We start from the raw sequence: 110,333 nt of genomic DNA, 5'->3' as shown, positions 1-110,333 counted from the left end.
GGGCCTCGCTGCTGGGGCGTCTTCGCGCGGGTGGCCGGCGGTCACCGCTGGGGGTCCTCGCCGCCGCCGTCCCCGTCGTCCTGGTCCTCGCCGTGCCGACCGAGGAACCGGGCGAAGCCGCGGTCCGCGCGGGCCAGCAGGGCCGGGGAGGGAACGCCGTAGGCGGGCGGCTGGAGGCCGCGGCCCTCCGGGGCCGGGGCGGTGGTGTCGGTGTGTGCGCGCATGCGGCCCCGCCTCTCCGGCTGGTGGTCCGTCGGTGACTTCGACGCTACGCAGCGTGGGGGCTGGCCCTCAACGAGATTGCGAGTAATTGCGGAGGTTCACTCCAGGGCGTCCATCGCGGCCGCGATGAGGTCGCGGGCGGCGTCGCCGTACACCGCCATCTCCGCGAGGCCGGCGAACGCCTTCAGGTAGTCGGCGAGCTCGCGCGGCTGCGTCACCTTGATCTCCGCAGTCAGCGTCTCCACCACGGCGCTGGTGTCGTCGTGGACATAGAACGCCTCCAGCGGCCACACGGTGCGCTGCGCGGTGAACGGGATGATCCCCAGCGAGAGGGACGCGAGCGGCATCACCGTCAGGAGATGGCGGAGCTGACCGCGCATCGCCTCGGGGTCGGCGGTGCGGAAACGCAGGACCGACTCCTCCATGAGGACGACGTAGCGGTGCCCGCCCTCGTAGAGGAACCGGGAGCGGGCGACGCGGGCGGCGACGGCTTCGGCGACGTCGTCGGGGGTGCCCTGGAAGCGGGTGATCTGGTTCATGAGGGCGGTCGCGAACGCCGGGGTCTGGAGGAATCCGGGCGGCACGTTGGAGAGGTAGACGCGGCAGATCCGGGTCTGCTCGTGCAGGTCGTACCAGTCCTGCTGGACCTGGCGCATGCCGCCCTGGTGCAGGCGGCGCCACTCCATGTACATCGAGTCGACGGCGCGGGCGGTGGCGATGAGGTCCTGCGCCTGGTCGTCGGCGCCGCACGCCGCGCACCAGGTCCGGATGTCCGCGTCCGAGGGCAGGGCGTCGCCCTTCTGGATCCTGGTCGTCTTCGCCGGATGCCAGCCGCACCGGGCGGAGAGCTCCTTCCCGGTGAGGCCGGCGTCCTTGCGCAGGTGCTGCAACCGCACGGCGAGCGCCTCGCGGGCCGACTGGGCGCTGGACGAGGGAGAGGTGGTCGTCATGGAGTGGCGGCCCTTGAGGTGCGTGGGTCAGATGCGGTAGTCGGCGTGCGGGGTGGCCAGGTCCCACACCGAGCGGAACGCCTCCGCGCACAGCTTGATGGCCTGCGGGTCCTCGGTGTGGTCGGGCTCCACGGCCTCGCCATCACCGGAGAAGACGTTGAACCGCACGACCTGGTCGTCGATGAGCCAGAAGTCGTTGCCGGGCAGGGCGAGAGTGGAGGCGCGGCGGCGCGGCAGCCAGCGGACCTGTTCACCGGCGCGGAGGTTGGCGTCGGTGATGGCGTGCTCGAAGCGGATGTACTCGGTGACGGGCTCGGACACGACCCGGGCCCGCCAGACCTTCACCCCGCGGGCCACGGTCCGCTCCACCAGCGGCAGCCACCCGCTCCAGTACGCCGAGTCGTCCGCAGGCACGCTCCCGTCCCGCAGGAAGGTGTCGTAGACCTCCCGCTCCTCCCCCACGGCGTAGACGTCGCGGAGCTCCAGGTGCAGGGCGTGCCGTTGGGCGGAGTCGAGCAGGTCCTCAAAGCTGAGGACGGGCGGCTTCTGCGGCATCGCATGCCTTCCTGATCTGGTCGATCATCCGCACCGAGAGCCGGATGACTCCCTCGTCATCCGCCGGCGGACTGTCCTGGCTGCACGCGGCCCGGGTCGTCGCGTCGGCGAACTTGCCCTGCAGAACCAGTTCCGGCCCCTCAGCGGCTTCGGTGTCCACCCACACCGCCGGACAGTTGCCTCCACCCGAGTTCGGGTCCGTACCGAAGAAAAGTAGCGCCATGATCGCCTCCGGAGAAAGCCAGTTGCGGGGAGTTGCGTACCTGACCGTCCCGCGCACCGGCACCCTCGGTCAAGAGTGCGTCACCACGGGCCCGGAGAACGCTGATCCCCCGGACCCGTGGTGCACCGGGCGGGTCAGGGCCGCCGGCGGAACCAGCCGCGGCCCCGGTCCGACTCGGGGTCGCTCTCCGGCTCCGGCGCGGCGGCCGCGAGGCGGGCGGCTTCGGCGGCGGCCTCCTGGTGGGCGACGTCGTCTGCCCGGCACGGGCCGCACACCGACTTGTCCCCGGCCCGTACGGCGGTGCGGTGCACGGTGATCTCCTCCCAGCGTTCGTCCGTGAACTTCCGCCCGCACCGCGTGCACACCGGGCGCTCCGCCTCCCGCTCAGCGGCCCGGCGCTGCTGGTCCTCCGCGTCGGCGCGCGCCTCCTGGGCGCGGTAGAGGGCGTGGCCGTCGGGGTTGTCGAGCGCGGCCCTCAGCGTCTGCTCGCCTGTGCGTCCCAGCCGCCGCCACACCGCCGCGTCGGCGCCGTGCTCCTGGAGCTGCTCCAGGGTGGTGACGACGACGGGCACCGCCTGGCGGTAGTCCCGCGCGGTGATGGCCTTCTCGTAGAGGGAGTCGTACCGGCGCGGCGCCCAGTAGCGGCGGCCGGCCTCCTCCAGCGCGGCGACCGCGTTGTCGACCTTCGCCTCGGTGGTGTCCGCGAACACGAACGCCACCGGGACCAGGCCCTCCCGTCCGGTCGGCGGGTAGAACCTGCGCCACAGCCGCTTGTCGTGGTCGACGTGCTCGATCGCGTCCGGCCGCGAGCGGACCAGGTCCACGGTGCGCTTGTCCGCGTCCTTCGGCAGCAGCCGGCCCCACTCCCAGTACCGGCGCAGCTTGACCACCAGGTCGTGCGCGTCCTCGCTGCGGCGGTCGATCTCCAGCAGCAGCACCGGCACCCCGGCCTCCGGCGCCCGCACCACCAGGTCCGCCCGCTGCACGTAGCCGTTGCCGAGCCGGTGCCCGATCTCCGTCTGAAAACCGAGCCGGTGCCCGATGCCTGCGCTGTGGAGTTCGGCGGCCGTCGAGGTGACCGCCGCGGCGTGGTCGTCGTAGCTGGCACCGAGCAGCTTCCCGGTCACCGGGTCGTACTTCTTCTCCCGCAGCGCCGAGACCCGTATGCCCTTCGGCTCCAGCAGCTTCTTCGCCTCACCGTGTCCGCGCTTGGTCAGCACCCACACCTGCCGCTGGTCCTCCCGTACCAACTCGATCCTCACCAGCTGGTGGTCCTCCAGATCCAGGAGGTTGTCCCGCACAAGCTTGTCGTGCTGGTTGCCCGGACGGGTCAGCTTCCACAACTGGTCGGGCGTAGCCCTCTGGAAGATCCCCAGCGCTTGCAGGAGTTCCCGGCGTCGAGGCCCGGTCGAAGTCCTCCGGTGCTGAGGCTGCCTTGCTACATCTACATGAGGGTTGTCGGACCTGCGACGACCCTCTGTCCGCCGGGTCTGACCTGCGGAAACGCCCGGTCCTTGGCGGCGGCGCGCGGAGGGGGTGATGGAGGGGCCCACGGAGGGGGTCTTCCTGGCCCGGAAAGGGGTCTGCTCGGGCCGGTCGGCGGTGCTCGCCACAGGGTGCTCCTGGAGGTGGGGCGGGCCTATCCCGCCATTCACCTTCTACAGGTGTCGTCCGCGGCGAGTTTGTGACGCCGATCTTGGAAAACCTCTCCGCCGTGACCACATCGTGATCAACCGGGAGGGGGGAGAGTTCTCCCCCGTCAGCGGCCGGACTCTGTCCACAGGTTCCCAGTTCGAGGGTGTCTTCGAGGCCGCCGCGATCAGCGCGGCGCCCCATACGTTCAGGAGCCCACCATGCCCGACACCACGCCGCTCGCCCCGATGATCCCGCACGCGGCCATCAGCGCCTTCAACTACCTCCGGGCCGTCCAGGCCGACGACGTCGACGCGGCCCGCGAGTTCGCCGGCGCCGAGCCGCGGATGCCCGAGCTGCTCGTCGACGTCGTCACCCGGATCGTCGTCCCGGTCACCGCGCTGCCCGGTCCGGAGGCGGGCGAGCCGTGCGCGGACACGTTCGCCCTGGAGGCCCTCGGGCGCGTCTTCGTGACCTCGCTGCTGGTCTGGGCGCAGGCAGGACCGGACGCGGCGGAGGGCATCGCCCGCGCGGTCATCGACTTCGCCGCGCAGTTCCTCACCGAGGACCACGAGGACGTCGCCGATGTCCTGCGCCAGCTGGAGGCCGTCGGCGTGGGTCAGGCCCTCGATGCGCACCCCGCACCGGCCGGTGCGCATCCGGTGCGCCTCACCGCCGTGTAGGGCGCACCGAGCCCGTCGGTGGTGCGCACCGCGCACCGCACCGCGCGCACCCGGCGCGCACCAGGTGCGGCGAGGGCATCGGTGGTGCGCGCACCAGCGCACCGCACCACCCATCGCGGTGCGCGTCACCGGCCGCGCCGCACCGCGACGGGCGCGCGCCACGGCCGGGCGGGCTCCCATATCACACACCCCCTTGTCCGCGACCTGACTGGAAGTCCGCACCGGGTCTGACAAGGGGAAACGTGCCGGGTAGCAAACATGGTCCGAGCGATGCGCGCCCGCCCACAACCCGGACAAGGGGTGGGCCGGCGGTGCGCGCACCGGTGCGGTGCGGCACACCGGGTTTCGCAACGGGATCCGGATCCAGCTATCGGGTGGCGATGAGGGCTTCGGTGCGGATCGTTTCCTCGTACCGGCCCGAGGGGTCGTATGCCAGGAGCGCGCGGCGCAGGTCTTCCTCGAAGGCTTCCTGCCGGTCCCCGAGCTGGGCGGGGGTGGAGTAGGAGTTGCTCAGCTGAAGGCCGATCAGCTCCTCCGTGCTGCGCACCACGATCTGGTCGAACGGCACCACTTCGACCGTCGGGAACGGGGAGCGCTCCACCGTGGTCTGGTAGGTCTGCTCCGGCTCGGGATATGTCCCGCTTCCGGCCCGGCGGGCCGTTCCGAGGTAGGCGGCTCGGACTTCGGCGACTACCGGGGCCCAGCCGGGCAGCGCGGTGGTGCCGGGCGGCCCGGCCGAGAGGATGACGATGCCGGCCTGCTCGGTGGTGACCCTGCCGAGGTCGTCCAGGACCTGGACGCGGTCCATCCAGTGGTACGACTTGGCCATGACCACCAGGTCGAGCGGCGGCAGGCATAGGGAGAGCAGGGCGTTGGAGTCGCCCTGCTGCCACCGGATGTTGTGGATGCCCCGTTCGCCGGCGAGCACCCGGCCCTGTTCGAGCATCCCGGCCGCCGGGTCGACGGCGACCACGGTGCCGGCCAGGCCGGCCAGCTCCAGGGCAACGGTGCCCGGACCGCAGCCCAGGTCAAGGACGTGCTGCGTACCGTCCAGGCCGAACCGGTCGGCGAGCAGTACGTACAGGTCGTCGGGGTACCGGGGGCGGAAGCGGGCGTAATGGTTCTCTGCGGAGACGAAGGCGTGCGGATCAGCGGTCATCGCGGACCTCCAGAACAGGGGAAGGGCCGGGGCTGCGCAGGGCGTGCCCGGGCGGGGTCAGCGGGCGAGGTTGGCGAGGTAGCTCTCGGTGGCGCTCCAGGGTGTGAGTTCGATGCCGAATCCGCCGGTACCGGTGGGGCCCTGGATGTGGACGAGGCGTCCGGACAGGTGGACGGTGTCGCCCTGGCGGAACGCGCCGGTGTAGGCACCGAGGTAGCTGCGCAGGTGTGTGATGCGGCGGGCGAAGACGTCGGCTTCGTCGATCGTGGACGCGATGACCGTCTCGATCTCGATGCCGTAGAGCGCCGGCGTCGCCAGGCCTTCGCGGTGATCGGTAATCCGGGCGAGCACGCTGATCTGCCCGACCTCCTGCGCGATCACGTCGTGGAAGGTCCGGTCGCCGTCGGCACGCAGCGGTTCGCAGTTGATGTGGGCCCCGGCCCCGGTGGTCAGCCCTTGCAGTTTCCGGGCCTCCTGGCGCAGCAGCATGTCGAAGGAGGACCCGGCCATGTACTTGGCACGGCGCAGGTACAGCCGGGTCAGGGTCTCGCCCTCGTATGGGTGGATCAGTGACCGCTGGGTGAACAGAGTCTGGGCTACCTCGTAGCCGCGGGGGCCGTAGCAGACCAGGTCGATGTCCGAGCGAGCGCCCGCTACGCCGACGAGGAAGGAGCCGGTGACGCCGATGACGTCGCCAGCCTCCTGGTCCACGATCCAGCCGATGATGGCGAGCAGGTCCTTGCTCACCGCAGAGCCGTCCAGCAGCTCGGGCGACTCGTGCAGGGTCGTCAGGGCTTGCCGGCACGAGTAGTGCAGGACGACATCCTCGCGGGGCACGCCGGTGATCACGCACCCGATCACGGGTGAGTAGACATAGCACTCGGGGCGGTCGGCGAGGATCCCGAACGCCTTCGAGACGACCGTGTTCTGCCGGTAGGTCTTTCCGAACAGCGTCCGGTCGCCGCGCTCGTCGGGGTAGTACTTCACGTACCCCAGCCAGTGCGAGCCCGGGTGGACGTCGCCGATCACCTTGAAGATGACGCCCGACCGGTCCAGGAGGTAGTCCCGGTCACGGACGGCCGGCAGCGCCCTGCCCAGCGGTGAAGCCTTCGAAGGTCGGGAAGCGGGCGGTGTCGATGTTCCCGGTGCGCTCATACTGCTCGAGTCCTTTCAGGAGGAGGTGGCGCCGGTACTGCCACTTCTGGTGCTTGTCGGCCCGGGCCGGGTCGGTCGGGCGCATCAACGCGAGGAAGAACAGGCTCTTGACCAGGAGGAACGCTCCCAGGTGCAGGCTGAGGGGCGGGCTGCCGGCGGACCGGGCCACCGAATCCAGCACCGCCAGGTACCGATCGCGCTGCTCCGAGGTGGCGGCGTAGCCCTTGGCACCGCCTTTGAAGGGGATGACTTCCAGGGCCAGGGCGACGTCGTATCCAAGCGGCGTCACGCCGTGGTGCTGCCAGTCGATGACTCCGCCGGTCAGGACGTTCGGCAGGCCATAGTCGAGGTGGCCCCACACCAGCGGCATCCCGGAGACCTCGTCCGTCGCCCGTGTGAGAGCCGCGCGGGTGCGTGGGGTATCGAGGTCGGGGTTTTCGGCGAAGACGTTGTGCGTCCAGCCCGCCTGCTCCACCCACTGCCGCAGCGCATCGGGTCCTCCGTCGACCGGGTGGGCGGCCTGGGCGGACAGCAGCCGGGCGGAGACCTCGGCGAGCTGGTCGACCACCTGGTCGGACAGCTCCCGCCCGCCGTCCAGGAAGGCCAGGGCCTGCTCGTGCAGCGACTGTTCGCCCAGGGACTCCTCGTCGACGAAGAATGTGCCGTCGCTCGACTCCCCGCACTCCAGGACCTGCGGCACCGGGTAGCCCAAGCCTGCGGCCATCTGCTGGAACGCTGCTTCGCTCCGCAGCGCCGCGCCGCCGGTGCGCCGGTATCGGGTGCCGTTGACCGAGACGTAGACCGCCCCGTCGGCATCGGCCGTCCTCTTTTTGACGAGTCGCCAGTCGGTGGCGTCCATCAGGGTGCTCCTCTCGTCGGGCCTGTGGGCCCGGTGGGGTTATCTCGGTCGGACAGGGCGCAGGCCAGCACCGGGGCGTCCGTCACCCAGCGCATATCACCTGCCGCGGCGCGGTGCCGCAGGTCGGTGAGGAGATCACCCGGGGGTGAGGCGGGCCGGGCGAGGTAGGCCCGGCGCAAGAACTTCAGCAGGGCGGGAATCCGGGCGGCGCTCACGCCGGAGCGCTCCCGGGCGGCGCACAGCGGCAGGTACCAGCCGGTGAACAGGTCCCGGACCGCCTGGGCGCGGTGCACCTCGTACAGCCGCTCGCTCGCCGCCGTCTCGTAGGGGATTTTTCCGTGCAGCGCGTACCGCAGTCGCATCGCGCCGTGCCGGCGGAACGGGGCGCCGTAGGCGGCCACGTTGGCCGCGGCGTTCTCGGTCACCGTCATCACCGGCCGCACGGACCCGAGTTCGTCGGCGGCGGCGAGCACCGCGACGTGCAGCCCGGCCCGCGGGTCCAGCACCATCCCCTCCAACCCGAGCGGTGCCAGATCCACACCGTGAGCCCGGGTCCGGGACAACACCAGCAGCCGGGGGACGTTGCGAGCGATGTTCAGCAGGTGATCCGGGGTCCGGGCGCCGGGTGCGTGGAAGTCGTCCCGTTCGAGCACCGGGCCGTGCGCGGTGCGGTCGAAGACCAGCAGCGCCCGGCGCGCTGCCCGGATGGTGCGGTGCCCGCAGGCGCGGCAGTCGCCCGCCGTGCCCGTGCCGGCCATGTGCCCGCAGCCGGCGCACAGCCCGACCTGCAGGTCCTGCACGGCCAGCGTCCCGTCGGCAAGCAGGGCCCGGACCATGGTCAGGGCCAGGGCGGTCACCCGCGGGCCGGTGTCGGTGAGCAGGCCAGCCGCCGGGGGCGGGCCGGGGGCGTACTTCGCTGCAAGCGTGCGGTCCTCGCGCTGCTGCCTGCCGACCGTGTCCCGGTCTGCCGCGCAGCGGTGGCGCACGTCCCCGGCGAGGGCGACGGTGTTCCACAAGTGCGGCACCGGCGCCAGGCCGAGCAGCGCGTTCAGCGCCTCGGCGAGCCGTATGCCCGTGGCCTTGCCCGGTCGCTCGGCGAGCGTGAAGTCGCCGTTCTGCACGGGCCCGTTGAAGTAGACAACGTCGTTCATCGCGGGCTCCCTTCTCAGCAGTCCGGTTCGGCGGCGTCGACCTGGCGGAAGCCCCCGCCGCGCCGCTCGTAGACCAGGACCCCCGCGTTGGGTGTCTTGCGCACCTGGGCCTCCTCCACCAGCTCGGTCACAGGCCTGCGCTCCAGCATGCTGCGCAGCGCCAGGATCGCCGTGTGGTGGGTCACGGCCACCACGGCCGGCGCGCGTTCGCCGATGCCTTCGACGAACGCCGTCGCCCGGCGCAGTACGCCGACCGCCAAGGACTCGCTGCCCTCGCCCGGGGGCGTCCACAGGTGCTTGCGGGTCTGGCGGTCCACCTCGCACGCGGGCCAGGTCGCGAACAGCTCACGCTTGGTCATGTACGTGGCGTCGCCGTAGTGCTGCTCGTTGAGCAGGGCGGTGACGTCGGCGGTCCGCCCGGGCAGCGCCAGCTCCACGGTGTCCAGGGCCCGCCGATACTGCGAGGAGTACACGTACGGGTCACGGCCCGCGAGGTCCTTGAGCGCGGCGCTCAGCCACTGGCACTGGCGGTAGCCGCGCGGCGTCAGCCCCACGAGGTCGCGGGACAGGGCGTGCGCGGCCGGGCTGGTCCACGGCCGGGGGTCCTGGTAGAAGCTGGTGTGCTTGGTCGCGTTCTCGATCGACTCAGCGTGGCGTACGACGGTGAGGAGCATGCGTCACCCCAGTTGAGGCTGGTGAGGATCAGGAAGGGCTGGCGGCGGGGCGGTCGTGGCCACGCCACTGGCTCGGTGTCGTGGTGGCTTCGGGTTTCCGGCAAGCCCGTGGGCAGCGGCCGGCGGTGGGATGGACCGCAACACTGACGGTACGTTAGAACTAGGACTATCTTGGGCAGCGCCGAACAAGCCGTCAATAGGGCTAGGACTGTCGCAGAAGGTTGTCCGAATCCGCATGAAACAGGAGGTACGGATGAGTAACCCCGCCTACCGGCAGATGGCAGCTGAACTGCGCGCCGCCATCGAGGACGGGACCTACCCGGCAGGCGGCACCCTGCCGAAAATCGTCGACCTCGCCCAGCGGCACAAAGTCGCCAAGCAGACCGCCCGCGAAGCTGTGGCCCAGCTCGAAGCCGAGGGCCTGGTCGACGTGATCCGCCGCCGCGGAACGGTCGTCCGCGCCCGGCCCGCCCGCCGGCGCCTCACCCGCGGCCGCCAGGTCCTCCGCGACGAACGCGGCTACTACTTCGACGCCTCTGCCCAGTCCTGGACCGCCCTGGAGCCGCCCGCCATCACCTGGGCACCCGCCCCCCGCGACATCGCCACCCTCCTCGGGCTCCCGGAGGGCGAAGAGCAGCAGGACGTTCTGGTGCGAGACCGCCTCATGGGCGAGGCCACCACCGGGACCCCGCTCCAGCTGGCCACCAGCTACCTGCCCGCCTCCCTCGCCCGCGGCACCCAGCTGGCCCAGAAGGACACCGGCCCCGGAGGCATCTACGACCTCCTCGAACAGATGGGCCACGCCCCTCTGTCCTGGGAAGAAGCCGTCAGCGCCCGCATGCCCACCCCCACCGAAAGCGACCGCCTGCACCTGCCCAAAGGCGTCCCGCTCCTGCGTATCACCCGCACCACCACCGGCCCCGACGGCACCGTGCTCGAGATCAACGACACCCGCATGTCAGCCGACACCTTCGACATCGGCTACGCCCTCACCCGGCACCCCAGCGCCCAACACCCGTGACAGCACCGGCCCCAGCCGGGCGGCGCCGCGTTCAAGCCGGAGTCGGGACCGTGCCGCCCCAGCGCAGTCGTGGCGCATGGTCGTGGTCATCCACTCCTGTGAGCGGTCGCGTAATTCGGCTCTGTCGACGATCTTGTGATGCCATCCGGTGGAACTGGGCATCTACCGGGTGTGCGATTCAAGGGATTTGGGGCGGTTACTGCCGCATTTGACAGGTGTGGCCATCGAGTCCGTCGAGCGGGTGGCTGGGGTGGTCACGTTTCGTGCGTCGTGTCGGACCCTGCCGGCGAGATGCTCGGCATGCAGGATGCCGTCTTGGCGGGTCCACGGCCGCTACCTTCGACGTCTCTCTGATGCTCCCATCGGCGGTGCCCCGGTCGTGATCGAGCTGACGGTGCGCCGCTTCAAGTGCCTCAACTCCCGTTGTCCGGCAGTGACGTTCGCCGAGCAAGTTCCGGGACTTTCCAGGCCGCACGCCCGGTACACCCCGCTGCTGCAGGCGGTTCTCACCTCGATCGCGCTGGCGCTAGCGGGCCGTCCCGGGGCACGGCTGGCCGCCGCGCTGAGCATCCGGGTTGCGAAGGACGCCCTCCTGCACCTGTTGCGTGCCGTTCCCGAACCGCCTTCGCCCCAGGTCAGGGTGTTGGGAGTCGACGACTTCGCGCTACGCAAGGGCAATTCGTACGCCACCCTTCTCATCGACCTGGAGGCCCGGCGGCCACTCGATGTGCTGCCTGGGCGGGACGCCGCGCCGCTGGCTGCCTGGCTCCGCAGACATCCCGAGGTAGAGATCATTTGCCGGAACCGGGCCGGCGCCTACGCGGAGGGCGCCCGCATCGGCGCCCCGCAGGCCCAACAGGTCGCGGACGGGTGGCACTTGTGGCGGAACCTCGCCGAGGCGCTGGAGAGCACCGTCGGCTCCCACCACGGCTGCATCCGGGCCGCGTTCGCGACACCCCGGGTCGCCACGGAGCCGACCGCGGTGGGTCAGGTCACGAAGGCGCCCGCCGCCGAGGCCGTGCCGTTCGTGCCGCAGGACGGGACACTCGACTACCTGGGGCGCCCCCGGCGCCTGGTCGTCCGCACCACGGAGCGGTACGAGGCGGTGCAGCAGCAGCTGGCCGAGGGTAAATCACTGCGCGCCATCGGGCGGGAGCTACGGCTTGATCACTCCACCGTGCGTCGTTTCGCCCGTGCACAGAGTCTCGAAGAGCTGCTGGTCAAGGCCACCAACCGAGCGACCCTGGTGGACGCGTTCAAGCCCTACCTGCACCAACGGTGGCTCGACGGCTGTCACGACATTCCCCAACTTCATCGTGAACTGCGCGAGCGAGGCTTCACCGGAGATGTCCAGTACGTCCGCCGCTACTTCCGCCCGTTCAAGAAGCCTCACAGCCCTCTGCCCAAGGACCCGCCCGCACCTCCTCCCGAACACCGACCAGCTCCGAAGCCCCGCCGCGTCGTCCGCTGGATCATGACGAACCCTGGGCACCTCGCCGAGGGCGACGCAGCTGAGCTCAAGGAAATCCGGGCCGTCTGCCCCGAACTCGACGCCGCTGCACGGCACGTCCGCGACTTCGCCACCATGATGCGCGACCTGCGAAGTGACCAACTACCCGACTGGATGGCCCGCGTCCTCGCCGACGACCTGCCGGCCCTGCACTCCCTCGTCAACGGCCTGCTCCGCGATCTCGACGCCGTGACTGCCGCGTTATCCACCACGTGGAGTTCAGGCCAGGTCGAGGGACATGTGACACGCGTCAAACTTCTCAAGCGCATGGGATTTGGCCGCGCCAACCTCGATCTCCTCCGCAGTCGCGTACTCCACAGTCCCTGATCTTGCCGACATCACGAGATCGTCGACAGAGCCGAATTACGCGACCGTCCACAACCCATCGCCCGCATCGTGCGGGAGTTCAAAGAAGCCACCGGGACCGGGGACAGCACGGGGGACTGACGCACTCCCCGCGGCAAGACGCACCCCGCACGAGGGCCGCGCGCGGCCGTTAGAGTGACAGCGGCCGGGGCGGGTGGCTGGCTCATGCCGGTGACGGAACACCGGCCCCGGCCGCTTTCAGGCCCACTACCGCCGCGATGACCGTCAGCGCCTGGCATCCGGGAAAGTTCTTTTTCCATGCGACCCATCCTTCGCCGACCCGGCACCGCGTGCGTTTGCCCCATGCGGGTGGGGCCGATACCGGCGGCCGTGTCCTGGGAACGGCCGCGGGGTTGAGCCTCTGACGCGGGCGTCCGCCCCACGGGCCCGCGCCACTTGGGGCCCTGTACGCCCGCCCGGCCCAGGGCCCCGCTCCTCCACCGCGAACGTCACCGTCGATGCATCCGCAGAAGGCGCTGCTCTCCCCAGTCGCCTCCCTGGTTGTGCCAGTGCGTTCGGCCCGACGAAGCCGGAATCGGGGCAAGCAGGCGCGCGAACAACCGAGTAGCCCTCTGTCGAGCAAGGACGGCGCCCAACCGGGGTTGGGCCGGGGCGTCTCCAGCGCTTACCTGGTGGGGCTCCGGGCGCCGGTGTCAGTTCAGAACTTGCACCTCGCGCACGTCGACTGTGAACGGCGTCCGACGTACTTCGGTGAATTCACCACCGTCTCCGAGGGCCGGTGCCTGCCATTTCACGGTCCATGTGGCCGTCGCCGTCCCGGCGTACTTCCCGCCGCTCTGCGTGGTTGACGGGCCTTTGTAACGGTGCCCGCAGTCCGGTGACATGGCCTTGCCTTGGGAGGCATCGTATGGGGTGCCAGGGCCGGTGCAGGTGATCGTGGTGCCGTCGCCCATGGCCCACGCGATGGACGACACCTCGGCCCGCGCCGTGACCGTGACACCGCCCGCCGTGGCCGACGCGGTGTTCGGCCCGAACGTTGTCGGACTCTGCTGCACCCACATCCACATCGGCATCCCGACGACGTACCGGCCGCCCGCGCGGGGGCTGGCGACATCAGGACCCACCAGCTTCATGGAATCGACCGCGCGGCGCGCCACCAGCTCGGGGTCGATCGTCGGTGCGGCAGGGCCCGCCGCGCCGTTCGCCACGAACACGACGCCGACGCGGCCCGTGTCCGGGCACTCAACCTGGTACACCGCGCCGTCCTTGGCGGTGTGTCCCTCCCAGCCCAGGTTCTCCGGCGGGGGCGGGGGGTCGAGTTTGGTGTAGGTGCAGGGCTTGGCCGTGCCTCCGCCCCCGTGGCTTGCCGGGGTGCCGGCCGTGGTGTCCATGCCACCCGAACCGCCGGACCCCGGTGCCGCCATGTCGTCCGAGGCGCACACCGTGACGTCCATGTCCGAGCCGGCACAGATGCCGCCGCCGGTGCCGTCGGCGTGCGCGGCCGGGGCGAGAACACCTACCAGGCACACTGCGGCCGACACCGCCCGTCTCAGCATGTGCGGGCTCCCTCCGGTGTGTAGGTGGTGACGATCCACCCTCCCGGCCACTTCTCCAGACCGGCCGTCGCCACGTACCGGCGCGGCTGGTTCGTCGGCAGGGGCACCACTGCCTTTTTGCGGGTGTCGTACGTCTCGCGCGACGACAGGTCGATACATGTTGAGACGGACGCCTTGGGTGTCTTGGCCGTCAGGTCGAGCACCGTCACTGCGGCGCCTGTCTGCTTGCTCCCCCCGCGCACGACCGTCCCGGCCTCACGCATCCGGGCCAGATCGATCCGGATCTTTCCTAGCGCGTCCAGCGTCGCGTACTTTTCCAGCTGAGTGCCCTTGGCATCCGCCTGGGCATACGCCTTCGTCCGCTCCGCCCACATCGCATCGAACGCGGTGAGCACCGCCCTCTTCTCGGCTGCCTTCGGATCAGCCGACGCCATGGGAGACGCTGAGGTCGTCACGGCCGCCGGAGGCGCAGAGGACGCCTTGTCGTCCTTGCCGTTGCCGCCGCATCCAGCGAGCGCGAAAGCGAGCGCCACGGCGCCGCCGATCGCGGCCGCGCCATGCTTCTGTCGAGCCGTCACCATCGGGCCACCCCCGTGCAGTCGCGAACAGAACCGGATCACCGTAACGCGCAGAACAGGGCCAGTCACAGGAGTTCCCAAGGCAGTTGAGTAAGCGAGCCGCCCGCAAGGCACTCACCTCTTCGTACGGTCGGCTATCGGTCTGCGATCCGGCTCGGATAGGTGCGGGGATACCGAAGGAAAAGAGCTGGGCAGCCGAGGCGACCAGCCGCCGCCCTGCCCTCCTCTGTGAAACTAACCTCCTCCACGACTATCGCGTGTAAGAAGGTGTCGGCGTCGCAAACAGCCTTGCCCAGTAGGGCTGACCAGCGGAGACGACCAAGATCGCGAAAATACGGATCCAACCCTCGGCAGTGGTTTCGGTCCACCTCCGATCCAACGATCGAACCACCAGTACAGCCAACTCTCGGATCAACGTGCCAGCCTCGCAGTCCTGCCCTGCGGCCGACCATCTTGGCCGCGGCAAGAAGCTGATCGTGGTCCGCACGTGGCCACCTGCCTAGCCACGCGGCGCCGTCCCCCAGCCGTCAGTGCGTAGCCGCGGGCCGGGGCAGCAGGCTGTGGAGGAGTTGGGCGGTCTCCGTCTCCATATCGAGTTCATCGCCTGGTTTTTCGCCTTCGTTGACCTTGGCGAGGTTGGCGGCGGCCTGACGGAGGGCGTCGATGTCGCCTGCGGCATGGTGGGCAAGGAAGATCTGGCGGTGGAGCAGTTCATTGTCCGCGGCTGCGAGCAGTCCCCGGCGTGCTGCCCAGAGCGCTCCGGGGATGTCGCCCGCTTCCCGGCAGCGTGTGGAGAGTTCGGCGGCTGCGTGCCCGATCGCCGAGATCATGTCCTCGATGACGGGTACCGCCCACTCGTATCGGCCGGGGTCGGTGGCGGCGAAGGGGCGGCCGCGGACGAGGGCAAGGGCGCGGCGTAGGGCAAGGTTGCCGTCTTCGGTGTCGTCAGCGTGGCCGGTGCGGGCAAGGTCCTGGAAGCGGGACCAGTCACAGGTGACTCGGGGGCCGAGCCGGTAGCGGGCGTCGCCGGTCTTGCTGATGCGCGGGAAGTGCTCCTGGCCCAGCCAGGAGCGGGTGCGGGAGACGGCCTGATCGCGGCGGGCGCTGTCGCGGCGCTTGGTCGGCCACAGGGCATAGTCGACGGCGTGGCGGTCGGCTCCGGGGTTCAGGGCAAGGAAGGCCGCTAGTTCGATGCTGCGGCTCATGCGGTTGGAGTCGACTCGTTTTGAGGTGCCTTCCACCGTGAGCGGGCCAAGGAGGAGCACAGTCGGCCCGTCGTCTGTCTCGGTTGTGGCTTCGGGGTCCGGTGTGCCGTGGGGCGTCCGGGCGGGGTTGGGGACGCTGGCATGGATGGCCCGCGTCGGGGCCGCGCAGGGCACGCTCGCGGTCGGCTGGGTGGTTGCGGGGGCCGCTGGTGTGTCGCGGCCGGCAAGCACATCTTCGAGTGAGAGCCCCGTGTTCCCCTCTTCCCTTCCGCTGTCCTCCTTGCCCGCTCGGTCGTCGTCATCGGAAGCGTGGTCGTCCGGGTCGGCGTACTCGGCGGGAAGCCCGTACTCGCCTTCGGCTTCCTCGGTTTCTTCAGCATCGACGTCCTCGGCTGGGTTCTCGAGTGGTTCGTCGGCGTCACCGGAGTATGCGTCCAGGCCATCGGATTCGTCGTCGAGGTCGGCGTAGGTGCCTGGGGCGGCAGGCACGTCGGCCGTGCTGGACGCCAGAGTGAGGATCTCGATGGAGTCGCTGAAGTGTTCGTCTCCCAGGGCTTGCAGGCGGATCGACAGACCGGAGCCGGGCAGAACGATCATCGTGTCCTTGTCCTGGCACACCAGCGTCCAGGCGCCTTCAACGGGGCCGGCCGTCGGATCGGCCGGCGCTGCGAGGGTGGTGATGACGGCGGCCGCCGTACGGGGCTCGTCGGCGAGCAGCTCCAGTAGATGGTCGGTGTCGGCGCCGGGGGTGGGCTGGTCGGCGAGCACGATGTGCGGGGTCCAGGAGTCGCCGCCGTCCTCGCGGAGCCGGGCCTCGCGGAGCGAATCGGTGTCAAGAGCGTTGAGAGCACGGCGCTGGCCTTGGGTGTGCAGCGCCAGCTCGTCGGCGGCCGCCGCAAGTTCCCTCGTGCGGGCCGCTCGTTCCGGTACTGCGTCTTCGAGTCCTGGTGTGGTGTCGCCGAGGAGGGACAGTTCCAGGTGGCCGGGCAGCGGAGTGTTGGCGAGTTCGACGGCGATGGCCTGGAGTGCGTGCCGGGACAGGGCAGGGTCACCCGTGAGCTGGAGGACGCCGACATGTTCGAGGTCGATGAGGACGAGGTGGCCTTGGTCGTCCCAGCCGAGGGAGACGAGGGCGGGGTAGGGAGCCTGGGTCTGGGCGCGGGATTCATCGTCGGCCAGGGCGGGGTGGGAGGCCGGGCAGGTCCACAGGTCCTGTCGGCCGGCTGCCGCGGTGAACGGCTTCATTGGCACGGTGTCCTGGGCAAGGTGGAGTTCAACGCGAGCCTCATGGAGGACCACGGCTTCGATGACCGGTAGGGGGCGCCCGGCGGCGGCCAGGTTGAAGGCAAGGGTGCGTAGCGCGCGGTCCAGCAGATCGAACCCGGTGGGGTGCTGGTAGACGCGCAGGCTGTACTCGGTGTCGGCCGCGCTGCCCTGGGGCATGGGGATGCGCCGTCCGGGGCGCAGGCGTCGCTGTTGTACGCGTCGGCGGAGTGTGACGGTGGTGATGAGAGCTGCGGCCATGAGGCCGACTCCTGCGGCCACGGCCGTGACCGGAACGGACGTTTCGTCTGCCGCGTGCGGGGAGGAAGCGGGCGGCGGGGTGTTGTGCTGGCTCGGGGGCGCGGGCGCAGAGGTGCTCGGAGCCGGGACCTCGGTCTGCGTGGGGTGCGCCGGGCTGGCCGAGGGGTTCGGCCGCCGGGACTGGGGCTGCCCGGCATCCGTCCCGGAGGCCTGGTCCGGGACGCTGGGGCTCGTGTCGCCGTGGTGGGGCGGCGAAGAGGGGCCGGGGGCCGGTGGTGTGGTGGGGTGCTCGCCGGTCCTGCCAGCGTGGGCGGGAGGGGTGGTGGTGCCCGCCTTCGGGAGGGTGAGGTGCTGTCCCGGATAGACGAGGTCGGGGTCGGTGAAGTGGTGGCCGCCGGGCTGCGCCTCCCCCTGGTTGGCCTCGAAGATCTCGCGCCACTTGTCCGGGTCGCCGTACGTCTTTCCGGCGATCAGCGAGAGGTTTTCACCGTCTTGGACGGTGTGCTCCGAGGCCTCGCCTGCTGGGTGGCTCGCTGCGGTATCTGTGTTCTTCTCCCCCTGGTGCTCGTCCTGGCGCTCCCTCGCTGGGGCATTCGGCGCGGACGTCGGGGATGCCGGGGCGGCGGCCGCGGTGGTGCGGGCGTCGGCGGGGAGCTTGATGACCGCGCCCTGGGGCAGGTACTGGTCCCCCGCCGCGATGTGCGGCACGTCCGGGTTGAGGGCGGCGATGTCTTTCCACCGCTGGCCGTCGCCGAGGTAGGTGACGGCCAGGTCCCAGGGCGCCTCAGTAGCCGACGTCACGGTGTGGGTGGGCCAGTTCGCCTCGTCGCTGGGAACGGCGGCCGTGCTTGCGCTGGCCGACGGGCTCGGGCTTGCTGTGCCGGCGGTGTGCACCGCAGGGGCGGCGACAGCCGAGGCCGGGGTGGCGGCCGAGGCTGCGGTCGGGGCGAGCAGCACGATGGAGCCGATCAGGAAGCCGGCCAGGGACTGCAGTCCGCCCAGACCGCGGATGCGGCGCGCCGAGCGGCCGCGCAGGAGAGCCACGGTCTCCAGGAGCGCTGAGCCGGTGAACGCCGCCCAGGCCGCCCAGCCGATGAGGGTGAGGACGACCAGGAGCAGGGAGCCGTCGTCCTGCTGGGTGAGCAGGTCCCAGCCGCCGGTGAGTTCGCCGGGCTGGTGGCCGACCTTCAGCAGGAGAAGGGGGAGGCCGGCGGTTAGGGCGAGGAGGAGGGCCAGGCCGGCCGCGGCGCGCAGGAGCCTGCCGAGCAGGCGCAGGGGTGCGGGGGTGGGGGGTGCCATCGCGGTCAGCCTCCAGCGGCTTGGGTCTGCAGGTGAGCGTGGGCGGTGCCGGTCACGTTGATCGTGGAGCGGCCCACCAGCTGGGCGAAGAGGGTGGTGTAGGTGGCGTGGACGGTGACGTTCAGAGTGCGGCCGTCGTCGCTGACGCTGACGTCGCCGGACACGTTGCGGGCGGCGAGGTAGTCGCGTGCGGCGCCGGCCGCGGCGCTCGGGTCGACGGTGATGGCGGTGCCCTGGACGGCCTGGGCAGGGTCGAGTTGCTGGCCGGCGGTGCGGGCGGCTTCCTGGGCCAGGGAGGTGGCACGGTTCGCGGCGTTCAGGGCGCCGCCGCCGTCGACCAGGAGTCCCAGCACCATCAGGATGGCGAGGGCGGCCAGCGCGAAGAAGATCGACATCGAGCCGCGGTCCCCGCCGCGCGGAGTGAGCGCGGCGCGACGGCGGACGGCCCGGAGCAGCGCGGTGATCACGTGCGTGAACCCAAGCACTGTCGCGCGCTCACTGCACGGCCTCCATACTTCGGTTCGTACTCCATGGACCTTCAGAATTCCCGAACCCAAGAGCTCTGCCTCTGTATGTATCGAGCGGGCTCGTCCAGGACGAGTGGAGTGTCTTGGATCCAGGCAGGCCCGGCAGCCCGATGTCGGACAGGTCCGCGACACAGGACACGGACGCGGTCACCGTCGCATCCACGCCGACCTGTTGGGCGTAGCCGGCGGTGTCGACGGTCACGGTGGAGATGCGGCAGGTGACGCCGTCGCCGGTAAGGCTCCGGTCCGCTGCGGCTTGGGCCTTGACCTGGGCGCTGGCGGCGTCGCGCTCGAGGGAGGCGGCGCGGGCGGCCGCGCGGGCGGCGGAGTCGACCGCGCCGTCGGCGTCGGTGACCCGGCCGAACGCGATCATCAGGAGGAGCAGGGCGATGAGGGCGGGGGCCAGCACGGCGGTTTCCACCGCGTAGCTGCCGCGGTCTTCCCGGGCGGCCCGGCGTGCCCTGGCCAGCGGGCGCCGCTTGGGCGCGGGGGCATTCACGGGGCGGTCCAGACTTCGACAGGCGCGTCAGCGTGCTGCGTGACGTTCAGGTGCAGGCCGGGAACGAGAGTGGCGACGCTGCCGTGGACAGTGATGCGGATCTGGCCGGCGCTGCTCCCGGCCGAGGACACGCTGGAGCCTTGGACGCTGCCGCCGAACTTCGCGAGGAAGTCCTGCGCCTGGGCGACACCGTCGCCGGGGGTGGCGCCGAACTGGCGGGCCGCCTCGACGCCTTGGCGGGCGGCGGACTGGGCGACCTTCCGTGCGTGGTAGTACAGACCGACCTGGATGGCGGTGAAGGTGAGCAGCAGCACGACGACAGCCAGAATCGCGAACTCCACACTGCCCACGCCGCGGTCCCGGTGCAGGTCATGCAGACGGTGCCGCATGCGTTCGTGGACTCTCATCAACCCGCTCCCCCTCTCCTGCGCTGCTGTACTGCCGCTCGTTGGTGATTGTCGGTCAGCCGCCGTTGATGATGCCGATCTTCTCGGCGACCTTGGTCTTGATGGCGAGGGCGATGGCGCCGGCCACGACGATGAGGACGGCCGCGAAAACGGCGACCTCGGTCGAGGACTGGCCTGCGTCCCGGGCCACCTGCATCTGGTGCCAGCGGGTACGGAGCAGAGCGGTCAGTGCTCGGATGTCCATGCTGATTCTCCTGGGGTTCAGTTGCCGAAGAGGCTCTTGACGAAGGGGATCTGCGGGAGAACGAAATAGAACACGATCGCCATCACGAGCAACACGACGATCATGAGGGACTGCTCAACAGATGCGTGCCCGGCGTCCTGGCCGGCCGCGTTAGCTCGGCTGCGGCGGCCTGAAGTGAGCGGAGCACGTAGGCGGAGGTTCACGAGGGTCCTTGTCGTTCAGCTGCCGAGGATGGTGACGGTCAGCGGGATCATCACGAAGGCGAGCATGAGGATGACGGCGAAGGTGACGGGCAGGACCATCGCCGCGCTGGCGGCGTTGGCCTGGCTCTTGGCGTCGGCCAGCAGCGCGACACGCAGCTGGCGGGCCTGGGCCTGCAGGGTGGTGTAGACGGCGGCGCCCTCACCGGCCAGGGCCAGGGTGTCGGCGGGGCGGGTCAGTTCAGGGATGTCGAGCTCGTCGCCGAGCTGCTTGAGTGCGTCCCACACGGTGACGCCGGACAGGTCGGCCTGGGCGAAGACGCGGCGCATGCGGGCGAAGATGAACCCGTCGCCGACCTCGGCGGTCTTGGTCAGCGCCTGGGCTGCGCCCGAGTTCGCGATGCGTGCCAGGGCGACCCGCTCGAGGTAGGAGGCAACCGCGTGGCGCACGATCAGGCGGGTGGCGGCAGCTTCACGGCGCAATTCGATCCTGGGCCAGATCCACATCAGGGCGGCCAGGCCCAGGGAGAGGAACAGCGGGATCACGTATGGGAAGGGCGCACCGGCCAGCGCCATCAGGGCCTGGAACAGCTGGGGGAAGAGCAGTCCGCCGAGCGAGAACAGCACGCGGCGGCCGAGGAATTCGGCGGGTGACTTCCGCAGGAGCGCCAGGTCCTTCACTGGCAGCGCCAGGCGGCCGCCCCACTCCTCGAGGAGCCTGGTGCCGACCTTCTCGGCGACGTTGTCCGGGGCGGCCGAGTCGGAGGAGGCGAGCTGGAGGGCCGGGGCCTTTTCCGCATCAAGGCGGTCGAGGACCGCATTCAGGTCGGGTTTCGCTGGCCAGGCCGCTTTCACGGCCAGACCGACCAGGGCGCCGGCCGCCGCCGCGGGCAGCACCGCGTTCAGCGGGATCATCGGTTTCCTCCCGAGGCGAGGTGCTCGGCCGGCCGGGGCACCGAGTGAATGAGGGGGTCGAGAAGGCGGGGGTTGGGGGCGGTGCGGGCGTAGCGGCGCAGCCAGTTGAGGTTCATCGCGAAGAAGCCGCCCAGCACGGCGAGGGCGATCTGGCCGATCGGTGACTGGTACCAGCCCGCCCAGGCCTTGTTGAGCATGCAGCCCAGGACCACGCAGAACACGACCAGCGACACGATGCGGGCACTCTTGCGGGTCTTGGACCGGTCGGCTTCCACATCCCGGGCATCCTTGGCCTGCTGGTCGATGTTCAGCGCGAGAGCTTCGAGGGCATCGGCCAGTCCCTCGCCCTTGTAAACGGCGTGGGACTGCATCAGGAGCACGACGTGGTCGACGACACCGTCGCCCAGTTCGTCGGCGAACAGTGCGAACGCAATATGGGCATCCATGCCGGCGCGCAGCCGCTCCGCCAGCCGACGCACATAGGAGGCGATGGGGCCAGGTGCGGACTTGGCGGAGGCCTGCACGGTTTGGGACAGGCTGATGCCGGCGGTGTGGACACCGGCCAGGTGGTTGAGCCACTGCGCGATCGCCTCCAGGCGCTCGATGCGCAGCTGGGCGGCGGTGCCGGGGTTGAGAATGTAGGGCACCCCGAGGACGACGGCGCCGGCGAGCAGACCGTGGACCGGCCAGCCCGTCCACGCCCACACCCCCAGCGCAACGATGACCGCAGTGGTGACCAGATGGCGCCAACGCTGTTGCCACTGCTCGGGCAGCTCCGCCTTAGTCCGCCGGATGCGCCCGGCCATCCTGGACGGGGGTTTGAGGGGGTCGGGGACACGGCCGCGGATCTCCCGTACGGCGGCGAAGGCCACCACGACAGCGAGGATCGCGCAGCACGCCGCGACCAGAGCGAGTTGAGCAGTCGTCACCAGCGCCCCCAGGTGAGTGAAGCGGTCGTCAGGGCGACGACGAGCCCCTGTTCGGGAGTGGTCATCGTCGGCCCACCGTCTGCAGAGGCGGGCCCCAGGCCTTCGTCGGGTTGTCCATCAGCCATTCGCGCCGGAACAGGCCGGTGAGCTCCAGGTCGTCGATGAAGGACGGCATGTTCTGGTAGATCGCGCGGCGTTCGCCCGCGGTGGGGGCGAACAGCTGGGTGGTGGTGGGCCGTCCGCCCTCGCCGACCACGTCGTGGACCTCGTGGATGTGGGAGACGAAGCGGTGCTTCCTGCCGCCGATGCCGGTTTCGTTGAGGTAGCTGATGTAGACGACGACGTCGATGGACGCGGCGATCAGGTGGTGGGCGGCCTCGGTGGCCATGCCCGCCTCGGTGCACAGCTGCACCAGGCGGCTGATGATCGCGTGGGGGCGGCGCACGTGAAGCGTGCACATCGACCCGGACCCGCCCGCCGACATCGCCTGGAGCATGGGCAGCACCTCGGTGCTGCGGACCTCACCGACGATGACCCGCGAGGCGTTGTAGCGCAGCGCGGTGGAGAACATGTCGGCGATGCTGATCTCACCCGCCAGCTTGTCGCCCTGCCGCTCGCCGTTGGACTGCCTCGCCTCGAAGGCGAAGGTGAGCGGCCCCGGCTTACGGCCGGGTTCGTCCAGGTAGAGCTCTCGGTCCGACTCCAGGGTGACCAGCCGCTCGAAGGCCGGGATCTCCCGGCCCAGTCCGCGCACCAAGGTGGTCTTGCCCGAGCCCATGTCACCGACGACCAAGATATTCAGCTTGGCGTGCACGCACGCGACGAGGAACGCCTGAAGCAACGGGTTGAGGGTGCCCCACTGGACCAGTTCAGCCAGTCCGTCGTCACGGACGCGATGCTTGCGGATCACGACGGACGGCCGCGTCGTAAGGGTGGACGCCGTGACACGGGACCCGTCGGGCATCCGGAATCCCACCATCGGCGTTGCGGGGGTCAGACTCCGCTCGCCGTGACCGGAGAGGCTGGCCATCCGGTTGACCCACGCGACGAGATTCTCGTGCGACTCCGTGACCCGCTCCACCGTGCGGCGGGGCCGGTCGTAGTACTCCACGTGCGCGGTCAGCCCGTCGACCATGACGTCCTCGACGCCGTCCTCGTCCAGCAGGGACTGCAAGCGGCCGCCACGGAACATGGCGTCGAAGACCGCGTTGCCTATGGTTCGTTCCTGCTCGACGGTCAGCGGGACGTTGCCCTGACCCTGGGCATGCAGGGTCGCATACTGGGCGACGGCCTGGGTGGCCAACGAACGCGCCAGGGCGCGCCGGTCGCCCTCCTCCATCAGGCGTGCCGGATCGGCATCACTCAGCGCCTTGGATACCTCTACCTGGAGGGCCTCAATGTCCGCGTAGGCGATGGGCAGTTCGCCCGGCATGCTGGCCAGGCTGGGTACGTGGGCCGGGCTCGCGACGGGTGGCGTCGGGCGTACCGGGACCGGCTCGGCGGCCGGCGCGGGAATGCGGCTGGTGGTCAGGTGCCCGGCGAGCAGGCCGGCGAGTTCGTCACGGCCCATGGGCGCGGGGCCGCCCGCTCCGGGGCGCTGGTGGGTGTCAGCCATGCGGGACTCCCTTGCGCTTGTGGTTGAGCCGTTCCAGCACGCCGGCCAGCTGCGTGCTCGCGGGCTCGGGCGCGTACTGGCGCTGAACCTGCCGGCGGGCGGCCACAGCTTCGAGCTGCTGGGTGGCAGTGCGTGCGTGGCGGAGCAGTTGGCTGCGCTTGTATCCGCGTGGTTGCGGCCCGCCCTGGGTCAGGTAGGTGGCGCTCTCCGGATCGAAGGGCAGCGCGGCCATCACGGGCAGCTTGAGGGATTCGGCGACCTGGTGGGCCCGGTAGGGGCCGGATTCGATCAAGAGCAGGCCCAGTGCGTCGGATCCGCTGCCGTGCTCGGATAGTTCGGCCGTCAAGGGCTTGAGGAGGTGACGGGCCAGGGTGAGCGACTGGTCGGTGCCGCGGACCACGAGCAGGACGAGGTCGGCCTGGTGCAGCAGCGGGGCCGGGGTAAGGGTGGGGTGAAGTCGGCCGGCATCCAGGGCGAGGCGGCCGGCGTCGATGAAGACGTCCTGGCTTGCCTGGGTAGCCAGAACCCGCATGATGTGAGCGAGTGAGGGCCAGGTCCGGCTCAGTGCCGCGGCCTGGGCGGGGTCGGTAAGGCCGGGCAGCAGCTGACGGTGGCCCGCATCGTCCAGCGGCCACAGGTGGGAGGCGAAGGCGTTGGCCAGGGCGTCCGGACCGACCCGTTCGGCCTTCGCCAGGTGGTACAGGCCGAACCCGGCACTCACCTCGTTCTGCAGGAACCCGGACCGGATGGTGCCGCCGGATGGATCGCACTCGGCGAGCGTGGTGGGGCGGCCCGAGGCCAACGCGAGTGCGAGGGCGCTGGTGGTGACGCCTGAAGATTTGGCGGAGACGAGGGCAGTGACCGGCATCAGCTGCTCCGCGGCTGGCGTACCAGGGCGATGTGTCCGGTCGATGCCCGGGCCGCCAGCAGCGGCCCGACACTGGTTTCGACGGCGAGGTTGACGACGACGGTGCCCGAGGCATCGGGCCGGCTGACACTCACCACCGCGGCGGAGATGGTCTGCGGCGGTGTTTCGCTTTTGCCGCCCGCCTGGTCGGACTGTCCGGGGGTGGTCACCGCGAGGACCTTGTCGCCGGGAGCGAGGGTGCCGGCCGGGGCCTGGCCGGGCTTGACCTGGACACCCACCTGCTGCTGGTTGTCCCCGAGTCCCGATCCGACGCCGAGCTGCGAGGCGGTGAGCAGGCCGCCCTTGCGCAGGTCGACTGCCGGGCGCTTGCCGACGACAGCGGTGCGGTCGGCAGCGGGCATCGGCGCCAGCGCGGCATCGGCGGACACCTCGGCCACGATCAGGTCCGCGTCCGTGATCGCCTGACCGGCAGGAACGTCACGGGCGATGGCCAGCACCTTGACCCGGTCGCCGGCCGAGGTGACGGCGGCGGCCGCGCCGAGCCCGGCCACCACGGCCAGCACGATGCACAGTGCCGCCACCGACCAGCGGCGCTGCCGCTTGACCGGGGCCGTCGTGGTGATAGGCAGATCGGTGCGGACGGGGCTGGAAGGGCGTGGCACCGGCGGAGCGGCGGGGGATTCCATACGGGGTCGTGCCTCTCTCAAACTCAGTGACGGGTTGGCTTGGTGAGGACCTGGACTTCGGCCACAGTGATGCCCATGGCGCTCATACGGGCCTCGGTGAGCTGGCCGGTCTGCCCGCCGCCGGTCCAATCAACTGCCACAGGCAACATCCCTGGTCACCTACGTTACGCAAAGATTTGCCAACAGCACAGCCCGTTATGCCAGTTCAGGGCCTCCGACATCTGTCTAACCGTCGCCCGTCACCGGAGGGGCCATTGGACAGGCTGCCTCAACCCCAGAGCATGCACAGACACAGGGCCCTCCCCCGGGGCCTTGCGTCTTGTCGTGGCCCGGATCGGATCTGCCATCGGCGCGGACCATCCGGCGCCGGGCGTCTTCGCAGGCTCCCCCGCCGCAGTTGGCACGGAAGCTCTGCAGCTCTCCCCGTTTTCGCGTAGCCGAACAGGAGGAGCAGCGCCTGTCGGTTCAGGTGGTTCTGCTGGTGAAGGCCTGCGTGGCCTGCCAGTTGTCGAGTTCTGCCTGAAGTACGGCGCACGCCCGCTTGGCTTCCATCTCCTCACGCATCTGCTCTAGCCACCCCTGGTCCGGCCAGCACACAGTGGCGGCCTCTTGGCGGGCCGCCAAGGGGCGGTTGGATGCGCGGGCCGCGTAGATCTGCCGGGGGCTGGCCTCGGGCCCATAGGCCGCCTCGAGCGACAGGGATCGCAAGTGGAGGTGCTCGGGCTCCCGCAGCCAGGGCCGATATTCCGGCACCGGCGTTTGCGGGGGCTCGCTGCGTGCTTCCTGGAGCCGTCGGCGAAGCTCGGATCGCACGTGTTCGGCGTAGTGCTGCCACGCCGGGTGGCTGCGCTGCTGGCGGCCGCGGAGCATTGCCTGGTGCCGGGAACCGTCCTCGTCGATTTGGTCGTCGCCCAGCGCGGGAGTACCGGTGTGGGCGAGATGGCCGTAGTGCTGAAGACGTGCGAGCTGGTGGCGGACGTAGGCCGCGGGATCTCTCAGGTAGCCAGGGACGCCCCAGGTGCGCAGTTCGGCGGTGAGGGCCTGCCAGGTCCAGCCGGAGGCGATCAGGGGGCGCAGGACGTAGGCGAGGCGGCGGGTACAGCCGCGGTGGAGCCACCAGACCTCGAGTTGCAGCTGTTCGGCGATCGCGATGCCGCGGGCGCAGTCAGCCGGGCTACTGCGGTGCCGGGTTGGGCTCGAGGGGCGGTGGGCGTTGTTTCGGCCTGTCGCGCGCGTGCGCGAGGTGTATTTACTACCTCCCTCTACCTTTAGCTGACTGTGGTCCTGTGGGACCACAACAGAAGGGGTGCACGAGGAGGTTCTCCGCGGGGCCGGGGAAGCCGTCTTCCGGCAGGCCGCGGCAATGGCGCGCGCCCGGCCCTTCTCAGTGACCCCGATTGGGCGGGCCTGGTAGCCGCTTCCGTCGATCCGCCGGCCCATGGCGTGGTCCCAGGCGGGCGGGGCCACCGCCGCGAAGATGGTGGCCGTACCCCGATACCCGTGCTCCTGCGTCCAGGCCGCGCCGTGCCGGGTGCGCTGGGAATTGGTCCTGGTGCCGTGCTCGACATAGGCGGTTAGGCCCAGTTCCCGCAGGATTCTCGAGTGGTTCAGGACGGCACGGCGCCGCAGCCCGAGCTCACGGCAGGTTGCTTCGATGTTGAATACGAAGTGCCCGTCCTTGCTGCGCTCCATCCTGCTAGCGAAGGCTTCCGCGAGGCGCAGCGTGGTCCGGCCCGCCCCCGGGAGGTGGCCGGAGGCGACCATGAACTGGGCAGCTGCCCGAAAGTCGTTGGCGTGGCGCAGCTGCCGGGAGGCGGTGGTGGTCACTTCCTGTTCGGAAGCCTGGCGCACGGGCGTGAAGGCATGGCGCGAGGTGTCCGGTGCGGGTGCCGACTCGGACACCTCGGGGGATGCCGTCCAGTCGGCATGGCGGCATGGGGAATCGTCAGGCACGCTGAAGCCGTTCTCTGATGCGTCTGCACCGGGGCACAACAAAGCCCCGCAAGGGGTGGTTCAGGCAGAACCGAGTAACTGTCCGGTGAAAGCCCGGGCACTTCGCCTGACCAGGGGGTCTAGCCCTGGGGATAGCGGTGACAGGTTGGCCGGTGGGCCCGATGAGGATCGGGTGACCTGGCCGGGGCAGCGAACGCGGACGTTGGGGAAGACGGCGCGGAAGAGCGGCCCCTCGCGTGGGCTACGTCATCAAGCTCCCCTCAAGGGGGATACCCGGTCCCCCGCGCGCGGGAGGGCACGTAGCAATCCGCCAGGGGTCCGGCACTGACACGGGCGGGCTCCATGCGCCCCTCCCCCGTGTCGTTCCTGCGGTCCTGACAGGCCGACGCCGCACCCAGCAGGGCATGTCGCATCGTCCGTGAGCTCGGTGAAATGGCGTCAGGAAGCAAGGCGCTGCTCCTCAGCAGAAGAGTTGTCGGGGCGTCGGGCTGACGGGAGCGTTGTCGTCATGGAGTTGCGAGGCGTGAGCAGAAGGTCGTCTATCGATCCCTGGCCGTCGGTCTGGTGGGCCCACCCCTCCAGGATGTGGTTGATGATCGAGCGGGCAGTCATCTGGAATTCGTTCACGCAGCGCTCGCTCTGGGACAGGGCACCGAGCGGCCGGGTGTGGCAGTAGATCGCCATCATCTCGGCGAGCAGCGGCGAGTAGAGGTCAGGAATGGCCTCCAGGGCGTCGCACTTTGGCGGGATGCACGCGGGCAGCGGCACGCCGGCGGTGGTGGCCGACGGGCTGTTCTTGTGGCGGAGGAGGCGGAAGCGCACGGGAACTGTCCTTTCGCTATGGCGAGTACCGGAGGAACGGGATGAGGCTGGACCGGCAGCCGGGCTTAGTTCCCGGACTCGGGGGCGGTATTGGCGGGGAGGCTGGGGTAGGCCGCGGTGATCTCGTCCAGGAGGGCGGCGATGCTGTGGGCGTTCATCGCGGCCCAGATGCTCATCTGCTGCTCGCTGACGGAGCTCCCCCGGGGCAGCAGGAGCGCGGCAGGGGTCCCGGCGAGGCGGGCGGCGTTCTTGAGGTGGGCGGCGGCGGCGACCAGCTCGGTGATGAACGGCGTCTCGATCGTCTCGATGCAGCGGACGTGGGCGCAGTTCCCGGTGGGCTGGTAGGCGGAGGACACGGCCATCTGGGGCTCCTTGGAGGTGTTGATGCGGTGGGTCGGGCCGGGGGCGGTCATGCCGAGATGGGTGCTGCGGGGTGCGGGGCGCGCAGCCAGGCGTCGGTGGGCCCGTCCGGGCCGAGGACGGGGGTGAAGACGGGGGCGAAGGGGCCGTGTTCGCGGAGCTGTTCGAGGGTGGTGACTCCGGCGCGCAGCGGTGTGGTGTTCAGGAGGGGGTCGCTGGCGGCGAGGCTGCGAAGGTCGGCGATACGCCGCTGAAGCCGTGCGGTGGAGGCTCCGGTGAGGACCAGCAGCAGGCGGGGGAAGACCGGGTAGCGGGCGCGCCATGCCGGGGCGGCGGGGCTGCGTCGGGCGCGGGGGCCGGCGGGCTGGAGGGCGAACTGCTCGTAAGCGGCGTAGGCGTGGAGCTTGGCGGCGAGGCGGGCGATGGTCATCTGGGTGCGGTCGACCTCGATGAAGAAGGTCAGCATGGTGCGGGTGCGTTGTTTGTGGTCGGTGTGGACGTAGTTGAGGACGGCGTCGGGAATGAGGGCGAGGTCTTCGCCGGGCCGGGCCTCGTCCCGGTAGGCGTGTGCGTTCTCCGGGGACCAGTCCAGCGGCCCGCATTCGTGACGCAGTCGACGGGCGTGGGTGACGAAGGCCAGGCCGGTCTCGACGGTGGCCAGGGTGTGTGCCTGGAGCGGGCCCAGCGCAGTCGCGGCGTTCATGCGGTAGGGGCGCGGGGGCAGCAGGCCGACGGACTCGACGGCCTGGGCGCCTTTGTCCGTGAGCCACCACAGCAGTTCGGTCTGGCCGTGGCGGCGCTGGCCGACGGTGTCGGCCAGGCCCGCGTTGCGCAGGGTGTGGAGCTGGCGGCGCATGTATTCGGAATGAGCGTGCTGTGGGGTGATCAGCTGGTGGAGCTGGCGGGTGGAGAGCATGCGGTGCTGGTAGATGACCTGGGCGGCCTCTTGGGCGATGGGGCCCGGAGCAACAAGCCCGGCGTGTGGATAGGGCATCAGGAAGCTTCCTTGTCTGCGTAGCTGGTGGTGGGGTCGGCGCCGACAGCAGTGGCGGGGCCGGCGGGCTGGAGGCCGTTGTGGTGGGTGAGGATCACGTCGTCCAGGTCCTCCAGCTCCGTGAGGATGTCCTTGAGCGGGCGGCGGCGGAGGTTCTTGTCGATCGCCGTGGCCAGGTCCGGGACGCCGGCAGGGTTGTGGCAGTTGGCGAAGACCTCTTCGACGGGCAGGCCTCTCACGCGAAACGGGCTGGTGCGCCGGCCGTTCAGCGTGATCGACATGATCTGGTGGTACTTGGGGAGTTCGGTGATGGTCTCGGGGGTGACCTGGCCGTTCCAGCGGCGGGCCACATAGGCGGCTTCGTCGTAGTCGGCGGCACAGGTGCTCAGCAGTGACTGGTTCTGCATGAGGGACTGGCGGGTGATCGCGGACAGCCGCAGCGCCATCTGCGTCATGCCGAGGAAGCGCACCTCGTATTTGCGCAACTGCTCGGCGATCGCCGCGAGGAAGCCTTTGGAGGAGGAGTCGACCGCGGTGAGCTCATCGCCCCAGGACCAGAAGGTGCGCCGCTTGCTGCGGTGGGTGTCCTGGCGGGAGCGGCCGGCGCGGTAGAGGTCGTGGATGAGCAGGCAGGACACCAGGGCGTCGGCCTCGGAGCCGTCGGGGCACAGGAACACCACCTTGCCGGTGTCCATGGCGGTGCGTACGTCGTAGCCGGAGCGCGGTGAGCCGAAGAACGCCTGCAGCGAGGGGCTGGTGTCGAGACGGTCGATGGCGTAGGTGACGGTGGGTACCGCCTCGGAGGGCATGTCCAGGAACGTCTTGAGCCAGTACTTCTGCACGCTGCCCGGCAGATGGGGCAGGAGCTTGCCGCGCCACTTTTCGTCGGTCAGCCACCGGCGCAGCTGGAAGAGGGTGCCCTGTGCCTCGGGGTGGCCTTCGCTGACCGCCTTGTGGTTGAGCAGGGCGATCGCCTGGCAGGCCCGGGCCAGGATGGTGTGGGCGCGCGGAGCCTGCTCGCCCCAGCCCTGGGCGGCCGCGATGGCTTCGGTGACCGCCCGCACCACCTTCTGGATGTCGAAGGGTTGGCGGTGTTCCATCGACAGCGGGTTCCAGGACGCGACCATCTGGTCCGGATCGGCCTCGCCCAGGTTGATCTCCCACATCCGGTCCATGAGGTGCGGGTGGGCCAGGTAGGGCTTGGCGCGGGCCCAGGCCTCGCCGTGTGGGTCCAGGAACCAGCAGCCGTAGCCGGTGTGCGCGAGCGCGATGCACTGCACCAGCGCGGCCTCGGTCTTGCCGTGGCCCGACTTGCCAAGCATCAGGGCGAACAGAAGGTCGGCTGCCCGGGCGGCGCCAATGCGCTCGATACCGTCGGGGTAGACGACGGCGCCGAGCGGCACCAGGCCCGGCTGTCCGGTGTAGACGGGCAGGTCGGCCGGGGCGGGCGGGACCAGTCCGCCGGAGCGCACGATGCTGGGGGCGGTGCACGACTTGGTCGGTGGCTTGAGGAACCCGGCGAGCTCGGCCACCGTCATCCACTGCCGCCGAATCGGGGCGAACTCCCCTGTCCTGAAACGGCGGTCGAAGGAAGCGACCGCACGGCGGGTACGCGGCCGTCGTGGCCGCAGGTGGTTTTCACCGCTGGTGATGGAGAACGCCGCAAGCAGCTGGTTCATCCGCGCCAGCGCCTGCTGCGGATGCGTGGCCTGGGTACGCAGCAGGATCTGCACGGCGAAGACGGCTCCGGCAGCGGGGTCGAACTTCCCGACTTCCGCCTTGAGGTCCGTCATCCGCGGCAACCGCTTCGCGCCGGACGGGACGCCTGTGGTCTTACCGCCGGACCAGGCCGCGGTCACCGACCCCCACACCCCTGCCCCGCCCAGGCCCCCCGTCAGCCGCTCACCGTAGGCCGAGGGGCCACGGCGGCGGGAGCGGGCCATGAGCCGGCGCCGGCGGCGCGCCAGGCGCCGCTCGCCCACCGGCACCAGGTCCACAACCACCTCGGCCCGCTCCCCCGCCTCCGTGCGCACACTGGCCATCGCAGCCGCAAGCTGCTGCAACGGGTCAGGAGACAGCCCCAGATCAGCCAGCGGCTTCTGGTCTGCCAGCGCCAGCACCAGCTCCACGCGCTCTGTGAACCGGGCCCGCCCAGCGCCGGCTTCGTCGCCGGTGGCCGTGGCGTTCACCTTCAGGAGGTCGACCGGCGCCGTCACGGACGGCCCCCGTCGCGCTGCCAGGGGAAAGCGAGGGGCTCGAGGCGCCGGTGGCTGTGGTGGGTGCGGACTTCCACCCCGTCGAAGCCAGGCATCCCCAGCACGGCGGCCGCCTGGACGGGTCCCTCGAGATAGCAGTGCATCTTGCTGCCCGTCTCAGCGCAGTAACGCAACCGCACCGCGGCACCGCGCTCCGGCACTCCCGAAGCAGAGCGCGTGACGCGCCCCAAGTGGTGCGCCCAGCGATGGACCTCCCCCTCCAGCGGAGCAAATCCGGAGGTCGGCACCACCTCGACCACGGACCGCTCAAGGAGCGTCGCCCGCGCCTTCCGGCGCCGGCGCCAGGAAGCACTGGCCCAGGCGGTGGCGCCGGCAGCGACCATCACCGCGAGGAGAGGGGCGGACCAGGCGATCCAGTGCGCGGCGGTGAAGGCGGCCTGGACACCAGGGAGTTCGGTATTCATGCCGCGCCGCCGACGAGCGCGGTACGCGGGATAGGAGCGGTGCACACGGTGGCCTCCAGATGAGTTGGAAAACTTCCCTTCACCTGGACCAAGTCAGTGCGCGAAGCCCATTCAGACACCGGAGCCCATGCTTTGCTTTTCCTTTACCAAGGGCTGGTGGGCGCCCGCCCCGCAACCCGCTGTTCCACCGGAAGCCGAGGCGGGCCGGGCGTTGCGTGCTTCATCGCGGAGGGCTCCCCCGGCAGGCGCACGTGTGAGGCTGTTGCGACCGATGAGCAGAGCGTTACGGTGATCAGGCCGGAGAAGGGCGGGCTCCCGCCCGCTACTGGTGCCCGCCCTGGGGCGGCGCGGGGCCATGCGGGCAAGCTGCCGCCATCGGCGGGAAGTTGATTTCGTTCGAATGTCCGGATCTGGGCGTTCTAGGAAGTGTCGATTGCGGGGGATGGCTGATGAGGCCTGCATGGATTAAGGGACGTGTGGCCCGGGGGTTGTTCTGCGCCGTTGTTGCCGGGGCGGCCCTGTCGGCATGTTCAAGCAGTGGTTCCACGGCGGCGGGCGGGGAGCGGCCGAGCAGACCTGCGGCAAAGGCGGCGGAGCAGCCGCGCAAGGCCTTCGATCCGCCGACTCGGTTCGGGTCCGTCTCAGGCTCGGACACCTCGTTGGAGGACGCGGCTCAGCCGAGTACCGCGAGCGGCGATGCGGCGCGCCCCGCGGTGTCCCTGCGGGACGGCGTCGCGTATGTGGCCGGCGAGGACGGCCTGAAGGCGGTCGACACCGCCCGGGCCAGCGTCAAGTGGTCGGTGGACACCACCAACAAGGCAGACCGAGGCGGTTTCGGCACACGCCGCGCAGCCCCCCATGTCATCGCGGGCCAGGGCGGGGCGACGGTATTCGCGGCGTACGACAGGACCGTCCCCGGCCAGGGAACCATGCCCGCCAGGGCTGCCATCGAGGTCCTGGCCGTGGATGCGGTGTCGGGAAGGACAGCGTGGCGTGCCGAGTTCACGCCCGCCCCCTCGTCCCGCATCGAGGCCAGTGGTCTGGCAGCGGACGAGAACGTCGCACCGAAGGTGATCACGGCCGATACGACATCGGTGGTGGTCACGGCCGACGAGACGACGTACGTCCTGGACCGGGCCACGCGCCAACTGCGCTGGCAGCAGAAGGGTTTTAGCGCCGTCAGCGTCGCCGATGGCGTGGTGGCAGGTGGAGAAGCGGCAGGCGCGGGGGGCTTTCACGGCCAGCTCGGTGGGTTTGCACTCGACAGCGGGCAACGCCGCTGGACGGCGGCGAGCTCCGACCGGGCCGTGCACGCGTCCGCGGCCGGGCCGGGACTGCTGGCCGGCAATGTCCAGGAGAGCCTGGTGCTGGTGGATGTCCGTACCGGCACCGAGCGCGCCCGGTATGCGGGCGGCGGCCAGCTGCATCTGCACCCATGGCGGTGCAGGGGAGATGAGCAGTCCCTCGTGCTGTGCCACGACCAGCTCGCGGGGCAGGTAAACGCTGTGGTCGTCTTCGACGCGGCGACCACAGCGAAGGTGTGGTCACTGCCGGATGCCTCGGGCCGGATCGTGCCCCAGGTGACCGCGTTCTGGCACGGCGCAGTGTATGGCCGGACCAACAACGGGCCGGTCGTCCTGGACGGCCACACCGGAAAGGACCGTGAAACCAAGCCGGGCGCGGCTCCGTTCGAAGTCGACCAGTACGGAGGCCTGTCAGGCGACAGCCGATCGCCCCTCGCTGTTCCCGCCTCTGCCTGACCCGTGGTCAGGAGGCGACCCGCCGCACGGCCAGGATGCGTCGTCCTTCCATTTTGGCTACTTCAACAACCCGGCCTGGGCGGGGAGCCTGCACGAGCAGGCCATCTCCGAGCGCCATGGCGACGTGTTCGGGCTGGGCGGCACTGCCCTCGCTGAACAGGAGGTCGCCGGGCTGTACGGCATCCAGGGCAATAGCACGGCCCTCGTTGATCTGCGTGTAGGTGGTGCGGGTGAGCTGGACGCCGGCGACGCCATAGGCGCGCTGCATCAACGAGGAGCAGTCGCAGCGGCCTTCGGGGTCGCTGCCGTGGGGGCTGGTGCAGCTGCCGCCCCATTGGTAGGGCGTGCCCAGTTGCCCCAGCGCCCAGCGGATCGCCTGCTGTACCGCTGGTGGCGCGGTGGGAGGGATCTGGTAGCCGGAAGGCAGGGTGCCGGGCGGGATGGTTCCGTAGTCGGTGCCGGTCTGGGCGGCACATCCCGCGCTCCCCAGGGTGCCGTCCAGTGCGGCAGGCGCGGCCGCGGAGCCGAGGGCCGGCGCGATGGCCTGCTGCAGGGCGGTGGCGAGCTTCTCGAACTCTGCGTACGCGTCGGGGTAGGCGGACTTCTGCACTTCCTGGGCGGCGACGGTGACCGGCATCTGCTCCCATCCCTGCACGGACTGGAGGGCCTTGTAGAACTTGGTGCTCGCGTAGACGGGATCGAGTATCTGGTCTCGGGTTCCCCAGCCCTGGGAGGGGCGTTGCTGGAAGAGACCGAGGCTGTCGCGGTCTCCGTGGTCGAGGTTGTGCAGGTCCGACTCGGCCAGCGCGGTGGCCAGGGCGATGACCTGGCCGCGGGCGGGGATGCTCATCTGGATGCCGGTCGCCACGATCGTTTTGGCGTTGGGGAGTTGCTCGGCAGGACGGGTCAGGCCGGGCACCGTGACAGGGCCCGAGGAGGCCAGAGCGGCCCGCACCTGCTGAGTGATCTGGGCAGTGTCGGCGTCCGAACCCGCTGCGCCGCCTGCGCAGCGGGTCTGGTTGCGGGCTGCGGCCTGCGCCTGGTCCTGGGCGAGCCCGGCGACGTGCGCGGCGATCGCAGCCATGAGGATCACCGGCAGGATGATCAGGGCGGCACCGGCGGTGACGCGCCGGGTGGTCTTCCTGGTCATGCGAGGTCCCGGGGTGGTGTGCGGCGCCGTGCCAGTTCGGCGGCTTCGCGTTCATCGAGCCAGGCGGAGAACGCCCCCGGGACAGCGGGGTTGGGTGCCCTGTTGGCGGGCTGGAGGGTGGCGGCACGGGGCCTGGACCCGCGGACGGGATCGGCGGCCCTGCGGTGCGCAGGACGCCGGGTGGGCGTGGGCGGCACGGTGGGGCGAGGCGGATTCATGGGACGCGGCGGAGCGGTGGGACGGAGCGGCAGCGGCCGGGTCGCCCGGGGCCCGGTTCCGGGAGGGCCGGTACGGGTGGCACGGGGCGCGGGGCGGCCGGCGGGGCGTGCCGGGCGGCGGGAGCGCTGGGAGCTGCGGCGGGAGCCGGCGTTGATGCGGGACATCAGCGCGGTGGCGCCCACGGACTGGGGCATGGCGTAGCCGATCGCGGCGAGTGGGTTGCCGTGGGCGAGGGCGACGCCGGCCATGGTGGTGCGGACCAGGCCGCGGGCGGTGGCCGCGGCGATACGCGGCCGGGGAGTGACCGGTGTGGCGGCCGGGGTGAGGATACTGCCGTTCGTGCCGCCGATCCGACGGCTGGACATCTTGGCGCGGAAGTTGTTGGCGACCTGCTGGGAGCGGGCCACGAGTGCCTTGCGCTTTTTGACTGCGGCGATGCACAGCAGGTCCACCCCCAGGAAGCGCAGGGTGAGCTCATGTCCCCAGGCGTCCCCTGCGGGTGTGAGGACGGCCTGGAGGAAGACGATGAACACCGACAGTCCGATGACGCTGGTGAGCATCATCTGCAGGGAGCGCAGTACGGAGGCGCACCAGTCCCACAGGAAGGCCCGGCCGGCGCCGGGCACGGTGCCGGCGACCAGGGCCATCTCGCCGCGGACCGCGTCCCAGGCGATGCGGCACTGGGCCAGCAGGAAAGAACCGGTGAGCCCGGAGATGAGGACCGTGACGATGAGGGCGGCGACCAGGAGGAAGACGGCGCCGCCGACCTTGTCGATACTGGCCCGCTTGGCCGAGGCGACGTCGCCCTTGACGCACTTCTTCTCGAACTTCTCCATGGGCGGGTCACCGAAGTGGTCCACCGCCCAGCGTTTGGCGATGTCGATTTCGGCGCCGTACCAGGTGTTCAGGGGGCCACTGCCGGCGGGGAGGTAGGAGGTGAGACCGAAGGTGGCCGCCTTGATGCGGTTGGCATAGGAGGTCATCTGCCGGTCGTAGGCGAGCTGGGACAGCTTGGTCTTGGAGTACTCATCGGCGCAGTCCGCCTGGAACACCTGGCCGTACTGCAGCAGCATCGCGGGCTTGACCACGAAGGCGTCGACGAGCGCGTCGGTCAGCGGGCGGGTCAGGGTGGTGCTGTCGACATCGAGGTCGTGCTTGCGGTGCGGAGTCCCGGGGTTGGCCTCGAGGATGACGTCGGCGACCTGGACGGCCATGCCCCGCACGACGGCGATCGCACCGGAATCCTCGCCCATCAGGGTCTGGGGAGCCGAGGCGAGCAGGGTGGTGGTGAGGGCCGCCAGGACCACGGACATCGCCGCGTCTCCCCATCCCTTGGCCCGGTCGCCGAAGAAGATCCGCGCGACGCAGATCAGGGCGCAGACGGCGAGGAAGAGGGACGGCAGGCCCATCTCCAGGATGACCCCGGTGTGCAGCGAGTTGGCGACGGACGCGACCGGCGGCAGCAGGATCTTCGCGAGGCCGAAGGAGAGGGCCCAGCCGATCAGGAAGCAGCAGAACGCGATGACCCACTTCGTGATCATGAAAGGGATTTCGGTGAGCAGGTTCTCGATGCCCAGGTCCCAGTCGAGCAGGCCGCCGGTGTCGCCCTTGATGGTGTAGGCGGAGATCGGCATGCCGTTGGAATCCGTCACGTTGAACACGCCGAGGATGCCACCCTCGTGGGGCAGGAGCTTGCGCAGTTCGTCGGTGCGCTGCTGGATCATTTCCTGCTGGGCGGCGGCGGAAATCCGCTCACCTTGCTCGCGCAGCACGTCCTCGATCCGCTTCATCTCTTCCGGGGTCGGCGGGCGCTGGGCGCCGTCTGCCGGCACGCTCGCCGAGGTTGACGGGGAGGGCGTGGGGCTGGGGGCGGCGTGCGCGGGCAGGGTGGTCAGCATGGTGAGGGTGGTGGCCGCTATCGCCGCGAAAAGCAGGGCCAGGCGCAGGCGGGTGGTGCCCAGCAGCCGCAGCCGGCCCCAGAGCAGGGTGGAGGCGTTTCCCGTGCGGGCGTTCATGCGGTGGCCTGGTAGTCGCCGGGAGTGGTGTGAATGACCTTCAGGACTTCTTCGTCCGCGGGAGGCAGCACGCGCATCAGGCCGATGCGTCCGGCGAGGTCGCGGTAGAGGCACTCCCCCGCCCGGGCGGCCTTCTCCTCATCCGGCAGGCCGATCGGGGACAGCTGGGCGGTCACCAGGTCCAGCAGGTCGGGGTCGGCGGCGTCCACGCCGAGGAACTCCAGGCCGCGCTGGGCCAGGGTGCGGGTGGTCTGGCGGAACAGGAAGCGGTGTGGGATCAGGCCGCGGATGATGGCGCCCTTCTCGGAGTCGGCCGGCCCGATGTCGTCCGCGTCGTGGGAGCCGAGGTAGGCGGCGGCGTGGTGCTTGCGGCCGTCACGGATCAGCTCCAGCAGCAGCTCCAGGCCTTCGTCGGAGGAGGTGAGCCACCAGCATTCGTCGAAGACGGCGACACCGAACTCGTAGGTGTTCTTCATGACCGTCCCGCGGGCTACGGCCGCGATCAGGTACATCAGGGCCCGGCCGGCGACCTTCTCGAACTCCAGGCGCTCGATGCGGTGCTCGGAGGCGAGTTCGGACTTCTTGGGCAGCTGGAGGCTGTTGACGGCGAAGACGACGGAGTCGGCCCGCTGGGTGTCGACCACCGGGAGGCCCTCGTCGAACACGACGCGGGCGAGGTCCTTACGGGCGACCGCCTTGAGCTTGCGGGCCAGGGTGCGGGCGGCCGGGTCGTCGCTGCTGCGGGCGGTGAGTTCGTCGACCAGGGCACGCATGGAGGGGGCCGGGCGCTCGAGGACCGTCTGGACCGCCTCGGAGAGGGCGACTCCTTCCAGGTCCATGGGGCGTACACCAAGGAGCAGAGTCAGGAAGGACTCGGTGAAGCGGGCCGCGGCCTGGGGGCTGTCGGTCACGAACAGACGGAGCGGGTCGAGGGAGACTTCGGCCCTCTGGTCGATGCGGATGACCTGGGTGGTGCCGGGGCAGGCCTTCGCGAAACGCACCCATTCCTCGTCGCTGGTGCGGTCGACGATGACGGCGCGGCCGCGGGAGTGCGGGTCGCCGGGCCGGTGGCCGCGCGCCAGGACGTTGTAGCAGGCGGACTTCATGGCGTAGGACTTGCCGGCGCCGAGTTCACCGAGGAACGCCATGGAGGCGGAGGCGTTCTCGCGCGGGCCGCGGGCCGGGTCGATCAGCACCGGGCGGGCACCGCCCGATGCGAGCTGTACGCCGAACAGGCCGCCCCGCTCGTCGCCGAGAGCGCTTCCGCACCAGGGCATGGCCATCGCGAAGTCCCGGGCGAGGAGGTACTGGGCGTAGCCGAGCATGACGCGGGGGGTGCGGCAGCCGGGCAGCATGGCCTGCCACAGGTGGGCCTGCTCCCCCACGGGGCGGGAGAAGGTGTATTCGGTGGCGCCGAAGTCGGCGGCCAGGGAGGCGGCGCGGGCCTGGGCGTCGTCGGGAGTGGCGCCCCAGACGGCGAGGGTGACCATGGCGCGGATCTCGACCTCGCGCCGGTTCGCGGTGATCCGGTCGCGGAACTCGTCGTTGTCCCGCTCGTGGTGGGCGATCGAGGCCGGCGGGCCGGCCGGGTCTCCCTCGTACTCGGCGGCCTGGGCCTTCAAGTGGGTGGCCCGCTTCCGAGTCTTGGCCTCTGCTTTCGAGCCGGGGGTGATGACCAGGCGGGCGGTCCAGTCGACCGGGTAGGCCAGATCGTCCAGCTGTTGCAGATAGGCGGCCCCGGGCAGGGCGAATGCCTCCGGCATCTCCGACAGTGCCAGCAGCGCCTGGTAGGAGTTGCCCCACTCGCTGGAGACCTGAAGGAAGCGCCGGCCGAACGGATTGCCCGGGGCTGCGCGGCGGCCGCTGAAGTCGGCGCCGCCTTCCGCGAGTACGAGTTCGTTCAGGGCGGCAGTGGTGCGGCCACGGCCGCGCACCGGGAGTTCGGTGCCGTCGGGCAGGAAGGGTTCGGCCAGCCCGCGCCGTGCGGAGTGCCCGTAGATCCACAGGATTTCGGCTTCCGACGCCGGCCGCATGGACACGCCCGAGGGCCACTGGGCGTGGAGGCGCTCGGCCTGTTCGGTACGGCTGGCAATGTCCTCGGCAGTGATCGCAGCGGGCAGCAGACCCAGCTGGAGGTCGAACTCTGCCTTGGCCGCACCGAACACGGCCAGGACGGAGTCCTTGCGGGACAGCGCCGGCAGCGGCACGGCGAGCCAGTCGGTACGGCCGGTCAGTTCCATGCTCTCCAGCTGGTCCAGGACCGCACCCCCCAGCTGCTCGTAGCGCGGGGAGCGGGCCAGGTCCACGTCGGCGACCATGGCGCGGACGACCGCGACCGGGTCGACCTGCGGGCACAGGGACAGCAGCATCGGCTCCCCTGTCAGCTGCTTGAACAGCGACTCAAGCGCCTTGAGACGGCGCTTCTTCGCCGTGGCAGGGGCGTGGCTGTAGTTCGCGGCTGCGACCCGCCACACCGCCCAGCAGGTGCCGTGCGTGGTGTAGATGATGTTGTTGGCGATGTGCCGGATCGGCAGACGCATGATGATCAGCCTTTGCTGGAGGTGCGGCGGGCCAGGAGGGCCTGCACGCCGGAGACGACGGGGGCCGGGGCGCCGGTCCCTGGTGCGAGGGCCGAGGTGGGCGCGGCAGGGCGGCGGGGTCCCGTGGTGGGAGGGCTGGCCGGTGAGGACTTCGGCCCGCCGGGGCCGGCGGGAAGCCGGGGTACCGGAGCGGGCGATGCGCCCACGGCCTCGGGGCTTGGGCCGGGTTCGCCGAGGGTGATGACAGCGGCGCTACGCGTGGCCCGGCTCGGCCGGCAGGCTCTTCCGTGCAGTCGGCCCGCCCGCGGGGCGGCGAACATCGTGATGACACTGGCCATCGCCGCGACAGGGTTGCGGCCGTCGATGTGCATCTGGCGAACCGCGAACGACGCCGCGAACGGCAGGCCGATCAGCAGCGCTGCGTCCACCCAGCCGTGGCCGCCCCACAGCGGCCGCGTCACGAGGAGCAGCGCCACCGTGGTGATGATCGTGGCGAGTTGGGTGAGCGTGTAGGGGCCGCCGGGCAGCCGGATCCCCTGGCCGCCGCGCACATCCCGGATAACCCCGTAGACCAGCGGGGCGCGCCGGGCCTTGGTGTAGCAGCGGCCGACCAGTTCGGGTTCGTCGGCCGCCACGGTGGAGGCGGTCACTGGTCACCGGTCCGCACGGTGGAGCCGTCGTAGTGCGTGATGGTGTCGGTCGTCGTGGACTTGAGTGTCGTGCCCATGCTGGCGGCCAGGCCCCACACGATTCCGGCGAAGATGACCGCCATGATCGTGGGGCCGGGCGCTTTGGTCTTGAAGCCGACGACCACGACGAACAACCCGCACAGCACGGGGATCGCAACGTTGAAGATCAGGCCCTTGAGGTCGGTACCGAAACCGGTCCCTACCGAGATCCAGTCGTTGGCAAGCGTGACGGTGTCGTGCATGACGTACTCCATGAGGTTCGAGGCAGGGAGTCAGGACGGGGTGGAGCCGGGCACCGGCGTGCCCGGAGCAGTGGAGGGGCCAGGGGCCGGAGTGACGGGCTGGATCCGGGCCGGGGCGGGGGCGCCCTCGAGGGCGGTGATCTCCCAGCGGCCGGCCCGCGCCGACAAGGTGAGCGCGTAGGCGAGCGGGATCCGGATGCCGTCCTGGCCGCGGGCGCGCAGCTGGACCAGCAGGCGCAGCCGAGTCCCGTCCGCGGGAACGGCGGCGACCGGCTCTCCGCCGCTCTCCCCCTCGATCGCGAGCTGATCGACGGCGAGGTCCGTGTACGGGACCGGGCTGATCGCGGTGAGCTGGGTGCCGGGCGACAGGTAGCGGTCCAGTCCGCCTGTCCCGGTGAGGTAGGCGTTCAGGAATGCCGTGACGGCCTGGGTCCGCGGGTCGGAGGGCAGGGCCGGCCGCAGCGGCCCATAGTCGAGCTGCGGAGCCTCGATGCGGGCCGGGGCACTGACCTCGGCCGGCATCGACAGCGCCACATACCCGCTCGCCCCGCCCGGCGCCGCGGCGGTGGCGACCGGTACCTGGAAGTAGTGGACGGCACCGGCCGCGGCTGCGACGGCATCGGCCTGGGGATCGCGGCGGTCCTCCCCGGCGGGGCTGCTCGGCGACGGCGTGGGGTGGGTGTCGGTGATGCGGGCGGCCACGGTCACCGACCACACGTTCTGGTCGGTCTGGCGCAGCCGGACCACGGTCAGCTGCTGTCCGGTGCGCCGCTGGGAGACGCCCTCCAGGCGCAGGCCGGCTGCGGGCGGGTAGTAGGCGGCGAGTTTGGACTGGTCGCCCTCCCCCGAGCTGAGGAAGGCGGCCACGAACAGCTGGGCAAAACCCGAGGCCCCTTGGCCGCCCCCGGCCGGAGCGGCCGGCGCCGTCTGGTGTGGGGCGGGGCGGTTGGCGGCGGGCACGGAGACGAGGGCGGCAAGACCGAGCAGCGGGCCCAGCAGGAGCAGCCCCCACAGTCCGAACCGGATCAGGGCGCTGGTGTTGGCGCGTGCTCCGGTCGACCATCCCGCCAGCTCGCCAGGACTGTCGTACTCGGGGCTCCCGTCAATGGACCCGTCCTGATCGGCCTGCTCGGGTCGGCGGCGCAGCGCGTTCATGCCGTGCCCCCGCCCGGGACACCCGGCACGGACGGTACGAGGTGATGGCCGGCCAGTTCCGCGATGCGACGGCGGAGCTCGTGCTCGGGCCGCTGCTCCAGCACGTGCAGGGACGCCAGCACCGAGGCCGCCTCGTCCGACAAGAAGGCGAGCAGCCGTTCGTGAACGGCCGGGTCGAAGGGGCGGTGCACCAGGGCAGCCCCGAGGCCGATGAGCAAGTGCTGGGCACGGGTGACGCGTTCCTCGTCCGCGTCGACAGCACGGGACTTGGTGAGGGAGGGCATCGGATTCCTCTCAGCAGACAGCGAATTCAGGGAAGGAAGTGGGTCAGGCCGCGGTGCGCACGGCGGACTTGAGGCGGTGCACGGCGCGGGAGCGGTGGCGCTGCCAGGCACCGGGTGTCGTGCCGGCCAGGCGGGCCGCGTGGACATCGGGTACGGGCGTCGCGGTGTGGTGCCAGGCGATGGCGCGGGCTTCGGACGGCGAGAGCGTCCCGGACTCCATCGCCTCCAGGACCAGCTCCAGCAGCTCCAGGCGCGCCTGGCTCCATTCCTCCAGCCCCGCATCCGGGGCAGGGGTCAGCTGGGCGGCGGCCGCAGAGGACTGCACCCACTGCGCATGAGCCCGGGCGCCCGGGTCGGCATCGGGGTCGGCGCACTCCTCGATTTCCGCCAGGTCGTCACCGAGCCGTTCGCGCTCGCGGCCCAGGTCGGGCAGTACGCGGCGCAGTGTGTCCAGGGTGAGGTTGGCTGCGGGCCGTCCGGGCCGGGTGTGGATGCGGCCGGCGCGGGCCACCTCGTACAGCGCGACGACCACCGCCTGGCTGGTGTCGTCGAAGACCCGGCCCTGCCGTACCAGCCTGCGGGCCATGCGCACCGCGGCCGGGACCATGGCCTGCACGATGATGCGCGCCGCAAGAACTGCCGGCCGTCCCTGGTCGGCCGCGCGCCTGAGCAGAGCGCGCAGCACCGCATCGGTCAGCGCATCGGACAGCTCCCCGTCGCGCGGCCGCAGGGCGGCCAGCAGTTGCGCGGGCCCCAAGGTGCGCACCCACGCACCGGCCGCATCGGCCACGTCGTCGGCCAGGTGATCGGTCGTCAGCCAGTCGGCGACCGCGGCCTGGACGGAGACGTCCGCGCACAGCGCCGCCCACTCGGCGTCCAGGCGATCGAAGGTCCCGCACACGTTGCGGGCGGGGCACGGCTGATCCACGGCACAGCTCCTTTCGGATGTCGTGCCGTGAACTCTCCTCACTACCCCTTGCCCAAAAGCTTGCCCGCGCCCCCAACAGCCCAGGTCAACGAACTATTCGCGGAAAAAAGCCTGGGCAAGGACCCGTTGGGCAAGGACAACCAGGCCGGGCAAGGACCCGGCCGCCCATCCGCTCCATCGCGGGCAAGGACCTCCACCGCCGGGCAAGGATCCTGTTACGCCGGCGGGCAAGGACATTCGCCCCCGGGCAAGGACGCAGGGGACTGCGAACAAGGGCCTCGCAGCCCTGGGCAGCGCTCCAAGCTCACCCGCACCATGGGCTCATAGGGCACCCGGCAGCTGGCCCACGGGACGCTGGCGCTCCCCGTCCAGCACCCAGCCCGTGTCGCACCGGGTGACCGGACCGCTCGTGCGGACGCACCCCAATACGACGGCGCCATAGCGCGCTGCCCGTTCCAACTCCAGGCAGGCGCACTCACATCGACCGGTCAGCGCTCCAAGTTCCAACTACGCCCCGTGCCGCAGCTTCAGCACGTCCGTCAAAATTCCAACCGGCCCTCATCAGAACCTGCACGCCCACCGCCCCATCCGTCTCCGGCCGGGCGTACAGGCACATAGCTGGGTGTCGATGGGCGGCCCGGCGGGCCGCCTGGCCGGCGGTCAAAACCGCTCCCCACGTGCTCACCCAGTTGGAAAACTCATGGTCACAGGCTTGGAACTCCCCACACTGCGCATGAGGACGACCAGTCATCACCACTGGAGCAGGACACCGCGCGGCACTCCCAGACTCGGGCCGGGCGTGGCGCCAAACCGCAGACACTCAAGAGCAGCAGCCTGGCGGCGCACCAAAATTCCACCCCTGGCCACCCGCTGAGGAGTCGACGCGGGCGGCTGGCGCGGCGTTGGAATTCCAGGCCGGCGCCGACGGCCCCGCTACGCCTTCTTGATCGCTCCGAGGTACTTGCGCACCGTGCCGACCTTGTAGCCGGTCCGCTCCGCGAGCACCGGCGCAAGCGAGTTCGCCGACATCGCCTGCTCCTCCTGGGGCAGCGCCCGGTAGAAAAACTCGACCAGCCCGATGCCCTTGAGGTCTGCCGGCGCTGCCGCCTTCGCGTCCTCATCGTCACCGGCCGTCTGCTGCACGGCGTCCGCAGGCGCCGACGTCTCGCTGTCAACGTCCATCAGCCCGGACTCGGACGGCTCCTCATGTTCCAGGGGAATCCTCACCTGGACGCTGACCCGACCGTTCCCGCCGGTCCGGTCGGCCGCCACACCCTCGAGCTCGCCCCCGTTGGAACGCTGGTGTTCCAGCGCGGTTGCAGTGTCCCAGTGCAGCTCCGTGTTGGAATCCGCTCCCCCGGCCTTCGTTCCAACGTCCTCGGCTTCCACATCCTGCCCGTGGCCCAAGGCGGCGGCCATCACCAGCTCCGGCTCCTGCTCCGACGCCAGTTCCTGCGGGGGCTCGGCCTCGCCGAAGGCCGGGTCGTAGGTGCCCGCGTACTCCTCGGGCGAGACGTGCTGGGCGGCGAACCACGGGCTCGCGTGCGTGGTCGGCTGCTCCGGCTCGGCGTACGGCTGCTCGTGCTCGGGCCTGGCGGCCTGAGCCTCGGTCCGCGCCTGGAGCGGGGGCTTCTCGGGCGGGGTGTGCGCGTGCGACGGCGGGAGTTCCGGCTGCGGCTCGGGGCGCGGGGCCGGCGGCGCGGGCGGCAGCAGTACCGGTTCCATGCCGGCGGCGGCCAGGCCCGCGGGGGCGGTCTCGGCGAGCGGGACGCCGAACTTGGCCAGGCGCAGCGGCATCAGCGATTCGATGGGGGCCTTGCGGCGCCAGGCGCGGCCGTAGACGGCCTGGAGGCGGGCGCGGTAGACCAGCCGGTCCTGTTCGAGCTTGATGACCTGCTCGTAGCTGCGCAGCTCCCACAGCTTCATGCGGCGCCACAGCCGGAACGTGGGGATGGGCGAGAGCAGCCAGCGGGTGAGGCGGACGCCCTCCATGTGCTTGTCGGCGGCGATGTCCGCGATCCGGCCCACCGCGTGCCGTGCCGCCTCGACGGAGACCACGAACAGGACCGGGATCACCGCGTGCATGCCCACGCCCAGCGGGTCCGGCCAGGCGGCGGCGCCGTTGAAGGCGATCGTCGCGGCCGTGAGCAGCCAGGCCGTCTGGCGCAGCAGCGGGAACGGGATGCGCATCCAGGTCAGCAGCAGGTCGAGGGCGAGCAGCACACAGATGCCCGCGTCGACGCCTACGGGGAAGACGTAGGAGAAGTTCCCGAAGCCCTTCTGCAGCGCGAGCTCGCGGACCGCGGCGTACGAACCCGCGAACCCGATCCCGGCGATCACCACGGCACCCGCGACCACCACCCCGATCAGAACGCGGTGCGCCCGGGTGAGCGATATCGGTCCGACTTTCTCCGCAGACACGGCTGCTGTTCTCCTGTGATCGCTTCCCTGAATGTCCCTCACACTCTCACGGAGCAGGCGGAGCTGAGGGAGGGTCATGGGGCGCAGGGGCTCGATTGTCAGCGAAATGAGATCGAATCAGCTGATCTCGGGCGTCCGGGACGTGGGAGCAAACCGCAGGGGTGTCTGTCGCCGTATGGGCACCCACAAGGGACAGCGGAACGGCCCGGCCGCCCAGGGCGATCGGGCCGCTCGGCGTTTCCATTGGAAACGGCGGTCAGGTGCGGTCGGCGAATCCGATGCTGGTCATCAGCTTCCGGTAGTCGACGGCCGGCACCGAGTTGGGCAGGAGGATGGGCAGGGGGCAGCAGTCGTCGTACAGCTTCTTGGCATCGGCGGAGTACCGGATGTAGGGCGTCAGGATGTCGCCGTACAGGGATTCGGCGAGTGCTGTCGCCTTGCGGGCCGACGCTTCGGTGTAGCTGGCGGTCGGAGTTCCGGTGAGAATCAGGTGGTTGACCGTCGGGCGGCCGGGCACCGACCTACGGAGACGGTTCTTCTCCCTGACACGGTCCAGTTCCTCGAACAACGGGACCAGCAGCTTGACGTCCTTCGGGTCGGCACGGACCGACGGGATGACGGCGTCATCTTCGTCGAGCATCCGGATGACGGAGTAGACCATCTTCCCGTAGCTGGCCGGGAAGTCGAGCCAGAAGACGTCGTCCTCGTCGCCGTCGTAGGCGAGCAGGATCTCAGCGAACCAGTCCTGGCGGTCCGCATCCTCGGCGATGGCCGTGTCCGCAGTGGACATCTCTTTGCAGCTGGGCACGATGCGCAGGCCGGGAATGTAGGCGAAGGCGTCGTCGTCGTAGCCGTCCCCGATGCGGTAGCGGGCGGGGAGCGCGACCTCGTCCAGGGTTGCGGTTCCGTGGATGAGATCAAGGACGGTCTTCCGTCCCTTCATGGCCTCTTCGTCGTAGCCGAGGATCGTGGTGGTGGACCGGTTGGCGTCGAAGTCGAAGATGGTGCCCTGGTAGCCGCGCAGCGCCGCCTCGGTCGCCATGGAGGTGGCGCTGGTGGTCTTGGTGGAACCGCCGCACTCGAGGATGAAGGCGTAGATTTTCGGGTGACGCCTCCTCTTGGGACGGAAGCGGGGATCTACGGTGCGCGTCATGCTGAAGCTCCTGTGGTGGCCAGGCCGAGTTCTTTCTTCTCCCACGCGGTCTCCGGGGCATATTGCGCGTGCTCCTGAAGGAGGCGCAGGTATCCGATCTCTCGGCTGCCCCATGAGTGCCGGCGTGCGGCAGTGCGGAGTTCAGCGGCGGCGAGGGCGCTAGCGAAGGCGGCGAGGCGTTGCAGGCCGGCGTCGTCGGATTCCTGGACGGCGTTGAAATACGAGCTCGCGTTCTGGTTGTCGATGCTGTGGCGTTCGGATCGGCGGAGCCAGACCAAGGCGCGCTGTTGCGCGGCGGACTGCTGCTGCGGGGCAAGCAGCGCTCCGGTCATGGTTTTGAGGAGGAGATCACTGTCGCGGGAGCCGCTGACGTCGACAGCCTCAACGAGGCGCTGGCAGGCGGCATCCCGTGCTGCGGCTGCGGTCCTGCGGTCGCGTTCGTACTGGTCGGCCGACGGCTTGAGGGCTTCCTTCTTCTTCGTCGTCCGCGCCTTGGGGGCAGCGTTTCCGCTGGAAACGACCGCCGGTGGGGCATCGCCGCCGTTTCCACTGGAAACGGCGGCGTCCTCTGTGGGGGTGTCGGAGTCAGGTGCGTTTTCGGCCTGTCGCTGACGCGCGAGAATCTGCGCTTGCGCCTCCAGCGGACGCATGCCGCCCTGAACCAGAGTCACCGCCTCCCGCTGCTCCGCGGCGCTCATCTTCTGGAACTTCTCCGCCGTACTGACGGCCAGGGTGCCGTCCCTCAGCGCTCCCTGAACTTCCGGCTCCAGTGTGAGCAGCTGTACACGCTTCCACACGGTGCCCTTGGAGATGGCTCCCTTGGCGGTCTCGCCAACCTTCTGCGCGACCTGCTCGTACGACAGTCCGCTGCCGCGCAGAGCTTCGTAGTGCTCGGCTTCCTCCAGCGGGCTGAGCTGTGCGCGGCGGAGGTTCTCGATGAGGGTGATGAGCCGGGCGTCTGCGACCTTGTCGTCCATCAGGACGCTGGGGATCGTCTCCCAACGCAGAGACTGGATCGCGCGCCAGCGATGCTCACCGAAGAGAATGACATTCGGGGCGGTGATCTTCTCCGCCGTCTCCGGGTAGTGCTCGATCCAGATGTCCGCAGGGATGTAGGCGATGTTCTGGAGGAGGCCGACCGTTTCGATCGTGGCCGCGAGCTCTTCAACGCCGGACATGGAGCGGCGGTTGAAAGGGTTGGGGCACAGGCTCGCAGGGTCGAGTTCGACGGTATCCCCGCTGCGGTCCTTGCCGCCCCGGTAGAACGCCTCTTCCTTCGACGGAGTCGGAGGGGCCTGCTTGGTGCTTGTGCGCTTGGGCCTCGGAAGGTTGGCAGCCATAGGTTCTCCAGGACGACAGAAAGTACGGCCAGAGACTAGCCGTTCCTCGTGGAATACCTGACTCCTGGTGCGGCCCTGCCGAGCCAAGGACCGATCTCCCGCAGGCCCGGTTGCCGTTTCCAATGGAAACGGATGCCCACATCGGAGGCCTGGCGGGAGCCACTCGGCGCCCTTCAGACCCCCGGAGGTGGCTGCCGTTTCCACTGGAAACGGCAGCCGGTCGGACACCCGAGAACCTCCAGAAACAGAAAAAGCCCTGTTCCGGCAAATGCCGGAACAGGGCTTCGGTGGAGCAACGTTGCGGGTCATACTGCTGAAATCGCGTGGCGACGGGCGCCGTCCTCACCCTCAATGGTCTCGATCTCGTGCAGGGCCGGGACAGTCACGCGCTCCCCTCCTTGAGGGCGGCGGCCAGGAGCACCACGGCGTCGGCCTCGCACGGGTCACCGAACAGCTGGTGATCGCTCACGTCGAACGGCGCGTACCGCGCGGAGACACGGTGGTCGGCTACGAGGGTGGTCTCGAGTCCGTCCAGGCGGCGATGAGCTGGTCGTAGTCGTGCTGGGCGTGCCGGGTTTGGGTGTGCGGGCCGAGTAGCAGCAAGGTGAAGCCCTCGAGCCTGCTGTCGCGCTTGCGGTCCGTCGATGTAGAGGGCGGAGTGTGCGGGTTCCATCGTCGCGGTCAGGCAGGGCCAGGCCGGCGGCGTGGCCAGACACCGTGGGCGCAGCCGGCCGTGTACCGCGTCTCCGTGACGCCGAACAGCGAGCGGGTGGTGGCGAATGGCTCCAGGAGGAGGCGGTGCTGGGTACGGGCCGCGTCCATGCGCGGGTCTTCCGTGTAGTGCGGGAAGTCTCCCGGCACGTTCAATCCTCCTCGCTGTCGGCGCCGAACTGCTTGAGGAGCGCTGCGGCTCGTGCGTGCGGGCAGTCGGTGTCGGCCTGGAAGTGGGTCTGGCAGTGGCCGTGGTGGTCGGTGCTGCACGGGTCGGGGTCGTACAAGTCCCGGATCACCGCGAGCGCCTGCTGGAGCAGCGGATCGACCGCGGCCCGCGGCTGGTTGTCGGTGACGTAGCGGATGGGAAGGCCGAGGCGGGTCGCGTAGTCGACCTCACCGCGCGTGGAGTCACCGATGTAGCCGCCAGGCGCCACGACCAGGACCTCGTCGGCGAGATCGATCTTCCGGCGGTGGAGGTCGTCCAGGCGCTGCTTGAGCTCGTCGGCCTGGTCGTCGCCAGCCCACAGCGCGTGCGGCTCCTTCATGTTGCAGCCCGGCGCGACGACGATCTTCCCGGCCGCCGTCTCGCGCACATTGGCCTCCTGCATCTGCTCCCAGAAGCGGGTGGAGCCGCAGAGGGCAACGATCACCGGCCGGTCGGCGGACTCTAGGGGCAGGTCCTCGACGAGGGTCGCGGCCGTGTGCCCGTCGAAGTGCTCGCAAGTGCGCGACCGCAACTCGGTCACGTACTTGCGGCGCAAGCGCAGTTCCAGGGCACTGCCTGGGGCCGGCGGCTGGGACGGAGTGTTCGTCACGAGGACTCCTTGAGGACGCGGGGGAAACGGACGTGGCGGTGTTCGATGGCGAGCTCGCGGCCGTCCGCGCGTAGGCGCCGACCGAGGAGTTCGACCAGGGCCACGGCACGGTGCTTACCTCCTGCACAACCGATCGCGATGCGCCGGGGATCGGCGGACAGGGCCGCGTAGTCGGCGAGGTTGTCGAGGAGTTCGCGGGCGCCGGGGGTGGTCTCGACAATGTCCTGGACGCGGGGGTGCAGGCCGGTGAGGTCGAGGATCCCTTGGGCCCGTGCGGGATCGCGGAGCCGGTCGCGGACGTCTTCGACCCGGTCGGCGGTGGGCGGCGGACCGCCGGAGAGGTGGAGGTATGAGATCAGCAGGATCGGCTTCAAGGCCGAGCTCCTTGATGAGGTGGTGGTGGCGTCCCCGGCCGGGGACGCCACCACGGGTCGGGCGGGGTCAGTTGGTGAGCCGGACCGGCATGAGCATGTAGCGCAGGGCGCGCGGGTCGGCGCCGGCGCCGCTGAGGACGGCCGGCTTGGTGGCGTTGGTGAACTGGAAGCGCACGTACTCGCTGCCCAAGGCGTCCAGGCCCTCGATGAGGAAGGTCGGGTTGAACGCGATCTGCAGCTCGCCGCCCTTCAGCTCGCTGTGGACGTTGTCGACGGCCTGGGCGTCGTCGCCGCTGCCGGCCTCCAGGACCAGGGCGTTGTCGGTGAAGGACAGCCGGATCGGGGACTTCTTGTCGACGACCAGGGCGACGCGCGCCACGGCGCTCTTGAGGACCGCGGTCTCGACGGTCGCCTCGTACGGGAACTCGGTCGGGAACAGCTTCTCGTAGGCGGGCAGTTCGCCTTCGAGCGCGCGGATGGTGGTGGCGGCGTGGTCGGAGGTGAGGCTGAGGATGCCGTTGGTCTGGCCGGGCAGCGCGACGTCGACGGTGGAGTCGGCGGCCGCGGCCTTCGCGGCGTCCAGGAGCGCCTTGCCTGGGATCAGGGCGGGAGCGAGGGGCAGGTCGGGAGAGAGATCCTTGAAGTCGAGGATGCGGACGGCGTACCGGTAGCGGTCGGTCGCGAACAGGGTCAGGGTGCGCTCGCTGCTGTCGATGCGCAGGCCGATGCCGGTCAGGGCGGGCAGGCTGTCGTCGCGGCTGACGGCGGTGGCGATCTGGGCGACGGCCTCGGCGAACAGCGGGCCGGGCAGGGTGCCGGACGGGTCGTCGGGCTGGGGCAGGGCCGGGTACTCCTCCAGCGGCAGGGTGGGCAGCGTGAAGCGGGCCGAGCCCGCGCGCAGCAGCAGCCGGGTGCCGTCCAGCTCGAGGCGTACGTCGCCCTTCACGGCGGCGACGATGTCGGCGAGGAGCCGACCGGAGACGAGGGCGCGGCCCGGGGCGGTGACGGTCGCGGCGGCGGCGGTGTCCGCCGAGCGCTCATAGTCGAAGCCGCTAACCCTCAACTGGCCGTCCTCGGCGGCGAGCAGGAGTCCGGCCAGGACCGGGGCCGGGGGGCGGGAGGGCAGGCTGCGGGCGGCGTAGGTGACGGCCGCGGCGAGAGCGTCCTGCTCGATGGTGATCTTCACGGTGGGTGTCCTCGTCTGCCACATCAGGTGGCGTCGGTGGGGAAGTCCAGGGCGAGTTGGGTGCTGCAGCCGACCGGCCGGGGCAGGTGCTGGGGCCGGATCGGCAGCATGACGGGCTGCTCGGCGGCGCCGACGTCGACGGCGAGCTGCCCGGCGGCCGCGTGGGCGGCGGCCCTGGTGAGGGCCTGGGTGACGCGGTGATGAGGCCCGTCGAAGTCCAAATGGCAGCCGTTGCAGTAGGCACGCAGGTTGGCGGGGTCGCAGTTCTCGGGTGTGATCGAGGTGGGCGGTGGTGAGGATGACGCGGGACCCGGTGCCGTAGGCGGCACCGAGATGGACGTTGGGGCAGCGGCCGGGGTGGGTGCTCCGGCCGCACTCGCCCTCTCATTCGCACCGCCACCCGGCCCGTTCCTTGATGGACCGGGAGATCTCGTCCCAGTTCGCGGGGTAGCGGTCGAGGTTCTCCGGACGGATCGGCATGCCCCACCAGCCCTATCCGGCGGGCAGCAGCCGCGTCTGCAGCACCGGGTCAGCGGCGGCGACCGCCTCCAGGAGCTCCGGCGACGGCTTCCACAGGCGCTGCTTGCCGCGGGCAGTGACCGGCTGGGCGAGGGGCTGGACCTGGTCGAGCTTCCAGTGGAACTGGCCGCGCGCCGACCACGGGGTGCAGACGCCGTCGTCGGCGTGGATGCCGGTCAGGTCCGCCACCGCGACGATTGCCCCGCGCACCGGCTCGTAGCCGACGGGCAGCATCTTGCGTACGAGAGGCAGGCGCAGCGCCTCCTCGTCGACCTGCGAACCGCCGTGAATCATGAGGACGCCTCGCCAGCTCGTCGTCCACACACGGTTTTCGATGCGCTTGGCGCCGGGCACGGTGAGCGCGATCAGATCCGACCACGGCGGCCGGACGGTCAGGACACGGATCACGAGCGGGCCTCCTTCGTACGCGGCCGGGCAGTGACCGCCTCGGCGAGGGCCTGAAAGTTGCGGCGGCGCTGTGCGGCGCTCAGCGGCTTGGGCGTTGCGGGTTCGGTGCGGCGGAAGAGGACCCCGGTCGGGACGGCCTCGTGGCGTATGCGCAGGTACAGCTCCTCGTCGCCCGCCAAGGGCGCGAGGGCCGGCTCGGTCACCGGGCACCGCCCTGGGTGCGCCAGGCGACGTTGGCGGCGTAGGCGCGGCGCAGCACCCGCTCGTACGCCGGACCGTCGCCGAGCCGGTTGATCAGCTGGTGGCGGTCGGCCCTGCGCTGGCGCGGGGTGGTGGCGCCGTAGATGCCGGCCGGGGTCAGGTCCGGGTTGGCGATGGCCCAGATGCGGCACTCGGCGGTGAGCGGGCAGCGGCGGCAGGCGCGCAGCGCGTTCTTCACCGCAGGCTGGTTGATCGCGTAGCTGGCGTGGAAGAACTCCTCCTCGCCGGTGGCGCACGGCTCGGTGCCGCTCAGCGGGGGTCGGGGGACGATGGCGTCGGTGATGATCTGGGGCGGCGCGGCGGTCACCGGAGACTCTCCTGCTCCGTGCAGGCCGCCGTGGCGTGCTGCGGCAGGGTGGCGGGGCGGCCGACGGTGTGGAGCAGGACCTGCAGGGCCATGCCGGGGTGGGTGTACTCGGCGGTGGCGGGCAGTCCGCAGTGGAAGCAGTCGCGCTCGGCGCCGGTCCAGCAGGCGTCGCAGCGCGCGCAGACGAAGTCGCGGCCGTGGGCGGGCAGGGGGCGACGGGCGCCGATCGCCCGCATTCTGGCGGCGGTCGCAGTGCGGGTGGTCAGGGCGGGGGAGTGGGCCATGATGGTCCTTACGGTCGTTCGGGAACGGGACGTGCCGGACGTGCAAGGGGCGGCGCTTACGTGGCAGTTGGGCCGCCTCTTTGTCGTGTGCGTGCTCAGGCCGCGACGGCGCTCGGCGCGGTGCTGGTGCCGGTGCCGGACCGGCCGAGACTGCGGCCGTTGACCATGGGCCCGTTCATGTGCGCGGTCGTGGCGATCCGGAAGTCGCCGTGGCGCTCCTGCTTGTGCTCGTACATGGCGCCGTCGGCCGCCCGCAGCAGCCGGGCCAGCTCCTTGGTGTTCAGGTCGCTGGGGCTGGCCGCGCCGATCGACACGGCGACGTCGACGTGCCGGTCGCCGACGCGGACGGGCTGGTGCACAAGGTGGTGTAGCTGGGCGAGGCGGATCGGACGACGCTGGGCGGGGATGCGGGCGGCGGCCGCGAACTCGTCGCCGTACAGGCGGGCCGCGACACCGTGCTTCCCGGCCCACTGCTCGAGGCGCTGGCCGGTCGCGGCGAGGACCTCATTGCCGGCGTCGTGCCCGAAGGTGTCGTTGACCTTCTTGAAGCCGGCCATGTCGAGGAAGACAACCAGGCTGTGGTCGCCGTAGCGGCGGACGAGGTCGGTGGCGCGGTGGGTGTAGCCGTCGCGGCCGTGCAGCCCGGTGACCGGGTCGCGGCGCGCGGCCTGCAGCTTGAGGCGCTCGGCCTGCAGCTTGCGGCGCATCAGGACGCCGTCGGCGATCCACAGCGTGGTCGGCACGGCAGCCGCCGTGAACACGGCGAGGGGCTGCGCAACGGAGAGACGGAACGGCATCATGGGGTGGTACTCCTCTCGTCTGGTACGAGCTGGGGTGGGCCCGGGGCGGCCGACGGTTTTCGAGGCCAAGTGCGGCCGCTCCGGGGCGAATTCACGTGATGTCGAAGCGCAGGGTGTTCTTCCGGACCGCTTCGTTGATCTCCAGGACCTCGACCGTGCCGAGGTCGATCCGTGCGCCGCCGCGGACGGCCTGCTCTGCCTCGGACTCGGCGCGGCTGAGCCCGAGTCGGCGGGCCTCACTCAAGGGCACGTCGTCCTTGATGACGTAGGAGTGGCGGGTGCCGGCGGCGTCCAGGAGCGTGACGGTCACCAGCCAGGGGTCGTAGTGCGCCATGAGGCTCACCACGGGGGTTCGAGGTTGGCGTGGCGGGTGTCGGCGTAGCTGGTGCGGCGGATCCGCAGCTGCGGGTCGCATGCGATCGGGGCGCCGGGCGGGGTGTCGAGCTCGTCCAGGAGCACAATGAGCGCGTCCTCGTCGACCAGCTCGACCTCGGTGTAGCTGCCGCACACGCACGGTGCGATGAGGGTGAGGACGTGGACCAGGTCGTCGTGCTCCACGGTCTCGGGGTGGCGGGTGTAGTGCAGCCACCATCCCCGTACGCCGTCGACGGTGCCGAGGTGGGTGATGGCCGAGGCCATCAGCTCGTTGTCCTCGAGGGGCGGGTAGCCGGTCCAGGCCATCGCCTGGACGACGGGGTCGAGGGTGTCGCGAAAGCTGCCGGTGAGGACCGCGTCGACGTTGAGGACGGTCTGGAAGGCGAGTTCCTCGTCGCGCTCGCGGGCCCGCTCGGACAGGTCAAAGTCCTGCACGCGCTGGTGGAGTGCAACGATCGGCAGCTCAGCGTCGGCGCCGGGGCGATCGTGCTGTATCGGAGGGCTGAACGGGAGGATGGACATGGGGGAGGGTCTCCTTCGATCCGGGTGCGGCCGGCGTCTGTCCGGCCCTCCGCGCCGCCCCGGCCCCCCGTGTGGGCGGGGCCGGGGCGGCACAGGGGCGCCGTCAGCTGTTATCGCGGTGGTGCAGGCGGGCGCCGACGACGTCGACCACTGCCTCGAACGGCACGTCGGGGAGCCCCGCGGCGGCAGCCCGCTCCTGAATGGCCATGGCGGTGACGCTCGCGCCCGTGCCGTCGTCCTCGTCCAGTGCGGCGTCCACGAGCTCGATCAGCTCCGAGGAGTGCTCGTACGACGGGGTGTCGGAGAGGGACGCGGAGGTGTCCGCCGCCAGTTCGCCCTCACCGAGCTCCGGCTCCGGCTCGGGCTCGGGGTAGAGGAGAGCGAGCAGCTGCGCCGGGCCGGCCAGGACGATGGTGCCCTCGCCGGTTTCCAGCGTGTACTGCTGCTCCCAGCCAGCCGACCGGTTCGTGCCGACGTCCTGGTGGTCGGGCTGGTAGCGCAGGTACTGGCCGGGGGCCAGGTAGTAGGTGGCGGTGCCGTCCTCGTGGCCACGCCACAGCTCGGGGCTGCTGAGCGGGTTGTTCTCCCGGACGGCGCCGAGCGCCCAGCGGTAGGCGGCCGACGATGCGGCGTCCGCGCTGGCCGAGCGTGCGACGTGGGTGCGCAGTTCACCCTCGCTGCTGCGGTGGGGGCCCGTGCGGAGCTCGCGGCGCCACGGCCCCAGGGCCGCGTCGAGGATCGCGTCGGTAACGAGTGCGGCGGCCAGTCCGGCGGCAACCGCCGTGGCGAGGCGGCTGGTTGAGCCGCCCCGGTCGCTGGTGCGGGCGTGGGCCCAGCGGCCGACGACGGTGCCGGCCGCGACGCCGCCGACAGTGTTCACGCTGTCGAGCAGGCTCTCGCCGACGGTGCGGAGCGTGGAGGAGGGCAGGGGCACGACGGTCTCCTTCAGGAACAGGGGGCGGGCCGGGGCTGTCCGGTCCTCCGCGTCGCCCCGCCGGATCGGCGGGGCGGCACGGGGAGCCGTCAGATCGGCTGCGGCGGTGCGTCGACGACGGCCAGGACCTCGGTCCCGAGCTCGGGCGCGGCAAGCACCGTGCGCAGGATCGACACGAGACCGTCCCGCTCGATCGGGTTGAGCCGGTCCAGCACGAGGTGCGCGTCGCGGTGGGCGGCGATGGTCTTCGTGTACGCGTCCGGGGTGGTGGCCGTACGGACGGCGCCGCACCGGCCGCACCGGAACTCGGCCTGGTCCCATGCGGCTGTCTGTTCCGGCCGCACCGCTGCGTCCTGGTGCGCGCTCATGCGGAGACCGCCAGCCGCGGGGTGGACTCCGGGTCGGCCATGCGGAGCTCGGCGAGCGCGATGCCGAACGTGGCGCACGAGCCGGAGCAGTAGTCGCGGGCCGGGTCGCGGGAGCCGTTGACCTGGATGCGGACCCAGCCGCGCTCGGCGGGCGCCAGGCCGGCGGCGTCGCGTCCGCAGTCCGGCACCGGGCAGTCGGCGCCGACGGGCAGGTTCGCCTCCGGGCGGGCGGCGCCGCGCAGCTGACCGCCGTTCCACTCCTGCTGCGCGGCGGCCGCGGTCGGCCTCTTCTTCGCGGCCGTCTTCCCGGAGGTGCCCTTGCCGGGCCGGTTCGCGTTGTACTCGCGCAGCGCGGGCAGGCATCCGCACTCCTCGGTGGCGGACACCTTGCGGTAGGTGTGCTGCCGGTAGCCCTTGACCGTGCCGTGCTCGATGCCTTCTTCTTGTCCGATGACGCTCACACGTCATCGCCTCCCTGGGGTCGGTGGGACGGGGTGAACTGGGCGAGGAGGGTGCGCAGGGCCTGCGCCATGACCGCGCTCGCCTCGGTGAGGTCGCCGACCGACAGCCAGTCGACGAGGTCGCGGTGGCCGGTCAGGTCGGCGGTGTAGAGGGCGGTGGGCGTGACCGGGTCGTCGCTAGCAGACGCCTGCAGCGTGATGCGGCCGGTCTCGGGGTCGGGGTCGGCGGCGACCGTGCGGTTAGTGCCGTGCTGGGTGAGGACCACAGCCGGGGCGCCCGGGCCCATGGTCGGGATCCAGGTGTCGCCGAGGTGGCGGCGCAGGACGTCAGCGAGGCGTTCGACGGGGTCGAGGGCCAGGTGCTGGGTCATCGGACCATCACCTCCGCGTACGCCTCGCCGTCCTCGTCCTCGGTGGCGTCGTCCAGGGCGGTGAAGGCCTCGCAGCGCGGGCACTGAAGGTCCTCGTCGTCGTCGAGGTGACCGAGGTGAGCCTTGAGCAGGTCGCTCTGGCTGAACACGGGCACCCAGGCGGGGCCGGGGCAGTCCTCCGTGGGGCAGGGCACCATCGCGTCGAAGCCGAAGTCGCCGGTGTCGTCGACGTCCTGGCGGAAGGCGAGGGTGAGCCGGGCCGAGCCGAGGACGAGTTCGGCGATGCGGTCGCCGTCGGCGAGCGGTGAGTTGTCCGTCCAGGTGAACAGACGGGCCAGCTCGGGGCCGAAGAAGCGGCGCAGCAGCAGTTCGTCGCCCAGGCCGGCGCTGCCGTCCAGACCGAGTTCGCGGCGCCAGCGGTTGCTGACGCGGCGCAGCAGCGGGCGGAGCCGGTCGATGTCCTGCGCGGACACGACGTGATCGAAGCCCTCGACGTGCAGGCCCGGCGCGGCGGCGGTCATCGCGGTGTGCTGGGCGCGCACCACCTCCTCGGGGACACGGCGGTCGTCCGGGCGCCGCTTGTTGCGCTCGAGGCACACGTCAAGCGGGGTGGGAACGAGAAGCGCGACGGTGGGCTGGCTGTAGCGTGCGGCGGCCTTGAGGATCGCGATCCGGGCTTCGACCGTGGTGTTCGTCGCGTCGATCACCGACGTCAGCCGGCGCTCCATGCGGGCCTCCAGAACGCACTGGAGGGCGAACACGGCGTCGCCGGTCGCGTCCTGGTCGCCGGCGCCTTCCGAGACGAGCGCCCGGTACTGGTCGAGGCAGAGGACCTGGGTGGGCTCCCAGGTGGCGGCCAGCGAGCTCTTGCCCGCGCCGGCAGCGCCGATGAGCACGACGACGGCCGGGTCGGGGATGCTGGTGTCCAGCGGCGGCATGCTCAATCTCCTTGCAGGGCCGAGTAGTTGGCGGTGAGTTCCAGCGGGCGGTCCGTCTGCTCGTACGGGGCGGTGAGGTCATCCAGGGCGCGGCGGAGCCGGTCGGCGTTGCCCAGGACGCGCGAGCGCAGGGCGGCGGCCGTGATCGGCTGCGGGTAGCGGGCGGCCTCCGTGTCCGGGGTGACAGCGCGGTCGCGGGCCTGCTCGAGGTGGCGGGTAGCGGCGATCAACGCGCAGATCAGGTCGGACTCGCGGTCGGTGATCGCGGTCGATAACGCGCACGGCCCGGTGGGCGGGGCGACGGCGAGGGCGGGCTTCATCGGGGCGGGCTGCTCCTTCGAAAGAGCCGGAAGAGGACGGGGAGGGGAGGTGGTGCCCCGCCGGGGGTCCGGGGCGAGGCACCACCAGTCGAGGCCGCGGGGCGGTCAGGCGCGGGTACTGGTGCAGGCGGTGCCGCCGCGATGCCACACGGTGTGCTCCTCACGGCTCAGCACGGTGAGGATGGTGACCAGGTCCGTGTCGCCTTGGAGCTCGAACTCCACGTACCCCGCCCTGCAGGAGCAGGGGGCGATCAGGGTGAGGACGTCGCGGGCGGGCTCCTCCTCGGGGATGTCGAGGCTGTGGTGCAGCCACAACCCCGCCCCGAGGTAGGCGACCGCGCTCGGGGCCAGGTCGGCAGCGCGCAGGGCGGGCATGCCGCGCCACTCCGTTGCCTCCAGGACCTGGACCTGGCCGACCGTGTCCGGGTACTCGGTGTAGATGTGGTGCAGGGCGGCGGTCACCGCGTCTTCGCGCTCCTCGGCGGCGAGCGGGCCCGCGGCGCCCAGCGCGATCGACAGCAGCTCGGCGAGCGGCTCGTCGGCAGCCAGGCCGGGGACGGCGAGGGTGGTGGGGCGTTCGAGGATCTCGGTCACGTGCTTCTCCTTCGCTCGGTGGTGCCGGGTGAGTTGGTTATGCGAGCACCAGCGCGGGCCGGTGCTCGCCGGTCAGGTCGCTGGTGTTGGGCTTGCCGCGCAGCACCTTCAGCAGGTCGCGCTGGAAGTCGTGGTCGGAGAGCCGGTCCTGGAACATCTCGGCCGCGACCAAGCCGTAGGCGCGGGTCTGCAGCAGCACCAGGTCCTCGTCACTCACGGCCGTCTCGCCCCATGCCTCCCGTACGACGGCGTCGGCGAGTTCGGTGGCCTTGTCGAGTGCGGCCTCGCGGCGCGACGACCAGGACTTCGCCGTGATGTGGTTCGACGGGTAGGGCGAGCCGATGACCGTTCGACGCCACTGCCGGTAGCGCTCGCGGGTGGCCTCCGGATCGGCGCTCCACTCGGCCACCCACTCGCGGGCGAGGTCCGGCATCTGAGCGATGAGGCGGAGAACCTTGTCGCCGCGGGAGCCGAAAGCCCGCCAGATCTCGGTCTCCTCCACCACGCGCAGCTGGTGGGACAGCACCCAGTACGGGTAGTGGACGCCGCCCCAGTTGCCGGTCTCTCCGAGCGGCTCGACGACCCACAGACGGGCCGGCCACTGGGGCACGCGTTCCAGGACCTCGCCGGGACGGGTGTAGGAGCGGAAGTAGCTGAACGGGCTCTCGTCGTACCAGCGCCGTCCCGGGGTGGGGTGATCGATCACCTCACCAACGTGGGCGGCGAGGTTGACGGACGTGCGCTCGCCGACATGGGCGCCGTCCGTGGCCAGGACGGTGCCGTCGGGCAGGGTCGCCATGTAGTGGACAACCGGCTTCTTGCTCATGAACTCCTCCAGTGAGGTGCCGAGTTGAACAGGCCGGCCGCGGCGCGACCGGCCATCAAGTGCGTCAGGTCGTGCGGGCGGCAGCGGGCTGCGTGCCGCCCGGGTTCGTGGTACGCAGCTGCGCGAAGCGCGGGCAGTCGCAGTGCGGGCAGGCCGCGTCGTGGTGCCCGGCGTACGGGTGCAGGCACGGGCAGATGTCCAGGCAGGCGGAGTCGCGGCGCGCGTCCCAGCGGGTGCAGTGCGTACGGACGCGCCCGTCGTCACCGACGACGGTCATCGACCAGCCGCTGTCCCAGCCGATCGCCGCGCGGGTGGCCTCAGTGCCGTACGTGATGCCGAGGACCGTGTAGGGCTCGCCGCCGTAGCCGGATCGGTAGACCTTGCCGATCTCGCGCGGGCCGACGTAGTCACCGAAGATTCGGCGGGCTTCCTGCTCTGTGGTCGCCATCAGGGGGAACGCTCCTTCGCTGCGGCAGAGGGCCGAGTTGAGGACCCACCACGCCGTCCCGGCGTGGGCCGGGGCGGCACAGAAGGCGGTCAGAACGGCGCGTCGTGGGAACCGGACGAGGAGGCCGAGGCGCTGGCCCAGGGGTCGGAGGCCGGGCCCACCGGGCGCGGCGCGACGGGCGCGTCAGCGCCACCCAGGTCGTCCTCGTCGTAGGCACCGGCGTCCTCACACGCGGTGGAGCAGTACTTCCGGGAGGAGAAGTAGGGGGCGCCGCAGTTGGCGCACTCATTCTCTTCGCCGTCGCAGACCTTGGACCAGTCGATGATCACGCTGGGGTCGATGCAGGCCTGGCAGCGGCCGTCGTCCTGGTCGACGACGCCGTTGCAGCCGTCGCCGCAGATCTGCCACCCGAGCGCGGTGCACCCGCAGGAACAGAGCACCTTCGGCGCGTCCGCCGGCGGGGGCGGAACGGGGCGCGTGGAGACCTGCTCCAGGGCCTCCCACAGTCGCGTGGTCGGCCCGAACTTGGGATCCACCACCGTCACGTAGTGGGATCCGGCGATCGCGTTGACCGCTTCCGGGGCGCAGCCGCGCCACATGAAGTCGAGGTCGCCGATGGTCAGGGCCCTGCCGAAGCTGGTGGTCGGCAGACCCCTGCGGGTCGTGACGGTCACGGCACCGTTGCCCCACTCGTTGAGCAGGCTGTGCAGCCGCACCTCGAGACCCGCCTCCTGCGCAGCCACACTCAACGCAAGAAGCAGGGCCCGGTCGGCAATGAACCCTTCAACAGCGGCACGCTGCTGCCAGTCCTTGCCGTCGCAGCCCTGCCCGGCGAAGCCGGGTTGGCTGCTGATGGTCAGGTAGCCGGCGCGGTTGGCGGCGGCGAGGACCCCGGTGTAGGGCAGGGTCTCCTCGTCGGGTCCGTAGCGGGGCTGGTAGCCGGGCCAGCTGCCGACCTTGCCCTCCAGCCATAACGCCATCAGCTCGGCGACGGCGGAGAAGGTGGCAGCGTTCTTCCACTGCTTCTTGTCGGAGCGGCTCATCCACGGGAGCTTCATCAGGGCGTCTCCTGGACGTCGTTGGGGATCGGGGAGGAGCGGGCCGGACGGCCACCACCGGCCCCGGGCAGTGGGCTCGGTGCCGGTCCGGGCGGTTGGTCACGCCCGGACCGGGCCGTGCTGGCCGGTCGGCCACCGCCAGGCCCCGGCGCCCCTTGCCGGGGCGGCCGGGACCGACCGAAGCGGGCCGGGTCAGATCTTGTGGACGCTGCCGTTGTGCGTGCTGGTTTGGACGTCCAGGTCCTGCCGCCCGCGCACGCCGCGCAGGGTGACCGAGCCGTTGTGGGTGCGGGCCACGATCTGGCCGGCGGCCTGCGGCGTGGCAGCGAGGTTCAGGGTGCCGTTGTGGGTGATCACGCGGGCGTCGTTGCCGCTGTAGCTGCCGATCGTGGTGTGGCCGTTGTGGGAGTCGATGTCGACCGACTCCTGAATGGCCTCGAAGGCGTATTTGCCGTTGTGGCCGTCGATCTTCACGCGGCCGACAACTCCGGCGCGGACGTGCCCGTTGTGCGTGTCCATGCGCAGGGCGGCAAGCGGCCCGTCGACCTCGAGGTGGGCGTTGCGCGACTCCACCTTGACGCCGGACCCGATCGGGAGGGTCACAAGGACCTCGATCGGGCTGGAGGCGACGCCGCCGGAGACGCCGCCGATGGTCATGTTGCCGTTACCGTCGATCGTGACTCCGGTGACGGAGCCGTAGACGACGCCCGCGCTCTGGTAGATCCGCGTGCTGCCGCCGGTGTTGATGATCTGGGTGACGCCGTCCACTCCCTCGATCTCCGGGACACGGACGGTGAGCCGGTCGCCGTCGAGGGAGACGGTGCTGCGTCGCACGGCGTCCGCGGAGGGGCCGGTCTTGTCGTCGGTGCGCACCTTGGCGCTGGGGACCGTGGCGGTTGCGTCGACGGTCACCTTGACCGTGCCGGACGGGCAGGTGACGTCGGCGAGGTACGGCCGCCCGGCGGGCGCCTCCTGCCGGCCCTTCTCGCTGGCGGGCTTGCTGGTCGCGACGTCGGTCTCGCTCTTGAGCAGGGTGACAACGTCGGCCGCCGCCACCGCGGGCATCGCGTGTTCGCGCACCAGCTGGGCAGCGGGGTCTTGGCCGACGGCGATGGCGCGCTGGTAGGTGGCGCGGAAGCCCGGCAGACGCTTGCTGAACATCGCCTGGACGAACTCCTGCGCCCACGACTCGCCCTGCGCGACCATCTGCGTGACGGCCTGCTGGAACTCCTCCTGCGCTTGGTCCTCGGGCATGGCGGAGGCGATGGTGATGAACAGGTTGGTCGCCATGGCGGCCGTGGGCTCGCTGACGCCGTACTCGGTCATGAAGTCGCGGATGAGTTCCTCACGGTCGGCGTCGGTGAGGCTGTGTTGGGTGTGGCCGTCGTGCAGGGCGGTCAGGCGGCCTTCAGGGAGGCCGGCGGAGTGTAGGAGCTGGGGTCGGCGGGGGTGCCTTCGTGGCATTCCAGGCAGATGCCGAGCGAGGTACGGAGGCAGTAGAAGTAGCGGCGCTTGCACTCGGGGCAGGTCTGGCGGGCCGCCATCGCCCGGTCCAGCGCCCATTCCTGGGCGAGCGTCGGGATCCGGCGGGGCTTGGCCTTGGCGATCTCGTAGAGGAAGCCGTTCTTGGGGCCCCGGGTCTCGACCTCGGCGACGACCTGCTGGCCGCCGGGGCGCAGTCCCAGCGCCTTCAACTGCCGCAACGTGGCGAGCCCTTCGGGTGCCTGGTTGCGCTTGTAGATAGGGATCGTCGGCCGCACCTTCTTCGGCGCATACACGTCGACATCGACCAAGTCCTTGGTGGTCTTCGAGGTGATGTCGTGAGTACGCATGGGCTGCCTCCCTTCGCCGGGTTGCGATCCGCCGTTGCGATACAAAGTAGCGATACAAGGGAGCGACGCGCAAGGGGGTTGCGCTACCGTGTTGCGCATGGACATTGAGCAGGCACTGGACGAGGCCACTCAGCAGTACAGACAGACCGCAGAGGCCCATGAGGAAGCCCGCAAGGCCGCCATCTCGGCGGTGCTTGAGGCCCTGCGCGGCGGAATGAAGCCCACCGCAGTCACGAAGCGGTCACCCTTCACCGCGGCGTACGTACGACGCCTCGCACGCAAGAGCGGCATTGAAGGCGACCCCAGATACCAGAGGTAGGGAGGGGAAGCGTGGAGGATCCGAACGGAAGGACCGCGCCAGCAAGGGACCCAAGGGCGTGGAACAGTGGGCAGCCGGTGCGCCGTACGAATAACTTCGTACGGCGCACCGTCGCGTTTCCAGCGGAAGCCGCGTGTCATTGCGTGCGCGCCGCGCTCTGTATGATCTTCCGGCCGTCGGGGTGTGCCTCGACGACCTGCACGATGCGGTCGCACCATTCCCGCAGGCCCTCGTGTCGCTCTCGCGCCTCCTCCAACTGCTGCTGTGCGTCGGCGAGTTGTGCGCTGACGGTGGGGCAGTCGCAGGTGTCGATGTCGGACTCGTGGACGCGGGTCATGCAGCCGGGTACGAGGAAACGGCCGCCGTCCGGGTCTTCGTGCCAGTGGCAGGGGCGGTGCGCAGATGGGGTTCTGGCCATTGCGGAACTCACTCCTGGGCGGTGGCGATGGCGCACTCGGCGAGCAGGACCACGAGCTCGTGGCCGTGGTCGACCGCCGCCTCCAGGCGCTCGATGAAGTCGGGGCGCAGCTGCTGGGCGCGGGCTCATTTGAGGAGCTGCTCGAGGAAGAGCACGTCGTCCAGGACGTAGCCGCGGACGTCGACCAGCGCGGGCTGTGCGCGGAGCTCGGACTCGTGGTTGATGGCCGTCTTGAAGGTGCCGGCCGTCCCGAAGGCGCGCTGTGTCTGCTCCTGCAGGACCGCCATGATGTCGGCGGCGCTGTGCAGGGCCAGGCGATGACCGGTCTTGCTGGGGGTCTCGAAGTCTTCGAGCGCCGACAGGGGCTGGCCGGGGGCCGGAGGAGGAGAGGGGCTCGTCTTGTGCCGTTTGAAGAACGGGATGCGCATCTGCTGCTCCTGTCGATGACGGACCGCGAGGCCGGGTGGCCGGGCGAGCACCAGCGGCAGTCGTGGTGGGCTGGCGGCTCTCCGCCGCGCCCGCGCCCGAAGGCGCGGACGGGACGGGCAGCGGTCAGTTCAGCGAGGGCCCAGGACCGTGTTGGATGGCGTCGAAGGGGACGGTCGCCGTCTCGGGCTTGGGCATGTGGATGTGGATGTGGATCTCGGGGTGGACCGCCGGAGGGTGTACGTCGTAGTGCACGTGGGTGAAGAAGGACGGCCGCAGGGACAGGCCGCGGAGCGCGAGAACCGAGGCGATGCCCCAGGCGAGGGCGGTGATCCCTACGGTGACTTCACGGCCGGGCACCGGGGTCCCGTACCAGACCATGGCGCCGGTGGCCGCTCCCCACAGCACCCAGGTGATGCGGGCGCCGCTGTAGCGGAAGAAGCCGAGTACGAAGGCGACCAGGCCGACTGTCTCCCAGGTGCCGTAGACGGTGGCGGCGCTGACCGGCAGCTCGGTGGTGCGGGTGGCCAGGTAGTGCCGGACCGGGTCGGTCATGGTGGCCATCAGCCCGGAGTCGTCGGTGGTGAGCGTGACGGTGGGCCAGGACCAGGTGGACACCCAGGCGAACACTGCGCTGCCGATCCAGTACATGAGGCCGAGCGTGAGGGCGAGTACGAGGAGGGCGACGGCGGTCTTGATCCAGGTGGCGAGGGGGCGCCAGCCGTAGAAGGGGGCGTCGAGGATTTCCTCGAGCCGCCTGTCGAGCCATCCGCCGCCGCGTGTGAAGCTGGCCCACCAGCGGCGCAGGGCACCAGGCTCGGGGACGGCGGCCTGGCCGGTGATCTCGGGCTCGGGCTGCTTGGGGAGCGGGGTGACGGTCATGTCGGTCCTCCGGACGTTCAACGGGAGCCAGTCGGGGTCGGCAGGGGCTTGACCGAGGGGTTGGCGGGCGCGGTGTGGGCCGGGCCCGGCGTGTGGGGGTTGGGCGAGGCGTCGCTGCTGTGGGTGCCGACGTAGAAGCCGCCGATGAGGCCGAGGACCAGGAAGACGTGGTGCCGGTGGGCTTTCCACCAGGTCGGCGGTGCGGGTTCGGTCAGGACACCTATGACGGCGGGACCTTTCGCCAAGACGGTTTCTCTCCCCGGGAGTTGGGCGCAGCCGGTGGCTGCGACGGTGGATGCGGGTGTTGCGCTGAAGGCCAGTCGGCCTGTCCGGTCCCCGGCTCCCGTGGGTGCGGGCTCCGGGGACCGGGCGGGTGGGCCGGCGGGGAGTTCGGGGGTCAGGCCCTGTGCGCGGTGTCGTGGGCGGGAAGGGACGGCACCGCGTCCAGGGGCCAGCAGGGCCCGGTGTGCGGGGTGCGGTCCGGCATCTGGTGGGGGTGAAGGATCGGGGCGCCGGTCGCGGCGTGCAGGCCGCGGTAGCGCCACACCACGCCGGGACGGCGTCGGGCTTCGTCGGCGGGCACGTAGTCGACGGTGAGGTCGTAGGTGCGGCCGCCGGCCGGGTCGGTCCAGGTACGGGGCTGGTCGGACACCTGGCTGATGAGCCCGGCTCCCGGGTCGGTGTACCGGGCGACGAGCACGTCCAGGCTCGCGCGGATCTTGTCGGCGTTGGTGCGGATCCACTCGGGCACCAGGTGCCCTTGGCCCCTGTTCGCGTAGTAGGCGGCGCTCTCCTGGGGGCCGGCGGCGGTGGCCTTCTCCACGTGGGCGAGGGCCGCGACCAGTTCGGCGACGGCGGGGGCTTCGATGCGCACGACCCGGGCGGCGTGCTCGCAGTAGCGGATCTCGGTGGGGGCGGTTCTCAACAGGGGCTCCTCGTCGACGGGATGCGGGGCCGGTCGGCCTGTCCGGTCTCCGGCGCCGCGGATGCGGGGCTCCGGGGACCAGGCGGGCGGGCCGGTCGCGTCACCGTCCGTCGTGCGAGGAAACCGTCGTGGTGTGCGGAGGCCGCTGCTCGGCGGCGTTGGTGGAGTCGTTGGCGTGGGTGCCGAGCAGGAAGCCGACTGTCAGGGCGAGGACGGACAGCACCTGGTGGCGGTGGGCCTGCCACAGTCCTGGCTTGACCGGGGCGGCGGCCTGGAGGGTGAAGGTGGGGGCGGGCGGGTTCTTGGCCATGGCGGTGGGCTCCTTGGGCAGGGGAGGGCGGGCCTGCGGCGCGAGGGCCGCGGGCAGGGCAGGAAGGGGTTGTCGTGCGGACCGTGACGGCCTGCCCGGTCCCCGGAGCCCGTGTGAACGGGGTGGCCGGGGGCCAGACGGGGCGGCCGGTCTATTGCTTGTTGCGGTTGTGGTCGCCCCACTGGATGTTCACGTCGCCGCTGCGGCCCAGGAGCCGGGTGCCGCCGGTGTTGATCTCGGGGGCGAAGACGACCGTGGACTGGCCGTGGCTGCTTCCCGTGTCGCTGGCGCTGTCCGTGGCGGAGGCCGCCAGGAAGCGCATGATGATGCGGCCGCCGAAGAAGATGACGGCCAGGACCAGGGCGACGACCCAGATCGTGTTGAGCAGGTCCACGAGGTCTCCCAGGGCGGGGGCGGCGATCCGCAGGGCGATGGCGCCGCCGAGGGCGAGGACGGTGAGGCTTCCGGCGACCATGCCGATCGCCTTGGCCCAGGCGGGCATCGGCTCCTTCGGCGCGGGCAGCGGGACGGTCTCGAGGCGCGGCTCGACCGGGCGGCCCCAGGCAATGCGGCCGTCGGGCAGCTGGACCTGGACGGCGCCGGGGACCGGAACCTGGTACAGGGTCAGGGCCGGGGCGTCCGGCTGTACGAGGTGCTGCGGTGCGGCGGGCTGCCAGACGGCAGTGGGCAGAGCGGGGCCGACTTCTTGGCCGACCGGGATGTAGCGCTCGGTGTTCATCGGGTCTCCAAGGGAGTCGGTCAAGCGAAGGCCGACCCCACAGCACAGGGCCGGCCTTCGGTGTCGGGGGCGGGGTGGGCTGCTACGCCTCGCCGCGCTCGGCGGCGGCGTTCAGCTCGGCGGCGGTGGCGTACTGACGGCCCACCAGGTGCCGGTCGTCCCCGGGACGCGCGCCGACGAGCCGGCCGCGGGCCGTGAGGCGGACACCCTGGGTGCGGCCGCTGACCATCAGGTCGCGGACCAGCTGCTTGGCCTCCGGCGTGGCGCCGACGAGCACGGCGTCCATCTCGTCGACGACGAGGGTGACCTGCTGGTGGAGGCCGTCGGCGGAGCTGGTGCGCTGGGCGACGAGGTCGCGGGCGGCGGCCAGGAGCGCGAGCGTGCCGGTGTGGGTCTGGTCGGTGTGGGACATGTGCGTTCTTCCTCTCGGTGGGGTCAGGCGGCAGCGGAGTCGGAGTCGGAGTCGAGGTGGTCCTTGTGGAGCCAGGCGCCGTGGCCGAGGTTGACGATCGGGGCCTTGGGGTCGTCCTTCATGCGGCCGAGGGCCTTGCGTACCTGTGGCCCGGTCATGCCCAGGGTCTTCGCGATGATCGCCGGAGCGGCGGGCCGCGCGTGCTGGTGCAGGAACGCGACGATCTTCAGTGAGGTGTTCGACAGGGACGGGCCCTCGCTCTCCACGGCGACCGGCACCTTCTCCATGGACGGACCGGGCACCGTGGCCTTGGCCGTCTTACGGGCCGGGGCCGCAGGCTGCGCCTCGTTGAAGCGCTCCGGGTCGTAGGAGTACTGCTCGCCGGCGTTGCGCAGGCGGAGCATGAGGGCGTGCTCGTCGAGGATGTGCCGCACGATCGGCAGGGCGTCGATGGTGGCCTGCTCGATGCCGGTCGTGAAGCCCTCGTGGGCCAGGCCGAAGGGGTCTTCGACCAGCGGGGCGCGCCACATGGCGGCGCGGTTGTCGGGTCCGGCGAGGTAGCCGAGACCGCCCGTGGTGGTGCCGTCGTTGAACTCCTTCGGGATGGCGCCCGGGTCGATGTCGCCCAGGGCACTGCCTGCGGCGCGCTTGCCGGTCGCCGTGCTGCCGGACCGCAGGACGGCGTTGTTGCCGCCCTGCAGGATGTCGCGGATCAGGGTCTCGCCGCCGAGCTCGGAGGCGTTGGGGGACTGGTTGGCGAGGCGGAACTTGATGCCGACCTTGCGGGCCTCCTTGACGAGATCGCCGATGATCTTGACGGCTTCCTCGCCGAACTCGGGGTCGTTGAGGAGGTCGTGGGCCTCATCCAGGGTGACGCAGAGCAGCGGGTCCGGGTCGCCCGGGACAAAGAACGCCCGGCCGACGCGGGTGCGGCCCTTCTCGTCGGTCCACTTCATCCGGTTGTAGCGCCTCGAACGCTCCTTCATGATCGCGTGGACGGCGCGCAGGACGACGATGCCGAACTCGTTGCCGGGGGCGAACACGGCGACACCATCGGGCCAGTCCGGCAGGGACAGGCCGGCCTGCGGGTCGATGACGATCGAGCACATCAGCGGGCTGCGCCGCTCGATGCCGAGCAGCGCGTCCAGGAGCCGGGACTTGCCGGAGCCGGAGGTGCCGGTGATGAAGTCGTGCACGGCTCCGGAGCCCGGCAGGAAGAACCGGTAGTGGGCTTGCTCGCCGTCGTAGTAGATGCCGATCGGAGCGAGCCCGGTCTCCGGGTCCAGGACGTGGTGGTCGCCGAAGAGGGTGCCCTTCTTCAGCGGGTTCTCGCTGAACACCGAGACGCGGCCGCGGCGCGGGCCGAGCTTCTCCATCGCGATCAGGTCGAGGTCGTCGATGTCGAGCGCGGACGCCGTCTTCACCACGCGCAGCTCGAACTCCTGACCGCGGGGCAGCAGGATCTCCGCCGACCAGCCGCCCTTGGGCAGCGCGATGGGCGAGACGAGCTTGCTCTTGGGGTAGGGGCCGGAGGCGACGGACGCGAACTCGATCCAGTCGAGCATCTGCCGGGTCAGCTCCGGGCCCTTGGCCTCCGGACGCTGGCCCCAGCGCCGCCAGGCCCACGTGCCGTAGCCGAGCGCCCAGGCCAGGGAGAAGCCCCACCAGGGGTTGTCGCCCCACTCCGGCCCGCCCACGCTCGCCATGGTGGTCAGCAGGCCGGAGCCGGTGACCGGCATGGACAGGCCGACGTACCGGTCGAAGTCGCAGGGCAGGGTGCGGGCCGGGCGCCACACACCCTTGATCTTTATCAGGCCCGGCAGCCAGCCCCACACGCCGGCGCCTGCGGCGCCGGCCGCACCCAGGGCCAGGGCGGTCTTCCAGCCGTCGGCGGTGGCCGACAGCAGTTCGCCGGCCGGGCCCATGCTGGCGGCGGCCGCCGCGACGGCGAGCCGTCCGCGGTTGTCGAGCGCCCACTGCTGGAAGGTGCGCGACGACTTCTTGCCCGTGGCCGCCTGCGCGGTGGCCTGGTTGGACTGCGCGGCGACGAAGGCAGCCAGGTCGGTGTACTGGGGAGAGGGGTTCTTCGGGGCGCGCACGAGAGGGGGTCCCTTCTTGCTCGGGGCGTGGAGGTCGGGTCGGGGGCCCAGCGCTCCCCACCGCCCCCGGATCCGCGCGCAGAGCGCGGGCCGGGGGCGTCTGGGCAACACAGGGGCCGGGCCCGCGCGGTGGCGGGCCCGGTGGCACGGGTTGCGGGGTGCTTCTATTCGCCCTGGTAGAAGACGTTCTTCGCCATCGGGGCGTCGGCGTCGTCGACGGCCTCCTGGATGCGGCCGTGGTTGCGGTGCGCGGTGCGCGCGGCGGACTCGGCCTGGGTGACGGAGGTGTCGGTGGCGTTCTTGTACTTGTCGGCCGCCGTCTTCTGCCCGTCGATGAGGTCGCCGAGCATGACCATGTTGCCGACGGTGTAGCCGTCGACGTTGAGCGCCAGGAGCTCCTCGGCGATGCCCCGCATCCGCTCGGCCATCTCCCCGGACCAGCCAGCGAGGTTGTTGACGTCTTCCTGGCGGGACTCGACTTCGGCGCGGATGGTGTTGAGCGCGTTCAGCAGCGCGCGGTGGTTGACGACGTCGGCAATCTTCGAGAGCGCCATGGGGCGGCTTCCTTCCTGCAGGGGGAATGAGGGGGCGGCGCCATCGACGTCCTGGACGTCGTCGATGACGTGGAAGTCTTCTTCGGCGTCGATGTCTTCGTCGGGGTCGATCAGGCCGTAGCCGGGCGCGTCGGGGGAGCCAAGGGTGACGATGTCGCCGTCTTCCCAGCGGCCCCGGTCGCTGTCGCCCTCGTAGTCCGCGTCGAACCACGGGAGCGGGTCGTCCGGGTAGCGGGGGTCGTGGATGACCGTGGTGCCGATCCGCGTGTAGTGGACTTTGACCTGGCGGGTGATGCCGTTCTCTTCCCACGTCCAGATGTAGGGATCGACCCGCCGCGGTTCGCTCACCGCTCGTAGTAGCCGGCCTGGGCGGCCAGCTCGATCGGCGAGGACTGCACGGCCTCGGCGATGCCGCCGTGCGACTTGTAGGCGGCGGCCGCCGCCTGCTGGGCGAAGTCGGCGGCGTCCTTGGCCGCGCCGCCGTACTGGGCGGCGGCCTGCGACTGGGTGTGGATGGACTCGCGCAGCAGGTCGATCTCGGCGCGGGTGCCGGCGTCGACCTCCATCTCGGCCATCTCGGCCTCGATCTGGTCGAGCCGGTTGGACAGGGACAGGTCGTCGGCGGCGACCGCCTCGGCCTCCTCGGCTCGCATCTCACACATCGCCTTCGTCAGGACCAGCGCGTTCATCAGCCCGTCGAGGGTGCGGATCTCGGGGATGACCGTGGACGGCGAGGACATGATGTCTCCGTTCTGTGCGGGGGAGGGCACCACGCTCAGGTGACGGCGCCCGGGGTCGGTGTTCTTCGCCTCGGCCGCGCGGGCCCGGTCTTCGGCCGCCGCCGCGCGCTCCTTCGCCTCACGGGCTTCCTTCTGCGCGGCCAGCACCTTGTCCCTGGCGGCGCGGTCGCGGACCTGTTCGGCTTCCTTCTTGGCCTCGGCGAGTTCCTTCTCGGCCTTGTCGGCGCGTTCCTTCTCCCGCAGCGCCTCGCTCTGCGGCGGCCTCGAGGCGTCGGGCGGGCCGGTCTTGTCGGCCGGCTCCTTCTTCTCGGTGGCGCCCGGCGTTGCCGGCACCTCCGGCCCGGCGGATTTCGGCGGCTCGGCGGGCCGGGGCGGGAACGGCGGAGGGGGCCCGGCCTTGGCGGCGGCTTCCTCCGCCTTCTTCTTCGCCTCCGCCGCGTCCTTGTCGCTCTTCCTCTTCGCCGCGGCGGCTTCCTTGTCCGCCGTGCGCTTCGCGGCCCGCTCGGCCATCTTCACGCGGCGCTCTTCACGGATTTCGGGCCACCGCTTGCGGTAGCCCTCGCCGACGGCCTTCCACATCACCGTGGACGACTCGACGATCACTGCGGGCAGTACGGCAGCCTTGCCGCCCAGGGCAGCGCTGCGAGGGGCGGCCGCGGCGAAAGTTCCCCCCGGCTCGGCCGGCCGTGGCTTTTCCGGCTTGTCGGTTTTGGCCGGGGTCGGGGGCGCGCTGCCCGACCTGCTGCTGGCCGCGACCTTCGCGACGGCTGTGTCCGCGTCCTTGCTGTGATGGCGCCGGTCGACGGAGCCCGCCACGTTCTCCACACCGCGCGCTCCGGCGTAGGCGATGGCGATCAGGACCAGGAGTTCAATCACGATTGTTTCCCCTGCTTTCAGGCGATGCCGAAGGCGCCCGCGACGAGGCGGCCCACGGCGGTGACGACCCAGGCGAGGACGGACTGGATGCCGGAGCCGATGCGGCCGGGGATCGTGGATGCCAGAACCGGCAGGATCGCGGCCAGGATCCGCGTCCGATGCTCGATCTTCTTGGTGACCAGGTCGTTGACGAACACGACGAGGACGAACAGGGCGGGCAGTCCGGTCACCAGGAGGCCGGTCCACTGCCCGACCATGCCGATCGTCCAGTCGTTGATGGAGTTGACCGTGCGGTTCCACCAGCCGCCTGCGGGCGTCGCGATGACGGCGGCGGCCGCCGTGAGGATGAGTACTGCCTGCACGCGGTCAGTGTGCAGCTTGTTGGTGATTTTCTTGATGCCGGGCAGCTTCTCCGCGTACATGAGGAGCGCGGCCGACCCGGCGCAGGCACCGCCGGCAGCGGTACTCACAGCAGCGTCGATCATGGAAATTGCCGTCCTTCCAGACAGGGATGGGATCTTGACGAGCCGTTACAGAGCGTCGTAACCTCGCGCGCGCACAGGCGCGCCTGTGCGCGTCCGTGCGCGCGGCCGTACGGGTCGGGTCGAATCCGGCTGTCACAGCGGCTTGTCACCGCTCTCGTCACAGCCACGGTCACAATCCGGCGGTCACTGTGCGTGCGTCTCACGGATGGTGTCGAGCGCCTGCGTCACGGCCTCGTACGCGCGGTCGCGGGCCTCGGCGGGCAGCCCGTTCAGGGCCCTGCGGAGCCGGTCGAAGGTGACCGCAGCGACCATGTCCGGCCCCTCCAGGCGGGCCTCTTCCAGGCGCTCGCCCCAGCGCTCGGCCTGGCGTGCCAGCTTCTCGGCGCGCTTGCGCCGTAGCGGCTTCGCCCGCTGCGGCGGGTTGTTCCACGGCGCAGTCTCGGTGTCGCTCACCTGCTGTTTGCTCCTTCCAGGGCCAATTCGTGCCAGGGTTGACATCGGCGCTTCGGCGCCTTCACCGGGCTCCCAAGGTGTTGACGGCATCTTGGGGGCCGGTGGAACCGTCGAAACTGCCGTCTCCGCAGGTCAGAGCCGCTCTACAGGTACGGTCCGCTGCTCGGCTCGGGCTCCGCGGTCATGCTTGACTGCTCGCGGCGGACCACCCGAGCGACCGTCTTCTTGTCGACGCTCAGGCCCAGGGCGTCCGAGAGCCGGTCGGTGATGACGCCGGGGTCGGTGACACCGACGGCGAGCTGCTTACGGACACCGGCCGCGATCGCCCCGCGGGGCAGCTTCTTGTCCGCGCTCTTGTCCGCATCGGACTTGTCCGCGTCGCCGTTGTCCGCGACAAGAGGCGCGTTGTCCCCTCCCTTGCCCGCACCCTGCTTGTCCCCGCCGCCGTTGTCCGCGCCGTTGTCCGCGTCCGGGGCGGCACCGCTGTCCGCACCCTGCTTGTCCGGGGCGGACAAGCTCGCGGCGGCCACCGGAGCGAGGGGACGCTGCGAGACGCCCGGGCGGACAAGCTCATCCGCGATGGGCGCGCCAGCCTGCGGGGTCCCGCTGTGCAGCGGTTGTCCGCCATTGTCCGCACGGACAGGTTCCGTGCCGGTCGCGGCGGGGGCGGACATCCAAGCGGACGCTGCGGACAACGCCGGGCGCTGGGTCGTTTTGTCCGCGTCCGGGGCCACGGAGGCAGACATCTTGTCCACGCTTTTGTCCGCGTCATTGTCCGCACCGGCGGACAAGGCGCCGATGGCACGGCCCGTTGTCCGCTTGTTGTCCGCGACGTGCATGCCGTGGTCCGCGAAGAACACGGCGGGCGTCGTGATGCCGGCCGCCTCAAGTCCGGCCGGGCCGGTCTGCGAGAGCGGGACGCCGTACTTCGCGAGCCGCAGCGGCGTCATCGCGTCGACCGGGGCCTTGCGCCGCCACGCGCGCCCGAACCGTGCACGCAACCGGGCCTGGTACACGAGGCGGTCCTGCTCCAGGCGGACAACGTGCTCGTACGACCTCATCTCCCAGAGCTTCATCCGCCGCCACAACCGGAAGGTCGGGCCAGGCGAGAGGATCCACCGCGAGAAGCGGACGCCCTCCATGTGCTTGTCCGCGGTCAGGTCCGCGATCCGGCCGATGGCGTGCCGGGCCGCTTCGACCGCGACGATGAACAGCACGGGGATCACCGCGTGCATGCCGACGCCGAGAGGGTCGGGCCATGCCGCGGCGCCGTTGAAGGCGATCGTGGCCGCGGTCAGCAGCCACGCGGTCTGCCGCAGCAGCGGGAACGGGATCCGGACCCAGGTGAGCAGCAGGTCCAGGGCGAGCAGAACGAGGATGCCCGCGTCGATACCAATCGGGAAGTAAGGGGCGAAGCCGCCGAATCCACGCTGCTCGGCAAGCTCACGGACGGCGGCGTAAGACCCGGAGAAGCCGATCGCCGCAATGACCGTGGCGCCGGCCACGACGATGCCGATCAGGATCCAATGCAGCCGGGTCAGGTTCGTCTTCTTCTTCGGCCCATCCTGCAGGGCGCCGTCCGGGGGGCTGGGGCTGGTCATGGCGAAGCTCCTTGTGGTGAGCGGAAGTTCAGCGCGAAGTTCAGGGCCGGGCGGCCTGCTCGGCCTCGGCCTGGGCGACCGTGGTGGTGGCCCGCAGCCGCTGGGCGTGCCGGGACTTCCAGTCGGCGTCGGCGAGCCAGTCGGCGACGAGGTCGGCGTACGTGTAGTCGAGCGGTTGGTCGGTGTTCACGGCGGTCGTCACGTGGTACCTCCAAGGTGAAGGGGGCCGTGCCCGGGGAGGGGTCACGCCGGGCACGGCAGCAGGAAGGCCGGCCTCACGAGGGGACGAGACCGGCCGATGGACCAGATGGGATGGAGCAATTCCCTGCTGCTCCCCGCCGTCACCGCCGACCAGGCCGGTGGTGACGACAGGCAACCCAGGGGAAGGGGTCAGCGCTGGTTCTGCTGGCGCAGCCGGTTGTTGTACGCGTCCTGCAGCCGGGCGAACGACTTGAAGATCTGAGTCCCAGCCGTGCAGCGGGTTTCGGCGGTGCAGACATTGCAGCCGCGCTGGTGCTCGGCGTTCACCCGGGACGCCTTCATGTACCGGTCGTACAGGCCGTCAGCCACCACAGCGGCACCTCCAGTAGCCGCACAGCACGCAGGCGTCGTCGGCGGCCTTCACCGGTCCGGCCAGGACGAGCAGTGCAGGAACGGTGGTGCCGGGCGACATCTCCTGGAGGATGCGCCGGGAGCGGCGATGGGCCGTCGCGGCCCTGCGGTCCCCGTCGGTGACCAGGTGACGGACGAGCTGGTGGAACGTGTCGGTCTCGTCCCGCTCGAAGCCGCGGTCGTTGTCGCGCCGCTCTTCGTCGTCGAACACGCCGGCGCTCAGGCCGGGCCGGGTGCGTGTCATGCTGTTCATGGGGCCTCCAGATCAGGTCCTCGACAGCCCCGGGGCCGTAATCCCCGGGGCTGTCCTTGTTGGTGCAGCTGCCAGTACGAGCAGCCACGGCTCTGGGCACCCCAACGAGATCGGGGTGCCCAGGGCCGTGGTCGTTCGTCCGGGAGTTGCGTCAGGCTGCGGGCTTGGCCTGCTTATGCCGAGCGGCGTACATCTCGCCCAGCTCTGCCTGGCGCGCCGCATGCGCGGCCGGGTCCTGGGGTTCCAGCGGGACCACCGGCCCTGCACTGGGTGCTTTACCGGCAGGTCGCTGTGCTCGCAGGCTGTCGGCGCCTGCCGCTTTCGAGGCGAGTGCCTTCCACTCGGTGGCCCGCTTGATCGGGAGCTGCTTGGCCTGGCGGCGCTCCCAGTTCTGATCCGCCTGCTGCTCGCGTGCCTGCTTCTCGCGCTGCTGTTCGCGGGTCTCCGCGGTCCAGGTGTTGCGCTCCTCGAGCTGCCGTCCGGTGCCGCAGAACCGGTCGGCCTGGCAGGCCTCGCAGGTGGCCCGATGGAGGACCAAGGCCTCACGGGCCTTGCGGTGGGCGGTGTTCAGCTCGTTCTGGAAGTACGGGACCGACTCCGCCTTCGGCGCGTGGGCCATCCGGGAGACCGGGACCGGCGCCGAGGGAAGGGGCTTGTAGAACTGCTGGGCACTGCGGCGGCTGACGGCGACGCGCTCGGCGTCCAGCAGCTTGGCGCCCCACTCTTCGACGGTCATGTTCATCTTGATCCGCTGGGCGCTGCCGGGGCAGCGTGGGGCGCGGCCGCCTCGGCTCTCGCGGTCCAGATGATGCGTCTTGATCATCATTCGGTAGAGCGGGTGCCACCGGTCGCAGTCGGGGCAAACGATCGACTTGTGCTCGTCGTCGCGGAGGTTGAGGTTCTGGGGCGGGATCTCGGTCGCCAGGAGGGCGGGCCGACCGTTGTGGCGCATCAGGGACTCCCTGGTCGAAGGAGAAGGACACGGGCGGGGTTGCGTTCTCCGCCCTCCAGGGACCGACCGGCATCGAAGAGATCTGGTCGGGCCGTGGGGGACAGGCAGCGCAACTGCTGTCGGGGTGCGCCAGCAGAAAGCCGACCGGGGACCTCGTCGTTCGTCACCCGGCAACCCACCACTTGAGGTGGGCATTCGCATAGCTCGCTGCGGTACTGCGCTTTTCTGTTGTGGGTGGTGCTTGGGGGCCGTCTCGGGCTTCCCACCACCAGGGCCGAACCTGTGGGCTGCGGTCCTGATAGAAGGCGTCCGGGTCAGCTGGCGATGCGCTCCATCGCCTTGAAGAGCGCTGCGTCGGAGGACTTGCCACTGCCGGGGGTCCCCCCGATGAGCGCGTGCACGATGCCGGCGGTGCGCTGGGCGAGCTCGTCCGCCGTGGCGAGGTCGACGACGACCGTGTTGCCCTCCGCGTGCCGTCCGATGACGAAGGTGCCGGTCTCGACCGCCGTGGCGATGGCCGGGTCCGCGCCCTCCACCAGGTGTTCGTAGCCCTCGATGTCCGCGGCGGACCAGGTGCTGATGTCGCCGTGCTCGAAGCGGAAGGTGGCCGGGGTGAGGTTCTGCTTCTGCATCGTCGTTCCTCCTCTTTGAGGTGCGAGTGGTCGATGAGTTCAGGCGGCGAGCGGGACGGGGGACACGTTGGCCTGCGAAGCGGACACCTCGGTCGGCGCGGGGGTGTCGAGGAGGACCAGGCCGTGGTTGTCGATCGGGGCGGGCTTCGACTTCCTGACGGTGACGAAGCGCTCGGCGGCGGTGGCCGCGGAGGTCTGCTGACGGACCACGGTCCGGGCCGCGGAGGCGAGCCAGGCCGGGAGGCCCTGTTCTTCCATGCCGGCGTCCTCGGCGAGGTCCAGGGAACCGAGTGCCTGGGCGAAAGCCATGCGGGCGAAAGACTCACTGCGCTCCCAGTCGAGCGGCTCGAGCAGGTTGTGCACGTAGGCCAGCAGCGGCGTCCGGAAGGTCTCGTACGCACCGGCCGGCGACTCAGCGGCCAAGGCGGCGGCGTTCGGGGAGACGTACATCGGGTGGTCCTCTCGGTGGCAAGGAAAGCCCCGGGATGCATCCCGAGAGCCGTTGGGCGTGACGCAGCGAATCCGAGGCGATGCCCCGGTCACCTCGTTAACGAGGTTGGCACCAGTAGAGCTATCCTCGTTAGCGATGTCAAGTAGAGCGCTATCTATGTATCCTCGCGAAGTGGCTCCCGCGCCGATCAAGGCGCCCCTGCGAGAACTCCGGTAGCCAACAGCCGTAGGATCGTTAGCGAGGTAGGGAGACGTATGGCGGGTGAGACTGGCGCAGAACTGCCCAAGTACTGGCGCATCGCGGATGATCTGAAGGCTGCTATCGAGGCCGGGGACTATCGCCCCGGCGACCGGCTGCCTGGGGAGACTGCGCTCGCCGGGCAGTACGGTGTCGCCTCCCTCACCGCCCGTCAGGCACTCAAGCTCCTGCGGAGCGAGGGCCTGGTGGAGACGAAGAAGGGGGCCAGCGCCCGCGTTGCCGCCTTCCGGCCGATCCGCCGCCACGGCATCCCGCGCGTCGCCCGCAGCCACTGGGGCGCAGGAAAATCGATCTGGGCAGCAGACGACGATCGAACGCCTGATGTGGACCAGATCTCCGTCGCCGATGACATGCCCCCGGCGCGTATTCGTGGTGTCCTCGAGCTCGGCCCCGACGAGACCACCTGCATCCGAAGCCGTCGCTACTCCATCGAAGGCCGTCCGATCGCGCTTGCCACGTCGTACCTGCCGCAGACTCTGGTGGCGGGCACCGCCATCACCCAGGCAGATCCCGGTCCTGGCGGGATCTACGCACGCCTTGCTGACCTGGGCCATGCTCCTGCGCGGTTCCAAGAAGAGGTCCGCGGGCGCATGCCGACTGTCGACGATGCCACCAGGCTCTCGATCCCCGTCGACAGATTCGTGCTGAACGTCGTAAGGACCGCCTTCGACGCGGACGGGCGTGCAGTCGAAGTCAATGAAATGACGCTGGACTCGGCTGCGTACGTCCTCGCCTACGAATTCGATGCCTGAGCCTGGGCCCATGTGACTTGCCCCCTCGTCTGACCTGCGACGTTGTGGGCTCCATTTCAGCGGCAGAGGCGGCCTGACAACATCGCAGATCCGTTTCGAGATTCGTTCACATCCGGGTTCGCGTCTTTGTACATCCGGGTGCTGCTCGTCGGCCCCGATCACGGGATGTTCCCTCCGTCTGGTAGTGGCGCGGATCTCTGGTCCGTCTGATAGACGGTCGTCAAACAGGTTCCGGATATGGGGTGTTGGAGGAGAGGGCCCGGTGTAGAACTGCTGTGGAACCAGCGTGGAATCTGGCGTTGTCTGGCCTGGCCCGGGGCTGCTGAGGGGGTGTGTAGTGATCACCGTGAGCGAGTGGACGGGCAAGGAGGCGCAGCTGCTGAGGTCGGTGAAGCGCGAGTCGGTCCGCGAGTTCGCTCAGAACCTGGGCATCGATCCTCGGACGGTCACGTACTGGAAGAGCCAGCCAGGCCGGGTATGTCGTGCAGGGACCCAGCAGATCCTGGACGTGGCGCTGTCGCAGTGCACGGCGGAGGAACAAGAGGCGTTCCGTGTACGCCTGGCGGCGTTGCGAGGCGAGTCTCCGCAAGGTGTCTCTCCGGATGGGCGGCCGGCGCCTTGCTCGGTCGTGTCGCACAAGTTCTTGCCGGTGCATCTCGGTGAGCAGTTGACGCGGTTGTTCACCGCGGCGCTCGCGCAGCCGGCGGGGCCGGGGGGTCTGGAGCGACGAGTCCTGCCGGGTGGGCACAGCTCGGCTCACGCATCGGCCGTGCACGTCTATGCGTGTGGGGTCGCGGTGGTTCACCTTGAGGAGCACTGCCGCGTCCAGTCGCTGACAGAGCTGGCGGTGTGGCGCTATCGCTCCTATCTGAAGGACCGGTCCTGGGCGGGGAAGCGGCTCCGGGAGCTCCTGGTCCAGTACTCCGTCGAGGCCGAGGTCGAAGTGAGTCCGGAGTACGTGCTGTCTGCCTACGAACTGCGGGAGCACTCTTGGGCCGGGTCGGGGCTGGAGACCGCTCTGCAGTTGCTGACGACCCCGTCGGTGCTGGTCAACCGTCAGAGTCCGCAGAACGTGTCGCCGCTCGGGCCCGGCGTGGAAGACGCCAAGTTCGCCGACGGCTGGACTCACCCGGAGGCGGTCGCCTTCGGCGGCGGTGTGTCGCAGGGGGTCGCCGGCTGGTCAGGGGTGTCGTATCACCCGCAGCGGGACGAGCGGGCGCTGACGATGGGCGACGTCGTCGCTTTGGAGTTGGACGTGCAGGCGCTGTGGGCGCTGTCGTCGCACGTCCTGCGCATGATCGAGGATGGCCGGGATCCGGTGATGCCGGACGCCTACGGCTGGCGATACTTGCGTGGGGCGTACTCCCGGCTTACCGCTGCACGGCCTACCGAGACTGCTCAGCACCGCGGGATGCGCGAGGCGATCTTGGCGACAAGCGAGCTTCCGGATCGGCTCCGCGCCGCCCAGGATGCTCTTCGGGACGGAAATCCGTGATGGCCCTGGGGAAGGAGGACTTGGTGGATCCTCGCACGACGGCGCTCATCGTTGTCGATGTGCAGAACGGCTTCGTCAACGGGCACAGCCGTGCCGTTGTCCCCGCGATCGCCCATCTGGTCAAGCAGTGGCGGAAGGCGGGTGCACCTGTCGTATTCGCCCGTTTCCACAACGCTCCGGGCTCCCCGTACGAGCGGATCACCGGGTGGACCGACCTGCGCACGGCGCAGGAACAAGCCGTAGTCGACGAGCTCGCGCCGTACGTGGAGACGGCGGCCGCGGTCATCGACAAGGGGCAGTCGAGCGTCTTCACCGTGGAGGGCGCCCAAGTGATCCGCGAGGCCGGGTGGAGTGATCTGGTGCTGTGCGGCATCGACACCGACTCCTGCGTGTACGACTCGGCGGTGGCCGCCTATCACGCCGGGTACAGGCCGTGGATCGTCACCGACGCCTGCGCCTCCAGCGGCGGGAAGCGATATCACGACGCGGCGCTGCTCCTGGCCGCCCGCAACATCAGCGCAGCCCAGCTCGTCACCAGCCAGGAAGTTCTTGAGCAACTGGGCCATCAAGGGGCTTGCGCATGAGTGCGCCGGCATTCGACGCTGACCTGCTGATCGTGGGGGCGGGGCCGGCCGGGGTGGCGGCCGCGGTGATGGCGGCCAGCCTGCAGCTGCGCACGATCGTGGTGGAAGGCGAGCGCATCGGGGAGAAGCTGCACCGTATCGACTCCGTGGCGAACGTTCCGGGAAACTGGTCGACTGGCCCTGAGCTGGCCCTCGCCCTGGAGCAGGACCTGGCGCGAATCCAGGCGCCAGGGAACTGCACCGTCGTACGGGCACACGCCGTGGCGGTTGCCGGACGAGATGACGGGGCGGAACTCCGACTGGAGGACGGGGCGTTGCTTCGGGGGCGCGCTGCGGTCGTCTCGACCGGCGTCGCCGAGCTCGTGCCCACCGACTCATCCTGGGTCACCGCCCCGGACGGCTTTCTGCCCGCACCGCTGTGGCGCGTCACCCCGGAAGACCTCGGGGGGCGTACGTACGTCCTGGGGGGCGACCGGCCGCTAGGGACGTGGCTGCGGGCCCATCCCGACGCCGCCCAGCCGCTGCATGTGCTGTGCCCGCCCGGCGACGACTACAAGACGACCGAGGTCGCCGCCGACGAGCGGGTGCGGAACGTGCCCGTCTCCCACGTCACCATCACCCCCTCCTCATACGGACCCCCGTGGACAGTGCAGGTCAAAAACCGGGACGGCAAGGAGACCTCCTACGCCGTGGACACCGTGCTCAACAACCTCGGCACCAAGCCGGCCGCGATCGAGGGTCTCGTCCAGGACGCCGACGGCTACTGCCCGCCGTACCTGCAGCACCCGCGGATCTTTACCGCCGGGGACATCCGATCGGGCCGCTACCAGCGGATTGTCACCTCGCAGGGGTCGGGCGCCGAGGCCTCGCTCTCCTTGTATTACGACCTGGCGCTGACTCGTCCGTAGCGTGGCGGCGAACGACGGGGGATCTGTGCAGCTCACCGTCGACACCGAGACCGACACCGACGAGCAGGCCCTGGCACCTCCGGGCGTGAGCCGCCCTGGAACTCGGAGCGGAGGTCGCCCTGTTGCGGCTGGTCAGCCAGGAAATGCCACGTTGGTTCCACACTGGTTCCACACCCGATCCTCCTTTCCGGCCGGGCGCATGCCGATGCTGGGGGCGCCTTCATGAGACGACCAACGTCTTGGGCCTGTCAGAAGGAGTTTGTTTGTGTGCACCGTCAACCACGCCGCGTTCGCGAAACCCGGCTACTTGATCGACACTCCGTGTGAGTCGATGGCGCCCGCCGGCGCCTTGTTCGACCGGCTGCTCGCGCACCACAAGGAGCTCGACCTCACCTCGGACCAGATCCGTGAGCTGCTCACCATCTCCGGCGAGTACCACGCGGAGCAGGGCGCGGTGCGGCTGGAGTTCGCGAAGGTCACCGAGCAGTTGGAGATCAAGTGGGGTCGGATCGACGCGGAGTTCGTCGCCGCGCGCAAGGCCCTGCTCGATCAGCACCAGGAGCTGTTCCGTCGTGACGAGGAAGGGGCATGCGGGCGACCCTACCCAGGCACCATCAACTCGTCCTCACGGCCACAACCAGTGCGTCAGTTGCGAAGCTCGTCCGGTGAGCGCACTTGTTGATTGCTTCCCGTCAGGCGGGAAGCTGCCGGGGGAAGTTGCGCGCCCGGCGGGACACGGGACGGTATTCGCGCAAAGCCTGTTGAGGGTGTCCGCTTCGTGTGATGGATTTGGCCCTACTACGAATTCGGCCTGCTCATATAGGGTTTACGAAGCCGCTGGCGTTGTTTGCGGGGGGCTTTGCTTCGACGCGTCAACGGGGAGGTGCGGCAAAGGGATGAGCGGGGTGAGCGGGCGTGCCGGCGGACTGTTCCTTCTCCGCCTCCGCTTCGGTGCTGCGAGGCCGCAGTGCGCGAAGGGCGGCCTGGAGCGTCGGCTCGTAGTCCTTGGGGTCCCAGCCGTCCGGGACGGTCACCTTCGTGCGCAGCTTCTCGTCCCCGACGCGGTGAATCTTGCAGTCGACGAACGGGACGAGGCCGGTGCCGGGGGCATGCAGCAGGACGGGCTTTCCGGCTTTCACGATGTCGATGACTTCGAGGCGGGCAATTTCGCCCAGCCGGTAGACATTCCCATTCGTGCCGCCGCGCTTGGTGTGCCCCACGACGACCATGCCGTCGAAGGTCGGGGCGACCTTCTTCCACTCCTGCTCGTAATTCTCGGGCGTGAAGAGGTCGGCGAACTGCACCAGCTCCGCGCCGGGCAGGCGGTGCCGGATCTTCGCCAGGCGCAGATCCCACTGCCGTCGCTGAGCGATGTGCGGCGAGGCACAGACGTACACGCGGACCGGCTCGCCGGGCACCCGGGCTTTGCGGATCTTCTTCATGGCCGCGATGTAGGCGCGCTGCTGCGCGGCCGTCGCGTACGTGGCCAAGGGGATGTCCGTGGCGGAGGTGTCGGGCATGGATCTCATCATGCCCTGAGCCACTGTCAGGGTCCGCTGCTGCACCGGAAGATGCCTCTTTCGCACAGGTCTCGTCGACTCGCTCGCGTTGCCCTCTGCACGAAGCGTGACGGAGGGGGTATGGTAGCTGCGATCAAGATCTATCTACATACTGAAAATCCCCCGTGCCTTGGTAAGCCCGGGGGAGTTGAGAACCTACCTGGAGGCTCTCGGTGTTCATGGCACCACTGTACCCGCGGGCCTTCGCCCGCACACAAGATCCCCGCCGTCTTCGCGATGTCTCGCGTTGCACGTCAGCGGGGCTTTTTCGCGTTTTCGGGCACCCCAACCAGCCCTCCGGAGAGGGGGTTGAGATGACCTAGGTCTGGGGGCGGCTTGGCCGCCCGGGACGTTCTGTCACCCAGGTGTGTCCAGCACCTCGGTCCAGCGCCCCACATGTCTCCGGAGAGCTTCGCGGGCCCTCCGAAGGAGTTGTCCGTCCGGTTCGCACCCGGCCGAACAGTTCGTTTTCTGCCTACCAGCAGATGAAGCGCCACACGGGGCTTCGTTGTGCCCATCTCTACAAAGAGGAGGCGTCAGCCATCTTGCACCACCGCTCTGTCTTTCGCCAGCCTGCCCGCGCCCGGTTCATCCGGGTTTGCAGGGCAGTGGTGTCCCCTGTGACGCAAATTGCGTGTCCGGTACGTCCGGGATGTACCGCCAAATGGGAAGCGTTCGGCCGCCACGTCACGGCGGGCACGACTTTTCGACCGGCGTCAGGTATGCACCGATCCGCCCGCTCGGTCCTGTCCCCCTCCCCTGCCGATCTCGTTGTCCACAAGGCCGCTGCTGCTCGCCGGGCTCTGTCCACAGGGCCAGCGCCTGACGCTGTCCGGATGATCGCTTTCAGTTGCCTGCCTGTCCGCGCACCGCTCTCTCGTAGCGGGGGGCCGATGAGCGCGGTCGCGGTGTCGGCCGCCCGGCTCGTGCACCCGCTCTCGGAGGTCGTCCCGTGTGGCGGGACGGGTTCCAAGATCGTTGCCCGTCGTGCGGGAGCGGCGGGGGGTATCGGCGCTCCTCGGGCCCTGTCCACAGGCCGTCTGGTGCAGGGTCGGCAGATGGATGACGGATCGCGCGTTTTGGCTGCTCAGGGAGGTGTCCGCTTTGGCGTGTACACCAGCCCCATGGCGGCACAGTTGATGTTGGGATGTTCGGCCCGTGCGGTGTCCGCCGCTCCGGTCGGGGCGGTGGGCCGATGAGCTCCGTGGCGGCTGAGGCCGCAGGGGAGTCGACTGATGGTGCGCCGGTTCGTCGGCAGCGGGTGAAGGTGCCGATGCGGCTGGTGTCGTCGGCGGCCTACCCGGATGTCGCGCTGTCGGTGTACGTGAAGGTGAATGCGCTCGGAGCGCGCCCGGAGGGGTGTGAGGCGAAGGCGGCGACGATCGCCTCCTACCTGAACATCTCCAAGGCGTCGGTGGAGCGGGGCCTGAAGCTGCTCTCGCGTCCGGCGCCGGACGGTGTGATCGAGCTGACGTCGGAGCGCCGGACGCTGCCCGGCGGCCGGGGCACGTCGGCAGTGCGTACGACGCGGCCGTTGAAGCGTACGGAGTCGTTCGTGTGGTTGCCGGTGGCGGCCGCGGAGGACCTCACGCCCCGGCAGCTGCGTGCGTTCGCGGTCATCACGTTCGCGGAGCAGATGCGCATCGCGCTGACCGAGGGAGAGCTGGCGGGCCACCTGCGGCACCACTCGGGGGAGAAGGCCGGTCAGCCCATCACGGCGGCGGCGGCCGGGGTGGTCGTCGACGAGCTGGAGGCGGCGAAGTGGGTGACGGTGCAGCGGCGTGCGGGTGCGCAGGGTCGTCACCGGTTCGTCGCGCACGACATCGCTCCGACGGCTGCTGTGGAGTTCGGCGGACCGGTCGCGGACACTGCGCCCGAGGCGGTCTGGGAGGGCCCGCAGGAGCCTGTGGACGACGCCTTGGAGGGTTCCGCAAGTCCGTTGGTTGGTGAGGGATCGGGTCTGCTGGTTGGTGAGGGATCCCTCGCGTATAAGGAATCACCTAGGACTGACTCACCTGATCACGAGGGCGCGTTCTTCTCATCCGCCGTAGGCGAGGTACCGGTAGTTGAAGCTGTGGAAAACCCGGCTGACGCGAAGGCGCGTACGAACGCTGGCGGTGGTCTCGCGCTGCGCGCGGATGAGAACAGCCAGCCCGTCCTTTCGAAGCCGAACGACGAAAGGCGCAGCAGCGGCGGAGGGTCGGCGCGGTCGGCGTACACCGGGCCGCAGCTGTCGATGAGCCCGCAGGTCTACGCGGTGCTGGAGCCGGTGCACTGGCTGCTGGCACGGGTGAACAACCCGTTCGTGGAGCGGCAGATCGCCCGGGAGGTCGCCCGTCAGATGGCGGCCGGGATGGACGCGGAGCGGCTGCGTCACCGGCTGACCGCCCGCTTCGCCCAGGTGATGCCCCCGGAGATCCGTGACCCGGGCCGGTGGCTGCTCGGGGTGGCCCTGCCGCGGTGGGGCTGCGGGCACCTGGAGTGCGAGTCCGGGGTGCGCTGGTCGAACGGCGAGCGCTGCGCCGTGTGCGAGGAAGTCGTTGCCGACAAGTTCGCCGCCCGCCGGCGCGCTCAGCGCCTGGAGCAGGGCTTGTGCCCCGAGCACGGCAGCAGGCCCGGCCCGTCCGGTGTCTGCCCGGAGTGCGAGCTCCAGCAGGCGGTCGCCACAGGCGCGGCGCTGCTGCCGGCACCGCGTGCGCCGAAGGGCCCGCCGCGCGGCTCGTGTGGCGAGTGCGGCTGCCGGATCTTCCTGACCGGCCGTGCGCTCGAGGACGGCCTGTGCAAGCTGTGCCGTGAAGAAGCCGCCGCGCTGGCCGCGTCCTCGCCTGCCGTTCCCGAGCCCCCGGCCGGGCCGGTGACCTGCCCGGGTACGGATGGGGTGCCGTGCGGCCGCCAGGCCCTGCCGACGCGGAGTGTCTGCGCACGCCACCTCGCTCGGGAACTGGCCCTGACCGATGCGGAGGCATCCTGATGAGTGGCGGCGAGGTGTCGGGCGTCGACCTGGCCCGGGTCGCGTTGCGGGCCGCGATGGAGGCGGCCCGGAAGAACGGCAGCGGCCAGAAGGCGAAGTCGAAGCTGCGGCCGGTTCGTACGGTGCGGCGGGACGACCGTCAGCCGATGGGGCTGGGTGCGGCGATCGGCGCGCTGGTCACCGAGCGGGCCTGGGAGCTCCCGGCCGCCGGCGCGACGCTGCGCGAGCGGTGGGCGGCCATCGCCCCCGACCTCGCCGGGCACGTCGCCGCCGTGGCGTACGACCCGGACTCCGGCCGGCTGACCGTATGCCCGGATTCGACGGCGTGGGCGACGAAGGCCCGCCTGGAGCAGACCCGCGTCATCGAGGCCGCCAACAAGGCGGCGGGCCGCACGGTCGTCCGCGCCCTGCGGATCCTGCCGCCCGGCGCCGTACCCGCGCCCGGCCCGGCCGACGTCGCCCCGGCAGACCCTGCCCCGGCCGCGCCCACCGGTCTGGCGAAGACCAGGGAGACGGCGTGCGAGGGCTACCGCCGTGCGCTCGCCGCGCACCAGGAGGTCGCCGCGCCGTCCCGGGTGGACCCGGCCATCGCGGAGGCGGTGGAGCGGCAGACCGCCGCGATGCGCGAGCTGAGCCGCCGCGCGTTCCCCGAGCCGCCCGTCGTCCCCGACGACGCGCCGGCCCCGATCGACCAGGTCCGTGCCGAGCGACGCCGCCAGGCCGCGGCGACCGAGGCCGCGGCCCTGCGCCGGGCCCGTGCCGAGAGGGCCGGGATGCTGCCCCGGGCGACTGCGCCCTCGCTAAGCAGGACCGCGTAGGTTGCGCCCTGGTCGGAGCATCACCGTGGCCCGGACGAAGTCGTTGAACCGGCGTCACATCTGGTTGCCGAAGGGATTCGTGGTGGCGAGCAAGACGTCGCAGAAGCGCGCACCTGTGTGGAGAGGACGGATGACCCACTTCACCCCGACCAAGCCCGGGGCCCAGTCAATCGTCGCGGCGGAACGGGCGACGGTGGACGATCAGCGCTGGTACAAGCGCAATCCTGGTGCGCGCCTGCGTATCCGGGTGGCCGGCCGTGGTGAGTTCGACCAGTGGCTCAAGGACAAGCAGGCATGGCCGCTGGAGCCGGGCAGCCGCCTGATTGTGGTGGTGGAGCTCCTTCAGCCGGGACGGCGCATGCGAGGGCCGTACTGCGTGGTGTCCCAGGGAGCTCCTCTCCAGGGGGATCTTCCTCATGCTGAGGGCGAATGGCTGCGCGAGCAGTGGCTGAAGGACTGCGCGGCCCTGGAGGCGAAGGCGCCGTACGACGACATGGCCGCTGCCGCCTTCGCCCAGTGCCACGGTCAGGGGCGGATCCTGTCGTTCTTCCCCGGCAGAGTCGGTGTGACCTCGCTGGACATTGACCCGGGAGCGTGAGCCCGATCGCTGCCGGACGGCAGGGCCCTTGCGGGAGTCCGCCGGGCCCTGCCTCTTGTCGTACGCCCTCCGGCCCGCGAGAGTCGTCATCGTCGGGGTGGGGAGGAAGTCCAGTGGCTGACCTGTTGGCCGTGCCACCTTGCGGAGGTGCCCCGCTGCAACGGGGCCTCCTGCGTTCTGCGGTGCGTGTCCGGACCGTGGACCTGCGCCTCTCTTGTACGCGTGCACACGCGTCCGCGGACCCGTGTGCCCACGCGCACGTGGGAACGAGTTCAAGAATGGGGGGATAATGAGTCCTGGTACAGAGGTGTAGGCAGACACTTTCCCCTGCCCAAGCTACACCCAGCGTGACCTGCGCTGATGCGACAGATTCACGGGTTGTTGAATCCGGTGGCGAACCATTCTTTGAACAATTCTGTTCCGGTCGTTAAATAGCAGGTCGGTGCTTTATTTATGGTCTGCCTCCAATGGGAACTGAATCGGCATTGTCGGGCGTAAGCGTGGGTAACGTGGGCTTCGCTGGCGCCTGTGGCTGCAACCACTGGCGTGAAGTCCTGTGCCCTGCAAGGCACTTGAGCACAAAGTTCCGGACCGCTAGCTGACCATCCGCCTCCTGTTGGGAGTCAACTTCCTTGTCTCTGCTGCTTCCTGAGCCCGTTTCTGCTGAGCAGAACGGGCCGTGCGCGCACATCCCGGCGAGCGCCGCCCAGGTCTCGCCGCTGGCCTCCTTACTCCTGCTGGTCATACTCCTGGCCGCACTGTTCGTCCTGCTTGGCCGCGGGATGAACCTCGAGGAGGCTCTCGCCATCCTGGGGGCTGGCGGTCTGCTGGCCGCCGAACTGCGTCAGCGTCTGCTCTGACCATGCCCTGCCGGGGCCCGTCTCACGACGGGCCCCGGCCCTGTTCCGGGCTCGGGAAGGAGATGGACGCCGTGGCCCGTCCCATGAAGCAACTGCCCCGCACCAATGACCCACTGGTGGCCTTCGCGCGCGACCTCCAGGCGCTGCGGAAGGAGGCCGGCGACCCGCCGCTGGCGCTGATGGCTGAACACAGCGGGCTGTCCACCGCGACGCTGTCGAACGCCCACGCGGGCAAGAAGCTGCCCACCTGGGCGACCGTCAACGGATACATCCTGGCCTGCGGCGGCGACCCCGAGAGCTGGAGTGCGCGTTGGGAGAGCCTGCGCCTGGCCGCCGTCGGCTTCTCCGGTGATCTGTGCCGCGAGGCCCTGAGCCGCTGGGAGCGCACCGGCAACCTCACCCCGCCGCACGCTGTCGATGAAGGCGAGCTGCGCGAGCTCCTGAAGACGCTGCTGGACTTCAATGGGCTCAGCCACCGTACCCTCGCCCGGCAGGCGCCCGGCTACTCCCACGTGACGTACGGGGCGGTCTTGCGCGGCGCACGCCCGCTGAGGGCGAAGATCCTCTACCAGATCCTCATCGGCTGCGGCGTCTACTCGCTGCGCAGCCAGGAGGCGTGGTTCCACCTCCTGAGCAGCTTCTCCTGGAGGGAAGGCGTCGAAGGGGGCAAGCTGCTGGCGCGGGTGGACCAGCCCCTGCGCTACGCCGGCGACATCGACCTGAAGATGCTCAAGACCATCCTCGAACGCCTCGAGCGCGGCCGCGGGCTGTTCGCCGCCGACATCGTGTCGTACGACAGCATCAACGCCCTGCGCACCGCGTACGAGGACATGCTGGCGCTCCTGCTGTCCTCGCTGCAACGTTCCCACGTTCAACTGCCGCCCAAGCCCGGCTATGCCTTCAACCGGATCGTCGGCGAGCTGCGCAACAGCTCGATCCCGAACCCGGCCGCCATCGCCGCCCTCGTCCCGCTCGCCATGCCGTTCCACCCCCGCCTTCGTACCCGGGTCGTCATGGCGCTGAAGAACGCGGGCGAACTGCTGCGCCGGGCAGACGCCGGCGAACTGAACATCCGGGGGGTGGCAGGGCTCCGGCTTCCGCTTCCGCCGCCCCTACATGTCCAGCGCACCACGCCGACCGCCTCGTAGGCCCGCGCCGGGCAGGCCGACTGTGTCCTTCCGCAGCCGGGTGCTGCCCGGCAGACTGACTTTCCGCACAGAAGCGATCAAGGGGGAAACCATGGAGTTAGAGCCCACCGAACTGTCCGAGGCGATCAAGGCGGTGCGCGGGGGACTGGCGGCCGCGCAGCAGGACGGGGACGGGTCGCCGGTCCGGTTCACGGTCAAGGAGATCGTGCTGGAATTGGGGATCGAGCTGCGGCACACCGCGTCGGCCGGCGGCGGGGTGAAGGCGTTCGTGGTCTCCGCGGACGCCAAGGGCGAGCGGGCGAAGACGGCCACGCACCGCATGACGGTCACCTTGGCGGTGGCGCCGGACAGCGAGGGCAGCGATCTGCTGATCGGTGACTCCGGTGGAGGCCGCGGCGGCCCGGTGGACGGCCTGCGGTAGAAGTGGGCGGCGCGAGGGCGGCGGCGGGAGTGGTTCTGCGGACCGTCGAAGTCATCAACCAGCACAAGGGCTCGTACGGGACCGGCTGCCTGATCGCGCCCGGCCTGGTGCTCACCGCCTACCACGTTGCCCTGCCCGGCGAAGGCAGTGTCGTCGCCGTCCGGGACACGGTGAGCGCCGACTTCACCGGGGCGACGGTGGTGTGGGAGAACGCCGGGTTGGACGCGGTGCTGCTGAAGGCCGACCGTGCTCTGGTCGGAGCCGGTTTGGGCGTCGTGCGCTGGGGCGAGCTGGTCTGTGACTACCCCGACCGTCGCCCCGTGTGCTCGATGACGGGGTTCCCCAAGGCGATGCACCGCCGGGCCTCATCTCGTTCTGAGCAGCGCCTCGACGACCTCAAGACGGTAGATGGCACCATCGCCCCGCACACCGGATCCCGCTCGAAGCTGTACGGGCTCGAAGTCAAAAGAGCCGTGCCGACCGAGGTGAAGAACTGGCAGGGGCTGTCCGGCGCCGGGGTCTTTTGCAACGGCGTACTGATCGGCCTCGCCCGCCTCGTCGACCGCCAGTGGGACCGGATCCTCATGGTGGTGCCGCTCTCGCATCTGCTGGCCGCCGACGGCTTCGCCCCCGCAGTCGCCGCCCACACCGGCATGGCTCCGAGCCTCCAGCCCGCCGATCTGCGGCCGCTGATGGACAATGTCCCCGACCCTCAACTGTCCTCCACCTACCTGCTCGATCCACGCTCCCAGGTCACGGACCTCACCGGCGTCAGCGGACTCGTCCGGCAGATCGAGCAGTGGTGCAAAAGCACGGACCGTATCGATGTCGCCGCCGTGACCGGGCTGGGCGGCACGGGCAAATCCCGTCTCCTCATCGAGGTGCTGCACCGGCTCACCGCAGGCTCGGGCGATCAGCGGCCGTGGAGCGGGGGCTTCCTCGCCGACCACCCCAGTCACACCGACTACCAGGTCCTCGCCGCGGCCCACTACCCGCTGCTCCTGGCCGTCGACCTCGCGGAAACCCGCCTCCCCCAGATCCGTGACCTCATGGCGGCCCTGGCCGCCTCACACGAGGGCGGCGTCGTCCGGGTTCTGCTCCTGGCCCGCGGACACGACACCTGGTGGCCGGCGCTGCGCCGCCACCTGCGTACCCGGAGCGTCGGCCCCATCGGGCACGCCTTCACTCTCACGCCCGACGGTGCGCTGGACGGCAACAGCCCGGAAGACATCTACGTAGAGGCGAAGGTGGCCTTCGCCCGCCGCATCCGGCTGCTCCAGCAGGCCGGACACGGCGATGACTCCTGGCCGGACCGTGTCGTCGCCGACGCACCGCGCCTCTACGGTGCCGACCTCGAGCACACCACCGGGCAACCGGTGATCTACCTCCACATCGCCGCGCTCGCCGACGTGCTGGCCCATGCCAACCCCGAGTTCGCCCTGAAGGATCACCCCATGGAGGTCCTCCTCGCGAACGAAGTGGAGTACGTGCGGCGCGTCGCCGAAGCCCGCCTGCCCGAAGGCATCGCCGATGACAAGCTGCTCCGCTCCCTGGTCACCGCCCAGTTCCTCGCCGGAGCACGCACCGCGCAGGACGGCCGGGCCGCCGTCCGGGCCGGCTTCGACGTCCATCACCGCGGCTACGGGATCACCGCCCCTCCCGACGCCCGCCAGCTGGCCGCACTCGACGACGTCCTGACCGCCGCCTACCCGGCCACCGACGGAGCCCACTGGGGCGCTGTCGGCGAACCGCTCGCCGCCGCCTGGCTCGCCGAAGTCGAGACCGACAGCGGCGAGGAGTTCATCGAAGCCTTCCTCCAGCACGACTCCCTCGCCACCGAGCAGCGCCACCAGACCCTCAGCACCGTCGCCCGCACCGCCCAGGACCAGCCCGGCCTCGCCGCAGGCGCCCACCGGGCCGTCGCCGCCGACCCAGAACACCTCCTCCCACTCGCGGCCCAGACGATTACCGCTGAACTCGGCACCGATCAGGCCCGCCAGTGGCTCAGCGGCCTCGAACACGCCGTCGCCGACCGCGCCGCGGACCCGGACGCCGACCCCGACACCTACCAGTGGGCCGCCGGCCTCATCCGCGAAGCCCAGCAGCGGACAGCCGCCGACAGGGACGACCTGGAGGACCTGATCGGTGCGCCCCTCACCCAGGGGGCCGACGCCCCGGGACAGCCGACCCCGGAGCCACCCCTATCCGCGCATGCCTCCGACTCTCACCTTGTCCTGGTGAAACCACAGGTGGGCTGGGTCACCCGCTACATCGTCGGCGTTCTTGGTCTTGGCCACCTGACGCTGGTCGGGGCCGTTGCCGCCGCTGCCGCACTCAAGAACGGCATCGGGCACGACGGATGGGTCCTGTGGCTGTTCGTTCCCATGAACGTGTTCCTGCACCTGAGCATCGCGAGCGGCTTCGGAGGCCGCCAGTACGGCTCCGCTCTGTTCGCCTGGGTCGCGCCGCTCTTCGCGATCGGGCTGACGACCGCGAATGCCTTCATGATTGATCGCCCCTGGCCTGCGGACTGGCCCCCGCAATGGCTCCTATGGCCGACCCTCTTCGCCGTCGGCCTCACAGCCCTGACCTTCGCCTGGCGCTTTGAGTTCGGCCAGTTGCAGGACACCCGGCGGTTGACCACCTCCGAGGACCTGCCGGAGTGAGTGAGGGTCTTCTCGTCCAGCGCGGCACCGCCAGGGCAGATCAGCGGGCGAATGCTTCGGTCAGGCTGATGCGGTAGCCGTCCTCTTCCATCAGTACGACGGTGACGCCGAACGGGTCGGGGTGGTCCAGCTCGATCGGGGTGAAGGAGAAGTTCACCGCGGCCTGGATGGGCGGCACCAGTTCGCCGCCGGGCTGCGGCGCGGGGGCCGGCTTCCAGTCGGGGGCGACCGACGCCCAGCCCTCGGGGCTGCGGGACAGGAGCTGCTCGCTGTAGGGGAACTGGTGCAGGACGTGCCCGTCGCGGGTGGCGAGCACCATGTTCAGGCACGGCGCCGGGCCGACGATCGGCAGCTCGCAGCCGGTGGCGACGTCGTGCGTCTCCCACGCCAGGACGACCTCGTCCGCGCCGGCCGCCGCGGCGATGTTCGCGAGCTCCGCGATCCCGGCGAGCGCGTCCTGACCGACCTTGAGCGGGCGGACCCAGATCAGCCCGACCAGCTCGCCGCGCACCAGCGGCATCATCAGCGGGCGCGGCACGACCCCCTCGCCCAGCGAGGCCGTGTACGTCTCCTTCGCGACGCCGACCAAGCCGTTCCACGTCCGTAATTCCACGGAAGCCCCCTGCCGTTTCGGTGATCCGATCACCGCACCCTGCCACGGGGGCTGAGGCCGTGTCAGCGGGACGATCAGCCAGCTGCGGTATTCGGCCAGGTCCGATGGCTTCGTGCCATTCGTCGGTAACCCGGCCCCCACATCACTGAGGCCCGGCTACATAAGGAGGCTGGGGGGTGACGGGCTGCCGTCCCCGCGTGGTGCTCGGTCGTGTGGGGGAGGTCGGACGGTTGCTGACCATCAACGTGACGCTGCTGCTCGCAGTCATCGTCGTCTGGCGGCTGCGGCGGCGTACGCATGCCCGTAGCCGCTTCGACGAGAAGCTGACCGTCGTCATCGTCCTGGCGCTGGGCGTCCTGATCGCACCCACCCCGGCGGGCCAGGGGATCTTGAACATCTTGGGACAGCTCGCGAGCGGCGTCACCCAGGCCGGCCGATGAGCCCCCGCACGGGCCTGGGAGTGGGGAACTGATGGCGGCACGTCAACGACGCCAGCGCTTGAAGAAGAAGACGCGCAGGCAGATGCAGGGCTGGGGCGCGGTGGTGGCACTGGCCGCCATGGTGTGGGTCGCCGGGCACTGGTCGGTGGTGTGGCCCGTCCTGGTGGCCGTGCTCGCCGCGGCCGTGGTCGGCGGCGCCGGATGGGCGCTGTTGAGGGCACACCGTCGCGCGGTCGGCCAGGACCGCGCGTGGCGGGCGGAGGAGGAGGCCAGGGCACGGGAGTTGTCCATGGCCGAGGTCGACGCGTTGTCGTGGCAGGAGTTCGAGACGTACGTCGCCGATCTGTGCCGACGGGACGGCTGCCGAGACGTCGTGGTCAGCGGCAAGAGCGGCGACCTGGGCGCGGACGTCGTCGGCTACCTGGCCGACGGACGCAAACTGGTCGTCCAGGTCAAAAAGTACGCCCCGCACCGGAGCGTGGGCTCGCAGGACATGCAGAAGTTCGTCGGCACCGCCCGCCTCGAACACGGCGCGGACGTCGCCCTGTTCGTCACCACCTGCCCCACCTTCACCAAGGCCGCCCTCGGCCTGGCGCTGCGTCAGGACATCGTGGCTCTCCACCGCGATCTGCTGGGAGTCTGGGTCAAAGGTGCCCACCTGGAAACCTTGATCCCGATGAACGGAAGCGGCGGCGGCACAAGACGGCGACCATCGGCCTGACCGCCCTCGCCAATTCCCTGTAGGTTAGGGGCACCGTCGAGATCGTTTACAGGGGAGGGTTCCGCATGGGAGACCTTGGGCCTGAGCTCAGAGCGGCGCCCGTGCCCTGTGCCCCTGGCTCCCTGAACGTGACACTGCACTGTGAGTGATGGCTGCCGGTGGTTCCAGACGCTGAAGTGTGGTTTCGCGGCGAATGCCGCCGCCTGCCCCTTGATGCTGGCCTACCGTGCGGTGCCATGGACTTTGAGCTGACTGACGATGAGCACCTACGGGCACTGGCCGCGCTGGAGGCCGTCGTCGGAGACAACGACGATGCCCTCGCGGTCCTGGCGGGCGGCGCCGGCGAGCGACCACTCCCAATGCTGCTCGCCGCCTACGGACAGCACACGCTCCACCGCATCCTGATCGCCGCATTCGGCATCGACGCCACCATGGACCGCGACGAAACGGGTCGGCTGGTCGCAGAGATCAACAGTGATCCGATGGCCCGCATCGTCTTCGTCCTGACCGACGCCCTGCACAATCAGGCCGTTCCTGCCGGCAGCGACCCCGCCACCGCGAAGCTGATCGCCCGGTCCATCCTCCTGGCGATCCACGCCTTCACCGACGCCGACGACCAGGACGCCCTGGCCTTGCTGCGCGCACTGCGCAACGAGATCCTCCATGCCGGGTGAACGGAACCGCTCAACGTGTGGCACAGGACAGCCCGTCCTGCAGCAGGAGGCGATAGGGGACAGCGGTCGTATGGGACGGGCGCGGTAATGTGGGGGTCTTCTTATCTGCGGTTTCGTGATCTGGCAGGAGTACCCGCGTGCCCGAGGACCCCATCGCCCACAGCGAGATCGCTGCCCTGACCCGGCGCCACGAGCTGGCCCAGGACCAGAATGTCCGCGAGTTCGGGATCATCAAGAGCGAGCTCACCACGCTCCAGCTCAAGGTCAGCAACCTCGACCAGAAGGTCGACAACTTGACGAGCACGGTCAGCGGTCTGGAGCAGAAGATCGACCAGAGCCAGGCACAGATCATCGCCCTGCTCACCGAGCTTGTCGGCCGGCGCCCCGACGCCAGCTAGTCCTCCCCGATGAGCGCGCCGCGCCGCCGCCCGCTGGGTGCCGGCCGAGACCTCCCTGAGCCACCGCCCCGAGACCCTCGCACTCTCTCCGCCGCCGAACGGGCCGCGGGGAGCACCTGGGTGGAGGCGCCCGTCACCGCGCCGCCTTCCACACGGACCGGCCGGCGCCGCCTCGGAATGGGTCCTGTAGATCCTGGGGGCTGATGACGGCCGGTCCTATTTGGTTCCTCCAGGAGCGCCTGTTGAACAACGCTCCTTGACCGTGGTGGGTAGCTGCCGGTATTGGGGCCCCTGGGCTCATGCGGTCCCCAGGTGACGCGGGAGCCGCTGACGTGCAATAGGAACGCTCGTGCAATGCATGCAACCCCACGTGTGTGTTACGGGCGTGGCGGGTCACTCAGTGTCGGGGTCGGTGTCGCTCGGGTGGACTCCGGTGATCTCCCATTCCAGCATCCGCATCCGCTCGACCTCCCGGCGTGCGAAGGCGACCAGTCCGGCGTCGAACTCGTGGTCAGGACCGATGTCCGCGGCATTGAAGTAGGCGTCGATCCGGCTCGTGTCGCCCGTCGCGACGAAATGGCGGCACGCGAGCCCGTACTTGATCCGGGCGGCGCTGATGTCGGGGCAGTGCGCGATCAGCGCCAGTGCGGCGTCATTGTCGTCCAGGTGGGCCGGAGCGTGGTCAGGTAGAGGGCGCCGAGGTCCTGCTCGTAAGGGTGGGTCATACGCGGTTCAACGCCGGACCGGGGAGGAAGGCCATCACCCATGTCGGCGTCTCCTGCCGCCGTAGCTCCTCGCTCGGCCCCGGTGGGGCTGTCCCGCCGGGGCCGCCGGTGGAAGACTGCGGACCGTGTCTGGTTCGCTAGAAATCCGAACGGGCCACCCGCGTAGCGGGATTCACTGAAAGTGGTGCGAGTGGAAGTCACGCTCGCCACCTTCGCCGAGAATCGGACACATGTCCGCGGGCCCGGGTGGAGGTCAGTCTTTCGCAGTGAGGTAGTGCTGTTCGACAGCGCGTACACGCTGCTGCTCCCGGCCGTGACGGAATTGCTGGATGAGGCAGTGCAGCGCACCGACGGCGATGACTACGAGCGCGGCGGTCAGCGCGTGGCCGTTGGTCTGCGCCACCGTGGTCTGCGGTTCGGCCGCAGTCATCTGCTGGCGGTGGCCCAGGGCGCGTACGGCCGCGATGGCTATCCACAGCAGCATGGTCGCGAAGGCGGCGGTGAGCCATAGGGCGGCCACGGTGCTGGTGCGCAGGAGGCGGCGGGCGACGGGCAGGCCGAGGCCGGCGCGGATCGTGCGTGTCGCGGTGTCAGCCCGCCGGGTGGCAACGGATCTGGCGATGTAGCAGGCTCCGCTCGCCAGGAGCAGGGCTGTGCTGGCCGCGCCGGTGACGCTGGAGCCGACGTGGAGCAGCCCCAGCGTTCCTATCGTGGGAAACACCATGACGAGCAGGGTGAGAGACAGGGCGTCCCACTGTCCGGCTCGGAGCTGGTCGGCGCCGCGGCGCCATTTCTTCCAGCATCTCCAGGCGACGGCGGCCGTCACGCCCCAGCATGCCAGCGTGTAGAGGGCCATGGCGATCACGGGCGGCTGCCCCTTTCCAGAAGGTCTTGCCGGGTGGTGACGAGCCGTCGCCAGCTCGTGCGGGCGGCGTCAGGTCCGCCCAGCCAGCGGACGGTAGAGCCGGGCGGCCGGGGGAGAGCGGCGACGAAGTGCGCGATATCGGTGAAGTAGGCGAAGTCGCCGCTGGCCGTGAGGGTGTGGAGGCGGTCGATGGTCGCGCCCAGGGCCTGAGTGTCGTTGTCGACGGCATGGTGGAAGGCGAGGGCCAGTTCCAGGAACCGCTGGAGGTAGGGCAGTCCGGCCGCTTCGATGCCGGCGCGCAGCTGCTCGGCGCGGTCGGTGACACCGGCGGTTCCGGCATCCTTGATCAGGGCGGCGATGTGGGCCAGGAGGCGGTTGGCTCGCTGGTCGAGGCCGTCCAGGAGCTGGTGGGCGAGGGCGAGTTCGTCATCGGCGCGCTGCGGGTCGGCGAAGGAGAGCGCCAGCGCGATGCGGACCTGGAGCATGGCGCGTTCCCCGACGGCTCCGTGCTGCTCCGCTTCCACGCGGCCGGCATCGAAGGCTTCGACGGCCTGGGTGGTGTCGGCGTGGGACCAGTGGACGTCGCCCAGGACACGGTGGTGGCGGCCTTCCCAGCCCAGCGCGGGAACCGCGGCCAGAGCGGCGGGAAAGTCGCCGGCGAGGCGCGCCAGATTGGCCAGGGCCCGAAGAGCCTTTGGGGCGAGGCGCCCGTCGGCATCGGCAACGTGCTGCATGCCGGTGCGGGCGTCGTCGTTGCGGGCGAGATCTTTGTGCGCCTTCGCCCGGTAGTACCAGGCCATTTCGGTGAGTTCGGCGGGCAGCAGCCCGGTGTCGAGGACGGCCGTGAGGCGGTCGGCGGTGTGCTGACGGTGCTCGTGCTGGCGGCGGGTGATCGCGGACAGGAGCTCGGCCAGGGCGTCGGCGGGCGTGTCCAGCCCGGGATCACCAGCGCCCTGCGACGGGTCGCGGGCGGGTGGGGAGAGGGGCTCCCACACGGAGTCGTCGGTGTAGGCGAAGGCGGCGTCGGTGAGCCAGCCCAGGTCGCTGAGGCGGTGTTCCCGGGCCAGGCGCAGGCCTTGGCGCAGGCAGGCCACCAGCAGGGGCCGGCTGATGCCGGGGCTTGTTGCGGTGGTGGCCCACTGGTTGCCGAGGGCGGCCAGGGCGCGGGTGGCGGCCTGCTGCCAGTCGGCGTCGGTCCACCGGTCGTCACCGTGGTCGTCGGTGCGGACATCCGCACGGATGGCGCGGTGCAGGTGGTAGGGCCACAGGGCGTAGGGGTTCTCGGTGACGAGGGGCCGTTCGATCAGGCGCCGGGCAGGGGCCTGGTGGGTCAGGCCGGCGGCTTGGGTGGCCAGGTCCAGGTCGAAGGCATCGAGGAGCGATATCGAGCGCAGCAGGTGCCGTTCCTCGGGGGTGAGGTCGGACAGGACGCGGGCCAGGAGGGCGGGGAAGGCGTGGTCGAAGTCCGGGGGGAGGGGTTCGCGGGTGCGGCGGATTTCCAGGAACCGGCCGACCGCGAGGTCCAGGTGGAGCGGGAGTCCGTGGGACCGGGCGGTGATCGCGGCCCGGATGCCGGGGCTGATGAGGGGCTGCCCGCCGTGGATGAGGCGGCGGGCGAGGTAGTTGTCGCAGTCCTCGGGGGAGAGGTCGCCGATCAGGTGCTGGCGGCTGCCGGGACCGTCGGTAAGGCCGGGCCAGGCGGCGGGGCCGGTCCAGTCGAGCTGCCCGTGCAGTGCGGGATCTGCCCACGGCAGGCGGGAGCGGCCGCTGATGACGAAGTACGCGTTGGGAAGGAGCCACACCAGGCGCTGCAGGAGGCGTTCGAAGTCGCGGTGGCGGTCGGCGGTGTCCTCGAAGGTGTCCAGCAGGACCACCGGCGTGACCCGCTTCTTCGCGGGCAGGTGGGCCAGGTCCCAGGCCAGCAGGTGCGGGTAGTAGGACAGGGCTTCGAGGTCGGGGGTGGCCTCCAGCAGGGCCGCGGTCCGCGTGGCGCCGGCCAGGGCCTGGGCGCGTTCGCGGCGCTCGCGCAGCGCCTGGACCAGGGCGCCGGTGACCTGCTGGGCTGCCGAGCCGACCAGACCGGGAAGCTGGAGCGCGCCGGCGACCTCGCCGACCGCGCCCTGGAGCTGACCGGGCAGCAGCGTGGAGACCTTGCCCATCAGGCCGGTGCGCCGCACGTATTCGTCCAACGGCTCACCGGGGTGCGTGTGTTCCCAGTACTGGCGCAGAGCCACGTCGAAGGCGGGCAGCGGGCGTCCGAGTGTCCCGGCGAGCGCGAGGCGGATCGACAGGACGACCCGCTCGAAGTCGGAGCCGGTCGACGCGGAGTGGGCCAGGTCGATCCGGACCGGCAGCAGACGGGCCGTCCAGACCGGGGCGCCCCACTGGGCGGGCCGCTGCTCAGCGCTGGTGAGCGCGGCCTCGATCTTGCGCAGGAGGGTCGATTTGCCGACGCCGCCCACCCCGTGAAAGACGGTCAGGTTGGTGCGGGGTGCCTCAAGGTCCTCCACGTTGAAGGACGGCTCGGCCACCCGGCGCAGGTGCTCCTGCAGTCCGGTGGCCACGCGTTCCCATTGCGCCTGCCGGTTGGTGAACGCCTCATCGACGTCGAAGCCGGACGGGTTGTTGGAGCTGAACAGCGCGCGAAGGTCGGCCATCGGTCCCCCCTGATGATCAATGAGGACCAACCTATGCCGCACGGTGTCGCGTCGGCATCCCCCGCCCGGATCCGACCGGGAGCGGCCGTTGACGGGCCGGATCCTGCCTCGCCCGGTCGCGGCCTTCGCCGCTCCTTGCCTCAGTACGGCCCGGGGCCGCAGGGTCCTGGGGCCAGAGACAATGGCGCCTCATGACCCCAATACCCCAAGGACACCCTTTTGTCTGAGCACGTGAACCCCGAGGCCGTGGAACACCTGGCACAGGACGTCATCAATCTGTACACGGAGCAGCTCATGAAGGAGCGGCGCGCACCTGTGCCCGACCCCGAGCGTATGGAGCGTCTCAAAGCGGAGCTGGCCGCGTGCGCTGCCGATCAGCAGGCCCTGGAAGACGCCGGCCCCGCCGAGGTGGACGAGATCGCTGCCCGCTACGCCGCCCGCGCCCAAGAGCTCAAAGGCCAGTAGCCAGGGCCCTGTTGGACCGGCACGGGCAGGGCCGCCGCGGTGATGGTCGAGGCCAGGATGCGCGGCTGTAGGTGGGCAGGCATCAGCGGCCAGGCGAGGGCTGCGATCTCGACCAGATCCGCCCGGTACTGCGGAAGCTCGCGCTGCACCGTGTGCAGGGTGGTGAGGAACTCTGCCGCCTCGGTTGCCATATAGGGCCGGTGCTGGGCCGCCACCAGCGCGTCCCCGGCCCGGGACCGGGCTGCCCACGCGCCGCCAGCCGTACGCTCATTGCGGTAGCTGGCAGTCAGGTCCCGACGGATGACCGAGATGGAGCTGACAGTGCCAGGTTCCCGCTCGGCCGCGCGGACGGCGTCGACGACCACGTTGAAGGTGACGTCGTGGGCCGCGCTCGCGGTGAACCGGGGGTTCACGCCCAGGCGCGCCAGGCTGGCGCACCGGGTCGCGGTGCCCAGCCGGCTGTCCGCGGCACGCACTCCCAGCACGATCAGCTCAACGCGGCGGCCCGCGCGGTGGTCGCGGCGTGCGCTGGCGAGGAAATGCTCGACGCTGTCCGGCGCGATCTCAATGAGCAGATCGCCGCGGCGCTGGCGCACCCGGTCTTCGGCCATCTCCTGCCATGCCCGGTAGTCGGGCCTGATCCGGGCCGAGGCCGTGCGCGGATGCTCGGCCAGGAGCTGGCGGTAGTCGGGGTGCAGTGCCTTGAACATGCCGCCCTCGATCCGGGTGGGCCGGCGGTGGCGCAGCGCACGGCGCAGCATCCGCGCGGTGTACGTCTTTCCCGCGCCTTGCGGGCCCATGACGTACAGCGTCACCGGCTGGTCCTGAGCGGTGATGTTGCTCAGGTACATAGGGACGATCAGCTCGTTGAAGACAAAGTCATGTTCGTCGGCGGACAGCCGGTGGTAGTCGATGCCGGGTGGCACCGTGAGGGGCTGGGCGATGCGGCGTACCGGCTCGGCCAGCGCATGGGCACGCTCCAGCCCTCCGACCGCCGCGAGGCGCCGCTCCGGAGAGCTCTCCAGCGGGTGCGCCCTGTGTTCGACGCTGGCGGCCTGGCGGCGGAACTGCCAGGTCTCTGGAGCCGTCCACGGCCGGGCCAGTTCCGCCGCATGCGCCCGGTCAGCGCCCATCGAGGACCGCCAAGTGCCGTCCTCGGCCAGCTCGTTGCCGTACAGCACCGTCAGGTCGCGTCGCACCACCATAATCCGGTCGGCGAGGTGCTCGGCCTCGATGACCGCAAGCGACTGCGGCAAGCCACTGACGCACCGGTCGAGGTTGTCCCACGAGATGTACCGGCCGGTGCCTTCCTCGCTGGCCAGGTACCGGTCCAGAGTGCTGAGCTGGAGTACGGCGTGTGCTTCGGCCACGACCACGATCTCGACGCGGTAGCCGGCTGCCCGGTAGGCGAGGGCCATCGCCCGGGCCTCGTCCGGGTCGGCCAACGGGGTTTCCACCACTGCGTCGAACCGGTTGTGCCGCACGAAGGCCTCGACCTCGGCCTGCCAGCGCAGGACATCCGGCCGGACGCGTACACCAGCGGTGCGCTCGTCGGCGTTCAGGAGAGCGGCGTACTGGGGGTGAGCTGTTTTGTAGAGGTCACGGCCGACCAACACCGCCCCGCCCCGCCGGTTGAGGACTGCCATCAGCAGGGCGCAGAGCGTGGACTTGCCACTGCCCGGCGGCCCAGCAACCACCAGCACCACCGGCTGCTCCTGGGAGACAGCGTCCTTGGTCCAGGTCGGCAAAATCTCAGACGCCAGGATCGCGTTGTGCCGCTCATGGCCCAGGACAACCGGTTCGACATCCCTGTCTCCCATCGCAACTCCCATCCCTCGAACACCTATCGTACGGCATTTGTACGGTAAAAGGGCGCGAATTTTACGGTCCATGGGGTAGGGTCTGCGTCAGGAGGTGTTCCATGTCCGAGATGTTCGACGCGGTCGACGCGCTGGTCGCGTCCCGCTCTGCTCTGCCGTCGGCGGAGGAGCGCAAGCGGCTGCGGGTCGCGCACGGTCTGACGCTGGACGACGTCGCCGGCGCCCTGAAGGTGCGCCGGGCCACGGTGTCGGCCTGGGAGTCGACGAAGAAGTTGACCGAGCCGCGCGGCCCGGAGCGTGAGGCGTACGCGCGACTGCTCAAGCAGCTCGCGGAGCTCTACCCGGCCCCGGTGCCCGCCACGTTCACCGGCGCACCCGCACCGGCGGAAGCCCGGACCGTGTCCGCAGGGGAGGCGTCCGAGGCAGCGCCCATGAGTGCAACCGAGAACACCCAGACCCCTGCCCCCGCCCCTGCTGCTCCGGCGGCCGCGCCGCGTCCGGCGAGCACCGCCAGGAGCACGTCGACGTCGCGCCGTCCCGGTGCGAAGAAGGCGGCCGCGGCCAACACCCCGGCGGGTGGCACCGACCCGCGGTTCGAGAACGGTCCGCTGGCGGTCGTCGATGTCGAGGACGGGAAGGTGCTGGCGTACTGCATCGGCGGCCTGGTCCTGGACGTGCCCGCCAAGTCCCTGCCGTCCCTGGTCGACTGGACTCTCAAGGAGGCCAAGCTCGGGCAGCCGAAGCTGTCCGGGCCGGGCAGGCCGGCCGACCCGCTGATCGTGCTCACCGAGGCCGCGTGCGAGCGCTACGGCCTCCCGGTGGCCCTCACCGAACAGGAGCGGATCGCCGGGCGGATCCCGGAGGGCCACAAGGTCATCAAGCAGCTGACCCGCGCCGACTGGCAGCTCACCAAGCGGGGTTTCGGGCCGTGGGCGCGGATCTACCGCCCCGCCAAGGGCTCCGACCGCCAGTGCGTGCAGTTGTGCATCCCTTCGTGGAACGCGCTGGACGCCCGGTTCTGGGGCGCCGCCGCTCAGCTTCCGCCGGCGGAGCTCGCCCGAGTGCTGGGCGCGTACGCGTCGAGGGTGATGACGCCGCGCGGCTCCACCGCCGTCACCGGCCTCGAGCTCATGACCGCCCTGCACCCGCCGACCCACGCCGTGCGGGACGAGGAGACCGGCGTTCTGCGGCGGGCCGACGAGAAGACGCCCGGCTCCCTGGGCGTGGACCCGGTGGACTGCGCGCCGTGCGAGGCCCCCGACGGGCACCCGCTCCTCAAGGACCTGCCGCGCTTCCACGTCCGCAGCCCCGGCGAGAAGCTGTTCGAGGAGGCGTACGACTGGGCGCGCCCGCTCACCGACGCCGAATGCATGCGCAGTCACCTCGTGGGGCTGGACGTCAACATGGCGTTCGCCGCCGGAGCGAACGGGCTGGTCGTCGGCCTGGGCGAGCCGACGCACGTCACGAACCCGGTGTTCGACCCGAAGCTGCCCGGCTCGTGGCTGGTGGACCTGAGCCACGTTGACCTCTCCAGGGTGAAGGCCGGGAAGGAGTGGGTGGAGCTGGACGGTGCGCTGCTGCCTTCCCCGTTCACGCCGAAGGGCGACCGTCCGACGGGTCCGGCCTGGTACGCGACGCCGACCGTGGCCTACGCCCAGGAGCTCGGGTACGACGTGACGCCGACCGAGGCGTACGTGCGGTACGAGAACGGCCGTTACCTGGACGGCTGGTACACGCGGCTGCGCGACGCCTACCTGACCACGATGGCCGACCTCGGTGTCGACGCCGACCTCTCCCCGCAGGACTTCCTCGCGGCGATGGACGGCTACAAGGGCCGCGACCCGGAGATGGCGATCGTCGTGGGCGCGGTCAAGGCGACGGTGAAGGGCGGGCTGGGGAAGCTGCGCGAGCGGCCCCGCGGCGAGGGCTGGACGTCCGGTGAGCGGTGGCGGGCCCTGGAGCGTCCGACGTGGCGGCCCGACATCCGCGCGGCGGTCATCTCCCGCACCCGGATTAACCTGCACCGCAAGATCGTCAAGCATGCGGCGTTCACGGGGCAGTACCCGGTGGCGATCCTGTCCGACTGCGTCGTCTACGCGGCCGACGGACCGAGCCCGCTGGACTTCCTGCCCTACCGCGAGGGCAAGCCGCTGCCGGGCGGCTTCAAGCTCGGGGTCAACCCGGGCCTGGTGAAGCATGAGGGCACGCAGACCACGCTGTGGGGTGAGGGCGTCCGGGAGCAGTTCCAGGCACCTGAGCTCAACCTGGCCCGGTACATCAAGGACGGCACCGTCACCGACAAGGACAGCGGGGAGTAGGGAGCGCGATGAACAAGGAGTTCGGGGACGGCCTGAACCAGGCCGTGGCGAAGGCGTTCACCCGCCCCGCGCCGAAGTCGGCCGGCGCGCAGATGCGCTACCTGGTCAAGCAGTACAAGGGCACCAAGGCGGTGGCCCAGATGCTGCGGGTCTCCCAGCGCACCGTCGAGCGGTACGTGAAGGACCAGATCAAGAAGCCCCGCCCGGACCTCGCCGCGCGCCTGGAGCGCGAGGTGAAGGCCCGGTGGCAGCCGCAGATCCGGGCCAAGGCCAAGGAGAAGGCAGCGACGACCGGCGGCATCGTCATCGACGTCCACGCCCGCCTCGGCTACGCCGGAGCGCCGATGGACTCCACTGACGAGGACCGTATCCGGCACCTCACCGTCGCCCTCCCGCCCCAGCACGCGGCCCGTCTCTTCGACGCCCAGGAGCAGGGCGCCACCGAAGACCGGCTGCGCGAACTCACCGCCGAAGCACTCAAGGAGGTCTACTTCCAGGACAGCGGCCGCCGCGCCGGCTCCCTCCAGGAAGTGCAGATCAACGACGTGCTCGACTTGGGGTTCCAGCTGTAGGCCGTATCCCGAACAAACCGTGAGCGCCGGACCGTCATCCGGGGCTCACGGCATTCCGGGGGCACGGCGAACTTCTCGCCGGTGGCACGCCCTCTACGCTGAGGCGATGGAGCTGAATACCCACGAGCGGGCCCTGCTGCACGCCGTCTCCCAGGCGCCTGCCCCGGCTGCGATGTCCACGTTCTTCCCCGCCCTCAACCGGGCTGTCCCGCCCGAGGTGCACGCCCCCGAGGACGACCCGGTCCGCCTGGCGTGGGCAGAGGAGCAGTTCGCGCTCTACGGGGCGTCGGTCTCGCTGTGGCAGAAGAACCTGGTGCGGGTCGTCCAGCCGGCCAACGGTGAGCGGCCGGACCTGGTCGAGGCCACGGACGCAGGACGCACCGCGCTGGCCTGAGCCGCCCGAACGCCTGGCCTCTGTCCACAGGTTCCGCGCCCGAGCATGCGGACATGACCCAAGAACACGAGCAGCCGGCCGCCGCGCGGGGCAAGGTCCTGGACGCCTTGGCCCGCGCGGAACGCGCTGTCTTCACCCGGAAGATCCCGCAGTCCGCCAAGGCTAAAGTCGAATTCCTCCTCACGCGCACGAAGGCTTCGACCAAGGAGCTCGCCGAGCGTCTGGGCACCTCCCGGCGCACGGTGGAGCGCTACCGTGTCGGGAAGCTGAAGACCCCACAGAAGAAGCTCCAGGAAGCCCTGGTGAGGGAAACCGAATCCGAGTGGCAACCGCAGGTCAGGGCGCAGGCGAGGGAGCGCGCGGCCACCTCCGGCGGGATGTGGGTGGAGTGCGAGGCGTACTTCGGGTTCACCGCGAACGGCAGCTCGGACGACGGCCGTGTGCGGTACATCAGCACACCGATCTCACCCACGTACGTGGCTCAGATCCTTGCCGCCCGGGACGATGGCGCGACGGAGGAAGATCTTCAACCCATCGTCGCGGAGGCCATAACGGAGTCGTATTTCACCGAGTGGGGCACGCGCGCACAGGGCTTGCGCGCCGATTTCACATCGGTCAGATACATCAATCTGTCGTTTTAGCAGTGGCCAATCCCCGCCTTCTATATACCTGGGGTCCGGCCCGCCGACGGAGCGCTCTGGCGGCGGGCCGGACCCCTTTTCCGCAATGAAATAGCGAGGCCCCCGGATGAATACTCCCGCACCCCGGCGACCGCGCCGCCCTCTCCCCGGCAGCCCCGCGCCCGCCCCGGTCGACCAGGCGAAGGTGGGCCGCGGCTCGGTGCGCCGCCGCGCCCGGGGCATGACGCACACGGAGGCCGCGGCCGCGCTCGAGGACGCCCGCTTCAAGGCCCGGCAGGACTCCCGGCACGAGGACCTAGCGAACGACGAGCGCGGGCCGGCGGAGCTCGCGGAGTGGGCGCGCATCACGCAGCTGCTCGCCGGGACCGACGACGTGTACGACCCGCGGGGCGACGTCGTCGGTCCCGGCCGAGCTCGCCGCCGACGCCGCGGCCGCCGCCGTCCGGGAAGCCGAGCTGCGCGAAGCGATGCGGATCGCGGCCCGCGCCGACGAGCTCCAGGCGCTGCGCGAGCTCGGCACGCTGGAGCAGACCGAGCCCCGCGACGGCGACGAAGCCGTCCGGAACGAACTCACCCGGCGAGCCGGCGGCTACATCCAGGGCGACGTCGACGCCTCTCGCGCACGCCCTGGCCACGCACCTCGGGCACTACCGCGACCCCGCCGCCCGAGAGGAAGCCGCCGGCCTTCTGACGCCTCCGGTCCTCGCGCACGCCGCGCTGCTCACCGAACTCGCCCGCCTAGTCCCCGGCGCCGACGTCGGCGAGCTGGCGTTCGCGGCCCGGATCGCCACCACCGAGCCCGAAGCCGCCGGCGCCCTCGCCGCGTTCCTCGCCCGCGCCCGCTCGTAGCGCCGCACTCGCGGCCCGCTCCGGGCGCGTTCTGGGGATCACCCGCCGCGCCTGGCACAGGCCGGACATCATGAGGGCGTGGCCGACAACACCCTGCACCTGAAGTACGAACAGATCGACCTGCGCACGGCGAACCTGTCCGGTGCCCTGATGAGGCTCTCGGACAGGCTCCGGGCCTTCTGTGACGGAAGAGTTCTGTACAGCGGTGACGAACTGTCCGGCAGGGCGCAGGACCTGGCCCAGGAGATGAACGCGATCGTGGCGCGATGCGCCGCGCTGGACGCGATGCGTCAGGCCTACCGTGACCTGGTGCCGGACGTTCCGGAAGATGACTGAGCAGCCTTCGCCGCCGGACGCCGCCGCGATCACCGAGGGTGGCTGTCACGCTGTCACGCTCGGGGTGTAGTCGCACCCCTGATCCGGCTGTCACGCTGAGGTGTCACGCTGCCGATTTGGCCCGCAACCACGGTGCCAACCCCCGAATCCCGACCTCGCGCCGAACAGCGTGACACCCCTCCCGCCCCGACTACGGTCCGTATCCGCTGCCGGATTCCGCCGGAGTGGCCCCTGCCCCTTCCCCCCGGCGATACCGTGGTGAGACACGCCAGTTCTGCCTTCTGGAGTCCTCGATGAGCGAACAGCCGACCCCCGCCGACACCGCCGCCCGGCAGCTGGAGCCCGCGGCCGCCGACGCGGTGCGCGCGTACGCGGCCAAGACCCGCGCCGACGCCGACCGGTTCGCCGCCGTCCTGGAGGACATCGCCACCAACGGCCTGCCCGACCCCGAGCAGTGCACCCCGTGGGAGGAGCTGCGCGAGGCCCACCTCACCCGCCTCGCCGCCCAGCGCCCGGCCGTCGCCTGATGACCCCGCAGCACGGCCCGCGCCGCGCCCGGATCGCCTTCTCCGACTCCGCCGCCAAGCAGCTGGAGAACATCACCAGCGAGGCGGACATCCACGCCCTGGACCGCGCCCTGGTCGTCGTCTCCGTCGACCCCGATATCGGCGAGCCGATCCCGGGCACCGCCGCCGGCCCCCGGTTGCGCCAGTACGCCGACGACATCGAGCGCGTCCGGATTTTGTACTGGGTTTCGGTTTTGCAGACCGTGGTCGTGGTCGCCTTCATCGAGGTGTAGCAGCCGCCCGCTGCCCTTGCACTGCCCCTGGTGCTGCCCGTGCTCCTGGTCGTGCTGCACGACTGCGCAAAGGTGGCTCCGAAGGCAGCGCAGGGCAGCGCAGCGCAGCATTCGCACGGTCCAGTCAGCGGGCGGGTGCTGCACGTGCAGCAGGACCGTCTCACCGTGCAGCGAGGTCTTGCAGCAGCGCCACCGGCATCGCACGGCCTGAGACCCTTCGCGGAGCTCGGCATCGAGTTCCCCTACCGGGCGCCACAGCCCTGGTAGGACAGGGCTTATGAACAGCGTCAAGCGCCGCCGCGCCCATGCCGCGCTCCAACACACGGTCAACGCTCTCGAGGGCACATCCTGGAGTAAGTCCATCGGTGAGCGAGGTTTCCGCCTGAGCGTTGGCCTCGAAGGTGATGTGCTCAGCGTCTCCCCGCGCTCGACCATCCCTGGCCCGTCCGTACCCCAGGTGTACTGCCGGTATCCAGAGGACCAGCGCCTCCAGCGCGTCAGGACCCACATGGCTTGCCTTCGCGGCGATCTGCTTTCGATCGGTCTCGACTTTGCGGATCCATTCCCAGATGCCCTGCAGAAGATCGTGAACGGCCAGCCGGTTACTGTCGCTGAGTACAAGCCATCACGTGTCCCTTCGCACGCATCGTGAGGTCGTCCGCGCTGAGTAGGCCGCCTGCTCTTGTTCTGGAGAACCAGAACAAACCGGTTTACCTGGTGCTACCGCCTACTTGCTGCCCGCGCTACGCCAGCCGAGCTGATGGCGATCGGTTTGGCCCTGTATGGGGGGGACCTTTGTCCACCCAGACGGGGACCTTCGGTGTCGGTGTCGACACCGGGAACGCGACGGCGCCGCACCCGTGGAGGGCGCAGCGCCGATGTCTGTACGAAGGGCCGGCCGGGTCAGCCGACGGCGTGCAGCGAACCGCGCCTCTTGGCGGCCGCGGCCTTCTTGGCAGCGGCGGCGGCCGCCCGCTTCTTGCGCTGCTCGGCGAGCTGGTCCTGATAGGCGGCGACAGCCCGGTGGTAGTCCGCAACGTAGGTCTTGCTGTCCAGCCGGTCCGCCTTGGGCATCGTCTTGACGGCGTCCAGGGCGTCTTCGGGGGTGTTGTAGCCGGCCAGCATCGGGTTGATCTGGTAGGCGCCGTTGCGGACCTTCTTGACGAGCTTGGCCAGCTCCAGCTCCCGCAGCGCGGCGTTCACGCTGGGACGGCTGAGCCCAAGCAACTCACCGAGGGTGGCCTGATCCATCGAGATGTGACCGCCGGCCTCGCTGCGCGCCCGGAGCTTCAGTAGCGCACGATAGGCGGCAGGCGGCAGGTCCAGGTCCGCGAGAAGACCGTCGGCATCTGGTCGCCGACCACTTCAAGGTACTCACTGGGCTGATCCCTCCTCCTGGCGCTGCGCACGGGCCACCCGGCGTGCAGCGCGGTCCTCGGCCCGCTTCTTCCGCAGTTCCTCGATCGCCTCGCGCATGTGCTCCAGCGACGGAAACCGCACCAGATCCGGCAGACTCTCGTCCCTACGGATCTTCGCGATCATCTTGTCCTGGTCGACCTGCACGTACTCAGCCTCGACCAGCTCCGTGCCCGGGATGAACTCCGCTACACGGTACGAGTAGGGCGGGTTGAACTGGTAGACACCGCGGCGCACCTTGAAGACGATGCCATGGCCCATGATCTCCTGGAGCGCCTCGTTGATCTTCGCGCGGGGCACGTCCAGAACCGTCGCCATCTCCTCCTGCGTCAGCCGGATCTGCCCGCCGGCCTTCTGGCATGCGATCAGCAGCAGGATCAGCCGCAGCGGCAGGGCTTCGCGGAAGTACTGCGCGATCTGGAAGAACTCCAGCGAGTCCATGGAGAACGCCTTGGGCGCTCCGGGGTGTCGTAGAACTCCATCGGCTTGCGCTCGCTGCTGAGCGAGAGCTTCCGGCGGGGGTAGCGGCGAGCGACCGAGTCGAGGTCCTCAACCGGCTCAACCGGCTTGGACCACGCCTGGATCTCCTCACCGAGGGGCAGCTCCGTGCGCCGCAGTGCGCGCTTTGGTGCGGGACGACGGCGCTGTGGCTCGGGTGACACGAGGCTGCTCTCCACTCCGCTGATCTTGACGCCAGCAGTACTGTCAGCGAGGGCCTGACGAATATGTCGGCCTCGCTGACATTCCGGCGTGTTGTGTCCCCCCAGGGGGGACAGATCTCCCCCTGCATGCGACGACAGACCCGCTCGACGGAACGGCGTCGCGAACGTCGGCCTGGCTAACGTTTCGAGCCCAAAACTGTCGGCCTGGCTGACATTCGGCCTGCGATGTGACTACTCAGGAGGTACACATCGCAGTCGTTGTGTACCTCCTGGGTGACAGATCGCCGAATGCGCAGGCCGCTGACCAGGGGGTTCTTGATCTGCGTAAGTATTAGGTGGCTGAGGTCGACCCGCAGGCGCCGGCCGGACCCCTCGTCGGCTGAGGCAGCTTCGCATACCGGCACGTGGCCCCGCGCAGACCGTAGGCGGCATCAGCGGCGCTGAGTCTCGGTGATGCCGACCGTGACGAACAAGCACCAGGAGGAGGGGCCGGCCTCCGTGGCGGGTTCCGCCGCCCAGGCCCGAGGGGCCGTTCGGCTCCGGCACCTCCGCACGCCGGAATTCACACTTTCCGATTTCTGAGGTACCGTTTTGTGGCTCGGGTCCGGAACTCCTCAATTCGTGATTCCTCGCGTGATTGGGTAAAATGCGGCATGACGTTTATCCAAAGGCGTGCCCCGCCCATGACGCGGGGGTGTCCGTGCTTCCGCCAACGGTACATGCTGCATCAACCCGATGTATGCGCTCCACTCGACCCACACGACGGCGAGACCCCCACCCCTCACAGCCAGGCCGGCCCGCGCCAGCGGGCCCCAAGGGACTAGAGGCGCAGCCGGAAGGACCGTCGCGGGAAACGCAGCAAGCGCCCAAGCACCCCGCGCTCCCCAAGCCCGCACTGGAGGCCCGACTAGCCGCACCTGGCACCCCATCACCGGCCGCGCACCGCGCGGCCAGCCGGGCGCGCAGCGGCCGGCCCCACTGCCTCCAGGAGCGCAGCGGAGGAGACGTCCGCGCTCCGCGTGGGCGAAGGGAGCGCAGCGACCGCGCCCCTTGCACATCGCAGCGATGTGGGATTACTCGCTCCGCGTGGGCGAAGGGAGCGCAGCGACCGCGCCCCTTGCACATCGCGCAGCGATGTGGTACCCGCTCCGCGGGAGGTGCAGCCGTCTCTGGGAGATGGATTAACCTTAGCGATACG

123 protein-coding genes are annotated in these 110,333 nt (G+C 70.4%); 30 read left to right on the top strand and 93 right to left on the bottom strand.

Annotated features, from left to right (window positions below; genetic code table 11):
- Positions 1 to 41 precede the first annotated feature (41 nt).
- The 5 genes from ABR738_RS01590 to ABR738_RS01570 all read right to left on the bottom strand — a co-directional run bounded on the left by ABR738_RS01590 (position 42) and on the right by ABR738_RS01570 (position 3,293).
- Positions 42 to 224: a hypothetical protein gene (locus ABR738_RS01590; protein WP_350228126.1), complete on the bottom strand. Its 183-nt coding sequence runs from the start codon at positions 222 to 224 to the stop codon at positions 42 to 44.
- Between the two features lie 96 nt (positions 225 to 320).
- A complete protein-coding gene (locus ABR738_RS01585; protein ID WP_350228125.1) occupies positions 321 to 1,172 on the bottom strand; it encodes a helix-turn-helix domain-containing protein in 852 nt (283 codons plus the stop codon).
- Between the two features lie 27 nt (positions 1,173 to 1,199).
- The gene (locus ABR738_RS01580; RefSeq protein ID WP_350228124.1) at positions 1,200 to 1,727 is read right to left on the bottom strand and encodes a DUF6879 family protein; all 528 of its coding nucleotides are present in this window, start codon (positions 1,725 to 1,727) and stop codon (positions 1,200 to 1,202) included.
- Positions 1,696 to 1,950, bottom strand: coding sequence for a hypothetical protein (locus ABR738_RS01575; protein ID WP_350228123.1), 255 nt, complete (start codon positions 1,948 to 1,950; stop codon positions 1,696 to 1,698). Before ABR738_RS01575 ends, ABR738_RS01580 begins: the two co-directional genes overlap by 32 nt.
- A 134-nt stretch (positions 1,951 to 2,084) precedes the next feature.
- The gene (locus ABR738_RS01570; protein WP_350228122.1) at positions 2,085 to 3,293 is read right to left on the bottom strand and encodes a hypothetical protein; all 1,209 of its coding nucleotides are present in this window, start codon (positions 3,291 to 3,293) and stop codon (positions 2,085 to 2,087) included.
- A 510-nt stretch (positions 3,294 to 3,803) separates the two neighbouring features.
- Between ABR738_RS01570 and ABR738_RS01565 the strand changes: the two genes are divergently transcribed.
- Positions 3,804 to 4,265 carry a hypothetical protein gene (locus ABR738_RS01565; RefSeq protein ID WP_350228121.1) on the top strand — a complete coding sequence of 154 codons (462 nt, stop codon included), beginning with the start codon at positions 3,804 to 3,806 and terminating at the stop codon, positions 4,263 to 4,265.
- 367 nt (positions 4,266 to 4,632) lie between these two features.
- Here ABR738_RS01565 and ABR738_RS01560 read toward each other — a convergent pair whose 3' ends face one another.
- The 5 genes from ABR738_RS01560 to ABR738_RS01540 are packed head-to-tail and all read right to left on the bottom strand — an operon-like array spanning position 4,633 to position 9,263.
- Positions 4,633 to 5,424, bottom strand: coding sequence for a class I SAM-dependent methyltransferase (locus tag ABR738_RS01560; protein WP_350228120.1), 792 nt, complete (start codon positions 5,422 to 5,424; stop codon positions 4,633 to 4,635).
- 57 nt (positions 5,425 to 5,481) lie between these two features.
- A complete protein-coding gene (locus ABR738_RS01555) occupies positions 5,482 to 6,579 on the bottom strand; it encodes a hypothetical protein (RefSeq protein ID WP_350228119.1) in 1,098 nt (365 codons plus the stop codon).
- On the bottom strand, positions 6,494 to 7,438 hold the full coding sequence (locus ABR738_RS01550) for a phosphotransferase (protein WP_350228118.1): 945 nt from the start codon (positions 7,436 to 7,438) through the stop codon (positions 6,494 to 6,496). Before ABR738_RS01550 ends, ABR738_RS01555 begins: the two co-directional genes overlap by 86 nt.
- On the bottom strand, positions 7,438 to 8,589 hold the full coding sequence (locus ABR738_RS01545; RefSeq protein WP_350228117.1) for a hypothetical protein: 1,152 nt from the start codon (positions 8,587 to 8,589) through the stop codon (positions 7,438 to 7,440). Before ABR738_RS01545 ends, ABR738_RS01550 begins: the two co-directional genes overlap by 1 nt.
- 14 nt (positions 8,590 to 8,603) lie before the next feature.
- Complete coding sequence (locus ABR738_RS01540; RefSeq protein WP_350228116.1) at positions 8,604 to 9,263, bottom strand: histidine phosphatase family protein; 660 nt, start codon at positions 9,261 to 9,263, stop codon at positions 8,604 to 8,606.
- A 253-nt stretch (positions 9,264 to 9,516) separates the two neighbouring features.
- On the opposite strand from ABR738_RS01540, the gene ABR738_RS01535 reads away from it, so the two are divergent.
- Both ABR738_RS01535 and ABR738_RS01530 read left to right on the top strand, forming a co-directional pair.
- Positions 9,517 to 10,284 (top strand): GntR family transcriptional regulator, encoded by a 768-nt coding sequence (locus ABR738_RS01535; RefSeq protein WP_350228115.1) that lies wholly within the window; start codon positions 9,517 to 9,519, stop codon positions 10,282 to 10,284.
- Positions 10,285 to 10,432: 148 nt separating this feature from the next.
- Positions 10,433 to 12,121, top strand: coding sequence for an ISL3 family transposase (locus ABR738_RS01530; RefSeq protein WP_350228114.1), 1,689 nt, complete (start codon positions 10,433 to 10,435; stop codon positions 12,119 to 12,121).
- A 692-nt stretch (positions 12,122 to 12,813) separates the two neighbouring features.
- Here ABR738_RS01530 and ABR738_RS01525 read toward each other — a convergent pair.
- The 19 genes from ABR738_RS01525 to ABR738_RS01435 all read right to left on the bottom strand — a co-directional run bounded on the left by ABR738_RS01525 (position 12,814) and on the right by ABR738_RS01435 (position 31,982).
- Positions 12,814 to 13,677: an ATP/GTP-binding protein gene (locus ABR738_RS01525; protein WP_350228113.1), complete on the bottom strand. Its 864-nt coding sequence runs from the start codon at positions 13,675 to 13,677 to the stop codon at positions 12,814 to 12,816.
- Positions 13,671 to 14,258, bottom strand: coding sequence for a hypothetical protein (locus tag ABR738_RS01520; protein ID WP_350228112.1), 588 nt, complete (start codon positions 14,256 to 14,258; stop codon positions 13,671 to 13,673). Before ABR738_RS01520 ends, ABR738_RS01525 begins: the two co-directional genes overlap by 7 nt.
- 524 nt (positions 14,259 to 14,782) lie before the next feature.
- Entirely contained in the window at positions 14,783 to 18,283 is a 3,501-nt protein-coding gene (locus ABR738_RS01515) for a hypothetical protein (protein WP_350228111.1), read from the bottom strand.
- Positions 18,284 to 18,288: 5 nt separating this feature from the next.
- Positions 18,289 to 18,768 carry a TadE/TadG family type IV pilus assembly protein gene (locus tag ABR738_RS01510; RefSeq protein WP_350228110.1) on the bottom strand — a complete coding sequence of 160 codons (480 nt, stop codon included), beginning with the start codon at positions 18,766 to 18,768 and terminating at the stop codon, positions 18,289 to 18,291.
- Between the two features lie 10 nt (positions 18,769 to 18,778).
- Positions 18,779 to 19,309, bottom strand: coding sequence for a TadE/TadG family type IV pilus assembly protein (locus ABR738_RS01505; RefSeq protein ID WP_350228109.1), 531 nt, complete (start codon positions 19,307 to 19,309; stop codon positions 18,779 to 18,781).
- Entirely contained in the window at positions 19,306 to 19,716 is a 411-nt protein-coding gene (locus ABR738_RS01500; RefSeq protein ID WP_350228108.1) for a TadE/TadG family type IV pilus assembly protein, read from the bottom strand. The genes ABR738_RS01505 and ABR738_RS01500 overlap by 4 nt, the downstream gene beginning before the upstream one ends.
- 55 nt (positions 19,717 to 19,771) lie before the next feature.
- Positions 19,772 to 19,960 (bottom strand): hypothetical protein, encoded by a 189-nt coding sequence (locus tag ABR738_RS01495; protein WP_350228107.1) that lies wholly within the window; start codon positions 19,958 to 19,960, stop codon positions 19,772 to 19,774.
- A 17-nt stretch (positions 19,961 to 19,977) separates the two neighbouring features.
- The gene (locus ABR738_RS01490; RefSeq protein WP_350228106.1) at positions 19,978 to 20,163 is read right to left on the bottom strand and encodes a hypothetical protein; all 186 of its coding nucleotides are present in this window, start codon (positions 20,161 to 20,163) and stop codon (positions 19,978 to 19,980) included.
- A gap of 15 nt (positions 20,164 to 20,178) precedes the next feature.
- On the bottom strand, positions 20,179 to 21,075 hold the full coding sequence (locus ABR738_RS01485; protein WP_350228105.1) for a type II secretion system F family protein: 897 nt from the start codon (positions 21,073 to 21,075) through the stop codon (positions 20,179 to 20,181).
- Positions 21,072 to 22,004, bottom strand: coding sequence for a type II secretion system F family protein (locus tag ABR738_RS01480; RefSeq protein ID WP_350228104.1), 933 nt, complete (start codon positions 22,002 to 22,004; stop codon positions 21,072 to 21,074). The genes ABR738_RS01485 and ABR738_RS01480 overlap by 4 nt, the downstream gene beginning before the upstream one ends.
- A gap of 61 nt (positions 22,005 to 22,065) precedes the next feature.
- Entirely contained in the window at positions 22,066 to 23,619 is a 1,554-nt protein-coding gene (locus tag ABR738_RS01475) for a TadA family conjugal transfer-associated ATPase (RefSeq protein ID WP_350228103.1), read from the bottom strand.
- Positions 23,612 to 24,487, bottom strand: coding sequence for a MinD/ParA family ATP-binding protein (locus tag ABR738_RS01470; RefSeq protein WP_350228102.1), 876 nt, complete (start codon positions 24,485 to 24,487; stop codon positions 23,612 to 23,614). The genes ABR738_RS01475 and ABR738_RS01470 overlap by 8 nt, the downstream gene beginning before the upstream one ends.
- Positions 24,487 to 25,149 (bottom strand): SAF domain-containing protein, encoded by a 663-nt coding sequence (locus ABR738_RS01465; protein ID WP_350228101.1) that lies wholly within the window; start codon positions 25,147 to 25,149, stop codon positions 24,487 to 24,489. Before ABR738_RS01465 ends, ABR738_RS01470 begins: the two co-directional genes overlap by 1 nt.
- 489 nt (positions 25,150 to 25,638) lie before the next feature.
- Positions 25,639 to 27,126 (bottom strand): hypothetical protein, encoded by a 1,488-nt coding sequence (locus tag ABR738_RS01460; RefSeq protein WP_350228100.1) that lies wholly within the window; start codon positions 27,124 to 27,126, stop codon positions 25,639 to 25,641.
- Positions 27,127 to 27,564: 438 nt separating this feature from the next.
- The gene (locus tag ABR738_RS01455) at positions 27,565 to 27,948 is read right to left on the bottom strand and encodes a hypothetical protein (RefSeq protein WP_350228099.1); all 384 of its coding nucleotides are present in this window, start codon (positions 27,946 to 27,948) and stop codon (positions 27,565 to 27,567) included.
- A 65-nt stretch (positions 27,949 to 28,013) separates the two neighbouring features.
- Positions 28,014 to 28,361 (bottom strand): hypothetical protein, encoded by a 348-nt coding sequence (locus ABR738_RS01450; RefSeq protein ID WP_350228098.1) that lies wholly within the window; start codon positions 28,359 to 28,361, stop codon positions 28,014 to 28,016.
- Positions 28,358 to 29,302, bottom strand: coding sequence for a replication-relaxation family protein (locus tag ABR738_RS01445; protein ID WP_350228097.1), 945 nt, complete (start codon positions 29,300 to 29,302; stop codon positions 28,358 to 28,360). The genes ABR738_RS01450 and ABR738_RS01445 overlap by 4 nt, the downstream gene beginning before the upstream one ends.
- On the bottom strand, positions 29,302 to 31,518 hold the full coding sequence (locus tag ABR738_RS01440; protein ID WP_350228096.1) for a type IV secretory system conjugative DNA transfer family protein: 2,217 nt from the start codon (positions 31,516 to 31,518) through the stop codon (positions 29,302 to 29,304). The genes ABR738_RS01445 and ABR738_RS01440 overlap by 1 nt, the downstream gene beginning before the upstream one ends.
- Positions 31,515 to 31,982: a hypothetical protein gene (locus ABR738_RS01435; RefSeq protein ID WP_350228095.1), complete on the bottom strand. Its 468-nt coding sequence runs from the start codon at positions 31,980 to 31,982 to the stop codon at positions 31,515 to 31,517. Before ABR738_RS01435 ends, ABR738_RS01440 begins: the two co-directional genes overlap by 4 nt.
- A gap of 740 nt (positions 31,983 to 32,722) precedes the next feature.
- Between ABR738_RS01435 and ABR738_RS01430 the strand changes: the two genes are divergently transcribed.
- The gene (locus tag ABR738_RS01430; protein WP_350228094.1) at positions 32,723 to 33,742 is read left to right on the top strand and encodes a PQQ-binding-like beta-propeller repeat protein; all 1,020 of its coding nucleotides are present in this window, start codon (positions 32,723 to 32,725) and stop codon (positions 33,740 to 33,742) included.
- A 7-nt stretch (positions 33,743 to 33,749) separates the two neighbouring features.
- Here the strand turns inward: ABR738_RS01430 and ABR738_RS01425 are convergent, their stop codons facing one another.
- The 35 genes from ABR738_RS01425 to ABR738_RS01255 form a co-directional block, all read right to left on the bottom strand.
- Positions 33,750 to 34,892, bottom strand: coding sequence for a C40 family peptidase (locus tag ABR738_RS01425; RefSeq protein WP_350228093.1), 1,143 nt, complete (start codon positions 34,890 to 34,892; stop codon positions 33,750 to 33,752).
- Entirely contained in the window at positions 34,889 to 37,126 is a 2,238-nt protein-coding gene (locus ABR738_RS01420; RefSeq protein ID WP_350228092.1) for a hypothetical protein, read from the bottom strand. The genes ABR738_RS01425 and ABR738_RS01420 overlap by 4 nt, the downstream gene beginning before the upstream one ends.
- Positions 37,123 to 39,666 carry an ATP-binding protein gene (locus ABR738_RS01415; protein ID WP_350228091.1) on the bottom strand — a complete coding sequence of 848 codons (2,544 nt, stop codon included), beginning with the start codon at positions 39,664 to 39,666 and terminating at the stop codon, positions 37,123 to 37,125. The genes ABR738_RS01420 and ABR738_RS01415 overlap by 4 nt, the downstream gene beginning before the upstream one ends.
- A gap of 5 nt (positions 39,667 to 39,671) precedes the next feature.
- On the bottom strand, positions 39,672 to 40,316 hold the full coding sequence (locus ABR738_RS01410) for a hypothetical protein (RefSeq protein WP_350228090.1): 645 nt from the start codon (positions 40,314 to 40,316) through the stop codon (positions 39,672 to 39,674).
- Entirely contained in the window at positions 40,313 to 40,597 is a 285-nt protein-coding gene (locus ABR738_RS01405; protein ID WP_350228089.1) for a hypothetical protein, read from the bottom strand. Before ABR738_RS01405 ends, ABR738_RS01410 begins: the two co-directional genes overlap by 4 nt.
- Before the next feature lie 30 nt (positions 40,598 to 40,627).
- The gene (locus ABR738_RS01400; protein ID WP_350228088.1) at positions 40,628 to 41,752 is read right to left on the bottom strand and encodes a conjugal transfer protein; all 1,125 of its coding nucleotides are present in this window, start codon (positions 41,750 to 41,752) and stop codon (positions 40,628 to 40,630) included.
- A complete protein-coding gene (locus ABR738_RS01395) occupies positions 41,749 to 42,036 on the bottom strand; it encodes a hypothetical protein (protein ID WP_350228087.1) in 288 nt (95 codons plus the stop codon). The genes ABR738_RS01400 and ABR738_RS01395 overlap by 4 nt, the downstream gene beginning before the upstream one ends.
- Before the next feature lie 43 nt (positions 42,037 to 42,079).
- Complete coding sequence (locus tag ABR738_RS01390) at positions 42,080 to 42,964, bottom strand: hypothetical protein (protein WP_350228086.1); 885 nt, start codon at positions 42,962 to 42,964, stop codon at positions 42,080 to 42,082.
- Between the two features lie 933 nt (positions 42,965 to 43,897).
- Positions 43,898 to 45,361 (bottom strand): DUF2637 domain-containing protein, encoded by a 1,464-nt coding sequence (locus ABR738_RS01385; RefSeq protein WP_350228147.1) that lies wholly within the window; start codon positions 45,359 to 45,361, stop codon positions 43,898 to 43,900.
- A gap of 280 nt (positions 45,362 to 45,641) precedes the next feature.
- Positions 45,642 to 46,538, bottom strand: coding sequence for a ParA family protein (locus tag ABR738_RS01380; RefSeq protein WP_350228085.1), 897 nt, complete (start codon positions 46,536 to 46,538; stop codon positions 45,642 to 45,644).
- Entirely contained in the window at positions 46,535 to 47,878 is a 1,344-nt protein-coding gene (locus tag ABR738_RS01375) for a ParB/RepB/Spo0J family partition protein (RefSeq protein ID WP_350228084.1), read from the bottom strand. The genes ABR738_RS01380 and ABR738_RS01375 overlap by 4 nt, the downstream gene beginning before the upstream one ends.
- Positions 47,879 to 48,559: 681 nt before the next feature.
- Positions 48,560 to 48,739 carry a hypothetical protein gene (locus ABR738_RS01370; RefSeq protein WP_350228083.1) on the bottom strand — a complete coding sequence of 60 codons (180 nt, stop codon included), beginning with the start codon at positions 48,737 to 48,739 and terminating at the stop codon, positions 48,560 to 48,562.
- A gap of 2 nt (positions 48,740 to 48,741) precedes the next feature.
- Positions 48,742 to 49,407, bottom strand: a complete 666-nt coding sequence (locus tag ABR738_RS01365; RefSeq protein ID WP_350228082.1) for a hypothetical protein — start codon at positions 49,405 to 49,407, stop codon at positions 48,742 to 48,744.
- A complete protein-coding gene (locus ABR738_RS01360) occupies positions 49,404 to 49,781 on the bottom strand; it encodes a RapZ C-terminal domain-containing protein (protein ID WP_350228081.1) in 378 nt (125 codons plus the stop codon). The genes ABR738_RS01365 and ABR738_RS01360 overlap by 4 nt, the downstream gene beginning before the upstream one ends.
- Before the next feature lie 67 nt (positions 49,782 to 49,848).
- The gene (gene dnaN, locus ABR738_RS01355) at positions 49,849 to 50,967 is read right to left on the bottom strand and encodes a DNA polymerase III subunit beta (RefSeq protein ID WP_350228080.1); all 1,119 of its coding nucleotides are present in this window, start codon (positions 50,965 to 50,967) and stop codon (positions 49,849 to 49,851) included.
- 23 nt (positions 50,968 to 50,990) lie between these two features.
- The gene (locus tag ABR738_RS01350) at positions 50,991 to 51,296 is read right to left on the bottom strand and encodes a hypothetical protein (RefSeq protein WP_350228079.1); all 306 of its coding nucleotides are present in this window, start codon (positions 51,294 to 51,296) and stop codon (positions 50,991 to 50,993) included.
- 163 nt (positions 51,297 to 51,459) lie between these two features.
- Positions 51,460 to 51,894, bottom strand: a complete 435-nt coding sequence (locus tag ABR738_RS01345; protein ID WP_350228078.1) for an ASCH domain-containing protein — start codon at positions 51,892 to 51,894, stop codon at positions 51,460 to 51,462.
- On the bottom strand, positions 51,891 to 52,097 hold the full coding sequence (locus tag ABR738_RS01340; RefSeq protein WP_350228077.1) for a hypothetical protein: 207 nt from the start codon (positions 52,095 to 52,097) through the stop codon (positions 51,891 to 51,893). Before ABR738_RS01340 ends, ABR738_RS01345 begins: the two co-directional genes overlap by 4 nt.
- A complete protein-coding gene (locus ABR738_RS01335; RefSeq protein ID WP_350228076.1) occupies positions 52,094 to 52,462 on the bottom strand; it encodes a WhiB family transcriptional regulator in 369 nt (122 codons plus the stop codon). Before ABR738_RS01335 ends, ABR738_RS01340 begins: the two co-directional genes overlap by 4 nt.
- Positions 52,459 to 52,746: a hypothetical protein gene (locus ABR738_RS01330; RefSeq protein WP_350228075.1), complete on the bottom strand. Its 288-nt coding sequence runs from the start codon at positions 52,744 to 52,746 to the stop codon at positions 52,459 to 52,461. The genes ABR738_RS01335 and ABR738_RS01330 overlap by 4 nt, the downstream gene beginning before the upstream one ends.
- Before the next feature lie 95 nt (positions 52,747 to 52,841).
- Complete coding sequence (locus ABR738_RS01325; protein WP_350228074.1) at positions 52,842 to 53,546, bottom strand: GGDEF domain-containing protein; 705 nt, start codon at positions 53,544 to 53,546, stop codon at positions 52,842 to 52,844.
- A gap of 91 nt (positions 53,547 to 53,637) precedes the next feature.
- A complete protein-coding gene (locus ABR738_RS01320) occupies positions 53,638 to 53,880 on the bottom strand; it encodes a hypothetical protein (protein ID WP_350228073.1) in 243 nt (80 codons plus the stop codon).
- Positions 53,881 to 53,885: 5 nt separating this feature from the next.
- A complete protein-coding gene (locus tag ABR738_RS01315) occupies positions 53,886 to 54,443 on the bottom strand; it encodes a hypothetical protein (protein WP_350228072.1) in 558 nt (185 codons plus the stop codon).
- Between the two features lie 103 nt (positions 54,444 to 54,546).
- On the bottom strand, positions 54,547 to 55,377 hold the full coding sequence (locus tag ABR738_RS01310; protein ID WP_350228071.1) for a hypothetical protein: 831 nt from the start codon (positions 55,375 to 55,377) through the stop codon (positions 54,547 to 54,549).
- Between the two features lie 89 nt (positions 55,378 to 55,466).
- Positions 55,467 to 55,745 carry a hypothetical protein gene (locus ABR738_RS01305; RefSeq protein WP_350228070.1) on the bottom strand — a complete coding sequence of 93 codons (279 nt, stop codon included), beginning with the start codon at positions 55,743 to 55,745 and terminating at the stop codon, positions 55,467 to 55,469.
- Positions 55,742 to 56,206, bottom strand: coding sequence for a hypothetical protein (locus ABR738_RS01300; protein ID WP_350228069.1), 465 nt, complete (start codon positions 56,204 to 56,206; stop codon positions 55,742 to 55,744). Before ABR738_RS01300 ends, ABR738_RS01305 begins: the two co-directional genes overlap by 4 nt.
- Positions 56,203 to 56,577, bottom strand: a complete 375-nt coding sequence (locus ABR738_RS01295) for a hypothetical protein (protein ID WP_350228068.1) — start codon at positions 56,575 to 56,577, stop codon at positions 56,203 to 56,205. The genes ABR738_RS01300 and ABR738_RS01295 overlap by 4 nt, the downstream gene beginning before the upstream one ends.
- On the bottom strand, positions 56,574 to 57,515 hold the full coding sequence (locus tag ABR738_RS01290) for an AAA family ATPase (RefSeq protein WP_350228067.1): 942 nt from the start codon (positions 57,513 to 57,515) through the stop codon (positions 56,574 to 56,576). The genes ABR738_RS01295 and ABR738_RS01290 overlap by 4 nt, the downstream gene beginning before the upstream one ends.
- Before the next feature lie 2 nt (positions 57,516 to 57,517).
- Positions 57,518 to 57,835, bottom strand: a complete 318-nt coding sequence (locus ABR738_RS01285; protein WP_350228066.1) for a hypothetical protein — start codon at positions 57,833 to 57,835, stop codon at positions 57,518 to 57,520.
- A 105-nt stretch (positions 57,836 to 57,940) separates the two neighbouring features.
- Complete coding sequence (locus ABR738_RS01280; protein ID WP_350228065.1) at positions 57,941 to 58,429, bottom strand: hypothetical protein; 489 nt, start codon at positions 58,427 to 58,429, stop codon at positions 57,941 to 57,943.
- A 37-nt stretch (positions 58,430 to 58,466) separates the two neighbouring features.
- Positions 58,467 to 59,255 (bottom strand): hypothetical protein, encoded by a 789-nt coding sequence (locus ABR738_RS01275; RefSeq protein WP_350228064.1) that lies wholly within the window; start codon positions 59,253 to 59,255, stop codon positions 58,467 to 58,469.
- 64 nt (positions 59,256 to 59,319) lie between these two features.
- Positions 59,320 to 59,703, bottom strand: a complete 384-nt coding sequence (locus tag ABR738_RS01270; RefSeq protein WP_350228063.1) for a hypothetical protein — start codon at positions 59,701 to 59,703, stop codon at positions 59,320 to 59,322.
- Positions 59,704 to 59,792: 89 nt separating this feature from the next.
- Complete coding sequence (locus ABR738_RS01265) at positions 59,793 to 60,761, bottom strand: DUF6919 domain-containing protein (RefSeq protein ID WP_350228062.1); 969 nt, start codon at positions 60,759 to 60,761, stop codon at positions 59,793 to 59,795.
- Positions 60,762 to 60,953: 192 nt separating this feature from the next.
- A complete protein-coding gene (locus ABR738_RS01260) occupies positions 60,954 to 62,087 on the bottom strand; it encodes a DUF4097 family beta strand repeat-containing protein (RefSeq protein WP_350228061.1) in 1,134 nt (377 codons plus the stop codon).
- 71 nt (positions 62,088 to 62,158) lie between these two features.
- Positions 62,159 to 62,593: an RRQRL motif-containing zinc-binding protein gene (locus tag ABR738_RS01255; protein WP_350228060.1), complete on the bottom strand. Its 435-nt coding sequence runs from the start codon at positions 62,591 to 62,593 to the stop codon at positions 62,159 to 62,161.
- 97 nt (positions 62,594 to 62,690) lie between these two features.
- Between ABR738_RS01255 and ABR738_RS01250 the strand changes: the two genes are divergently transcribed.
- The gene (locus ABR738_RS01250) at positions 62,691 to 62,912 is read left to right on the top strand and encodes a hypothetical protein (RefSeq protein WP_350228059.1); all 222 of its coding nucleotides are present in this window, start codon (positions 62,691 to 62,693) and stop codon (positions 62,910 to 62,912) included.
- A 136-nt stretch (positions 62,913 to 63,048) separates the two neighbouring features.
- Here the strand turns inward: ABR738_RS01250 and ABR738_RS01245 are convergent, their stop codons facing one another.
- From ABR738_RS01245 to ABR738_RS01150, 20 genes are all read right to left on the bottom strand, one after another.
- The gene (locus ABR738_RS01245) at positions 63,049 to 63,330 is read right to left on the bottom strand and encodes a hypothetical protein (protein ID WP_350228058.1); all 282 of its coding nucleotides are present in this window, start codon (positions 63,328 to 63,330) and stop codon (positions 63,049 to 63,051) included.
- A gap of 125 nt (positions 63,331 to 63,455) precedes the next feature.
- Positions 63,456 to 63,758 carry a hypothetical protein gene (locus ABR738_RS01240; protein ID WP_350228057.1) on the bottom strand — a complete coding sequence of 101 codons (303 nt, stop codon included), beginning with the start codon at positions 63,756 to 63,758 and terminating at the stop codon, positions 63,456 to 63,458.
- A gap of 124 nt (positions 63,759 to 63,882) precedes the next feature.
- Positions 63,883 to 64,638 carry a hypothetical protein gene (locus ABR738_RS01235; RefSeq protein WP_350228056.1) on the bottom strand — a complete coding sequence of 252 codons (756 nt, stop codon included), beginning with the start codon at positions 64,636 to 64,638 and terminating at the stop codon, positions 63,883 to 63,885.
- 17 nt (positions 64,639 to 64,655) lie between these two features.
- Positions 64,656 to 64,883 carry a hypothetical protein gene (locus ABR738_RS01230; RefSeq protein ID WP_350228055.1) on the bottom strand — a complete coding sequence of 76 codons (228 nt, stop codon included), beginning with the start codon at positions 64,881 to 64,883 and terminating at the stop codon, positions 64,656 to 64,658.
- Positions 64,884 to 65,035: 152 nt separating this feature from the next.
- Entirely contained in the window at positions 65,036 to 65,563 is a 528-nt protein-coding gene (locus ABR738_RS01225; protein WP_350228054.1) for a hypothetical protein, read from the bottom strand.
- Positions 65,564 to 65,663: 100 nt separating this feature from the next.
- Positions 65,664 to 65,873: a hypothetical protein gene (locus ABR738_RS01220; RefSeq protein ID WP_350228053.1), complete on the bottom strand. Its 210-nt coding sequence runs from the start codon at positions 65,871 to 65,873 to the stop codon at positions 65,664 to 65,666.
- 151 nt (positions 65,874 to 66,024) lie between these two features.
- A complete protein-coding gene (locus tag ABR738_RS01215; protein WP_350228052.1) occupies positions 66,025 to 66,612 on the bottom strand; it encodes a hypothetical protein in 588 nt (195 codons plus the stop codon).
- Positions 66,613 to 66,694: 82 nt separating this feature from the next.
- Positions 66,695 to 67,024: a hypothetical protein gene (locus ABR738_RS01210; protein WP_350228051.1), complete on the bottom strand. Its 330-nt coding sequence runs from the start codon at positions 67,022 to 67,024 to the stop codon at positions 66,695 to 66,697.
- 23 nt (positions 67,025 to 67,047) lie between these two features.
- Positions 67,048 to 69,123 carry a hypothetical protein gene (locus tag ABR738_RS01205; protein WP_350228050.1) on the bottom strand — a complete coding sequence of 692 codons (2,076 nt, stop codon included), beginning with the start codon at positions 69,121 to 69,123 and terminating at the stop codon, positions 67,048 to 67,050.
- 164 nt (positions 69,124 to 69,287) lie between these two features.
- The gene (locus tag ABR738_RS01200) at positions 69,288 to 70,025 is read right to left on the bottom strand and encodes a hypothetical protein (RefSeq protein ID WP_350228049.1); all 738 of its coding nucleotides are present in this window, start codon (positions 70,023 to 70,025) and stop codon (positions 69,288 to 69,290) included.
- Positions 70,022 to 71,293 carry a hypothetical protein gene (locus ABR738_RS01195; RefSeq protein ID WP_350228048.1) on the bottom strand — a complete coding sequence of 424 codons (1,272 nt, stop codon included), beginning with the start codon at positions 71,291 to 71,293 and terminating at the stop codon, positions 70,022 to 70,024. Before ABR738_RS01195 ends, ABR738_RS01200 begins: the two co-directional genes overlap by 4 nt.
- 17 nt (positions 71,294 to 71,310) lie before the next feature.
- Positions 71,311 to 71,778: a hypothetical protein gene (locus ABR738_RS01190; RefSeq protein ID WP_350228047.1), complete on the bottom strand. Its 468-nt coding sequence runs from the start codon at positions 71,776 to 71,778 to the stop codon at positions 71,311 to 71,313.
- Positions 71,779 to 71,961: 183 nt separating this feature from the next.
- Positions 71,962 to 72,231 carry a hypothetical protein gene (locus ABR738_RS01185; RefSeq protein WP_350228046.1) on the bottom strand — a complete coding sequence of 90 codons (270 nt, stop codon included), beginning with the start codon at positions 72,229 to 72,231 and terminating at the stop codon, positions 71,962 to 71,964.
- 143 nt (positions 72,232 to 72,374) lie between these two features.
- Positions 72,375 to 73,832, bottom strand: coding sequence for a DUF2637 domain-containing protein (locus ABR738_RS01180; RefSeq protein WP_350228045.1), 1,458 nt, complete (start codon positions 73,830 to 73,832; stop codon positions 72,375 to 72,377).
- A gap of 40 nt (positions 73,833 to 73,872) precedes the next feature.
- Positions 73,873 to 74,034: a hypothetical protein gene (locus tag ABR738_RS01175; RefSeq protein ID WP_350228044.1), complete on the bottom strand. Its 162-nt coding sequence runs from the start codon at positions 74,032 to 74,034 to the stop codon at positions 73,873 to 73,875.
- Positions 74,035 to 74,222: 188 nt separating this feature from the next.
- Positions 74,223 to 74,402 (bottom strand): hypothetical protein, encoded by a 180-nt coding sequence (locus ABR738_RS01170; protein ID WP_350228043.1) that lies wholly within the window; start codon positions 74,400 to 74,402, stop codon positions 74,223 to 74,225.
- The gene (locus ABR738_RS01165) at positions 74,395 to 74,697 is read right to left on the bottom strand and encodes a hypothetical protein (protein WP_350228042.1); all 303 of its coding nucleotides are present in this window, start codon (positions 74,695 to 74,697) and stop codon (positions 74,395 to 74,397) included. The genes ABR738_RS01170 and ABR738_RS01165 overlap by 8 nt, the downstream gene beginning before the upstream one ends.
- 151 nt (positions 74,698 to 74,848) lie before the next feature.
- On the bottom strand, positions 74,849 to 75,649 hold the full coding sequence (locus tag ABR738_RS01160; RefSeq protein WP_350228041.1) for a hypothetical protein: 801 nt from the start codon (positions 75,647 to 75,649) through the stop codon (positions 74,849 to 74,851).
- 314 nt (positions 75,650 to 75,963) lie between these two features.
- Positions 75,964 to 76,281, bottom strand: a complete 318-nt coding sequence (locus ABR738_RS01155; RefSeq protein ID WP_350228040.1) for a hypothetical protein — start codon at positions 76,279 to 76,281, stop codon at positions 75,964 to 75,966.
- A gap of 39 nt (positions 76,282 to 76,320) precedes the next feature.
- On the bottom strand, positions 76,321 to 76,731 hold the full coding sequence (locus ABR738_RS01150; RefSeq protein WP_350228039.1) for a hypothetical protein: 411 nt from the start codon (positions 76,729 to 76,731) through the stop codon (positions 76,321 to 76,323).
- Between the two features lie 255 nt (positions 76,732 to 76,986).
- On the opposite strand from ABR738_RS01150, the gene ABR738_RS01145 reads away from it, so the two are divergent.
- From ABR738_RS01145 to ABR738_RS01125, 5 genes are all read left to right on the top strand, one after another.
- The gene (locus ABR738_RS01145; RefSeq protein WP_350228038.1) at positions 76,987 to 77,742 is read left to right on the top strand and encodes a GntR family transcriptional regulator; all 756 of its coding nucleotides are present in this window, start codon (positions 76,987 to 76,989) and stop codon (positions 77,740 to 77,742) included.
- 346 nt (positions 77,743 to 78,088) lie between these two features.
- Positions 78,089 to 79,237 (top strand): XRE family transcriptional regulator, encoded by a 1,149-nt coding sequence (locus tag ABR738_RS01140; RefSeq protein ID WP_350228037.1) that lies wholly within the window; start codon positions 78,089 to 78,091, stop codon positions 79,235 to 79,237.
- A 23-nt stretch (positions 79,238 to 79,260) separates the two neighbouring features.
- Positions 79,261 to 79,821 carry a cysteine hydrolase family protein gene (locus tag ABR738_RS01135; RefSeq protein ID WP_502964023.1) on the top strand — a complete coding sequence of 187 codons (561 nt, stop codon included), beginning with the start codon at positions 79,261 to 79,263 and terminating at the stop codon, positions 79,819 to 79,821.
- The gene (locus ABR738_RS01130) at positions 79,818 to 80,729 is read left to right on the top strand and encodes an NAD(P)/FAD-dependent oxidoreductase (RefSeq protein ID WP_350228035.1); all 912 of its coding nucleotides are present in this window, start codon (positions 79,818 to 79,820) and stop codon (positions 80,727 to 80,729) included. Before ABR738_RS01135 ends, ABR738_RS01130 begins: the two co-directional genes overlap by 4 nt.
- Positions 80,730 to 80,994: 265 nt before the next feature.
- A complete protein-coding gene (locus tag ABR738_RS01125; RefSeq protein WP_350228034.1) occupies positions 80,995 to 81,411 on the top strand; it encodes a hypothetical protein in 417 nt (138 codons plus the stop codon).
- Between the two features lie 190 nt (positions 81,412 to 81,601).
- Here ABR738_RS01125 and ABR738_RS01120 read toward each other — a convergent pair whose 3' ends face one another.
- Positions 81,602 to 82,249 (bottom strand): hypothetical protein, encoded by a 648-nt coding sequence (locus tag ABR738_RS01120; protein WP_350228033.1) that lies wholly within the window; start codon positions 82,247 to 82,249, stop codon positions 81,602 to 81,604.
- A 1,312-nt stretch (positions 82,250 to 83,561) separates the two neighbouring features.
- On the opposite strand from ABR738_RS01120, the gene ABR738_RS01115 reads away from it, so the two are divergent.
- The 7 genes from ABR738_RS01115 (at position 83,562) to ABR738_RS01085 (ending at position 91,770) form a co-directional block, all read left to right on the top strand.
- Positions 83,562 to 85,259 (top strand): hypothetical protein, encoded by a 1,698-nt coding sequence (locus tag ABR738_RS01115; protein ID WP_350228032.1) that lies wholly within the window; start codon positions 83,562 to 83,564, stop codon positions 85,257 to 85,259.
- A complete protein-coding gene (locus ABR738_RS01110) occupies positions 85,259 to 86,077 on the top strand; it encodes a DciA family protein (RefSeq protein ID WP_350228031.1) in 819 nt (272 codons plus the stop codon). Before ABR738_RS01115 ends, ABR738_RS01110 begins: the two co-directional genes overlap by 1 nt.
- A gap of 130 nt (positions 86,078 to 86,207) precedes the next feature.
- The gene (locus tag ABR738_RS01105) at positions 86,208 to 86,675 is read left to right on the top strand and encodes a hypothetical protein (protein WP_350228030.1); all 468 of its coding nucleotides are present in this window, start codon (positions 86,208 to 86,210) and stop codon (positions 86,673 to 86,675) included.
- A 632-nt stretch (positions 86,676 to 87,307) separates the two neighbouring features.
- Positions 87,308 to 87,535 (top strand): hypothetical protein, encoded by a 228-nt coding sequence (locus tag ABR738_RS01100; RefSeq protein WP_350228029.1) that lies wholly within the window; start codon positions 87,308 to 87,310, stop codon positions 87,533 to 87,535.
- A gap of 71 nt (positions 87,536 to 87,606) precedes the next feature.
- On the top strand, positions 87,607 to 88,683 hold the full coding sequence (locus ABR738_RS01095) for a hypothetical protein (RefSeq protein ID WP_350228028.1): 1,077 nt from the start codon (positions 87,607 to 87,609) through the stop codon (positions 88,681 to 88,683).
- A 91-nt stretch (positions 88,684 to 88,774) separates the two neighbouring features.
- On the top strand, positions 88,775 to 89,104 hold the full coding sequence (locus ABR738_RS01090; RefSeq protein ID WP_350228027.1) for a trypco2 family protein: 330 nt from the start codon (positions 88,775 to 88,777) through the stop codon (positions 89,102 to 89,104).
- 29 nt (positions 89,105 to 89,133) lie between these two features.
- Positions 89,134 to 91,770: a serine protease gene (locus ABR738_RS01085; protein WP_350228026.1), complete on the top strand. Its 2,637-nt coding sequence runs from the start codon at positions 89,134 to 89,136 to the stop codon at positions 91,768 to 91,770.
- A 40-nt stretch (positions 91,771 to 91,810) separates the two neighbouring features.
- Here the strand turns inward: ABR738_RS01085 and ABR738_RS01080 are convergent, their stop codons facing one another.
- A complete protein-coding gene (locus tag ABR738_RS01080) occupies positions 91,811 to 92,383 on the bottom strand; it encodes a hypothetical protein (protein WP_350228025.1) in 573 nt (190 codons plus the stop codon).
- A 230-nt stretch (positions 92,384 to 92,613) separates the two neighbouring features.
- On the opposite strand from ABR738_RS01080, the gene ABR738_RS01075 reads away from it, so the two are divergent.
- The 4 genes from ABR738_RS01075 to ABR738_RS01060 all read left to right on the top strand — a co-directional run bounded on the left by ABR738_RS01075 (position 92,614) and on the right by ABR738_RS01060 (position 94,616).
- Positions 92,614 to 92,823, top strand: a complete 210-nt coding sequence (locus ABR738_RS01075) for a hypothetical protein (RefSeq protein ID WP_350228146.1) — start codon at positions 92,614 to 92,616, stop codon at positions 92,821 to 92,823.
- Positions 92,824 to 92,905: 82 nt separating this feature from the next.
- Positions 92,906 to 93,544: a restriction endonuclease gene (locus tag ABR738_RS01070; protein WP_350228145.1), complete on the top strand. Its 639-nt coding sequence runs from the start codon at positions 92,906 to 92,908 to the stop codon at positions 93,542 to 93,544.
- 236 nt (positions 93,545 to 93,780) lie between these two features.
- The gene (locus ABR738_RS01065) at positions 93,781 to 94,218 is read left to right on the top strand and encodes a hypothetical protein (protein WP_350228024.1); all 438 of its coding nucleotides are present in this window, start codon (positions 93,781 to 93,783) and stop codon (positions 94,216 to 94,218) included.
- Between the two features lie 137 nt (positions 94,219 to 94,355).
- Positions 94,356 to 94,616 (top strand): hypothetical protein, encoded by a 261-nt coding sequence (locus ABR738_RS01060; protein ID WP_350228023.1) that lies wholly within the window; start codon positions 94,356 to 94,358, stop codon positions 94,614 to 94,616.
- Between the two features lie 978 nt (positions 94,617 to 95,594).
- Here the strand turns inward: ABR738_RS01060 and ABR738_RS01055 are convergent.
- Both ABR738_RS01055 and ABR738_RS01050 read right to left on the bottom strand, forming a co-directional pair.
- Positions 95,595 to 96,206, bottom strand: a complete 612-nt coding sequence (locus ABR738_RS01055) for a hypothetical protein (protein ID WP_350228022.1) — start codon at positions 96,204 to 96,206, stop codon at positions 95,595 to 95,597.
- Positions 96,203 to 98,863, bottom strand: a complete 2,661-nt coding sequence (locus ABR738_RS01050; protein WP_350228021.1) for an ATP/GTP-binding protein — start codon at positions 98,861 to 98,863, stop codon at positions 96,203 to 96,205. The genes ABR738_RS01055 and ABR738_RS01050 overlap by 4 nt, the downstream gene beginning before the upstream one ends.
- 219 nt (positions 98,864 to 99,082) lie before the next feature.
- On the opposite strand from ABR738_RS01050, the gene ABR738_RS01045 reads away from it, so the two are divergent.
- Positions 99,083 to 99,328 (top strand): hypothetical protein, encoded by a 246-nt coding sequence (locus tag ABR738_RS01045; RefSeq protein WP_350228020.1) that lies wholly within the window; start codon positions 99,083 to 99,085, stop codon positions 99,326 to 99,328.
- Here the strand turns inward: ABR738_RS01045 and ABR738_RS01040 are convergent.
- Positions 99,292 to 101,148: a zeta toxin family protein gene (locus tag ABR738_RS01040; protein WP_350228019.1), complete on the bottom strand. Its 1,857-nt coding sequence runs from the start codon at positions 101,146 to 101,148 to the stop codon at positions 99,292 to 99,294. The two genes, ABR738_RS01045 and ABR738_RS01040, sit on opposite strands and share 37 nt — an antisense overlap.
- 101 nt (positions 101,149 to 101,249) lie before the next feature.
- On the opposite strand from ABR738_RS01040, the gene tap reads away from it, so the two are divergent.
- The 4 genes from tap (at position 101,250) to tpg (ABR738_RS01020) (ending at position 105,073) form a co-directional block, all read left to right on the top strand.
- A complete protein-coding gene (tap, locus tag ABR738_RS01035; RefSeq protein ID WP_350228018.1) occupies positions 101,250 to 103,466 on the top strand; it encodes a telomere-associated protein Tap in 2,217 nt (738 codons plus the stop codon).
- 8 nt (positions 103,467 to 103,474) lie between these two features.
- Positions 103,475 to 104,038: a telomere-protecting terminal protein Tpg gene (tpg, locus tag ABR738_RS01030; RefSeq protein WP_350228017.1), complete on the top strand. Its 564-nt coding sequence runs from the start codon at positions 103,475 to 103,477 to the stop codon at positions 104,036 to 104,038.
- 106 nt (positions 104,039 to 104,144) lie between these two features.
- Entirely contained in the window at positions 104,145 to 104,432 is a 288-nt protein-coding gene (locus ABR738_RS01025; protein ID WP_350228016.1) for a hypothetical protein, read from the top strand.
- A gap of 53 nt (positions 104,433 to 104,485) precedes the next feature.
- On the top strand, positions 104,486 to 105,073 hold the full coding sequence (gene tpg / locus ABR738_RS01020) for a telomere-protecting terminal protein Tpg (RefSeq protein ID WP_350228015.1): 588 nt from the start codon (positions 104,486 to 104,488) through the stop codon (positions 105,071 to 105,073).
- A 344-nt stretch (positions 105,074 to 105,417) separates the two neighbouring features.
- Here tpg (ABR738_RS01020) and ABR738_RS01015 read toward each other — a convergent pair whose 3' ends face one another.
- Together ABR738_RS01015 and ABR738_RS01010 are read right to left on the bottom strand one after the other, a co-directional pair.
- On the bottom strand, positions 105,418 to 105,708 hold the full coding sequence (locus ABR738_RS01015) for a hypothetical protein (RefSeq protein ID WP_350228014.1): 291 nt from the start codon (positions 105,706 to 105,708) through the stop codon (positions 105,418 to 105,420).
- A gap of 103 nt (positions 105,709 to 105,811) precedes the next feature.
- On the bottom strand, positions 105,812 to 105,964 hold the full coding sequence (locus tag ABR738_RS01010) for a hypothetical protein (protein ID WP_350228013.1): 153 nt from the start codon (positions 105,962 to 105,964) through the stop codon (positions 105,812 to 105,814).
- A gap of 36 nt (positions 105,965 to 106,000) precedes the next feature.
- Here ABR738_RS01010 and ABR738_RS01005 point away from each other — a divergent pair, with 36 nt between their 5' ends.
- From ABR738_RS01005 to ABR738_RS00990, 4 genes are all read left to right on the top strand, one after another.
- Positions 106,001 to 106,258, top strand: coding sequence for a hypothetical protein (locus ABR738_RS01005; protein WP_350228012.1), 258 nt, complete (start codon positions 106,001 to 106,003; stop codon positions 106,256 to 106,258).
- A gap of 293 nt (positions 106,259 to 106,551) precedes the next feature.
- Positions 106,552 to 106,785 carry a hypothetical protein gene (locus tag ABR738_RS01000; RefSeq protein ID WP_350228011.1) on the top strand — a complete coding sequence of 78 codons (234 nt, stop codon included), beginning with the start codon at positions 106,552 to 106,554 and terminating at the stop codon, positions 106,783 to 106,785.
- Complete coding sequence (locus ABR738_RS00995; RefSeq protein WP_350228010.1) at positions 106,785 to 107,057, top strand: hypothetical protein; 273 nt, start codon at positions 106,785 to 106,787, stop codon at positions 107,055 to 107,057. The genes ABR738_RS01000 and ABR738_RS00995 overlap by 1 nt, the downstream gene beginning before the upstream one ends.
- A gap of 277 nt (positions 107,058 to 107,334) precedes the next feature.
- Positions 107,335 to 107,709, top strand: coding sequence for a hypothetical protein (locus ABR738_RS00990; RefSeq protein WP_350228009.1), 375 nt, complete (start codon positions 107,335 to 107,337; stop codon positions 107,707 to 107,709).
- A 251-nt stretch (positions 107,710 to 107,960) separates the two neighbouring features.
- Here ABR738_RS00990 and ABR738_RS00985 read toward each other — a convergent pair whose 3' ends face one another.
- Positions 107,961 to 108,350: a helix-turn-helix domain-containing protein gene (locus ABR738_RS00985; RefSeq protein ID WP_350228144.1), complete on the bottom strand. Its 390-nt coding sequence runs from the start codon at positions 108,348 to 108,350 to the stop codon at positions 107,961 to 107,963.
- Between the two features lie 81 nt (positions 108,351 to 108,431).
- Entirely contained in the window at positions 108,432 to 108,914 is a 483-nt protein-coding gene (locus ABR738_RS00980) for a hypothetical protein (RefSeq protein ID WP_350228008.1), read from the bottom strand.
- Positions 108,915 to 110,333: the final 1,419 nt, after the last annotated feature.

It is taken from the genome of Streptomyces sp. Edi4 (assembly GCF_040253615.1).
GTDB lineage: Bacteria > Actinomycetota > Actinomycetes > Streptomycetales > Streptomycetaceae > Streptomyces.
The sequence above is the reverse complement of the archived record's forward strand: the minus strand, read 5'-3'. Positions and strand labels throughout refer to the sequence as shown.

Bases quoted from the DNA above. Each gene is read 5' to 3' on its own strand.
- ABR738_RS01575 (WP_350228123.1), bottom strand. From the start codon at position 1,950: ATGGCGCTACTTTTCTTCGGTACGGACCCGAACTCGGGTGGAGGCAAC.
- ABR738_RS01540 (WP_350228116.1), bottom strand. From the start codon at position 9,263: ATGCTCCTCACCGTCGTACGCCACGCTGAGTCGATCGAGAACGCGACC.
- ABR738_RS01375 (WP_350228084.1), bottom strand. From the start codon at position 47,878: ATGGCTGCCAACCTTCCGAGGCCCAAGCGCACAAGCACCAAGCAGGCC.
- ABR738_RS01160 (WP_350228041.1), bottom strand. From the start codon at position 75,649: ATGCGCCACAACGGTCGGCCCGCCCTCCTGGCGACCGAGATCCCGCCC.
- ABR738_RS01050 (WP_350228021.1), bottom strand. From the start codon at position 98,863: ATGGCCGACCTTCGCGCGCTGTTCAGCTCCAACAACCCGTCCGGCTTC.
- ABR738_RS01420 (WP_350228092.1), bottom strand. From the start codon at position 37,126: ATGAACGCCCGCACGGGAAACGCCTCCACCCTGCTCTGGGGCCGGCTG.
- ABR738_RS01025 (WP_350228016.1), top strand. From the start codon at position 104,145: ATGGAGCTGAATACCCACGAGCGGGCCCTGCTGCACGCCGTCTCCCAG.
- ABR738_RS01500 (WP_350228108.1), bottom strand. From the start codon at position 19,716: ATGAGAGTCCACGAACGCATGCGGCACCGTCTGCATGACCTGCACCGG.
- ABR738_RS01250 (WP_350228059.1), top strand. From the start codon at position 62,691: ATGGACATTGAGCAGGCACTGGACGAGGCCACTCAGCAGTACAGACAG.
- ABR738_RS01395 (WP_350228087.1), bottom strand. From the start codon at position 42,036: ATGCCCTCCCTCACCAAGTCCCGTGCTGTCGACGCGGACGAGGAACGC.
- ABR738_RS01070 (WP_350228145.1), top strand. From the start codon at position 92,906: ATGCAGGGCTGGGGCGCGGTGGTGGCACTGGCCGCCATGGTGTGGGTC.
- ABR738_RS01515 (WP_350228111.1), bottom strand. From the start codon at position 18,283: ATGGCACCCCCCACCCCCGCACCCCTGCGCCTGCTCGGCAGGCTCCTG.
- ABR738_RS01290 (WP_350228067.1), bottom strand. From the start codon at position 57,515: ATGCCGCCGCTGGACACCAGCATCCCCGACCCGGCCGTCGTCGTGCTC.
- ABR738_RS01105 (WP_350228030.1), top strand. From the start codon at position 86,208: ATGACCCACTTCACCCCGACCAAGCCCGGGGCCCAGTCAATCGTCGCG.
- ABR738_RS01475 (WP_350228103.1), bottom strand. From the start codon at position 23,619: ATGGCTGACACCCACCAGCGCCCCGGAGCGGGCGGCCCCGCGCCCATG.
- ABR738_RS01155 (WP_350228040.1), bottom strand. From the start codon at position 76,281: ATGCAGAAGCAGAACCTCACCCCGGCCACCTTCCGCTTCGAGCACGGC.
- ABR738_RS01560 (WP_350228120.1), bottom strand. From the start codon at position 5,424: ATGACCGCTGATCCGCACGCCTTCGTCTCCGCAGAGAACCATTACGCC.
- ABR738_RS01260 (WP_350228061.1), bottom strand. From the start codon at position 62,087: ATGACCGAGTACGGCGTCAGCGAGCCCACGGCCGCCATGGCGACCAAC.
- ABR738_RS01145 (WP_350228038.1), top strand. From the start codon at position 76,987: ATGGCGGGTGAGACTGGCGCAGAACTGCCCAAGTACTGGCGCATCGCG.
- ABR738_RS00980 (WP_350228008.1), bottom strand. From the start codon at position 108,914: ATGGACTCGCTGGAGTTCTTCCAGATCGCGCAGTACTTCCGCGAAGCC.
- ABR738_RS01180 (WP_350228045.1), bottom strand. From the start codon at position 73,832: ATGACCAGCCCCAGCCCCCCGGACGGCGCCCTGCAGGATGGGCCGAAG.
- ABR738_RS01275 (WP_350228064.1), bottom strand. From the start codon at position 59,255: ATGAGCAAGAAGCCGGTTGTCCACTACATGGCGACCCTGCCCGACGGC.
- ABR738_RS01450 (WP_350228098.1), bottom strand. From the start codon at position 28,361: ATGACCGCCCCCGGCCCGACCCACCGCATCAACACCTCCAAGGAGCCC.
- ABR738_RS01110 (WP_350228031.1), top strand. From the start codon at position 85,259: ATGAGTGGCGGCGAGGTGTCGGGCGTCGACCTGGCCCGGGTCGCGTTG.
- tap (WP_350228018.1), top strand. From the start codon at position 101,250: ATGTCCGAGATGTTCGACGCGGTCGACGCGCTGGTCGCGTCCCGCTCT.
- ABR738_RS01470 (WP_350228102.1), bottom strand. From the start codon at position 24,487: ATGCCGGTCACTGCCCTCGTCTCCGCCAAATCTTCAGGCGTCACCACC.
- ABR738_RS01040 (WP_350228019.1), bottom strand. From the start codon at position 101,148: ATGGGAGACAGGGATGTCGAACCGGTTGTCCTGGGCCATGAGCGGCAC.
- ABR738_RS01115 (WP_350228032.1), top strand. From the start codon at position 83,562: ATGCGGCTGGTGTCGTCGGCGGCCTACCCGGATGTCGCGCTGTCGGTG.
- ABR738_RS01400 (WP_350228088.1), bottom strand. From the start codon at position 41,752: ATGAACGCGCTGCGCCGCCGACCCGAGCAGGCCGATCAGGACGGGTCC.
- ABR738_RS01425 (WP_350228093.1), bottom strand. From the start codon at position 34,892: ATGACCAGGAAGACCACCCGGCGCGTCACCGCCGGTGCCGCCCTGATC.
- ABR738_RS01380 (WP_350228085.1), bottom strand. From the start codon at position 46,538: ATGACGCGCACCGTAGATCCCCGCTTCCGTCCCAAGAGGAGGCGTCAC.
- ABR738_RS01295 (WP_350228068.1), bottom strand. From the start codon at position 56,577: ATGACCCAGCACCTGGCCCTCGACCCCGTCGAACGCCTCGCTGACGTC.
- ABR738_RS01495 (WP_350228107.1), bottom strand. From the start codon at position 19,960: ATGGACATCCGAGCACTGACCGCTCTGCTCCGTACCCGCTGGCACCAG.
- ABR738_RS01485 (WP_350228105.1), bottom strand. From the start codon at position 21,075: ATGATCCCGCTGAACGCGGTGCTGCCCGCGGCGGCGGCCGGCGCCCTG.
- ABR738_RS01000 (WP_350228011.1), top strand. From the start codon at position 106,552: ATGAGCGAACAGCCGACCCCCGCCGACACCGCCGCCCGGCAGCTGGAG.
- ABR738_RS01215 (WP_350228052.1), bottom strand. From the start codon at position 66,612: ATGAACACCGAGCGCTACATCCCGGTCGGCCAAGAAGTCGGCCCCGCT.
- ABR738_RS01315 (WP_350228072.1), bottom strand. From the start codon at position 54,443: ATGTCCATCCTCCCGTTCAGCCCTCCGATACAGCACGATCGCCCCGGC.
- ABR738_RS01305 (WP_350228070.1), bottom strand. From the start codon at position 55,745: ATGAGCGCGCACCAGGACGCAGCGGTGCGGCCGGAACAGACAGCCGCA.
- ABR738_RS01240 (WP_350228057.1), bottom strand. From the start codon at position 63,758: ATGCGCATCCCGTTCTTCAAACGGCACAAGACGAGCCCCTCTCCTCCT.
- ABR738_RS01590 (WP_350228126.1), bottom strand. From the start codon at position 224: ATGCGCGCACACACCGACACCACCGCCCCGGCCCCGGAGGGCCGCGGC.
- ABR738_RS01580 (WP_350228124.1), bottom strand. From the start codon at position 1,727: ATGCCGCAGAAGCCGCCCGTCCTCAGCTTTGAGGACCTGCTCGACTCC.
- ABR738_RS01090 (WP_350228027.1), top strand. From the start codon at position 88,775: ATGGAGTTAGAGCCCACCGAACTGTCCGAGGCGATCAAGGCGGTGCGC.
- ABR738_RS01525 (WP_350228113.1), bottom strand. From the start codon at position 13,677: ATGCTGAGACGGGCGGTGTCGGCCGCAGTGTGCCTGGTAGGTGTTCTC.
- ABR738_RS01210 (WP_350228051.1), bottom strand. From the start codon at position 67,024: ATGTCCCACACCGACCAGACCCACACCGGCACGCTCGCGCTCCTGGCC.
- ABR738_RS01535 (WP_350228115.1), top strand. From the start codon at position 9,517: ATGAGTAACCCCGCCTACCGGCAGATGGCAGCTGAACTGCGCGCCGCC.
- ABR738_RS01285 (WP_350228066.1), bottom strand. From the start codon at position 57,835: ATGAAGCCCGCCCTCGCCGTCGCCCCGCCCACCGGGCCGTGCGCGTTA.
- ABR738_RS01190 (WP_350228047.1), bottom strand. From the start codon at position 71,778: ATGATCGACGCTGCTGTGAGTACCGCTGCCGGCGGTGCCTGCGCCGGG.
- ABR738_RS01405 (WP_350228089.1), bottom strand. From the start codon at position 40,597: ATGCACGACACCGTCACGCTTGCCAACGACTGGATCTCGGTAGGGACC.
- ABR738_RS01330 (WP_350228075.1), bottom strand. From the start codon at position 52,746: ATGGCCCACTCCCCCGCCCTGACCACCCGCACTGCGACCGCCGCCAGA.
- ABR738_RS01220 (WP_350228053.1), bottom strand. From the start codon at position 65,873: ATGGCCAAGAACCCGCCCGCCCCCACCTTCACCCTCCAGGCCGCCGCC.
- ABR738_RS01255 (WP_350228060.1), bottom strand. From the start codon at position 62,593: ATGCGTACTCACGACATCACCTCGAAGACCACCAAGGACTTGGTCGAT.
- tpg (WP_350228015.1), top strand. From the start codon at position 104,486: ATGACCCAAGAACACGAGCAGCCGGCCGCCGCGCGGGGCAAGGTCCTG.
- ABR738_RS01415 (WP_350228091.1), bottom strand. From the start codon at position 39,666: ATGCGTCTGCCGATCCGGCACATCGCCAACAACATCATCTACACCACG.
- ABR738_RS01235 (WP_350228056.1), bottom strand. From the start codon at position 64,638: ATGACCGTCACCCCGCTCCCCAAGCAGCCCGAGCCCGAGATCACCGGC.
- tpg (WP_350228017.1), top strand. From the start codon at position 103,475: ATGAACAAGGAGTTCGGGGACGGCCTGAACCAGGCCGTGGCGAAGGCG.
- ABR738_RS01550 (WP_350228118.1), bottom strand. From the start codon at position 7,438: ATGGACGCCACCGACTGGCGACTCGTCAAAAAGAGGACGGCCGATGCC.
- ABR738_RS01150 (WP_350228039.1), bottom strand. From the start codon at position 76,731: ATGTACGTCTCCCCGAACGCCGCCGCCTTGGCCGCTGAGTCGCCGGCC.
- ABR738_RS01445 (WP_350228097.1), bottom strand. From the start codon at position 29,302: ATGCCCTATCCACACGCCGGGCTTGTTGCTCCGGGCCCCATCGCCCAA.
- ABR738_RS01120 (WP_350228033.1), bottom strand. From the start codon at position 82,249: ATGCCCGACACCTCCGCCACGGACATCCCCTTGGCCACGTACGCGACG.
- ABR738_RS01565 (WP_350228121.1), top strand. From the start codon at position 3,804: ATGCCCGACACCACGCCGCTCGCCCCGATGATCCCGCACGCGGCCATC.
- ABR738_RS01265 (WP_350228062.1), bottom strand. From the start codon at position 60,761: ATGAAGCTCCCGTGGATGAGCCGCTCCGACAAGAAGCAGTGGAAGAAC.
- ABR738_RS01065 (WP_350228024.1), top strand. From the start codon at position 93,781: ATGGACTTTGAGCTGACTGACGATGAGCACCTACGGGCACTGGCCGCG.
- ABR738_RS01245 (WP_350228058.1), bottom strand. From the start codon at position 63,330: ATGGCCAGAACCCCATCTGCGCACCGCCCCTGCCACTGGCACGAAGAC.
- ABR738_RS01320 (WP_350228073.1), bottom strand. From the start codon at position 53,880: ATGGCGCACTACGACCCCTGGCTGGTGACCGTCACGCTCCTGGACGCC.
- ABR738_RS01545 (WP_350228117.1), bottom strand. From the start codon at position 8,589: ATGAACGACGTTGTCTACTTCAACGGGCCCGTGCAGAACGGCGACTTC.
- ABR738_RS01435 (WP_350228095.1), bottom strand. From the start codon at position 31,982: ATGAATACCGAACTCCCTGGTGTCCAGGCCGCCTTCACCGCCGCGCAC.
- ABR738_RS01165 (WP_350228042.1), bottom strand. From the start codon at position 74,697: ATGAACAGCATGACACGCACCCGGCCCGGCCTGAGCGCCGGCGTGTTC.
- ABR738_RS01520 (WP_350228112.1), bottom strand. From the start codon at position 14,258: ATGGTGACGGCTCGACAGAAGCATGGCGCGGCCGCGATCGGCGGCGCC.
- ABR738_RS00990 (WP_350228009.1), top strand. From the start codon at position 107,335: ATGAACAGCGTCAAGCGCCGCCGCGCCCATGCCGCGCTCCAACACACG.
- ABR738_RS01270 (WP_350228063.1), bottom strand. From the start codon at position 59,703: ATGGCGACCACAGAGCAGGAAGCCCGCCGAATCTTCGGTGACTACGTC.
- ABR738_RS01555 (WP_350228119.1), bottom strand. From the start codon at position 6,579: ATGAGCGCACCGGGAACATCGACACCGCCCGCTTCCCGACCTTCGAAG.
- ABR738_RS00995 (WP_350228010.1), top strand. From the start codon at position 106,785: ATGACCCCGCAGCACGGCCCGCGCCGCGCCCGGATCGCCTTCTCCGAC.
- ABR738_RS01585 (WP_350228125.1), bottom strand. From the start codon at position 1,172: ATGACGACCACCTCTCCCTCGTCCAGCGCCCAGTCGGCCCGCGAGGCG.
- ABR738_RS01325 (WP_350228074.1), bottom strand. From the start codon at position 53,546: ATGATGCCGTTCCGTCTCTCCGTTGCGCAGCCCCTCGCCGTGTTCACG.
- ABR738_RS01130 (WP_350228035.1), top strand. From the start codon at position 79,818: ATGAGTGCGCCGGCATTCGACGCTGACCTGCTGATCGTGGGGGCGGGG.